The organism is Devosia sp. Z6_126 (genome assembly GCF_058133495.1).
In genome coordinates, this window is sequence record NZ_JBYUNO010000003.1 from 448,991 (window position 1) to 560,342 (window position 111,352).

A 111,352-nucleotide genomic window follows, 5' to 3' on the forward strand; every position below is an offset into this window, starting at 1 on the left:
CCCGGCATGGTCGTGGCCTTCGGGCTCCTCGCCATCTGGGGCCGCAACGGCTGGATTAATCGCGCTGCCGAAGCCGTGCTCGGCTTCCCCTTGGGCAATCCCGCCTATGGGCTCGGCGGCATTCTCTTTGCCCATGTCATTCTCGATGGTGCCTTTGCCGCGCGCATCATCCTCGCCCGTCTCGACGCCATTCCCGCCGCCCGCCTCAAGACCGGCCAGTCCCTGGCCCTCTCCGCCTGGCAGCGCTTCACCCTCATCGATTGGCCCGCCCTGCGCGGCACTCTGCCGGGGCTCGGGGCCATCATATTTCTCCTCGCCTTCACCAGCTTCCCTATAGTGCTGCTGCTGGGCGGTGGCCCCGCCAACCAAACGCTGGAGGTCGCCATCTACGCCGCTGTCCGCCAGGATTTCGATCTCGCCGGCGCCGTGCGCCTCGCCCTGACGCAAATCGCTGTTTGCTCGGTGGTGATCCTCGCCGCCTCGGCCCTTGCGCCCGTACCCACCGCCTTTGGTTCTTCCCCCGCCACCACCTGGCGCGACGGTCCCGCCAGCCGCCTGCTGCAATGGCTGGTGCTGGCTACGGCAACCCTCTGCTTCGGCCTGCCCTTGCTCTCCGTGCTGGTGGATGGCCTCGGCGCTGGTCTCGGCAGCCTCCTGGCCCAGCCGAGCTTCTGGTGGTCGCTCCTCACCAGCCTCCTTATCGGCAGCGCCTCCGCACTCCTCACGCTGCTTCTGGCGCTTGCCCTCGCCCTTGGCCGCGGCGCCACCGGCAGCCCGCCGCTGCGCACGCTCCTGGGCATCCCGGCCTATGCCTATCTCGCCGTGCCCGCCGTAGTGCTGTCGTTGGGCTTCTTCCTTCTGGTCCGCAATCTCGGGGTCGCGCCCGCAGCAGCAGCCCCCGCAGTCGTGATCCTTGCCAATAGCCTCCTCGCCCTGCCCTTTGCCATGGCCACCCTGGCGCCTCTCCTCGAAGCCATTGCCCGCACCCGCGGCAAGCTCATCCGCTCGCTTGGGCTGGGCGGATGGCGGCAGTTTTTCCTCGTGGAACTGCCCCTGATCGGCAAGGATCTGGGCGTCATGCTCGCCCTCGCCTTTTGCTTTTCGCTGGGGGATCTGGGCGTCATTGCCCTCTTCGGCACGCAGGATTTCCAAACCCTGCCCCTCTTGATGTTCCGCTCGCTCGGCGCCTATCGCAACAATGATGCAGGGGCCATTGCCGCCATTCTCCTCATCGGCACCATCATTGCCTTTGTTGGCCTGCCTCGCCTTGCCGAAAGGATCGCCCGTGCTGCGCGTTGACGAGCTTTGTTTTGCTTATCCCAACACGGCCGAGCCCTATCGTTTTTCCCTCGCCGCTGCGCCCGGCGAGATCACCGCCGTGTCGGGTGCTAGCGGTTCGGGCAAGTCCACCCTGCTTGATCTCCTTGCCGGCTTTCTCACGCCGACCTCCGGCAGCATCACGCTCGATGGCCAGCAACTCGTGCTCCTGCCGCCCGAGCAGCGCCCGGTATCACTCCTGCTGCAAAGCGAAAGCCTCTTTGAACACTTGAGCGCCGGCCGCAACATCGCCCTCGGCCTGCCCGCGCGCACGCCCAAGGCAGAGGTTTACCAGCAGGTCGAAGCCGCTCTCGCCGAAGTTGGTTTGTCTGGCATTGGCGCCCAGCCCGCCGCGACCCTCTCGGGCGGGCAAAAGCAGCGCGTCGCTCTCGCCCGCACCCTGCTACGCGCCCGGCCGGTTTTGCTGCTCGACGAGCCCTTTTCGGCCCTCGACGATCAAACCCGCGCCGTGATCCGAGATCTCGTCAAGACGCTGACGGTCCGGCATGGCTGGCACACCATCCTCGTCAGCCACCACAATGATGATATCCTCGCCCTCGCCAGCCGGCGCTATCATCTGGCGGATCGGAAACTGGTGGCGGACTAAGCCGCCACCACAGGGAGGCGCTTTATTCGCCCGCCGGCAGCAATTGCGGGTTCCAAACCACTTCCCAGAGGTGCCCGTCAGGGTCGCGGAAATACCCTGCATAGCCGCCCCAGAACGTGTCTTGCGCGGGCTTGATGATGGCGGCCCCCGCGCCCTCGGCGCTCGCCATGATCGCGTCGACCTCGTCACGTTCCCATACATTGTGCCCGAGCGTCATTGCGGTGGACGACACCGGCTCCCGGGCAAGGCCCGTATCGAACGCAATATCGTCCTGCGCCCAGATCGCGAGCTTCAATCCGCCCGCCAGATCAAAGAACGCGACGGCGCCATGCTCGAACTCCTGCCCGACAATGCCTTGCGTCGGCAGGCCCAGCCCATCGCGATAAAATCGGAGCGCCCGCTCGAGATCGCCAACGCCCAGGGTGATTACGGAAATCCGTGGTTTCATGTCCATGCCCTTTCGATCGGCGCCCGCACTATGCCGGCGCCGTAATCGTCATGGGCCGCTGCAGCAGCGGAAGGACCCGCAAGCGGGGGCCGGGCCAACCTTCCCAACCTAACCTGTTTTAGACACGCCAAGGCTAAGCCAGCCCCGCCGGAGCGTCAATCCGCGAGGCCTCTGTCCCGCCAAACGCGGATGCAAAAAGGGGGGCTAATTGCCCCCCTGTCCCCAAGCCGCAAAGACCTTGTCGAACAGCGCCTGCGCTTGCTCATCCTTTTCAAGGGTGATGATCGCATTGCGCCCGGTGCCATACACCACTGCCAGATCCATCCACTTTCGGCTGCGCAGCAGGTCCTGGTTGGTGTTGGCATCCTGCTCGGCCGCACTCAGCGCAAACAGGTAGGAATTACCCACGACGCGGGCCGAAGCCCCCACCAGCGGCGTTCCGGGCACCAGTTCCTGGTCCTTGAGCAACACGCCCGGCAGCCCCGCAATCGTGCCGCCGATAAAGGTGTCGCTCACATCGAAATCCACCTCCATAAGGTGGCTCGCGGGCAGGCTCGGATCGGAATTCTTGCGAATGGTCATCTCGACCCCGAGATTGCGCGCCGGAATATTGGCCTGGCCGATCAGCGTGGGCTGGCCGATCTCGTCGACCCCCTCGCGCCACTCGATCGTGCCCGAGAACGGTACCGCACCGGTGCGGCCATCCTGCGAGGCTTCCAGCAGCAGCGACTGGCTGCCCGACAGCACGGCCGGATCGACCGACGCCGCCGGATCATTGAGCGCCACGGCAGCATTAGGGTCTTCCCCGGGCAGCCGCTCCTCGCTCTTGTCGTCCGCACCACCACCCAGTTCGGGCAAGCTGGTCTGTGTCCCGTCGGGCACCACCGGCTCTGGCGTGGGCTCCAGCCGATCCTCGGTTTCCAGTGCCTCGAGCGCCGTAGTCGGCTCGGCAGCTGTCTGGGTCGCCGTATTGCCCGGCACTGCGGGCTGGTCGGTCGCGGCAATGTCGCCATTGGGCGGCACCGGATCGAGCGTCGGGGTCGTAAGATCAGGTTCTGGCTCGGGCGCTTCGGCAACCGCCGTGCTGGCCTGCCCGAACATCTGGTTGAGGTCCACGTAGCCTTCGCGCCAGGCCCAAAAGCCCGCGCCACCCACGCCAACCAGAAGCACTGCGAAAACGATCAGGAAAATGCTCAGGCCCGTGCCGCTGCGCGGCTCGCTCACTGGCACGAAGTTGTCGGAATTGTCCTCGCCTGCCCCGCCCGGCAATTCGGCGCGCTCGGGCATGGCAAACATATTGGGCACCGCCGGCCGGGCCGGGCCCACAGCCACCGGCTCCGTGGGCTCTGCCGGAGTAGCCTGGCTTTCGCCGCGTGCTTCGCGATCCAGGGTCTCGATCGCCCGCTCGATGGCGCCCTCGGCTTCGCTGGTGTCGGGCTGTGCCGCCTCGACTTCGACTTCGCGCACACTCGACAGTGCCGCTTCAACGGGGCTTGGTCCCATGCTGCTGACGGGTTCGGTGCGGCGGGCGAAATTGAGCAGCGCTCCCCGGCGGGCACCCTCCTCAGCGGCAGGCTTGTCGTCGGCAGGCTTGTCGTCGGCAAACGAATCCGGCTGGTCCTGAGGCTCCTGCACCGGCGCATCGAGCGGCGCGTCGCTGGGCAACTCGCTCGCGCCTGCCGTTTCCGCCTCGGCCTTGCGCGCTCCCTTGGCTCGCCCGAAAGACGGCAACCAACGCGCCCGTGGCTTACTGATCTTCTCGACGGACTCAGGCTCGCTCTCGGCCACTGGCGTAACCACCGCCTGGGCCTCGTTTTCGTTTGGAACCGCCACGGGCACGTCGACCGGGCCCTCCTCGCGCACCAACTCTGCCCCGCTCGCCTCGGCGGCATCGGCGATGATGTCTTCGATCGAGGTGCCGGAGCGCGCTGGGCCATCCGCTTGCGCCTGGGGATAGGCGGGCTGTACCGGCTCAAACGCGGGATAGTTTGGTTGTGCCGGCTCAAAGCGCGGCCTCAGCTCGAACCGGGGCTGCGGTTCGGGCTCAGGTTCGGGTTCCGGCTCAGGCTGGGCTTCCGGTTCCGGCTCCGGCTCGGGCTCGGCTACCGGCGGCTCAACCGGTTGCGCCATGGGACGCCCAAACACCGAATCACGCCGCAGCGAAATCACGGCTTCGCTGGCTTCCTGCTCCACCTGCCGAATACAGTCTTCCAGCTGCAGCCGATGCTGCGTTATGTCGCGCGCCGGCAGCGGTGGCTGAATGGCCCGCAACTGGCCCACAAGTGCCGAACGCGCCTTTTCGTAAACCGCACGGCGAGCCGCGCCATTATTCTCGGGCAATGCCGAGATGGCCCGGCGCAGCAGCTCCTTGTAGTCGGCCATAGCTTACTTGGTACTCACAATTGCCGCAGGTGTTGTATCAAAAACACTCAATCTTGGAACGGGTCAACCACAAGGATAGTATCGGCGCGCTCGGGGCTCGTCGACAACATGGCAACCGGCGCCCCGATCAGTTCCTCGATATAGCGCACATACTTGACCGCCTGGGCCGGCAGCTCAGACCAGCTGCGCGCCCCGGCTGTGGTTTGCGACCATCCTTCGAGGGTTTCGTAGATGGGCGTAACCCGCGCCTGTGCCTCCATCAAGGCAGGCAAGTAATCGATCCGTGATCCATCCAGCTCGTAGCCGACGCAGATCTTGATTTCCTTGAGCCCGTCCAGCACGTCCAGCTTGGTCAGGGCAATGCCCGAAATGCCCGAAGTCTTTACGGTCTGGCGCACCAGCACGGCATCGAACCAGCCGCAGCGACGCGCCCGGCCGGTATTGACGCCGACCTCGCGCCCGACCGTTGCCAGATGCCGGCCAATTTCGTCGTCCAGCTCGCACGGAAACGGACCTTCGCCAACACGGGTCGTATAGGCCTTGGTGATCCCCAGCACATAGCCGATTGCCGTTGGCCCCAGCCCGGAACCGGCCGCAGCCTGCCCTGCCACCGTGTTGGACGAGGTCACGAAGGGATAAGTGCCGTGGTCATTATCGAGCAGCGCACCCTGCGCTCCCTCAAACAGAATGCGTGCGCCAGCTTTGCGCTTTTCGTCGAGCACCTGCCAGACCTGGTCCATGAAGGGCAGGATCTGGTCGGCTACCGAGATCAGCTCCTGCCGGATCGTTTCGGCCTCGATCTCGGGCAGACCCATGCCGCGGCGCAGCGCATTGTGGTGCGTCAGCAGCCGCTCGATCTTGGGCATCAGCGTTTCGGGCTGGCTCAGATCGATCAGCCGGATGGCCCGACGACCCACCTTGTCCTCATAGGCCGGGCCGATGCCACGCTTGGTGGTACCGATCTTGAGCCCGGACGTGCTGTCTTCACGGATGGCGTCCAGTTCGCGATGCAGCGACAGGATCAGCGGTGCATTGTCGGCAATGCGCAGCACATCGGGAGTGATCGTGACGCCTTGCGCCCGCAGCTTGGCCATCTCGGCCACAAAATGATGCGGATCCACCACCACGCCATTGCCGATCACCGACAGCTTGCCTTGCACCAGGCCAGATGGCAGCAGCGCCAGCTTGTAGCTGACGCCATCGATCACCAGCGTATGGCCGGCATTGTGGCCGCCATGATAGCGCACCACCACATCGGCACGCTCGGAGAGCCAGTCCACGATCTTGCCCTTGCCCTCGTCGCCCCACTGCGAGCCGACGACAACCACATTCGCCATGAAAACTTCACTCCACCAATCATGCCGGCGCGGGGGCAACCCAAACCCGGGGGCCCGCGCAACTGTCCGGCGCCGGGTTTGACCATACCCGAATACCTGCTAAGTCCGATTGTCCTTACATCACCGAGCGCCGATGACAAAGCCGCCAATAACCCAAAGTCGCGGCATTTCCGCCCGCCTGCTGGACCGCCCCTATCTGCTGCTGGTTCTGACCACCATGTTTTGGGGCGGCAATGTCATCGCCGGCAAGCTTGCCGTCGGACATATCGACCCCTTCACCCTCACCGTGCTGCGCTGGGGCGGCGCCCTGCTGCTGATTCTGCCCTTCGCCCGAACGTCGCTTAAACGCGACTGGCCGGTGATCCGCTCACGTTGGCCCCTCTACTTATTCTACGGCGCGGTGGGCTATGTTACATTCAATATCCTGGTTTATATGGCGTCCTACCATGCGAGCGGCATCAACATTGCCCTCGAGCAGGTGACCATCAACCTTTTCGTCATGCTGGCGAACTTCGCCCTCTTCCGCACCCGCGTGCGCCCACTGCAGATCCTGGGCGCGGTACTGACCATTCTTGGCGTGCTGGTCACCGCCACCCATGGCGAGGTCGGCCGGCTCCTCGCACTCGACATCGGCTTTGGCGACAGTCTGGTCCTGCTCGCCTGCGCCGCTTACGCCGCTTACTCGGTGTCGCTGCGCTACAAGCCCCCCACTGGATGGATCAGCTTTCTCGTGGCGACCTGTACCGGTGCCTTTGTCGCCGCCATCGCCTACCAGATCGGTTTGGGCGGCGGCATGGGCGCACTGTTTGCCGCCCTTCCTGCGGTGACGCCCCAGGGGTGGGCCATCGCGCTTTACACCATGGTGCTGCCCTCGATCGTTTCGCAGATGTTCTATGTGCGCGGCGTCGAGTTGATCGGCGCCAACCGCGCCAGCCTCTTTATCAACCTGATCCCCATCTTTGCCGCCACCTTTGCCGTGCTGGTGCTGGGCGAACGGCTCGAACTCTACCACATGGCTGCCGCTGCCCTCGTCATCGTCGGCATTGCGCTGGCCGAATGGGGCGCCCTGCGCGCCTTGCGCTAGCACCAACAAAAAAGGCGGGACACGCTATCCCGCCTTTTAAACCGTGTAACCTTGCGGCTTTTAGAACCGCAGTGCCTTGGCCTGCTTGACGCCTTCGAGCTGGGCGATTTCTGCCAGCTGCGGCTCGGACAACGTGCCATCGATCGAAACCAGCGCAATGGCATCGGCACCCGGATCGGTACGGCCCAGGTTGAAGTTGGCGATGTTGATGCCAAGCTTGCCCAGCAGCGTGCCCAGCCGGCCGATATGGCCCGGCTTGTCCTCATTGGTCACATAAAGCATGGACGGGGTCAGTTCCGCTTCCATGTTGATGCCCTTGACCTGGATCACCCGCGGCTTGCCATTGGCGAATACGGTGCCGGCAATGCTGCGCTCCTGCTTTTCGGTCGCGACCGTCAGCCGGATATAGTTCTCATAGGCGCCCTGCTGTTCGCGGGTCGTCACCTGCACGGCAATGCCGCGATCCTTGGCGATTTGAGGGGCCGAAACCATGTTGACCTCGCCCATCATTGGCTTGAGCACGCCATTGAGTGCCGCCGCCACCATGGGCCGCGTATTCATAGCAGCCACATCGCCTTCGAACTCGATGGTGATCGACTTGATCGCGGTTTCCGTCAGCTGCCCGGCAAACGAGCCCAGCACTTCCGCCAGCTTGATGAACGGGGTCAGGCGCGGCGCTTCCTCAGCCGAGATCGAGGGGAAGTTGAGCGCATTGGTGATTTCGCCCGTCATCAGATAGGCCGAAATCTGCTCCGCCACCTGCAGCGCTACATTCTCCTGCGCTTCGGTGGTCGACGCCCCCAGATGGGGGGTGCAGATCACATTGGGCAGCTCGAACAGCGGATTGTTCTGCGCCGGCTCCTCAAGGAACACGTCGAGCGCCGCGCCGGCCACCTGACCCGACTTGAGCGCATCGTAAAGCGCGGTTTCATCGATGAGACCGCCACGGGCGCAGTTGATGATCCGAACGCCCTTCTTGGTCTTGGCCAGCGTCTCGGCATTGAGAATGTTGCGGGTGGCTTCGATCAGCGGCGTGTGCAGCGTGATGAAATCGGCGCGCGCCAGCAACTCGTCCAGATCGACCTTCTCGACGCCCATATCCTGCGCCCGCTCGGGGGTTAGGAAGGGATCATAGGCGATGACCTTCATCTTGAGGCCCTGCGCGCGGTCGGCGACGATCGAGCCGATATTGCCCGCCCCGATCAGGCCAAGGGTCTTGTTGGTGACCTCAACGCCCATGAAGCGGTTCTTTTCCCACTTGGAAGCGCGGGTGGACGCGTCAGCCTCGGGCAACTGGCGGGCGAGCGCCATCATCATGGCAATGGCGTGCTCGGCGGTGGTGATCGAGTTCCCAAAGGGCGTGTTCATCACGATGATGCCCTTCTTGGTCGCAGCCGGGATGTCGACATTGTCGACCCCGATGCCAGCCCGCCCGATCACCTTGAGGTTGGTGGCGGCGGCGATGACCTTCTCGGTGACCTTGGTGGCCGAACGGATGGCGAGGCCATCATATTGCCCGATCACCTCGAGCAGCTTTTCCTTGTCCTTGCCCAGATCGGGCAAATAGTCGACCTCGACGCCGTTATCCTTGAAGATTTGCACGGCTGTAGGGCTGAGTTTGTCGGAAACGAGAACCTTGGGCATTTTTGTAGTCCTGAATGGGGTGCGGCCAGCGGCCGGCAAAAAACTGATCGACCCGCCCGTCCCCAGCCTGAACTTGTCCGGCACCGGCCTGTGAGCCGGGTCTTCCCTCCCCTTTGAGGGGAGGGATCGAGGGAGGGGTCGCGCTATTGAGCGACTAAGCCGCGGCGGCCTTGAGCGCGTTGAGCTCTTCGGCAAAGGCCCAATCGAGCCAGGGCGTCAGTGCCCGCAGGTTCTCGGCATCGATGGTCGAGCCGGCCCAGATACGCAGACCCGAGGGAGCGTCCTTGTAAGCGCCGATGTCATAAGCCGCGCCAATCTTGTCGAGCCGCGCGACAAGGGCCTTGGCAAACGCCGCCTGCCCCGCATCGTCGAGCGCCGTAACCGCCGGATCGACGATGGAGAAACACACCGAAGTGTTGGAGCGCGTCGCTTCATCCTTGGCGAGGAACTCGACCCAGGGGGTCTTGGCCACCCAATCGGCCAGCACGGTATAGTTGGCATCGGCCCGGGCTTGCATGGCCTTGAGCCCACCCTGGGCGAGACCCCATTCCATCGCGTCGATCGCGTCCTCGATGCACAGCATCGAGGGCGTATTGATGGTGGCAGCCTCAAAGATCTCGCCGATCAGCTTGCCGTTCTTGGTCAGACGGAAAATCTTGGGCAGCGGGCGCTCGGGCTTGAAGCTCTCGAGTCGCTCGACGGCGCGCGGCGACAGGATCAGCACGCCATGCGCACCCTCACCGCCCAGCGCCTTCTGCCAGGAAAAGGTCACCACATCGAGCTTGGCGAAATCGAGCTTCTGGGCAAAGGCCGCCGAAGTGGCGTCGCAGATGGTCAGGCCTTCACGATCCGCAGCGATCCAGTCGCCATTGGGCACCCGCACACCCGAAGTCGTGCCATTCCAGGTGAACACCACGTCGCGGTTGAAGTCGACCTGTGCGAGGTCGGGCAGCTCGCCATAGGGGGCCTTGATGACCCGCACATCCTCGAGCTTGAGCTGCTTGGACACGTCGGTGACCCAGCCCTCGCCAAAGCTTTCCCAGGCCAGCATGTCGACGCCGCGCGCGCCGAGCATGGACCACATTGCCATTTCGACAGCGCCGGTATCGGAAGCCGGCACGATGCCGATGCGGTAGTCGGCGGGGACTTCCAGCAGTTCGCGGGTGAGGTCGATCGCGCGCTGGATGCGCGCCTTGCCGGGCTTGGAGCGGTGCGAGCGGCCCACCAGCGCATTGGCCAGCGCTTCAACCGTCCATCCCGGACGCTTGGCACAGGGGCCCGACGAAAAATTCGGATTAGCCGGTTTCACCGCCGGCGCGGTCAGGGGCATTGCAGCCATCTTCAGCGACCCTCCCAGGTCTATGCGTCTTGCGTTAGGGCAAGATGTCCTGAGGCCGCAAATATGCCTGATACCGCTCCGCGTCAATGCCGTTTTGGGAAAAGTGCTGTTCGGGAACCATGTCGAATTCAGCTACGGCCCCCCATCGAGTGATCTTGTTCGGTTCAAAGCGCCGCAGGTTGCGCTCTGGTCTTGCATGCGGGCCTGCACTGGCAGTAAGGCGTGGCTAGTTTTTGCTGTCCCTCGCCCTGCGCCAGCGGCAAGCCGAGCGAGAGACAACTGGGCAGGGCGCGTCGCCTTGCGCATTTTGGATTCGATCATGACCCAGACTTCCGCGGCTGCTTCCCCTCAACCAGCCAATTCGCGCTCCCGCGTTCTGCTCGCGAGTCTGGTCGGCACCACGATCGAGTTCTACGACTTCTACGTCTACGCGACGGCGGCCGTTCTGGTGTTCCCGCACCTGTTCTTTCCTGCCGGCAATGAGACCACAGCCCTTCTGGCGTCCTTCGCCGTATTCGGCGCCGCCATGGTTGCCCGGCCGCTCGGCGCCGTATTCTTTGGCCATCTCGGGGACAGGAAGGGCCGCAAAACCACATTGGTTGCGGCCCTGCTGACCATGGGTCTGGCGACCTTCCTGATCGGGGTGCTACCGACCTATGCAATGGTCGGCTGGCTCGCGCCGGCATTGCTGGTGGTCCTCCGGCTGGCGCAGGGCTTTGCGCTGGGCGGGGAATGGAGCGGCGCTGCCTTGGTCGCCACTGAAAACGCACCCAAGGGCAAGCGCGCGCTCTTTGGCACCTTCCCCCAGCTTGGCGCCCCGCTCGGCTTCATCATCGCCAACGGCCTCTTCCTGATCATCGCGGCCATGCTGCCCTCCGATGATCCCTCCCGCCCGTCGCTCGCCTTCCTCGATTGGGGCTGGCGCATTCCCTTCCTGTTTTCGGCGGTGATGGTGGTGGTCGGCCTCTGGGTCCGGCTCAACCTGGTCGAAAGCAGTGCCTTTGAGAAAACGGTCAAGACCGGCCAGGTCCGCAAGATGCCGCTCGTCACCGTCCTGCAGCAGAATATGCGCGAGCTGGTGCTCGGCACCTTCTACATGCTGGCGACATATGTGCTGTTCTACCTGATGACGACCTTTTCGCTCAGCTATGGTCGCGCCGCCATCGACGCCGCCGTGCCGGGGCTTGGATACCAGTATTCGACCTTCGTGCTGATGATGATCGTCGGCGTCGTGTTCTTCGGCATCTTCACCCTGGTGTCGGGGCCGTGGGCCGATCGCTTTGGCCGCCGCAAGACGCTGATCTGGGTGACGCTCGCCATCGCCGTCTTTGGTTTGCTCTGGGTGCCCTTGCTCAACGCCGGCTTTGTCGGCGTCATGGCCTGGCTCATCATCGGCTTTACGCTGATGGGGCTGACGTTCGGCCCAATGGGCGCGCTGCTGCCGGAGCTGTTTCCCGCCAATGTGCGCTATACCGGCTCTGGCATTTCCTACAATGTCTCCTCGATCCTCGGCGCCGCCCTCGCCCCCTTTGTGGCTGTGGCCCTGTGGAGTGCCGGCGACGGCAGCCCGTTCTGGGTCGGCGTTTATCTCACGGCCATGGCGGCCCTGACCTTGATCGCCCTGCTGCTCGGGCGCGAAACCAAGGATATCGATATCGAGGCTTAAGCCCGCAGCCACTCCCCGCGGCCAGTCCAGCCGAGGCTAACGACCGGTTTGCGCTGCAGGCCGCTGCAAGGCACAACAGAGGATCGAGGACAGGTTACCCGCCAAATGCAATCGGCGCCCCCAGGGGAGCGCCGAAGCCAAGAGCGGATCTGCCAAGCGCCTGTGGCGCCCTGAACGATCAGTTGAAGCGGTAGCGCAGCGTGCCACGCACTTCGTGCAGCCAGTTGTTCTCCGAATGAACATTGGCGGGGAAGTCGGCACCATTGTCGAGATCGGCAATGTAAACGCCGCGATAGCCCACATCGGCAACGACGGCACCGAAGTCATAGCCGACGCCGACCATGCCGGCCGCCGCAAAGCTGGTGTTCTCGCCCGATGGAACCGGGAAGCCGTTGGAAGCCTCGATCGAGGATTCGTTGAAGGCCGCACCGGCACCTGCGCCGACATAACCAAAGGCGCCGCCGGCAGCGTTGTAGCCAAAGCCGTCGCCGCCCAGCGAGAAGTCGTAGTAAACGTTGGCCAGCGCGATGGTGGAGCGCAGCCCCAATTCGTAATCGCCGGCGTTGCCGGTGGCGATCAGGCCATCATTGGAAACATAGTCGACAGTCGCGTCAAAGCGCAGTCCGGTGCCCGTCTCGAAGCCGAGACCGGCGCCGACGCTGTAGCCGTAGCCGGCTTCATCAACGGAGAAGGTTTCTTCTTCGGGAGTGACACCGCAGATCACGCAGTCGATGCCATAGGCTTCCTTCGTCCAGAAGGCATTTCCCGCCGCGCTGCCGCGCAGATAGAACGAGCCCTGCACGCCGTAATCAACGTCCGGGATTTCGACAACAGGCGGGTATTCGGGGAAGTCGGCCGCCAGTGCGGGGCCGGCGATTGCAGTGGCTGCTGCCACCAGCACCGCAGCGGAAAGCATGCGCATGATCAAGAAGTCCTTCGGTTGCCACGACACCAGTCGATTGACGCCCAATATCGAACAACATTCTTAAAAGGCGCTTAACCCTGCGGCTTAACCCTAACGATTGGTGATTATCTATCGAAACAAGAACGCCGGCACGGAGCCGGCGTTCTGAACTCGGTTGCGACTGGCGTGTGGCCTAGGCGACTGCCTGAATGGCGGCCTCGATTTGCCCCACTGCCGAGGTGACCAGGGCAGCATCGTCAGCCTCGCCCATCACCCGGATCACCGGCTCGGTGCCCGACTCACGGATCACCAGCCGGCCCCCGCTCCCCAGCATTGCCTTGGCGTCGGCCACGGCCTGCATCACCTGCTTGTCCTCGAGCGGCTTGCCGGTCTTGAAGCGCACGCTGCGCAGCAGCTGCGGCACCTTCTCAAAGCGCGTGCACACTTCCGAAATCGGCAAGGAGCGCTGCTTGAGCACCGCGAGCAGCTGCAGGGCCGCGACCAGCCCATCGCCCGTGGTGGTGAAATCGGAAAGAATGATATGGCCGGACTGTTCACCGCCCACATTGAAGCCCTTCGTGCGCATGGCTTCAAGCACATATCGGTCACCCACCTGGGTGCGCTCAAGCGTCAGCCCCAGGGAGGTGAGATAACGTTCAAGCCCAAGATTGGACATCACAGTAGCGACGATCCCGCCGCCGGCCAGCATTTCCCGTTCCATCCAGCTCTGGGCGATCACCGCCATGAACTGGTCGCCATCCACCACCTGGCCCTTTTCATCGATGATGATGACTCGGTCCGCGTCGCCGTCCAGCGCAATGCCGATGTCGGCGCGCACTTCGCGCACCTTGGCTGCCACCGCTTCGGGTGCCGTGGAGCCCACCTTGTAGTTGATGTTGAAGCCATCAGGCTCGGCGCCAATGGTGAACACCTCAGCACCCAATTCCCAAAGGGCAATCGGCGCTACCTTGTAGGCCGCACCATTGGCGCAATCGAGCACGACGCGGAGGCCCGTCAGGTCGATATTCCGTGGCAGGGTGCGCTTGGCGTATTCGATATAGCGGGTGCGCGCTTCCTCATCGCGATGCGCCCGACCGATCTCGCGGCCATGGGCAAGGAACTGGCTCATGTCGCCGTCGATGAGGCTCTCGATCTCCGCTTCGACCTCGTCGCTGAGCTTATAGCCATCAGGCCGGAACAGCTTGATGCCGTTGTCGTCATAGGGATTGTGCGAGGCTGAAATCATCACGCCGAGATCGGCGCGCAGCGAGCGCGTCAGCATGGCAACGGCGGGTGTTGGCATTGGGCCCAGCAGATACACATCCATGCCCACGGCGGTGAAACCTGCGGTCAGGGCGTTCTCAATCATGTAGCCAGAGCGCCTGGTGTCCTTGCCGATCACCACGCGATTGCGGTGTTCCCCGCGCACGAATTTCTGGCCCGCAGCCATGCCCACCTTGAGCGCCAGCTCCGGGGTGAGCTTACTGCCATTGGCCAAACCGCGAATGCCATCAGTGCCGAAATATTTTCTGGCCATTGCTTTGCCCTGTCTGCGCGCTGTCATGCGCATAATTTATCGCACAACCGTTAAGGACGCTTTTCGGCGGAAAAGCGGTGACCGGCAATACATAAAAGGGCCGCCTCGCGGCGACCCTTGGTGTCAGTGTCAGCTATTGGGCTGAGGCTCCAGCCCGCCCTCAGGCGGCGCATCGGGCCGCTTCTTGGGGGACTTGCCGGCGGCGGGGACGCCCGACGCCTTGGGCGCGGATGGGCCGCTGTCGTCCGGACGAACCGGCTGGTGCCCATCCATCAGGGCCCGCAGTTCATCGCCGGTCAATGTTTCATATTCGAGCAGGGCCTGGGCCACCGCTTCAAACTGATCCACATGGTTGCGGATGATATCGCGGGCAGCCTGCTCGCCATCCTCGATCAGCTTGCGCACTTCCTGGTCGATCAGCTTGGCCGTGTCGTCCGACATATTGTTGGACTGGGTCATGGAATGACCGATGAACACTTCCTGCTCGCTCGACTTGTAGCGCACGCGGCCAAGCTTTTCGCTCATGCCCCACTCCATCACCATGGAACGAGCCAGGCTCGTCGCCATCTGGATGTCGCCCGAAGCACCCGAGGTCACTTTCTCGGGGCCGAACTTGTAAATCTCGGCTTCGCGGCCGCCAAACAGCATGGTCAGGCGTGCCAGGGCCTTTTCCCGGCTGAACGAATAACTGTCGCTTTCAGGCAGGGTCATCACCATGCCCAAGGCACGGCCACGCGGAATGATCGTTGCCTTGTGGATGGGGTCGATCCCGGCCACCTTGAGCGCAATGATCGCGTGCCCGGCTTCATGGTAAGCCGTAAGCTTCTTTTCGTCCTCGGACATGGCCATGGTGCGACGCTCGGCGCCCATCATGATCTTGTCCTTGGCGTCTTCGAACTCGGCATGGGTGACAAAGCGCTTGTTGCGCCGTGCCGCCATCAAAGCCGCCTCGTTGACGAGGTTCATCAGATCCGCACCCGAAAAGCCGGGCGTACCACGGGCCAGCACCTTGAGATCCACATCGGGAGCCAGCGGCACCTTGCGCACATGGACCTTGAGCACCTTTTCGCGCCCAGCGACATCAGGGTTCGGCACCACGACCTGGCGGTCAAAGCGACCGGGACGCAGCAGTGCGGGATCGAGCACATCGGGACGGTTGGTTGCAGCGATCAGGATGATGCCTTCATTGGCTTCAAAGCCGTCCATCTCGACCAGCAACTGGTTGAGCGTCTGCTCGCGCTCGTCGTTACCGCCACCAAGACCGGCGCCACGCTGGCGGCCGACGGCGTCGATTTCGTCGATGAAGATAATGCAAGGAGCGTTCTTCTTGGCCTGCTCGAACATGTCGCGCACGCGGCTGGCGCCAACGCCCACGAACATTTCCACGAAGTCGGAACCCGAAATGGTGAAGAAGGGCACATTGGCTTCGCCGGCGACCGAACGGGCCAGCAAGGTCTTACCGGTACCGGGAGGGCCAACCAGCAGCACGCCGCGCGGAATACGGCCGCCCAGGCGCTGGAACTTGCCAGGGTCGCGCAGGAATTCGACGATTTCCTCGAGGTCCTGCTTGGCTTCATCAACGCCAGCCACGTCCTCAAAGGTCACCTTGCCATGCGACTCGGTCAGCAGCTTGGCGCGCGACTTGCCAAAGCCCATCGCACCACCACGGCCACCGCCCTGCATCTGCCGGATAAAGAAGAACCACACGCCGATGATGACGATGAACGGGAGCCAGGAGCTCAGCAGCACTGACCAGAACGGGCTCGATTCGGGAGCGCGCGCCGTGATCGACACGCCCCGATCCTCGAGGCGGCTGATCACATCGGCGCCAGCCGGCATCACGGTTTCAAAGCGGGTGCCGTCATTGAGCACGCCCGAAACGACGTCATTGGTGATGGTCACGCTTTGCACGCGCCCGCCTTCAACGTCGGATACGAACTGGCTGTAGCTCTTGTCGGCAACCGAAATGGAGCGGGTGGAAGACTGGAAGACCTGGAACAGGCCCATCAGCATAAAAAGAATAACTAGCCAAATGGCAAAGTTGCGGAAGTTTCCGTTCATCAAACCTGTCCCGGAGAGACCGACGCAACCAAGCTGCCGGTGTTAGCGCCGAATGTATGATCGGCATTGGGGCGTTACAAGGGCACTGCTGCTAGCCTTGCGCCTCGTCGTCTAGTCATTTTGTCGCGACGGGTTAACGCCTCCCTCACGACAAAAGCGGCCAAACTTGCTCAGTCCACCAGCAGTTGCACGCGAATTCGCTCGTCGAACGACCACCCTCCCAGCGACAACACGCCACCCTGCGCATCCCTGACAATGGGTGCTGTGCGGATCGCTTCGGCGGGCGCTGTCACCTTGAAGCCCAGGAATTCCTCGAGCCGGTGCCGCGGCAGGTAATCGGACACGCCCGCGGTTAGGCCCGGCTCGTCCGAGCCATTGGTGATCAGGAACCGCTCGTCCCAGACGAGCTCGGTGCCGGGCGGCAGGGCCAGATCGGGCGGCAATACCCGGCCCGGCTCGCGCGCCACTGCGACGGCACCGTCCTTTTCGCGCACCACGCAACCCAGCAGTGTCGTCGCCTTGCCATGGGTGCCAGATGCCAGCGCCTGCTGCAGCCGTTCCACCTGCCCGAGAGCCCGCGGCTTCTGCCGTCCGCCCACAATGTTGAGTACCCGTCCCAGCACCCGCACCGCGAGGGCGGGGCTCAGCGCCAGCAGCGGCTCGCGCTCGATCCGCGCGGATCCAAAACCATCCAGCCGCACCATGGTTTGAAAGGCGCCATCGGCCATCTGGGCCAGCGCCCGATCGGCTTCCCCCATCCGCTCGGCAAACAAGGCGAGGGTTTCGCTATCGAGGCCCAGCGCTTCGAACTGCGGCATGGCCTTGCGCCAGCGCACCCGCTCGTAATGCTCGTCCTGGTTGGAGGGGTCTTGGGCGGGCACCAAACCGGCTTCGCCCACCACTTGGTGCAGCGCCTTGGGATCGAGCCCCAGCAAGGGCCGATGCACCCGCACCCCCTCCACAACCGCCATGTCAGCCATCCCGCGCAGCCCTTCAAGCCCGCTGCGATGGGCCAATCGCATCAGCACGGTTTCGGCTTGATCCAGTCGATGATGCGCCGTCAGCAGCACCTCAACACCGTCTTCAGCCATTGCCTGGCCCATCAACCGATAGCGCGCTGCCCGCGCCGCTTCCTGCAAGGCGGTTCGTGGCTTGTCGCCCGTCCAAACCAGACCGCGAGCCCGAACACCCAGTTGTTCGGCGACCCCGAGCACCATCGCCACCTCCGCCCCCGCTTCGGGGCGCAAGCCGTGATCAACGCAATAAACCTGCAAGCGCGGCGCCGCGGCACCGAGGCTTGCCGCCCAGCGCTGCGCCAGCAGCAGCAGCGCCAAACTGTCGGCACCGCCCGAAACCGCCAAACCAATGGCCCGCTCGCCGGCAACCGCCGCAAACAAGGCCTGCAATGTTGCTGGCTCGTCCAGCGGCGGAATTACGCGGGTGGGCATTCGGCCTTGGTCTTTTCCGCCGCGAGCCGCGCCGCAAAGGCGGGGGTCAGCGTCGTGTAGCGCCGCTCGATTTCCGCATAGGTCCGGCAGGCAGTTTCCCGCTCGTCGGCCCCGGCAAGCGAAACGCCGAGACGCAGCAACAGGTCGGGCGAACGCGGGCTGTCGGGCGCTTTCTGGAACGCGTCCAGCAACACTTCTGCAGCCTCGTCATAAGCCTCACGCTGGATCAGCGCTTCCCCCAGCCAGTTGGCGGCGTCCGTCGCCTGGGCATTGTCAGGATATAGCTCGATGAACTGGCTGAACTGGTCTTCGGCAAAGGCATAATCGCCGCGAACAATGGCTTCATAGCCGGCGGTGAACTGCGCATCCGCATCGGAATCCCCGGTAGCGGTGGCGTCCGGATCATAGCTCAAATCCAGCGGCTGGCCGGTGGCGAGGTCCACACTGCCACCCTGCCCCGTGCCGGCCAGCGGATCATCGGAAGTGCCAACGCTGCCATCATCAAAGGTCGGGTCGAACTCGGCCTCTCCCGGCAGCGGCTGCACGCCCTGTGGCGGAATTTCGGTCGAGGGAGCCGCGCTGCTTTGGGCAGGTGCTGAAGGCGCAGCGCCGTCAGTGCCAAGGCCCTGCAAGCGTGCGTTGGTTTCTTCCGCCTGCCGCTGGATCAGGGTCTGCATCTGCGTCAGCTGAAAAGTCAGCCCTTCGATCTGTCCGTTGAGCGAGCGCACCTGCTCTTCCAACTGCTGCACCCGTACTGCCAATTGGGCGGTATCGGCCGCTTGCGCCACGTGCACCCGAGTTGGCTGCGCATTGGTGAGCGTCAGCCCGCCCAACTCAGCCGGTGGAAAGGCTTGCGCCTCGGCCCGGCTCTGCAGGCTCGTGCCCAGCAGCAGCGCACAGGCCGCTGCCAGGGCAGTGCGGCCCTTGGATTGCAACAGGGGGATCTTCAATGGGGAGCCTCCGGTGTGTTCTCTGCGTCGCTTGGTGCCGACATGGTGATCGAGGCAAAGCGAGTAAAGGCCAACTTTGGTGAAAACAAAGCGCCGGAGCCACAAAGGGCGTCCGGCGCTTCTGGATGCCGGCCGGGGCCGGGTCATTTGGGCCTGGTGAACCAGGCCCGCTACTTATTGAACGACGGTGACCGCGCGGCGGTTCTGGCTCCAGCAGGAGATGTCGTTACAGATCGCGACGGGGCGCTCCTTGCCGAACGACTTGGAGGTAATGCGCTGGGCATTGACGCCACGCGACACGAGATAGTTCACCACCACGGAAGCGCGGCGTGCGCCCAGGGCGATGTTGTATTCGCGGGTGCCGCGCTCGTCGGCATGGCCTTCGATCATGATGCGGTAGTTGCTGTACTGGTTGAGCCAGGCGGCCTGCTTGTCGAGGGTCGCGGCGGCCTCGGTAGTCAGCGACGAAGAGTCGGTTTCAAAGAACACGCGGTCGCCAACGGAAACCAGGAATTCCTGCTGGCTGCCCGGCGCGCCGCCGCCCGGGCCGAGATTGCCCACGCCGGTCATCATTGCGTTATCGGGCGTACGCGAACACGCCGCTATCGCGACGACGAAAAGCAGCATTGCGGCGGCGCGCAACGCGGTGGTGATCGGTGCAAGGGACAGCATCCGGAAAAAGCTCCTGAAAGGCAATAATTCTAGGTACGGCATTTACCGTGCTTATTCTTAAGGCCGGGTTCCAAGTCGTGGTTAATTGAAGCTTAACGGGGCACCAATGTGGCGGAAACGCGGGCTTTTTCCGGCTGCGGCATTCCTGCCACAGCCCTTGATGACTTGATAGTATGGTTAAACGCGCCGGGGCTCTGCTGTCCCGTACGCAGGGTAGAAAGCTTGCGCCTTAGCTGCGCAGCCCGGACCAGGCAGGATCGGACGCATAGCTTTCGGTGGGGATGGTCTGGAGGTTGCGGCCCCAGATATCGACGCTCTGCAGCTTGGGGCCGTCATTGCCACCGGGATCTTGGAAGAACATGATCACGCGGCCATTGGGCGCCCAGGTCGGTCCTTCCGCATGGAAGGTTGAATGCAGCATGCGCTCGCCCGAACCATCGGGGTTCATGATGCCGATATTGAACTGCCCGCCCGACTGGCGCGTAAAGGCGATCAGATCGCCCTTGGGTGACCAGACGGGCGTCGAGTACAAGCCCTGACCATAGGAAATGCGCTGCGGATTACCCCCGCCCGAGCTCATCATGTAGATTTGGGGCGAACCGCCGCGATCGCTTTCAAACACGATCCGGCTGCCATCGGGCGAATAGGATGGACCCGTATCGATCGCCGCGCCCGAGGTGAGCTGCACCGGCTGGCCGCCACTCGTGCTCACGGCATAGATATTGGTTGCTCCACCCTGCTCCACGGAAAACGCCACCGTGCCGCCATCGGGTGAGAACCGGGGCGCAAAGGTCATGGCACCTAGCGAAGCCAGCCGCTGCTGCCGCCCGCTCGACAGCTGCAGCAGATAGACCTGCGGATTGCCGTCCTCGAAGTTGAGGTAAGTGATAAGGTCGTTATTGGCCGAGATGCGCGGCGTCAGCGCCAGCGTGCGCCCATCGGTCAGGTACTGCGGATTGGCACCATCCTGGTCCATGATCGCGAGGCGCTTGACCCTGTTCGCCTTGGGACCGCTTTCGGCCACATAAACCACGCGGGTATCGAAATAGCCGCTGCCACCGGTCAGCGCCTCATAGATGGCGTCCGAAATGATATGGGCGACGCGTCGCGCGCTGTTGGGATCGGTGTTGTAGCTCTTGCCCACCACCTGGGCGCCCTGCTGGGTGTCCCACACGCGCACCGAAGACGCGATCTGGCCGCCGCGGTCCACCGCACCCATGACGAGCGCGGTCACATTGGCCGTGCGCCAGGTGTTGAAATCGGGCGTGGCATTGACGTCCCCGACCTGAACCGGCAACGACGCCGGATCGAGCGGCAGGAACAAGCCCGAGCGGCGCAGATTGGCGCGCACGATCTCGGCCGTTTCGCGCCCAAAGCTTGGGTCCGAGGAGGCAAAATCTGGGATGGCGATCGGCAGTGGCTGGAAATTGGCGCCCTCGACCGTGATGTTGAGCTGTGCCTGGGCAGTGCTGGCGGTGGCGAGGGCCAGCCCGCCGGCAACGCCGAGCTTGAGGGCGCTGCGCCGGGTTAAACGGGTCATTTCAGTCTCCATTCATGCCATTCACCGGCATCTTGCCGGGGAAAGGCGCGCTTCAAGGACGTCACGGACGCAACGTGACATTGATATTCTGCCATTGGTCATAGGAAGCCGCCGACAACATGCTGTAGGGCCCGCAGCCTGCCACGGCGCTCACGGCCTTCTGGGCAATGGTGATCGCTTCAGGCTGCTCGCTAACCGAAACAATTCGAGGCACATCCGCCAGCGAGCCATCCTGATTCAACCGCATATTGACCACCACCTGCGCGCTGCTGATCTGCTCATTGGGGAGCAGGTTCCAGCATTGCTTGATTTTGGCGACCAGCGCACCGATTTCGGTCTGGCTCAGCGTCGCCGAGGTTCCACTAGTGTCGCCCAGCGTCGGTGAACCGCCGCTACCGGTGGTGGCGCCGGTGGAAGTATCCTTGTTGATGATGGCCGAAATATCATCGGCCAGCGAAGCATCGAGTTGCTCGCCCGCTTGCTGCTTTTCGGCTGCCTGCGCCGCAGCCTGGCGCTTGCGCTCGGCTTCGGCTTCCGCTTTGGCCTTGGCATCGGCTTCGGACTTGGCCTTGGCTTCCGCCACGCGCTTGCGTTCTTCTTCCTCGCGCTTCTTGCGCTCTGCTTCGGCGGCCGCAAACTGCTGGCGCTTCTGCTCTAGATTGGTTGGACGGGATGCAGGCACCGGCGCCGCGACTGCCGACTCGGCAGGCTCAGGCGTGGGTTCGGGCTCCGGGGTGGGCTCGGGCGTCGGCTCGGGTGCAGGTTCTGGCTCAGGCGCGGGTTCTGGCGTCGGCGCGGGTTCTGGCGTCGGCGCGGGTTCTGGCGTCGGCTCCGGCTCTGGCTCAGGAGTTGGCACCGGCTCGGGCGGCGTCGGCCGCGTCGCGGGCGTCGGCGGCACCGGCGCTGGCGTTGGCTCGGGCTCCGGCAGCGGTTCGGGCTCCGGCTCAGGCAGAGGTTCTGGCTCGGGCTCTGGTGCGGGCGCCGGGGTCGGTTCGGGCACGGGCTCGGGTTCAGGCTCCGGTTCCGGTGCAGTCTCGGGTTGAGGCGCCGAATTGGTCACCGGCATCGGCACCGGCCGATCAGCCTCTTGCGGCGTCGGCTGGTCTTCTTGCGTATTCCCAGTTGGCTGCGCGACCTCGGCAGGTTCATCGGATTCCACCACGGCTGGCGTGTCGGTTTCCACCACCGTGCTGTTGAGCGAGCCCATGCGGATCGCCGCAAAATCGCTGATGGGGACGAGGTCCACGGCGATGGCGTCTTCCACCACGGTCATGGGCTCGGCCATGCCGAGATTGACCAGGCCAATCGTCAGCACGGCAAGATGGGCAGCGATGGAAGCGACAAGACCGGTGCGCATTGGCCCGACTAATTTTCCTGTTGCGTGATAAGGCCGATCTTGGTGTAGCCACCAGCCGACAGCAGCCCCATGACCCGCATCACCGCGCCGTAATTGGCGGTGGTGTCCCCCCGAAGAAAGATACGATCCTCGGTGCCATTGACGGCCTGCTGCGACACCGTCGCGACGAGGTCGGCTTCACTGACGGGATCCTCACCCACAAAGATGGCGCCCTCGGGCGTGACTGCCACGGTGATTGGCTGGGTCTGGCTCGACAGCTCGCCGGCAGCCGTACGCGGCAGGTCGATTGGTACGCCAGCCGTCATCATCGGTGCTGCCACCATGAAGATGATCAGCAGCACCAGCATCACGTCCACCATCGGCGTGATGTTGATTTCGCTCATCACCGCTTTCTTGCGGCCACGGCGACGACGACCGCCGCCTCCGCCACCCGATGCTACGCCCATGCCCATGTCAGCGGCTCCGCGCTTCGAGTTGGCGGCTCAGAATGGTCGAGAACTCGTCGGCAAAGCCTTCGAGCCGCCCGATCATCTTGCCCGCATCAGCGGAAAGCTTGTTGTAGGCGATAACCGCGGGAATAGCGGCCACGAGGCCAATGGCCGTTGCAAACAGCGCCTCGGCAATCGGGCCGGCCACAACAGCCAGATTGGTATTTGAGGACGCGGCAATGGCGGTGAACGCATTCATGATGCCCCACACCGTGCCGAACAGGCCGATAAAGGGGCCGGCGGAGCCAACAGTGGCCAAAAAGCCGAGCCGCTTTTCGAGGTTCTCGCTTTCGCGCGAAATGGCGACGTCGAGCACCTTGTCGAGTCGCTGCTGCATGCCGACAAAGGAAGCCGCGTTCTGCTCGTGGCTGCGCTTCCATTCCTTCATGGCGGCAACAAACACGGCGCCCAGCCCACCCGAGGTGCGCTCGGACTGCTGCTGATAGAGCTCCTCCAGCGATTGCCCCGACCAGAAAGTGCGCTCGAAGCGGTTCATCTCCGCCTGCATGCGGCGATAAGTGAGGGTCTTGTCGATGATAATGGCCCAGCACCAGACCGAGGCCGCAAGCAAGCCCAGCATCACTGACTTCACGATCCAGTCGGCCGCCCAGAACAGGCCCCAAATAGATAAGTCCGTGTGCGGCGCTACTGCGCCCACCGCATCCATGGCTTCCATGTCGTGATCCTTCTGGCTGGCCTCTTGCTGCCGGCCCGTGCACCCGTGGCGATGGGGCCCAAATCTGTCAAAATTAAGAGAAAAGCCTTGCCTAACGGAGCGTTGAGAGCACCGGTGCAAGTACTACTCTTTCTGTGACTCGATTATGGTCAAGAAGAGGTTAACAAACCGCCCACCGCCGACATGCGACGCCACGCCGCGCTAATCGGCCAGGGCGCGCAGTGCTGCCGGCAGCCGTGTCGGCTTGCCGCCCATGTTGATCGCCACCACGACGACCTGGGCATCGACCAGCAGTTCGGCGGCGCGCCACACGCCTTGGCTCAACTGCAGGCGCGCGCCGCTTGCCCCTGCCACCAGCGTTTCCACCCGCAGCACATCATCGATGTGCGCGGCCGCCCGGAAGTCGAGCTGCATGCTGCGTACGGCAAAGGCAAGCCCTTCCCGGCCCAGTTCGGCATGGTGGATGCCTTGCGCCCGCAGCAACTCGGTGCGCGCCCGCTCCATGAACTTGAGGTAAGCGGCATGGTACACATTGCCGGAGAAATCGGTGTCCTCATAATAGACCCGAACAGCAAAAACATGCGGCTCAGCCATGGCGCAACCGGCTGATCTGGCGGATCTTCCGGCTCACGGCTCCTCGGGCTCCTCGAACAAGGTTGCTTGCGTCCCGATAAAGCCCTGCGGCACGGTTTTGCCCAGGTGCTGGAATGCCGTGCCCGTCAGCATTCGCCCCCGAGAGGTGCGCTGGATGAAACCTTGTTGGATCAGATAAGGCTCGACAATCTCCTCGATCGCGTCACGCGGCTCGCTCAGCGCAGCCGCAATGGTCTCGATCCCTACGGGCCCCCCGCCATAGAAGTCGGCAATCATCGTCAGATAGCGCCGATCCAGCTGATCGAGCCCGCGGGCATCCACATCGAGCCGCAACAAGGCCTTGTCGGCAATGGCCCGCGTGATCTCGCTCGAGCCCTCGACCAGCGCAAAATCCGTTACCCGCCGCAACAGCCGGCCGGCAATGCGGGGTGTCCCGCGCGAGCGGCGCGCGATTTCCAGCGCCCCATCGGGCGCCATCGGCGTGCCCAACAGCCGGGCGCCGCGCTGCACGATCTGCACCAGCTCTTCGGGCGTATAGAAATTAAGGCGCACGGGAATGCCGAAGCGATCCCGCAGCGGCGTGGTCAACAAGCCCGCGCGCGTCGTCGCGCCCACCAGCGTAAACCGCGCCAGATCGATCCGTACCGAGCGTGCCGCCGGCCCCTCCCCGATGATCAGGTCAAGCTGGAAATCCTCCATCGCGGGATACAACACCTCCTCGATCGCGGGATTGAGCCGATGGATCTCGTCGATAAACAGCACATCGCGATCTTCGAGATTGGTCAGGAGTGCCGCCAGATCCCCGGCCTTGGCGATCACCGGGCCCGAAGTCGCGCGAAAACCCACCCCAAGCTCGCGCGAGATGATCTGCGCCAGCGTGGTCTTGCCCAGCCCTGGTGGGCCAACGAACAACACATGGTCGAGCGCCGCACCGCGCTTCTTGGCGGCCTCGATGAACACCTCAAGATTGGCACGCGCCGCCGCCTGCCCGACAAATTCCGAAAAGCCGGACGGGCGCAGTGCCACATCCAGTGGCTCATCGCGCCCGGCAACGGGAGAAGTAAGATCGGTCAAACGGATGCCCTGACTTGCGTTAGCGGGAGCACCATGGCTGTCTCCAACATCATGTTCGCCGGCTCAGCGCTGGCGGCGGAGCGGCTCGGAAAGACCATCACTGGCTCAACTCGCGCAGGCCCAGCCGGATCAGCTTTTCGGTCGCGGTATCATCCCCCTCACGGGCCACAACCCGCGCCAGGGCGGCGGAAGCTTGCGCCCCCGAATACCCCAGATTGACCAAAGCGGAAACTGCATCGGCTACATTCCCGCTAGCTGTTCCCTCGCCTAAGGCGGTCTGCAGCCCGAGCGTGCCCGCGTCAATGCCCCCGCCCTGCGGCGCCTTGCCCTTGAGCTCGGTCACCAATCGCAACGCCAGCTTGGGCCCAACCCCATTGGCCCGCCCGATCATCGCCTTGTCACCTAGTGCAATAGCGCTCGACAATTCCGATGGTGACAGGGCGGACAGGATCCCAAGCGCCACCCGCGCGCCAACGCCCTGCACGGTCATGAGGAGGTTGAACCAGCCCTTTTCGGCTTCGCTGCCAAAGCCATAAAGCCGGATCATGTCTTCGCGCACCACGGTTTCGATAAACACCACGGTTGCTTCCCCGACCCGCGGCAATCCCTGCAAAGTGCGCGACGAGCAAAAAGCCTCGTAGCAGACCCCCCCCACATCGATGAGCACATGATCATCGCCAAAGCTGTCGACGGCACCCTTGAGCTTGCCGATCATGCGCTCATCCGTGCCCGTTGCGCCGCAACCCGGTGATGGGCATGGCAAATGGCGATGGCGAGCGCGTCGGCCGCGTCGGCGCCCTTGATCTTGGCCGTAGGCAGCAAGGTCTTGACCATCAGCGCCACCTGTTCCTTCTCCGCATGCCCGGTGCCCACGATCGATTTCTTCACGAGATTGGTGGCATATTCCGCCACCGGAATGCCGCGATGGGCCGGCGTCATCAGCGCCACCCCCCTCGCCTGTCCCAGGATCAGCGCCGAGCGCGGTCCCGAGTTCACGAAGGTTTCTTCCACCGCCGCCTCATCGGGCGCAAACCGCTCCAGCAGGTCCAGCAACTCCGTAAAAAGGATCGCGAGGCGCTGCGCCAATTCGCCTTCCGTGGGCGGAGTGACCGTGCCGCAGGCGATGAATTGCAGCTTATTGCCCTGGGTTTCGATTACCCCCCAACCGCAGCGCCGCAGTCCTGGATCGATGCCGATGATTCGCACTGGTGGTGTCATGTTTCACCCATACCTGAAGGCGCTTCTCCTACCAAGCAGAAGTGAACAAAGCAGCAACGGAGCCCTGTGGAAGAAGCGACACGCGTAAAATTCCACCCATTGCACAAACCCCATTTTCAAGAAGCGCCTTCTAGGTTCGGCAATGTTCATGAAGGGGCATTAACTTATGAGCTGTGACCTGGTTTGCTGCGCCCCTTTGGCGCCGCGACGCTTCTGTGCATTGCCGCGCCTGACCGCGTTATCCCGCCCTGGGCACTCGCTCGCGTCTGCGCTCACCACCTATGGGCAGCGCCCGGAAAGGTGGGTAGCCAATGGCTAGCCCTTGTCAGGATAGCATCGGGGGGAGCGGCTCACGTACCTGGTCGAGCGTCACCCGCTGGACCGTGTTCGGCACCTTGGGCTGCGTCCTGGTTTCCGTCGGGTTCAATGCCCTGCTATTTGAAAATCTAGGTGGTGCAGCGCTGCAACGGGCGATGATCAGCGCTACGGTGCTACCCATCTTCCTGGGCGTGCCGCTGCTTTTTCTCCTGAGCTTGCGGCTGCGGCGCCTTGCCATTGCTAATCGCCGGCTCGGCATGGTCGCCCGCACGGACAGCCTCACCTCTTGTCTGAATCGCGGCGCCTTCACCGCCCAGGTGACGACGCAGTTGGCGCGCGCCGGCAGCACCCCGGGCGGTGCCTTGCTGGTGATCGACGCCGACAACTTCAAATCCATCAACGATCGGTTCGGCCACGATGCCGGCGACCTTGCCCTGACGGTGATCGCCCGGGCGATCCGCTCGGTGCTGCGGGCGGGAGATCTGGTGGGGCGGATGGGCGGCGAGGAATTTGGCGTGTTCCTGCCGGGCGTCGATGCCGACATCACTCGCGCTATTGCCGAACGCATCCGCAGCGCGGTCAATGAAGCTGAATTTGTGCCGCGCGGCACCGTACAAGCCCTGTCCGTCAGCATTGGTGGCGCCGTGTTCGGCAGCGCCATCGGTTTTTCCGAATTGTTCCGGATTGCCGATCAGCGCCTTTATGACGCCAAGCAAACCGGCCGCAATCGCGTGACGATCGTCGCGGCCGATCAGTTCTTTCCCCAGGCCCTGCAAAGCGCCTGAGGAACCTTGTCGAGGCTTAGTCGGCCAGCTTGGCCATGTCCTCGTCGCTCATCTCGAAGTTCGAATAAACATTCTGCACGTCATCGTCTTCTTCGAGCGTAGCGATCAACTTCATCAGCGTCGCGCCCTTGTCGGCATCGATGGGGGTATTGGTCTGCGGCTTCCACACGGCCTTGACTGATTCTGCTTCGCCCAGTGCCTTTTCCAGCGCGGCGGCGACTTCCACCATCGCCTCAAAGCTCGTGTAGATATAGTGGCCCTCTTCGTCGCTTTCGACGTCATCGGCGCCTGCCTCGATGGCGGCTTCCATGATCTCATCGGCACTGCCGGCGCTTGCCGGATAGGTGATCTCGCCAACCTTGTCGAACATGAACCCGACCGAGTTGGTTTCCCCCATCGCGCCACCATTCTTGGAGAAGTAGGAGCGCACATTGGAGGCGGTGCGATTGCGATTGTCGGTCAGCGTTTCCACGATGATCGCGACGCCACCTGGGCCATAGCCCTCGTAGCGGATTTCGTCATAGTTCTCGCCGTCGCTGCCGATCGCCTTCTTGATAGCGCGATCGATGTTGTCCTTGGGCATGGACTGGGCGCGCGCATTGGTCACCGCCAGGCGCAACCGGGAATTGAAAGCCGGATCGGGCATTCCCATCTTGGCGGCCACCGTGATTTCGCGCGCCAGCTTGGAAAAGACCTTGGAACGCACCGCATCGCTTTTGCCTTTGCGGTGCATGATGTTCTTGGCATGTGAATGGCCGGCCATCGGTCAGTCCTTGGGGTGTGGTGTTGTTGTGGTGGCGCGTTATAGGCAAGCCCGGCGCGAATGTGAAGCGGGCTAGAACTCGGGCAACGCCTGCGCCAAGACCCCGCCCACCCGCACCGGCAGCACCTTGACCGCCAGGCCCGTGCGCGGATCGGTTTCCACCGCCACGCCGCACAAGGTCGCTTCCCCTTCGGCTGGCGTGAACCGGCCATTGGCAATGCCGGTGAGGAACCGGTTCAGCGGCTCGTCGGGGTCCACCCCGATCACCGAGTCGTAGTCCCCGCACATGCCCGCATCCGCCAGCAGCGCCGTGCCGCCCTTGAGAATGCGCAAGTCAGCCGTCGGAATATGGGTGTGGGTGCCGACGACCAGGCTCGCCCGCCCGTCGAGGAAATGCCCCATGCCCTGGATTTCTGAGGTCGCTTCGGTGTGAAAATCCACAATAATTGCGTCGGCCTGCTCGCCCAGCGGACAGGCGGCAATCGCCGCTTCTACCGCCCGGAACGGATCATCGGCGGGCCCCATGAACACGCGCCCGAGCGCGTTGATCACGAGCACCCGATGCCCGTTGCGGCCCTCGACAAACATCGCCCCGCGACCGGGGGTGCCTGGCGCCATGTTGATGGGCCGCACCAGCGTCGTTTCCCGCTCGATAAACGAGATGGTGTCGCGCTGGTCGAACGCATGGTCGCCCAGGGTCACGATATCGGCGCCCGCCGCCCGGATGCCGTTGAAATGCGGCTCGGTCAGCCCGCGCCCATGGCTGGCATTTTCCCCGTTCACCACCACAAAATCAAAGCCGTAGCGCTCGATCAATCCGGGCAGGCGATCGGCAATTCCCTCGCGGCCTGCACGGCCCACGACGTCGCCCAAGAATAGAAATTTCATTATCTGCCGCCGAACTGTCGAATGCCGGTTTCCGTTATCACAGCGTCCAGCGCAATGTCATGCTCGTCCCGGGGAATGGCGTCAAACTCTTGCGCGCTGTAAGCCAGGCCGACCATCAGCGGCCGCCCTTCGCGCTCGGCAAAGCTGCGGTCATAATAACCACCGCCATAGCCCAGCCGGGTGCCCAGCCGGTCAAAGCCCAGGAGAGGCACCAGCACCAGGTCCGGGTGGGCGTGAGGCGCAAGTTCGGAGGGAGCGAGCGTGCCGAACCCCGCCGGGTAAAGCGGTGCGTCCGGCTCCCACACTCGCATCTGCAGCGGGCCGTGCGGCCGGACTATCGCCGGCAACACCACGGTGCGGGCATCATCGAGCAAGCGCAGCAAAATTGGCCGGCAATCCAGCTCATCCACCAGCGGCCAATAGCCCGCGATCACCTGGGCGAGCCCGAACCGAGGCTCGGAAAAAAACAGCTGGGTAACACTCTCGGCCGCCTGGGCCCGCTCACCGGCGGGGAGCGCCGCCCGGCGGGCCTTTGCCGATTGTCGCAAGCTCGCCTTGGTGTCTTCGTTACGCTCAACAACCATAAGGCGCTTTATTGCCTGTCGCGAAAATAAGGTGCCACCCTGGCCGTGGGATAGGCGATCCCGGGAACCTACTTACGTAGGTGGGCGCCGTATGTCCGAGCCCACGGGCCCGGTCAGGGACAGCTCCCTTTAGGATCGATAAGGCCCCGGGGATATTGGTATCCAACACGCACCGGGCAGCGCTCGACATATAGGCCTTTCGCAGGCGGGTGCAAAGGGCCGCGCAGCACAAAATCTGGCAAATCGCGGCGGGCCAATTAACCCGCTATATGTCGACCAATCCGATGGCGTCTTGGATCCTGCCGCCCTTTAACTCATTCTAGCCCTGCGCAGCCCTCTGGCGGTGTGCATTCTGGGGCCGCTCGGGACATGAACTTGGTGAAGTCTTTGCCGACATGGCGATCGAAATCCCTGGCGTGGCTGACAGCGCTGCTCCTGATGGTGCTCGCGCAGCCCGCCGCCCTTGGCGTGGAAACCGGGTCCGCCGCGGCGTCCGCCAATCCAGAGGAGCCCGAGGAGCCCGCCCGCTCCTGCTTCACCCTCAATGACGAGGCGGTTTGCATCGCTGCAACCAGCTATGTCGCCGATGTCTGCAGCGCCATTTCCCGCTTTTCCAACCATTACGAGATTCCCGAAGCGTTTCTTGCCCGCCTGATCTGGCAGGAAAGCCGCTTCGATCCGCAAGCCATCAGCCCCGCCGGAGCGCAGGGCATTGCCCAGTTCATGCCGGGCACCGCCCGCCTGCGCGCACTCGACAACCCCTTCGACCCCGCCCAGGCGCTGGCCCGTTCGGCCGAATATCTGGGCTTCCTGCAGGAAAAATTCGGCAATCTTGGCCTTGCCGCTGCGGCTTACAACGGTGGCGAAGCCCGCCTCTCCCGCTATCTCGCCGGCACCGGCGGGCTACCAGCCGAAACGCGCAACTATGTCTCGGTAATCACCGGCCGCCCCGCCGATTACTGGCGCAACGATGCGCCCGAGCCGGTGGACTTCACCCTCGAGCCCGAAAGCCCCTTCCTCGATTCCTGCCTCGACATGGCCTCGGCCGTCAAAATTCCCAACCTGGATACCACCAACGCCGCCTGGCAGCCCTGGGGCGTGTTGATCGCCCAGCACAACACCAGCGAAGTCGCCCGCAACCGCTTCGATACCGCTCAAAGCAAATTTTCCAACGTGCTGGGTGAGGAAAAGCTGCTGCTGATCACGGTGCGCAATCCCAATTTTGGGCGTCAATTGCGCTTTTCGGCCATGGTAGGCCGCCCTACCCGGCAGGAAGCCAACGCCCTATGCGAGCGCTTGATGGCTGCCGGAGGCAACTGCATCGTCCAGAAAAACGGCTCCTGAACTTATTTCTGGGGGCCGACCGCCGTTTCGTCCAACACCCCGGCGACAATTTCGAGCGAGCGCGCGGCCTGCTCGAGCTTGCCGGCAAAGCGCTGCTCGAGCGCATCCATTTCCCCGGCGATCTGCTGGCCGGCGGCGCTCAACTGCTCGATTTCAGCCTGCAGCGCCGCTATGCGCTTTTCGGCTTCCGCCAGTTCATCGACCACGGCGATCCCGGCCATCACCGTCAGACGCGTATCCCCGATTTCCCCGACCACGCCCTTGATCGCATCCACCTCCCCATCAAAGCGCTTGGCCAAGCCAATCAGGTGCTTTTGCTGGCCTTCTTCGCACGCCATTCGATAGCGGCGGCCATTGATCTCGACATTGACTTCAGGCATCGCCTACTCCGCTTTGGCCAGCACTTCGCGCACGGTTTCCATGGCCGCCACCAGCCGACGCGACACCTCATGGGCGCTGTCGTCGAGGCGCTTGGCCTTGGCCGCGGTCTTGTCCAGCTCGCTTGCCAGCCGCGCCCGCTCAGTTACCAGCCGCTGCGTATCGACCTCGATGCGGTTGAGCCGCTGCATGCGCTGCTGCAGATTGGCCGAACTGGTTTCGAGTCGCGCCAAGGCACGATCAAATCGCGCTACTGCCGCGCTGATCCCGTCTTGAAGTTCGCTCTCACTCATCGCCAACAACACTTTCTGCGACCGATCATTCCAGCCCCTGCAGGGTGCCCCAGCGCCCTGTCTAATGCAACGGCCTTCCCACCCACGGCAATTGACAGGGTGGTCGAACCTGTTATGCCTCGAACCCGCCTCGGGACGCTGGCAAAAGCGGTCTTGCGTCCCGCCTTTTGTGCCACCGAAACGAGCGGACAATGACCAATACACCCCAGCAGAACGATCTGGCTAACGCCATCCGCTCCCTTTCAATGGATGCGGTGGAAAAAGCCAATTCCGGCCATCCCGGCCTGCCCATGGGCTGCGCGGATATTGCCACCGTGCTGTTCACCAAGATCATGAAGTTCGATCCCACCGATCACAAATGGCCTGATCGTGACCGTTTTGTGTTGTCGGCCGGCCACGGCTCCATGCTGCTCTACTCGGTGCTGTACCTGACCGGTTATCCGGACATGACCATCGAGGAAATCAAGAATTTCCGCCAGTTGGGCTCCAAGACCGCTGGCCACCCCGAATATCATTTCGCCCCAGGCATCGAAACCACCACTGGCCCGCTCGGCCAGGGCGTGGGCAATGCCGTCGGCATGGCCATCGCAGAGGCCAAGCTCGCTGCCGAGTTCGGCGAAAGCGTGATGAACCACTACACCTATGTGCTTGCTGGTGACGGTTGTCTGATGGAAGGCATCTCCCAGGAAGCCATTACCCTCGCCGGTCACCTCAAGCTCAACAAGCTGGTGCTGATCTGGGACAACAACGGCATCACCATTGACGGCAAGGTTTCCAACGCGGACTCCACCGACCAGCTGGCCCGCTTCCAGGCCTCGGGCTGGAACACGGTGGCCGTTGATGGCCATGACCAGGACGCCATCGAAGCGGCGCTGCGCGACGCCCGCAACAGCGACAAGCCCACCATGATCGCGGCCAAGACCACGATCGGCTTTGGCGCGCCCAAAAAGGCGGGCTCGGAAAAGGTGCACGGCTCCCCGCTGGGCGCCGAGGAACTGGCCGGTGCCAAGGCCGCGCTCGGCATTGACTACCCCGCCTTTGAAATCCCCGCCGCCACCCTCGACGCCTGGCGCGCCGCCGGCGCTCGCGGTGCCCAGGCCCGCGCCGCCTGGGCCGAGCGGTTCGCGGCTCTGCCTGCTGACCAGCGCTCGGAGTTCGACCGCCGCTTCCGTGGCGATCTGCCCGAGGGCTATGCCAAGGTCGTCAGCGACTACAAGCGCAAGCTCACCGAAGAAAAACCCAAGGTTGCAACCCGCAAGTCGAGCCAGATGGCGCTCGAAGTCATCAACGGCGTCGTTCCCGAAACCCTGGGCGGCTCGGCCGATCTCACCGGCTCCAACCTCACCAACACCACCCAGACTCTGCCCTTCACCGACACCGACCGCCTCGGCCGCTACATGCGCTATGGCATTCGCGAGCACGGCATGGCGGCGGCCATGAACGGCATTGCGCTGCATGGGGGCCTCATCCCTTATGGGGGCACCTTCCTCGTCTTCAGCGATTACGCTCGTCCATCCATTCGCCTGTCGGCGCTGATGACCCAGCGCGTCATCTATGTGATGACCCACGACTCCATCGGCCTGGGTGAAGACGGCCCCACCCACCAGCCCATCGAGCATCTCGCCGCCCTGCGTGCCATTCCGAACCTCCTCGTCTTCCGTCCGGCCGATGCCGTGGAAGCGCTGGAATGCTGGCAGCTCGCGGTGGAAATCAAGGACGCGCCGTCGCTCCTGGCCCTGTCGCGTCAAAATCTGCCCACGGTGCGCACCGAGTTCACCGAGGAAAACCGCTCCGCCAAGGGCGCCTATACCCTCGCCGGCGATGCCGACGCCCAGGCCGTGATCTTCGCCACCGGCTCGGAAGTCGAAATAGCGCTGGCCGGCAAGAAGCTGCTCGACGAGCAGGGCATTTCCGCTCGCGTCGTGTCCGTGCCCTGCATGGAGCTCTTTGCCGCCCAGGATGAAGCCTACCAGAACGAGATCATCGGCTCGGCCAAAGCCCGCGTCGCGGTGGAAGCGGGCATCAGCCTCTCCTGGGGCACCTTGCTTGGTCCTAAGGGCAAGTTCATCGGCCTGCATGCCTTTGGCGCTTCGGGCCCGATCGACAAACTCTACGAATACTTCGGCATCACGCCTCAAGGTATTGTTGAAGCGGTAACCGAGCAGCTGTAAGAGAACCCACCTCCCCTTTTCCCTTCCTCCTCAAGGAGTGCCTCCCATGGCAGTTCGCGTCGCCATCAATGGCTTTGGTCGTATTGGCCGCAACATCCTGCGCGCCATCATCGAGTCGGGCCGCACCGATATCGAAGTGGTCGCCATCAACGATCTGGGTCCGGTGGAAACCAATGCCCACCTCATCCGCTTCGACAGCGTACATGGCCGCTTTCCCGGCACCGTGACCGTGGCCGGCGACACCATCGATGTGGGCCGCGGCCCCATCAAGGTGACCGCCGTCAAGAACCCGGCCGAACTGCCCCACCGCGAGATGAACATCGACATCGTGCTCGAATGCACGGGCATCTTCACCTCCAAGGAAAAGGCGTCGGCCCACCTGCAGGCCGGCGCCAAGAAGGTGCTGGTGTCCGCACCTGCTGAAGGCGCTGACCTAACCGTGGTTTACGGCATCAACCATCAGCAGCTGACCAAGGATCACGTGGTCGTTTCCAACGCCTCGTGCACCACCAACTGCCTCGCGCCGCTCGCCTATGTGTTGCACAAGGAATTCGGCATCGAAAAGGGGATGATGACCACCATCCATTCCTATACCGGTGACCAGCCGACCCTCGACACCATGCACAAGGATCTCTATCGCGGCCGCGCTGCGGCCCTGTCGCAGATCCCGACCTCGACCGGCGCCGCCAAGGCCATCGGCCTCGTCCTGCCCGAACTCAAGGGCAAGCTCGACGGCGTCTCGATCCGCGTGCCGACCCCCAACGTGTCCTGCGTCGATTTCAAGTTCATCTCCTCGCGCAATGTCACGGCCCAGGAAGTCAACGACGCGATCAAGCGCTACGCCGATGGCGAGCTCAAGAACGTGCTGGGCTATACCGATCAGCCCAATGTCTCGATCGACTTCAACCACGACCCCCACTCCTCCACCATGGCGCTCGAGCAGACCAAGGTGATGGACGGCAATTTCGTTTCGGTCCTGTCCTGGTACGACAATGAATGGGGCTTCTCGAACCGCATGTGCGACACCACCGTCGCCCTCGCCAAGACCCTCTAACCTTCCGCCCTTAGTCACTGATAGTTCAGTCGACACCCTCCCCCTAGCGGGGAGGGATCAAGGGGGGGCGGCTAGCCCAATATCTTCTGCTGGCTAGTATCGCCCGAGCGGCATGCAACAGGGGCTAGCGATGTTGAACAAGTCCATTCGCTGGCGCGGCCTCGATCCCGCCACCCTCGAGCACTGCCACATCATCCACGCTAGCTCGGGCACCCGCATCCGGGGCACGGTGATCACCCCCGATTACGGCCTCTTCTACCGCCTCAAGCTCGATGAGGCCGGCCTCGCGCGCAGCATCCGCGTCGAACGCACCGATGGCGCGGTGCTGGAACTGTTCGCCAACGGTGCCGGCAGTTGGTCCGACGATCGCGCCGAACCCCTGCCCTCCCTCAATGGCTGCCTCGACATCGATCTCTGGCCCACCCCGCTCACCAATTCGCTCCCGATCTGGCGCAGCGCCTGGGTCGACAACCAGCCGCAGCGCTTTGCCATGGCCTGGATCGATGGCGACGACATGACCGTTCGGCGCGAAGAACAGCTCTACACCCGGCTCGACCCCACCCACTTCCGCTTCCAAAGCAACAATGGCAGCTTCGAACGCGTTCTTGAACTCGACGGCGAGGGTCTTGTGCTCAACTATCCCGGCCTCTTCGAACGGGCCGACTGAAGCCCCCACAAGGCGGCTTCCCCGTTTCCCCCGTCTCTGCTACGCCCCCAGCAACACAGATCCGGAGCCAGCATGACCGCCTCCTTCAAGACCCTTGATGACTTTGATCTCGCCGGCAAGCGCGTCCTGGTTCGCGCCGACCTCAACGTGCCCGTTGCTGACGGCAAGGTCACCGATGCCACCCGCATCGAGCGCCTGGTACCCACCATTCGCCGCATCACTGAGGCCGGTGGCAAGGCCATCCTGCTCTCCCATTTCGGCCGCCCCAAGGGCGTGGTGAACCACGACTATTCGCTCGAACAGGTCGTCCCCGCCATTGTGGAAGCCGTGGGCGTACCCGTTGGCTTCATCCTCACCGATTGGAACGACGTCTCCAACGCCCAGCGCGGCATCGATACCGGCCCCGATGGCGCCGTTTATGTGCTCGAAAACACCCGCTTCCACCCCGGCGAAGAAAAGAACGATCCCGAACTTGCCGCCCGCATGGCCAGCTTCGGTGACCTCTATGTCAACGACGCCTTCTCGGCCGCTCACCGCGCCCATGCCTCCACCGAAGCCATCGCCCACCTGCTGCCCGCCGCGGCTGGCCTTGCCATGCAGGCCGAGCTCGAAGCCCTGGAAGCAGGCCTCGGCAACCCCAAAAAGCCGGTTATTGCCCTGGTCGGCGGCGCCAAGGTCTCTTCCAAGATCGACCTCCTCGAAAACCTCGTCACCCGGGTCGACACCCTGGTGATCGGCGGCGGCATGGCCAACACCTTCCTCTTTGCCCAAGGCCACGACGTCGGCAAATCGCTCTGCGAAAAGGACCTCGCCGACACGGCCCGCCGCATCCTCGACGCCGCCAAATCCGCCGGCTGCACCATCATCCTGCCCGTTGATGGCGTCGTCGCCACCGAGTTCAAGGCCAATGCCGCCAACCAGACCGTCGCCGCCGACGCAGTTCCCGCCGATGCCATGATCCTCGATGTCGGCCCCCGCTCGGTCGAGCAGATCAACGCCGCCATCGATGCCGCCCAGACCCTCGTGTGGAATGGCCCGCTTGGCGCCTTCGAGATGACGCCGTTCGACGCCGGCACGGTCGCGGTCGCCCAGCACGCCGCCGAGCGCACCCGCGGCAATGGCCTCGTTTCGGTTGCTGGCGGCGGCGACACTGTCGCGGCCCTCGCCCATGCCGGGGTCAAGGACAGCTTCACCTATGTTTCGACCGCCGGCGGCGCTTTCCTCGAATGGATGGAAGGCAAGCCCCTGCCCGGTGTCCAGGCACTCACCCGCTGAACCTCAGGAGGGGTCCATCAACTCGGACCCCTCCACCTTGGTTGCATAACCATTCGTCTAATCGACTTTCTAATGCAGAAGTCTAACTTCCTCCTCAAAGAAACTGAGGGGACTGCCATGCCAATGTCGCTCAATGCCGTCGCGCAAAAATTGATGGAGCCGGGGAAAGGCATCCTTGCCGCCGACGAGTCCGAGCCCACCATCGCCAAGCGCTTCGCCAAGATCAACCTGCCCAACTCGCTCGATCTGCGCCGCGACTACCGCGAAATGCTCTTCCGCTCCGAAGAAGCCATGCGCAACTATATCTCGGGCGTGATCCTGACCGAGGAAACTCTCGAACAGCACGCTGCCGACGGCACCTCGTTCCGTGCCATCATGGCCGATGCCGATGTGATCCCCGGCATCAAGGTCGATCGCGGCGCCTTCCCCATGCCCGGCGACACCGGCGAAAAAATCACTGAAGGTCTCGATGGCTTGCGCCAGCGCCTTGAGCAATATGCCCGCCTCGGCGCCGGCTTTGCCAAGTGGCGTGCCGTCATCACCATCAATGACATTGCCCCCACCCGCAACAATATCCGCGCCAATGCCCATGCCCTGGCGCGCTACGCCATTCTCTGCCAGGAAGCCGGTATCGTGCCCGTGGTCGAGCCCGAAGTCGTCGGCGATGGCGAGCCCGGCAACCATTCGCTGGAGCGCAACGCTCAGGTCACCGGCGATGTGCTCGAGAACGTCTTCAAAGAACTGCGCCTCGCTGGCGTCGACCTTGGCGGCATGCTGCTCAAGCCAAATATGGTGCTCCCGGGCGTCAATTCGCGCGATCGGCCGACCGTGGATGATGTTGCCCGCCGCACCGTGGAAGTGCTGCGCGAGCATGTGCCAGCCGCCGTTCCCGGCATCGCCTTTCTTTCGGGCGGCCAGACCGACGAGGAAGCCACCTCCCACCTTTCGGCGATGAACAAGATCGGGGGCCTGCCCTGGCCGCTGACCTTCTCTTATGGCCGCGCGCTGCAAAACGTTGCCCTGCGCACTTGGGCCGGCCGCCGCGAGAACTTTCCCCAGGCTCAGGCCGCCTTTACCCATCGCGCCCGCATGAACTCGCTGGCCGCACTGGGCCAGTGGACCCACGAACAGGATCGCATCGCCGCCTAGGCGCCTCATCCTCCTTTTCGGCCGGCGACAGCGCTTTCGAGCGCTGCCGCCGGCCTTTGCTTGCCGCCATTGCGCATGAGGCGCGTTTGCCCTTATGGGAGAGCGACCCTTTTGTCGCCCCAATGGCGCGCCACAACCCCGGTGCGTCCCCTCGTTCCGGAATCCCATGGCTCCTCAGCTTTTGCTTCTCACGCCCGCCGCTGCCACGCCCGAGTTGGCTCCAGCCGCACTGATGGGTGTGCTGAGCGCGGCGCCCGTTGCGGCGCTGCTTGTGCGTCGCGGCCAACGCAACGACGCCGATTATGCCACGCTGGCCAAGAACTTCATCAATATCGGCCAAGGCGCCGGCTGCGCCGTGCTGCTCGAGGATGACTGGGCCCTGGCCAAGCGCCTCGGTGCCGATGGCGTGCACATCACCGGCGACGAGGACGATGTTCGCGCCGCTCTGAAGGCCCTAAAGCCCGCCATGATCGTGGGTGCCGGCCCGGTATCCACCCGGCATGATGCCATGGTCCGGGGCGAACTCGATGTGGATTACCTCTGGTTCGGTGCCCTTGATGGTGAGCCCGACGCTGCTGCACCCGATCTGGCGCAATGGTGGGCCGAAACCTTCGAAATCCCTGCTGTGCTGCACGATCCCGCCGCGAGCGAAGGCCATGCCGATGCCCGCGGCGCCGAGTTCCTGGCTCTCGGCAACAGCATCTGGTCCGCCCCCTCTCCGGCTCAGGCACTGGCGCAATTCGCTCAAAGCTTAGGGGTGACCGCATGATCAGGGGCCTCCTGCTACTCTCCATAGCGCTCCTGCCCCTTTCGGCCGGCGCGCAGGAACTGCCGCCCCAGCCCAGGCCACGCCCAGCGCCGCCTTCGAGCGAAGCACCGGCGACCAGCCAACCCACAGCCCCGACCGAAGCGCCATTGCCTGGCGAGGCCGCGCCTGTGCCGGAAGCCCCACCAGCCGACGAGCCGGCCGCGACCCCCGATATGCCACCCGCCGGCGAACCCGGTGACAGCACCCAAGCGCCACCCGCGCCCGATGCCGCGCCGCCGGAAACCGAAACCGCTCCCGACGCAAACGCCGGTCCCCGCCTGCCCGTGGACGAGGCCTTTGGCGCCTTTCAGCGCGGCTACTTCCTCACCGCCCTCGAATACGCGCTGCCGCGCGCCGAAAAAGGCGATGCCGCGGCACAAACCTTGATTGCCGAGATCTTCGCCAAGGGCTTGGGCGTCGCCCAGAACGAGGAGCGTGCGGCCGGTTGGTACCGGCTTGCGTCCAACAATGGCGACATCCTTGCGACCTTCGAACTCGCACTGCTTTATCAAGACGGCGTTGGCGTCGAGCGCGACCGCAAGCGTGCCGCCGAGCTCTTCGCCAAGGCGGCTGAGGGCGGCTATATTCCCGCCAAATACAACATGGCGCTGCTGCATGTGGAAGGCATCTACGCCACCCCCAGCCTTGTCACAGCCGCAACCCTGATGAAGGAAGCCGCCGACGCCGAATTGCCTGAAGCCCGGTATGACTACGGCTCCATGTTGATCGAAGGAGCGGGCAGCCCACCCAATCCAGTCGAGGGTGCCCGCTATATCGCCCTTGCGGCCGAACAAGGCCTTGTCCCCGCCCAGATCGACTACGCCACCCTGCTTTATCTTGGCCAGGGCGTGGAAAAGAACGTCGAGGAAGCCGCGCGCTGGTATCGCACCGCCGCTGAAGCGGGCAATCCGGTGGCGCAGAACCGCTTTGCCAAGCTCCTGGCCGTTGGCGAGGGCATTGAGCTCAACCTTGAGGACGCGGCCATGTACCGCGCCCTCGCCCGACGCCAAGGCTTGAGCGATCCCTCCCTTGATCGTCTCCTGGTCTCGCTTTCACCCGAAGGGCTTGCTCGCGCCGAGGAGCGCGCCCGTTTTTGGCCGTCCACCCCCCCAGCTGCCCCAGCTCCTGCTGAGCCTGCCGGTGCCGAGCCGGCGCCCGAAACGCCGCCGCCAGCCGACCCGCGATCCTTGCCAGGGCCGCTCGACGAAGGCCAGGCCCCGGCCGCGGCGGCCCCCGCTTCGCCCATGCCCGGAGCCGCCCCGGTTACCGAGCAGGCCGCCCCTCCTCCGCAAAGCCCTTGAACCGCGTCCCGTTCTAAGGCAAAAAGCTGCCCACGCCCGACCCTCCCGTTCTTTGGCCAATCGCATAACCTGCGCTCGGCCCAAGCCGACAATTGCGCACCGAAAGCATCTGTTTATGGCCAAGATCAATGGCAACGAAGTCCGCCCCGGTTTCGTCATCAACCACCAGGACCGCCTCTGGGTCGCCGTCAAGGTAGACCACGTCAAGCCTGGCAAGGGCGGCGCCTATGCCCAGGTAGAGCTCAAGGCCATCCTTGGCGGCACCAAGCTCAACGAGCGTTTCCGCTCCGCTGAAACCGTCGAACAGGTCGAACTGGAATTTCGCGATTTCACCTATCTCTATGAGCAGGGTGACAATCTGGTTTTCATGGATCAGGACAGTTTCGAGCAGGTTGAGCTGCCCCGCGAATTCGTCGGGGAGCGCGCAGCCTTCCTGCAGGACGGCATGAAAATCACGCTCGAAATGCACGAAGACACCCCCTTGGGCATCCGCTTCCCCGCCAATGTGGTGCTCGAAGTCACCGAGGCCGATCCGGTGCAAAAGGGCCAGACCGCGTCCAACCAGTTCAAGCCTGCTATCGTGTCCAATGGCCTGCGCGTCATGGTGCCGCCCTTTATTGCGGTGGGCGAACGCATCGTGGTGGATACCACCGAGGCCACCTATATGCGCCGGGCGGATTGATCCATGTCTCGTTCAGCTCTCCTCAATGTCATGGTTTCGGCCGCCATCAAGGCCGGCAAGTCGCTCACCAAGGATTTTGGCGAAGTCGAGTCGCTGCAGGTTTCCCGCAAGGGTCCCGCCGATTTCGTGTCCAAGGCCGATCTGCGCGCCGAACAGATCGTCTTTGATGAACTGCGCAAGGCCCGCCCGACCTATGCGTTCCTGATGGAAGAAGGCGGCGAAGTGGCCGGCACGGACGGCCAGCACCGCTGGATCGTCGATCCGCTCGATGGCACCACCAATTTCCTCCATTCCATCCCCCTCTTTGCCTGCGCCATCGCGCTTGAGCGGGGCGGCGAGATCGTTGCGTCGGTGATCTTCAATCCCGTGATGGACGAACTCTACACCGCCGAAAAGGGCGGCGGCGCCTGGCTCAACGATCGTCGGCGCCTGCGCGTGGCCTCACGCCGCCATCTGGCCGATGCGGTGGTGTCCACCGGCATCAAGACCCAGGGCACGGCCAATGATGCGCTGCAGCTGCGCCAGGTGGCCGCCATCAACCCCGCCATCGCCGGGCTTCGCCGGTCGGGCTCCATCTCGGTGGATATGGCTTGGCTGGCTTCAGGGCGCTTCGATGCGCTGTGGGAAGCCGGTCTGGCACCGTGGGACGTTGCGCCTGGCCTGCTGATGGTCAAGGAAGCTGGCGGCTTTGTTTCCGATTATGCCGGCAGCACCGGCTCGGTTGCCAACGGCCAGATCGTGGCAGGCAACGAAGCGCTCCAGCCCGCTCTGCTCAAGCAGTTGCAGGCTATCCGGTAAGGCGCTCCAATCTAGAGCGCCTCGGCGACGAAATCCGGCACCACCGAATAGGTCAGCCCCGCCATGGGGCCGACAAACCGCACATCCAGCCCGTCGGGCAGGTACGCGACGGTCACCTGCCCTAGGCCCGCCAGCGTCGTGCGGATCAGGCGCGAGCCAAACCCCTTGACCGCCGGCTCAGCCACGGGCGGGCCGCCCTGTTCGCGCCAGGTCAGCTCGAGCTGTTCCCCGCTCGTGACTTCCCAGCTGACCCTCACATGGCCTGCCCCGGTCGATAGCGCGCCGTACTTGACAGCATTGGTCGCCAGTTCATGGAACACCAAGGCAAACGACAGCGCCGCCTGTGGCGATATCTCGAAGTCGGGCCCGTCCAGGGTGAAATGCGTGCCGTCCCCATCATGCACGCTGACCGACGCCACGACCAGCTGGCGGAACATCGCGCTATGAAAATCGGTGGTCAGCAACAGATCATGCGCGCGCGCCAAGGCCGCAAACCGCTCCACCAATCGATCCTTGACCGGCCCCATTTCAGGGAATGGCCGCATGGTCTGGGACACGATCGATTGCAGCACCGCGATAGTGTTCTTGACCCGGTGCGCCAGCTCGCGCGTCATCAGCCGCTGCCGCGCAGCACTTTGTTCGAGTTCGCGCAGATGATCGCGCGTCTGGAACTGCCGGCGCCGCCCGCCCAGTGCCCAGGCCACCGCGCTCAGCAGCGTCGCCGATCCCATCGGCTTTTCGAGCATCATCACATTGCTCAGCTCGGGCGGCAGCAGGGCATGCGCCGCATTGGGCGACAACTCGGCATTGCGCCGCCCGATGATGAAGATGAACGGATAGGACGACCAACTCGGCTGATCTTCCAGCGCCTTGACCAACACCGACCAATCGCGCCCGACCATGGCATCTTCGGTCAGCACCACCGCGCCCGTATCGTCGCCCAGCGCCTCGGCCAGCTCGTTGAGCGAATGAAGCACATTGGTCTCGAACTTGCGGGTCGCAAGGATCGAGCACACGCTTTGGGCATCACGTCCGAGCGGGGCCAGGACGTGGACCACCTCACTCCGGTTGTGCATCGGTGCGGCTCTCGATCAGCCGGCCTTCGGCCCCGACATATTCGGGCGTGCCCGTCATCACCCCCTTGAAGTCCGTCAGGCGTTCCCCGATCCGCACGCCATGGGAATCCACCGCCAATTCACGAATGGAGTCTTCGTGATAGCCCCCGCGGTTCTTGATCACCGATACGGCCTTGCGCAACCGCCCTTCGGCTTCAAAGAACCGGAACAACAGCACCACATCGGCGAGATAGGAGATGTTGACCTGGCTGGTGCTCATCGTCCCCATCAACCCCGATTGAGGGTTGATCAGCAGCGTCAAGACGCCCTGCTGGCTGAGATAAGCGAGCAACTCGTGCAGTTGCAGCAGCAGCTGCTTTTCCTCGGGCATGGACACCAGATAACCGTTCATGCTGTCGATGATCAGCACCCTGACCTGGCGCTGTTCCACTTCCTGGCGCACGCGCCAGGCGAACTCACCCGGGGCAATTTCGGCCGGTTCGACCTGCTCGATCTTGAGCAGACCGCTTTGGATATATTTGCCGGGATCGAGCCCCATGCTCCTGGCCCGGGCCATCAGCGTGCCGATCCGCTCGTCGAACTGGTACATGGTGACCGCCTCGCCCCGCGCGCAGGCAGCCATCGCGTACTGGATCGAGACGGTGGATTTGCCCGCCCCCGCCGGGCCGGTCAGCAGCGTACAAGTGCCGCGCAACGGCCCCCCGCCCAGCAAGGCGTCGAGCTCAGGCACCCCGCTTGGCACCGCCGTACCGGGAAATTCACTATGGTGATGGGAGGCGATGAGGCGCGGATACACTTTCATGCCCCCGCGCTGGATGGTGACATCGTGAAAGCCGCCGATGAAGTCGATGCCGCGCATCTTTTGGACTTCGATCCGCCGCCGCGCCGCGCCAAACTCGAGCGTATTGCGCTCAAGCGTAATCACCCCATGCGCCAACGAATGCAGATGCGCGTCGCGCACGCCATTCTCGCCGGTAAGGTCATCGACCAGGATCACGGTGATGTTCTTTCCCGCAAAATACTGTTTCAGCGCCAGCACCTGCCGGCGGTAGCGCAGCGAGTCCTGGCTCAGCAGCCGCAACTCCGACAGGCTGTCGAACACCACGCGCTTGGGCGACACTTCCTCGACCCGCTTGATCAGCAGCTCGACTGTCGCCGTCAGTTCCACTTCCCAGGGATGGATCAGCGTTTGCTCGCGCCCGCCGCCCAGCACATCGGCGGCCGAGGACAGCTCGAACAGGTCGATCTTGTCCAGCGTCCAACCGTGTGAATCCGCCACCGCTGCGATTTCCTCGCTGGTTTCGGACAAGGTGATGTAAAGGCATTTCTCGTTCTGGCGCACGCCCTCGAACAGGAACTGCAGGCCCATCGTGGTCTTGCCCGAACCCGGCGCCCCTTCCAGCAGATACAGCCGCCCAGGCGTCAGCCCACCCCGCAGAACGATATCAAGTCCAGCGGTGCCAGTCAGAATACGAGGGTCGGCCATTAGTGTTGTGTTCCACCGGGGATTTGCTGTCGGCTGCAGCCATTGCGCCGATCTTCTTACTTATTCCCCTCAATTCCGTCGACGTGCTGCGCAAAATCAGCGGCAGTGAGGTGAACAAGGCACACAACCCTCTTGGCAGCCCCAAGGTTGCGCTCCTGCACGACCGGTATATTTGCTCAAAGCCCCTCCAGCCTTGCGACTCAAGCGCACTATCATGCGTTGACGCTACGCCAGGACGGGAGCGATCCACCATGAATGACTGGGCCCCCGACCTTTACATCGTCGCCATGACTGGCGCCGGGCTCCTGATCGCCCTTGTGGCCTGGTTGCCGCTAGCGCTCCGCCGCATGCCCTTGTCGCTGCCGGTCGTGTGCCTGGCGATTGGCGCCGCCCTTGTCGGCTTGCTGCGGTTGCCCATCGACACCTCGCCAATCGCCCACCCCTATATCACCGAGCGGCTTACCGAGTTCGTCGTGATCATCGCGCTGATGGGGGCCGGCCTCAAGATCGACCGCGTCTTTCGCTTCCGCGACTGGGCCATCACCTGGCGCCTGCTGCTGATCACCATGCCTCTCGGCATCCTCGCCATTGTTGGAGTCGGCACCGGCCTGCTGGGCCTACACTGGATCCCGGCCCTGCTGCTCGCGGCCGCGCTTGCGCCCACCGACCCGGTGCTGGCCGCCGATGTGCAGGTTGGCCCGCCCCACGAGGGCGGCGAGGACACCGTGCGCTTCGCGCTCACCTCCGAGGCCGGGCTCAACGATGGCTTTGCCTTCCCCTTCGTGCATCTGGCCATTGCGCTTAGCATCGCCACCGCCACCGGCGAGCCCTGGCTCGTCAACTGGCTGACCTACAATGTGCTCTGGGAGATCGTGGCGGGCCTTGGCTGCGGCTGGCTCGTTGGCCACATCTTTGGCTGGCTGACCTTCAAGGTCCCTGGCGAACCGCTGGCCAAGACGGGCGATGGCCTCATTGCCATTGCCGCGACCTTTGTGTCCTATGGCGTGTCCGAGCTCATCCATTGCTACGGCTTTTTCGCCGTCTTCGTCACCGCCCTGACCCTGCGTAACGCCCACCGCAATCACGATTTCCAGCGCGACATGCACGACATCACCGAGCAGATCGAGCGCATTTCCATGATGGTGCTGCTGCTTTGCTTTGGCGGCGCCATCATGGGCGGCCTCCTCTCGCGCATCGGCTGGATCGAGATCGGTGCCGCTATCGTCATCCTGTTTGTCGTGCGCCCGCTTACCGGCCTTATCGGGCTCATCGGCTACAAGGCCACGCGTGGCGAAAAGCTCACCATCGCCTTCTTCGGCATTCGTGGCGTCGGCTCGATCTATTACATGGCCTATGGGCTCAATCACGGTCAATTCGCTGGCGGCGAGCAGCTCTGGGCCATTGTCTCCCTCGTGGTCTTGCTCTCGATCATCTTGCATGGCCTGACCGTCACGCCCGTCATGCGCACGCTCGACCGCTTCCACGGCCGCGATCCGGACGCCGAAACAGCCACCCCGCCACCGGGCTTGCAGGGCCCCGCCGACACCACGGCCTGAGCCAAGCCGCCCAGCTGGGTCCTCCGCGCGCAGAAAAGCCCGGCAAACCTGCTACACCGCCCCCATTGCAGCACTCGCAGGGTTGTCACACCCCTTGGCGCTCTTTACTGTCCCCAGCAGATGATTTGTGGCGTGCACGGGTGAGGCGACGGAAACCGAGATGACGCAAGGATACGATCCCTACCATCTTTCCAGTCCCACCGTTTACCTGGTCAAGATCCTCATCTTCCTGGTGATTGTGGCGCTGGTCGGCGCGATTCTTTATTCCACCATCGTCGCATTTTTCTGGGCCAACCCGTTCATCAACTCGATGATCTTTTTCGCCCTGGCAGTCGGCATCTTCTTGTCCTTCCGGCAGGTAATCCGGCTGTTCCCCGAAGTGAAATGGGTCAACTCGCTGCAGGACGGCACGGTCACGACGGTGCGGCCGCCCATTCTGCTGGCCCCTGTTGCCGGCATTCTGCGCGAGCGTATTGGCGAAGCCATCATCACGCCCTCCTCCATGCGCTCCATCCTGGATTCAGTGGGCAACCGGCTCGATGAAGCCAAGGATACCTCGCGCTACCTTACGGGCCTCCTCGTCTTTCTGGGCCTGATGGGCACCTTTTATGGTCTGCTGGAAACCGTGACCTCGGTGGCGGGTGTCATCAATGCGCTTGATGTCACCTCGGGCGACAGCGCGTCCCTGTTCGGCAATCTCAAGGAAGGCCTGTCGGCCCCACTATCGGGCATGGGTACGGCGTTTTCCTCGTCCCTCTTCGGCCTTGCCGGCTCGCTCGTCCTAGGATTCCTGGATCTGCAGACCAGCCAGGCTCAGAATGCCTTTTATACCGATCTCGAAGACTGGATGACCTCGATGACCGAGCTTGATCATCCCGTCACGGCCATGCAGGCCAATGCGGGGGTCGGCGGCGCCGAGGTCCAGGCCATGATCGATCGGCTCGGCACCTCCATGCAAAGCCAAAACTCGTCGCAGAACGCCATTCGCGCCATGGCCGAACTCGCCCGCGGCATCGATAGCCTCGTCAAGCATATCCGCACCGAGCAGGATGACCTGCGCCGCCACATCAACGAGCAGGGCGAAACCAACAAGAAGCTGCGCGAACTCATCGAAGCCGTCCTGTCGCAGGGCGACACCGAACGGCGGAACTAGCCAATGCCGGGAGCCCGCTCGCGCCGCCGGCAGGAAGCCAATTACTGGCCCGGCTTTGTGGACGCCCTGTCGAGCCTGTTGCTCGTCATCATTTTCATGCTGTCCCTGTTCATGCTGACTCAGTTCTTCCTGGGCACCGAACTGCAGGGCCGCGACACGGCGCTTGCCCGCCTCAACAGCCAGATCGCGGAACTCACCGATCTGCTGCAGTTGGAACGTGCCAATTCCGAGGATCTTGACGCCCAGATCGCCAATCTCACCGCCACTCTTTCGGGGGCCGAGGCCGAAAACCAGCAGCTTTCCGGCCAGCTGGCCGGCATCGGCAGCGGGATTGCCGGGCGCGACCAGACCATAGCCGGGCTGCAGACCGAATTGAGCGAGGCGCAGGAGCTATCCGACGAAGCCAACGCCCAGGTTGCCTTGCTGAACCAGCAACTCGCGGCCCTGCGCACCCAGATCGGCGCGCTCGAAACCGCGCTCGAGGCCTCGGAAACCCGCGACACCGAATCGCGCACCCAGATCGCCGATCTTGGCCGGCGCCTTAACGTTGCGCTGGCGCAGCGCGTTCAGGACCTGGCGCGCTACCGATCCGATTTCTTTGGCCGCCTGCGTGAAATTCTTGAAGGTCGTGCCGATGTGCGCGTGGTCGGCGACCGCTTCGTGTTCCAGTCTGAAGTGCTGTTTGATCCCGGCCAGGCCAATGTCCAAGCCGAAGGCACGCCCGACCTGGACGCCCTTGCCGATGCCATCCTGCAGCTCGAAACCGAGATCCCGCCCGACATCAACTGGGTGCTGCGCATCGATGGGCACACCGACCGGCGCCCGATCTCGAACCTGCAATTCCCCTCCAACTGGGAGCTCTCGGCGTCGCGCGCCATTTCTGTGGCCAAGTATCTCGTCACCCGCGGCGTCTCGCCCAACCGGCTTGTTGCCGCCGGCTTTGGCGAATTCACCCCGCTTGATCCCGGCGACACCGAAGAAGCCTATCGCCGCAACCGCCGCATCGAGTTCAAGCTCACCGAAGGCTAATCGGCGCAAACCAAAGGTTTGTCGCCCCAGCGCAGCCGCAGCCTGTCGCCTCCGCGCAAACCGCAGGTTTGTCGCGCCCAACGCCCCTCACCCATAAGCTTGGAACGCCACGCCCATTTCGTTGTCGTTGCGCCACACCACCTTGCACACTTCAAGACGGTGCCCCGGCATCAGCAGGTAGAAAATTTCAGGTAAGGCTTGGGCCGCCTGGACGGCGATCTTGGCGCCCATGGTCGAGATATTGTGGACGTCGCCGTCCTCGCGGGCCACCCCGCCACCGTGAACAATGGTGACAGCCAGCCTGGTTTCCGTGCGCGGCACGGCACGGCGATCATTCTGTGACGCCATAGGATCAATCTTCTCGACGTGGAACCGCCATACTAGATAGGAACCAGCAAACACCCGGTGCAACGGATGGGTCAAATGCAATCAAAAGGCGCATAAAGCTGCGCCAAGAAGCAGGGCCGGTCGCGCCTCAGTCCACGCGGAACTGCAGCTTGGCCAACTCGGCATAACGGCCGCCCTTGAGCACCAGCTCGTCATGAGTGCCCTGATCGATGATGCGTCCGCTATCGAGCACGAGGATCGTGTCGGCATCGCGGATCGTCGCCAGTCGGTGGGCAATCACGAGGGTGGTACGCCCGCGCATCAGGTATTCCAGCGCCTGCTGCACCAATTGCTCGCTTTGTGCGTCGAGCGCGCTCGTGGCCTCGTCGAGCAGCAGGATGGGCGCATTCTTGAGGATCGCCCGGGCAATGGCGAGCCGCTGCTTCTGCCCGCCCGAAAGCATCACACCCCGTTCGCCCACCACCGCATTATAGCCAAGCGGCAGATCGAGCACGAAATCGTGCACCAGCGCTGCCCGGGCAGCGGCCTCGACTTCCGCCATGCTGGCTTCTGGTTTACCGAAGCGGATATTGTCCGCCACGGTGCCGGCAAAGATGGTGGGCTCCTGCTCCACATAGGCAAAATGCTGGCGCAGATCATAAACGGCGACGTCGCGCACATCGATGCCGTCCACGAGGATGGCGCCGCCCGTTACATCATAAAACCGCTGCAACAGCGACAGGATTGTCGACTTGCCCGAACCGGACGAGCCAACCAGGGCCACCGTTTCGCCCGCGTCGACCTTGAAGCTAAGGTCATGCAGCACGGGCTCGCCACCTTCGGGGTCATAGGAAAACGCCACATTGCGGAACTCCACCGTCCCGAGCGGCGGCTGCGGCAGCTTGATCGGATTGGCCTTCTCGCGGACCTCCGATTTGGTGGAGAGAATTTCGGTTAACCGCTCGGTTGCTCCGGCAACCGTTTGCAGCGTGCCCAGCACTTCCGAAACATTGGTCAAAGCCCCCGATGCCATCAGCGCATAAACCAGGAACTGCGCCAACTGCCCCGCGGTGACCGTACCCTCGAACACCGAGCGGGCGCCCCACCAGACCAGGAACACGATGGCCGAGGTGCCCAGAAAGATCACCATGCCCACCAGCACCGAGCGCGCCGTCAGGCGGGCGACTTCAGCGGCAAAGCTTTCCTCGCTGCGCGCATCATAGGCCCGCGCCTGCACCCCCTCCTGGGTGAAGGATTTGACCGTTCGCGTCGCGCCTAGCATCTCGGTCGCCATGGCCGAAAGATCGGCCAACCGGTCCTGCGTCGAGCGCGACATGCGCCGCAAGCGCCGTGAATAAGTGATTACCGGGAGCAGGATTGCTGGCGCCGCCACCACCACGCCCAGCGTCAGCATCGGGCTGGTCAGCAGCATCATCGCCACCGCACCCACAATGGTCACGATTGAACGCAGGGCCAGCGAAAAGCTCGAGCCGATCGCGCCCCGGATCGTTGCCACATCGCCATTGAGGCGGCTGGTCAGCTCACCAACCCGGTGGGTGTCAAAATAGCGGGCATCAAGGCTGAGCAAATGCCGGAACGAAGCCTGCCGCAAATCGGCCAGGACCCGCTCGCCCAACACGGAGATGAAGTAAAACCGGGCCCCGCTCGCGATCGCCATGACTGCGGCGATCCCGATGATCAGCCAGCTATAGCGCCCCACATTGGCAAGGTTCTGCTCCAGAAACCCCTCATCGATCGCCCCGCCCAGCGCCGCCGGAATCGCCAGCGAGGAGATCGCCGAAATCAACAGGAACAGCACGGTCAGCGCCAGCCGGGTTGGATAGCGCAGCACAAAAGGCAGCAATTGCCGCAAGGGGTTCAGTTGCTTTGGCTTGAGCACGGAAGGCGTGGCCTGGGTTGGCGCTTTTGCCGGAACGGCTTGATCTGTCATCGCTCGGCTTCAGCCACTTCTTTTGGCGGCGCCTCCGACGGTGGCGCGGCGGGCCTTACATATGCACTGGGCCACCCGCTCGCAACGGCTTTGTGCTTGGACAAAAAGCCCCGCCCCTGCCCTTGCGGATTGCCCCGGCTTTGGCTATGAAGCCGCCAACACCAGTTCAATGCTCTCCGGGCGCCACGGCGCCCGTTTGATTTGAGGCACCGCGATGAAGTCCGAAATCCACCCCGACTACCACACCATCAACGTGGTGATGACCGACGGCACCACCTACCAGACCCGTTCGACCTACGGCAAGGAAGGCGACACGCTGCAGCTCGACATCGATCCCAACACCCACCCGGCCTGGACCGGCGGCACGGGCCAGCTGCTCGACCGCGGCGGCCGTGTTTCGCGCTTCAAGGAGCGCTTCAAGGGCTTCGGCATCTAAGCCACTCCCCTTATTAAGTGATTTGCCCGGCCTTTGCGCCGGGCTTTTCGTTTCTGCGCCCGGCAGCGGAACACCACCATGCGCCTTTCGCTCTTTGCCCTGGCCGCTTTGTTCGAGATCGGCGGCTGCTATCTGGTGTGGCAGGCCTGGCGCCATGGGCATGGCTGGCTCTGGCTCCCCGCCGTTCTGGCACTCGCCAGCTTTGCCTGGCTCCTGGTCCTTGCCGGCACCGACAGCGCTGGCCGCGCCTTTGCCATCTATGGCGGGGTCTATATCGCCGCCTCGCTGGTCTTCATGGCTTCGGTAGAACAAATCCGCCCCGATCGCTGGGACCTGCTGGGCGCTGCAATCTGCCTGCTGGGCGCGGCCGTGATCCTCTGCGCGCCGCGTGCCTGAGCGTCAGGGCCGCCCGAACGCTGCCTTGAGGCGCGACAACTGGTCGGCAATGTCATTGGCCACGCTGCCATCGAGCTGCGGCATCCGCCCGCGCTCCATCTGGTCAAACTGCATTACCCGGTCAAATAGTCGGTCGCCCTTGTCGATATAAAGCCGCAAGGCTTCGGGCAGCAACTCATAGCCGGGCCCTCCGCGCTGCGATGGCGTCGCCGAAAACTTGACCTTCTCCTTTTCGGAGCGGGCATTTTCCTTGCTGATCTCGCCTTCGTTGACGGCGCGCTGCAGCAAGAGCCACGATGCCAGCTGCATCAGCCGGGTCGTCAGCCGCATGGATTCGGTGGCGTATAAAAACGAGGCCTCGCGCCCCAGCAACTGGCTTTCCGCCCGCCCATGCCCGTCGAGATAGCCCGCGACCTCTTCGATCAGCGCCATGCCCTCGCGATACAGCAGATCGAAACCGCCTGAAGCCACAATGCGCGGACCAATCGATATTGCCTGCCCGGATTCGCCAGCCTCAGCCATCTCGTTCCTCGCTCTCGCACTGCGTCATGATAGGACGAAACACCCTGCCCGTCACGCTTGCCGCTGCGGGAGCATGAAAGCAGCCTTAATGGGCCAAATGGTGGCCGCCAAAAAGAAAAAGAGCCGCGAAGGGCGGCTCTCGAAGTTTACAGGGAGGGGTCAAACAGAGGAAGAAATCTCTGATCCAAAAACCATCTGGATAACAACACCCTAACTCGTCCGGATTAATTGCCCGTTAATGGCGCAAGATTTTTTAACCCTGCCCCTTTGCAGGTTCTTAGAGCTTGAAGGCCGCCTCCGCTGCCTTGCGCGTTGCCCCGCGTGCGGCGATGGCCGCCCTCAGCCGCTCGATTTCAGCCTCCAGCAAAACGATGCGGCCCTCGAGCTCGGTCACCGAAAGGGCGTCCAGCACGCTGCCGATCTCGTGGCTCTTGGGCTTGCCGCTTACCTCGTCTTCCATCTTGCCGTCCTTTCCTGTCGCGGGGGCAGCTTAACCGCTCCCCCTTGCCGGGCAAGGCCACATGGGCCAGCATGGCCCCATGACCATTCCCGCTACCATGACCGCCATCGCTATCGCCGAGCCGGGCGGCCCCGAAATGCTTGCGCCCATCCAAATGCCACTGCCTGCCTGCAGCAACGGCGACGTGCTGATCCGGGTTGCTGCGGCGGGGGTCAACGGGCCCGACCTCGCTCAGCGCCGTGGGGTTTATGATCCGCCCCCCGGCGCGTCGCCCCTGCTCGGCCTCGAAGTGGCCGGGGAAATCGCGGCCCTTGGCGCCGATGTGTCGGGCTGGCAGGTCGGTGACCGCGTCATGGCCCTGACCAATGGCGGCGGTTACGCCCAATATGTCGCGGTCCCCGCCGGCCAGGTCTTGCCCGTTCCAAATGGTTGGAGCCTGCCCGAGGCGGCGGCCCTGCCCGAAACCTGGTTCACCGTCACCCAGACCCTCGTCATGCGTTCGGGGCTCGAAGCGGGCATGAGCGTTCTGGTGCATGGCGCTGCCGGTGGCATTGGCGGCGCCGCCGTCGCTATCTCCGCTATTCTCGGCGCTCGCCCCATCGGTGTCGTGTCCTCGCCGGAAAAGGCGGCCTATGCCGAAAAAATGGGGGCCGTGGCCACCATTGACCGCATGCGCGACGATATCGCCGAGCGCGCTTTGGCGCTTACTGAGGGGCGCGGGGTTGATCGGGTGGTTGATCTCCTGGGCGGCGCCATGGCAGCCGTCAGCATTGCCGCGAGCGCCCGTGGTGGCCATATCGTCCAGATCGCGACCCTTGCCGGCAGCAGCGCCAAGATTTCCTTGGGCACGCTCATGGCCAAGCAACTGACCATCTCTGGCTCCACCCTGCGCCCGCAAAGCGCGGCCACCAAGGCGGCCATTGCCGCCCGGATCCGCGCCGATCTGCTGCCCGCGCTTGAGCGCCCCGGCTTCGTCCGTCCGGCGCTGACCACCTTTCCGCTTGAGGAGGCGGCCGAGGCGCATCAGGCCATGGAACAGCGCGCCCATGCCGGCAAGATCGTGCTTCTCACGGCCTTTGGTGCTGGGGAACCGCCGTTATAGCCATTGCGGATCAGGCCCTGACGCCATATATTGTGGTCATTCCCCCTCAGCATGAAGCAAAGAGGCGGAGCGGCCCGGAGGAATACCGGCCGCGCCACCAGGAGTGATTTGACGATGACCCAACCCTTGTTGATGCCCAAGGCAACAGCTGTCTGGCTCGTCGACAACACGGCGTTGTCCTTCGAGCAGATCGCAGCTTTCTGCACGCTTCATCCGCTCGAAGTGCAGGGCATCGCCGATGGCGACGTCGCCGGCGGCATCATGGGCGTGAACCCCATTCAGAATGGCCAGCTGACCCGCGAGGAGATCGAAAAGGCCGAGGCTGATCCGAATTATCGCCTCAAGCTGTCTGATCCCAAGGTCCGTGTTGCCGCTGCCAAGCGCAAGGGCCCGCGCTATACCCCCATTTCGCGTCGCAATGAGCGCCCCAATGCCATCAAGTGGCTGGTGCGCAACCACCCCGAACTCAAGGACGCCCAGATCATGCGTCTGGTCGGCACCACCAAGTCCACGATCGATTCGGTGCGTGAATCCACCCACTGGAACTCGGCCAACCTGACCCCTATGGATCCGGTGACGCTGGGCCTGTGCAGCCAGATCGATCTCGATCTCGAAGTTGGCCGCGCGTCCAAGGGCGTTGTGGGCTCCGAAGTTGCCGAGGAAGGCACCATGCTGATGACGGCCGAGGAAGCGCTCGCGCGTTCCGGTGCGCGCGGTCATTCCGATGCCGAAGGCTACAATGACGAGGAAAGCACGCGTCGCTCTTCTGACCAGCACAACGAGTTCGATGCCGACTCGGTGTTCTCCAAGCTCAAGTCCCTCAAGAGCAACAGCGACAACTAATCCTCTAGCCCCGAACAGCTCCGCTCCATGGTCGACCTCTACTTTGTTTCAGTGGCCGGCCTTGCGGTTCTGATCGTTGGCCTGTCCAAGGCCGGTCTGCTGGGCGGCCTGGGCGTTGTCGGCGTCCCCCTCCTCACCCTCATCATGCCGGCCCGCGATGCCGCCGGCATGATGCTGCCAGTGCTGCTGGCTATGGACGCCATCGCCATCTACGCCTATCGCCAGCAGTTTAGCTGGCACATTCTCAAGATCATGCTGCCCGGCGCCGCGGTCGGCACGCTGATCGGCTGGGCGCTTTGGTCGGTGGTTTCCGACGCCATGGTGCTGCTCTTTGTCGGCATCATCACCCTGCTTTTTGTGCTCGACGCTGTTTTGCCACTGCGCAAAAAGCTCGAGGGGCTACCACCCTCCACGCCATGGGGCGGGTTCTGGGGCGGCTTTGCCGGCTTCACCAGCTTTGTGTCCCACACTGGCGGCCCACCCTTCCAGATCTATGTTCTGCCCCAGCGCCTGCCGCCGCCAATTTATTCGGGCACCAATGCCATCTTCTTTGGCGCCGTGAACTCGGCCAAGCTGATCCCCTATTTCTTCCTGGGCCAGCTCTCCGTCCAGAATCTCACCCTGTCCGCCGCGCTGATCCCGGTGGGCGTTGCCGGCGTGCTGATCGGCATCTGGCTGGTGCGGCGCATCTCCGTCACCCTCTTCTACCAGATCGCCTATGGGCTCGTGTTCTTCCTGGCGCTCAAGCTGATCTGGGATGGCGTGCGGGCGGTGTTCCTCGGTCTCTGACCGCAGCAAAAAAGGCCACAGCTCCCGCCATGGCCTTCCCGGTCCAACTGTGTTGGAGCGCAGTGCTTACTGCATGCCGCTATTGAATTTGTAGAGTTCGTCCTTGATTTCGAGCTTCTTTCGCTTCAACGCGCTCACCGTGAGATCATCGAGCGGCTTGTTCTGCAGCTCCGCCTGGATCTGACGATCCAACTCCTGATGACGGCGCTCCAACGCCGCGATGTGGCCTTCAGTCGTCATGACAACTCCTTACGCCTGACTGGACGACGCTAAGGTTCCAGATAAAATGTGACTTGTCGATGACAATAGGTCCGCCGATCAAATCCGTGTGCAAAACGCCGCCGGATCGGGTAATGGGGAACAATGTTGCGTGCCCTGGGGGAACCGCCGTTCGATGCTGCCGCTGACCAAGGAACAGGAAGCCGGCCTCGGGCTTGAACTGGCCACGAAACGCCAGGAACACGCCGATCTTGACGCTGCCATCCACACCCTGACCGGCTCGGCTTTTGCCGACCGAATGCTGATTCAGCGGCTCAAGAAGCGCAAGCTCGCGCTCAAGGATCGCATCGTCCAACTCGAAAATATTCTCCTGCCCGACATCATCGCCTAACCCCTCCCCCGCTTGAGTTGTGGCAACAATTGGGCTAGGAGCGGCCTTTGTGCAGCCCGCGGGGGGACCGAGGCCATGCTCACCAAACCAGCCGTTGCGATTGTCATGGGCAGCCAGTCCGATTGGCCCACCATGCGCCTTGCCGCCGAAACGCTCGAAGCGCTCGATGTGGAATATGAGGCGCGCATCGTTTCCGCGCACCGCACGCCCGAACGCCTGGTCGAGTTCGCGACCACAGCCCGCGCGGATGGCTTCCAGATCATCATTGCCGGCGCTGGCGGCGCCGCCCACCTGCCCGGCATGATCGCCGCCATGACCCCGCTGCCCGTGTTTGGCGTGCCGGTGCGCTCCAAGGCGCTTTCGGGCCAGGATAGCCTCCTGTCCATTGTGCAGATGCCCGGCGGCATCCCGGTCGGCACCCTCGCCATCGGTGAGCCCGGCGCCATCAACGCCGCCCTCCTCGCCGCTGCCGTATTGGCGTTGCATGACGACGAGCTTGCTGAACGGCTCGATGCCTATCGCGCCAACCAGACCGCTTCCGTTCCGCTTTTCCCCACCGACACCGAGTAGATCATGCCCGACACCACGCCCCTGCCGCCCGGGACCACCATTGGCATCCTTGGCGGTGGTCAGCTCGGCCGGATGCTGTCGCTTGCCGCCAGTCGCCTGGGCATGCGCACCCACATCTACTGCCCCGACCCCGATAGTCCCGCCTTCGAGGTAACCCCCCACAAGACCGTCGCCGCCTATGACGATGAAGTGGCGCTCGCGGCCTTCGCCGATGCCGTCGATGTGATCACCTACGAGTTCGAGAACGTCCCCGCCGCGACTGCCGCCTTTCTCGCTGAGCGGAGGCCCCTGCGCCCGGGCGCTCAGGCACTGGCCGTGTCGCAGGACCGCCTGGCCGAAAAAGCCTTCCTTGCCTCCAAGAACATACCGGTAGCCCCTTATCGGGCAGTGGAATCACTCGATCAACTGCAAACCGCCATGGCCGAGCTCGGTTTGCCCGCCGTGCTCAAGACCACCCGCCTCGGCTATGACGGCAAGGGGCAGCGGGTGCTGCGTGATCGCGCCGAAGCTGCCGAGGCTTTTGCTGCGCTCGCCCCCAAACCGCTCGTGCTCGAAGCCTTCATCCCCTTCAGCCAGGAGATCTCTGTCGTTGTTGCCCGCAGCCTTTCCGGCGAGGTGCGCAGCTACGAGCCGGCCGAGAATGTGCACCGCAACCACATCCTCGCGACCAGCACCGTACCGGCGGCGATTCCCCCCGCGCTCGCTAAGCATGCCGGCATGATCGCCAAAGCGATTGTCGTCGCCCTCGATTATGTCGGCGTGCTGGGCGTCGAGTTCTTTGTTGTCCCAGGCGAGTCGCGCCCTACCCTGCTGGTGAACGAAATCGCGCCGCGCGTACATAATTCCGGTCACTGGACCGAGGCGGTCTGCCTCACCGATCAGTTCGAGCAGCACATCCGGGCGATTCTCGGCTGGCCGCTCGGCGATCCCGCCCGACTCGCCGATGTCGTCATGGAGAATCTGGTGGGTGACGAGGTCGGCCGGGTTCCCACTTCGCTCCAAGGCTTCACCCAGCCTCACCTTTATGGCAAACTGGAAACGCGGCCCGGTCGCAAGATGGGCCATATCAATCGCCTGTTGCAGCCGGACCGGCCCTAAACTTGGGCTTTTTCGCTTGCAAAGGTGGACAAGTCCGCGGGGTTGGGCTATAGAGCCCCCACGGTGACCGGCCCTGCTGGTCGGCGACGTGGCTTTATTTGGTCGCGGCGCTTCCATCCAATCATATTTCACCAGGCTTTAAGGGGCGGTTGACCTTTGCAAGTAGTCGTTCGCGATAACAACGTTGATCAGGCGCTGCGCGCGCTCAAGAAGAAGCTGCAGCGCGAAGGCGTCTTCCGCGAGATGAAGCTGCGCAACTACTACGAGAAGCCCTCCGAGAAGAAGGCGCGTCAGAAGGCTGAGGCCGTGCGCCGCGCTCGCAAGCTGGCTCGTAAGCGCGCCCAGCGTGAAGGCGGTCTGCCCGCTCCAACTCCAACGGCACGTCCCGGTCAGCCCGCTCGCCCGAGCGCAAGCACGCTGCCCCGCACCTAAGCCGTTCAGAATCCATTCATAATGCGTTCATAACGCCGCTCCTTTCGGGGCGGCGTTATGCTTTTGGGCCCTTCAGCCTCCGGCTGCCGGCACCACCCGCTCAAAGAACGGCCGCGCATGCTCGGGCCAGATACCCCGCTCCCACAGGTCCACATGGGTCCCGCCCGGCTCGATCCATAGCTCATCCTTGTTGGGAACAAGCTCGTATAACCTCTCGCCATTGCTGACATCGATCGTCGTGTCCGCAGTCCCATGCGCCACCAGCACCGGCTCGGCCACATCCACGATCCACTCATTGACGGGGAACTGGTCCTGCATCACCCAGTACACCGGCAGCATCGGATAGCGCTCCCCGGCCACCGTCACCGCCGACAGGAACGGCGTTTCCAGCAGCAACGCCGCCGCATCCCGCTCACTCGCGACATAGGTCGACGGCCCCGACCCCAGAGATCTGCCCCAAATTACAACGGGATAGCCTTTGCCCGCCGCCCAGTCGAACGCGGCCAAGGCGTCGGTTAGAATGCCATCCTGGCTCACCGAACCAGGGGAAGCGGGGAAGCCGCGATAATCAAATGCTAGGAACCCGAAGCCTTCCGAGCCCCATTGTGCGAAGCGCTCATGCTCGGCCGAAAAGCTGCCGCTATTGCCCTTGTAATAAACGATCAGCGGCTTGCCCGGCTCAGGCGCCTTGTACCAGCCATTGACCACACCATCGCCTGAGGGAATCGCCACCACTTCGGCCCCAGCGATCCCCGCCGCCTCGAGTGGCGTCACCTCCCCTTCGAGGAAGTACTGCAGGCTGCGCTGGTTGAAATACATATACCCAACAACCGCGGCATAGCCGAGCACCACCAGCACCGCCAGCCCGGCAACCAATCTCCCAACAATCCGCATCTAGAACTCCGAAATGGTCTTGTCCAAGGCCTGGGCGAACACCTCAGGGGGCTGCGCACCGGACAGGGCATATTTCTCGCCGAACACAAAGAAGGGCACCCCGGTAATGCCTTGGGCTGCCGCCTGCTCAGCCAACTGCTGGGTGATTGCCAGCTCATGCTCATCATTCATGGCATCAAGCGCATCGCCCCGGTCAAAGCCGAACGAGGCCGCAATGTCGGCCAGCACATTGTCGTCAAAGATCTGCCGGTGCTCGAGAAAATAAGCCTCGGCTATGGCATTGGCCAATTCGTGCTGAATGCCGAGCGGCTTGCTCAACCGGGTGATAGTGTGGGCCTTTGCCGTCGGATACATCCGCGGCTGGCGGGAGAGATCAAGCTCGATCCCTGCCTTGAGCGCTTCGCTTTCCACTCGCTCCCACATCTCGGCAGGATCACGGCCATAACGCTGGCGCAGCATTTCGCCAACATCCACGCCCTCGGCCGGCGTATTGGCATCGAGGTAAAAGGGATGATTTTCAATGATGACGTCGATGTCGTCAGGCAGCGCCGCCACGGCCTGATCGAGCCGAGCGGAGCCGACAAGGCACCAGGGGCACACGACATCGGTGAACACATCAATTTTGAGGATAGGTGACATGGCAAATCCTTGAGCCAACGCGGCCCGTTGTTTGCCATCATGTCGCGCGAAATGGAGCGGGGGACAATCCCACTGCCATCAATTACGCGTCGCCGCCCTGGGTGACCGCAAATGGCGGCGACCAGCCGCCGGCGACAACGCCAAATCCAAGCACGGCGCCAAAGCCCAGCCACGCGAGGCCGGGCAGCACCAGCAGCGTGGCGCGCCCCGATACGCTTGCGGCACGCCCGGCGGCGGCCAGACCGATCAGCATCAGCACCATGGAAACAACCGTGCTCATGAAGGGATCGGCCACGGTCAGCAGGAATGGTGCAAGGATCGCGCCGACCATCAACGCAACAATCCAGCGCGCCGCTGAGCGCCCTTCATAGCCACGCCCGGCCACCAGCCACCGGGCAGCGCCCCAAAGCGGCAGGCTGATGGCAAGCGCCAAAGCACCCGTCCACTCCGGTAGGCTCAATGGCGCATGCAGTACCGGCTGGACACCAAGCGCCTCGGCAGCACCATAGGCAGCAACCAGACCCAGCAGCGGGAGGGCAGCGCTCAGTCCCGCGCCAATCCCGTCATGCCGATCGGCATCGAGCAGCGAAGGAAAGTTGTGGGTAACTGCCGTGAAGGTGGCCATTTTGGCTCTCACTGGTTGCTAAATTCTTGCAAACCAATGGCGGCGGGGCCCTAGGAGTTCCTTTTTGGGAAACACGCCCTCGTGAAGGGACCGTTAACGCCCGTCCATCTCATGCCGTGCTGGCATACTTCCCGGGAGAATATCGTGACGACCGAACTCGATACGTCGGCGCGTCTGGAGGCACTGGAAACGCGTGTCGCTTTCCAGGATCAGACCATCGAAGACTTGAATGCCACCATTACCGAGCAGTGGCGCGTGATTGACGGGCTCACCCGTCGGATCACCGTGCTGGAGGAGCAAGTCCGGTCGGGCGGCTTTATTGCCGATCCCCGCACCGACCCCCCTCCTCCGCACTACTAGAGCAGGTTGCCGCTTACGGCCTCACGAAGATGTAGAGCAGCACGATCACTGCCGCGATCGAGATCGTGGTCCACTTCACCAGCGTCACAAAGCGCGCATAGGTCGACTCATGCTGGGAATAGTCCATCGCCGATTCATGCTGAAGCGGTGGATGCAGGTGGGAATGGGCTGGGTGGTCTTCTGCGGCCATTTGGTCCTCGAAATTCGTCGTGTTCATCTGCCCGGAGGCGTTCAGGGGCTCGTGCTTTCCAGCTCGTCGATCAGTCGCTCGATCATGCCAAGTCCCAGCGACCAGAACTGCGGATCCTTGGCATCAAGCCCGAATGGCGCCAGCAGTTCCGTATGGTGCTTGGATCCACCAGCCTTCAACAGCTCGAAATACCGCTCCGCAAAGCCCTCGTCGGCCTTCTCATACTGCGCGTAAAGCGAGTTCACAAGGCAGTCACCGAAGGCATAAGCATAGACATAAAAGGGCGAGTGGATGAAGTGCGGCACATAGGCCCAAAAGATATCGTAACCCTCATTGGGGATGATCCCCTCACCCAGCGATTCCTTTTGCACTTCCAGCCAGATGGCGTTGATTTCCTCAGTGCGCAGCTCACCCTGCCGACGTGCCGTGTGCACCCGGCGCTCGAACGTGTAAAAGGCAATCTGCCGCACCACCGTATTGAGCATGTCCTCCACCTTGGAGGCTAAGAGGGCAAAGCGCTGCTTGGGGTCGGTGGTCTTTTCCAGCAGGTACCGGAAGGTCAGCATCTCACCGAAGACACTCGCCGTCTCGGCCAGGGTCAGCGGCGTATTGCTCAGTATCGGCCCCTGCGCCGCCGCCAGCCTTTGATGGACACCGTGACCCAACTCATGGGCGAGCGTCATCACGTCCCGCGAGCGGCCCATATAGTTGAGCATCAGATAGGGATGCGCACTCGGCACCGTGGGATGAGCAAAGGCGCCCGAGAGCTTGCCATTGCCCACTGGAGCGTCGATCCATCCACTATCGAAAAACGGCGCTGCGACTTCCGCCAGGTCAGGCGAAAACCGGCCATAGGCCTCCAGCACGGTAGATTTGGCGGTTTCCCAATCAAAGGTCCGCTCGTCGCTCGTCGGCAAGGGCGCATTGCGGTCCCAGGCATTGAGCTGGTCCTTGCCGAACCACTTGGCCTTCATCTTGTAGTAGCGGTGCGACAGCCGGGGATAGGCCTCCTGGACGGCGGATTGCAGCGCATCCACCACTTCGCGCTCCACCGAATTGGCCATGTGCCGGCTGTCGGCAATGTCCTCAAAGCCGCGCCAGCGATCGGAGATTTCCTTGTCCTTGGCCAGCACATTGGTGATGTGGGTGAACAAGCGTCCATTCTCGCGCAAGGTCTTGGCCAAGGCATGGAAAGCGCTTTCGCGCCGCTTCTCCTCGGGCTCGGACAGCAGATGCAGCGTTTCCTCGAGCTTGAGCACTTCCCCATCGACCTCGAATTCGAGGCTGGCCATGGTCTCGTCGAACAAGCGGTTCCAGGCTGAAAAGGCCGTGACCGACTTGTCGTGGAACAGCTCCTCAAGCTTTTCGTCGAGCTGATAGGGCTTGGCCTTGCGCAACTCGGCGAACCAGGTGCGGTAACGCGCCAGTTCCGGATCGCGCTCGAACGCCGCCTCAAGATCGGCATCCTCGATGCGGTTCAACTCGAGCTCGAAAAACAGAATGCGCGTGGAGAGATCCGTCAGCGCCTGGTTGGTGTCGCCCATGAACTTCGCCCGGTCGGGATCGGTGGATCGCTGCGCATATTGCAAAAAGGCGAACGAGCCGATGCGCCCGCTCAGATCCGCCAGCGCTTCGCTGCGCTTGATCACATCGGTGAGCTTGCCCGCCCGGGTTAGCTCCGCGAGCTTGCCCTTGTAGTCGCTCTCAAAGCGCGCGGCATCATCCTTGGCCTGCTGCAAGGCGGCGGCAAACTCAGAGCTCTCGCGTCCCGGGTAAAGATCGTTGAGATCCCAGACCGGCAAGGTACCCAATTGATTGTGCCCCTTCTGGCTCGCGGCTTGTTCGGTCATCGGGGTTCTCCAGCGCGGTTCTTGGTGAGGGGCGGACCATAGCCAGCACGTCATGGGATGAAAAGGGGGCCCTCGCCGCCTATCGTGCCAGCCGCAATATGGCGCCCCGCCATTATGATTAATGCTGTCTTAATTTGCCGGCCGCATACTTCCACAAAACCGCACAGCGCGATTCGAGCGCCTGGCAAGAGAAGTGGATTTTGCATGACGCGTGTTCTGGTGGTCGACGATGACCCGGTGCAATTGCGGCTGACGGCCGAAGTCGCCAATCAGGCCGGCTTCAAGCCACTCACCGCAACCAGCGGCGAACAAGCCCTGCAGATCTTGCGCGAAGACCCCAATCTGGGTGCGATGATTCTTGACCTGGTAATGCCTGACCTCGACGGCATGGCCGTGATGGAAACCATGCGCCGGGAAGCTCTTTCCACGCCGGTGATCGTGCAGACCGCCAACCCGTCGCTGGAAACCGTGGTCAGCGCCATGCGCCACGGCGCCGTGGACTATTTCGTCAAGCCGGTCGCCCCCGAGCGGCTGGTGATCTCCTTGCGTAACGCCATGAAGCTGGGTGCGCTGGAAGCGGCGATCCGTGCCGAACAAAGCCGCCGCGCCGGGACCTTCTCGGCTGCCGACCTGATCGGCCGCGCTCCCGCCATGACCCGCGTCCTGACGCTTTGCGGCAAGGCGGCCCGCAATCCCATACCCGTGCTGATCGAAGGCGAAACCGGCGTCGGCAAGGAATTGATCGCCCGCATCATCGGGGGCAGCGGGGATCGGGCCGGCAAGCCATTCATCAGCGTCAACTGCGGCAGCATTTCCCCTTCCCAACTCGACGCCGTGCTTTTCGGCTTCAAGAAAGGCGCCTTCGCCGGTGCCCTGGCCGATACCCCCGGCAAGTTTGCCGAAGCCCATACCGGCACCATCTTCATCGATGAAGTGGGCGAACTGCCTCCCGCCACCCAGGAGCGGCTGCTGCGCGTTCTCGCCGATGGCGAAATCGTACCGCTGGGCGCCGGGCGCCCCGAGCGCGTCAATGTGCGCGTGATCTCGGCGACCAATCGCCGCCTGCTCAATCTGGCCAAATCGGGCGAGTTCCGAGAGGACCTTTATTATCGGCTCAACGTGCTGCCCATTTATGTGCCCCCGCTCCGGCAGCGGCTCGAGGACATTCCGGCTCTGGTCAACCACTTCCTCGCGCGCTTTGCCGCTGAAGCTGGCAAACGCATCCTCGGCATTTCTCCCGAAGCTTTGGAACTGCTCGCCAGCTATCCTTGGCCCGGCAATATTCGCCAGCTGGAAAACGTCGTTTATCGCGCGACCGTGCTTTGCGAGGAAGCCTTCCTCGAGCCCGCCGATTTCCCCCAGATCATGGCCCATGCTCAAGGGCGCGACGCCGCCATTCTTTCACTCGCGGCCATGCCGGTGCCTGCCGCGCCGGTTCACATCGATAACGCTCCGCCGCGCCAGCGCGAAATGCTCGAAACCAGCCCTATCGAAGACCGCTTCCTCGATGAGTCGGGCAATGTGGCGGCTCTGGCCGAGATCGAACGCGCCTTGATCGTTTTTGCCATCGAGCACCATGGCGGGCGCATGTCTCGTGTTGCCCGCGCACTCAAGATTGGCCGCTCGACCCTTTATCGCAAATTGCATGAATATGGCCTCGCGGAGCAGTTGATTAACGACGCCGCTTAACCGCATAGCTTCGGCAGAATGGCGGATCGCCGGGCGATTGTGGACCTTTCCACAAGGCCTTGCAGACCGTTGCACCATAGCCACATCGCTCGCTCACAACATTGCGAGTGATTGTTCCTGTTAACATTTGATGCTTATGCTTTCGATGTATGGGGCGGCCCGCCGGACCTTGGGTTGAGGCACGGTTGGGCTGCGTAACGCCTCGTACACGGAGCACAAATGCACAAGATCCTGGTTTGTTTTCTCGCCGTTGCTGCCGCCAACGCCCCTCTTCCCATCCTGGCGCAGGATGTAGCGAGTATCACCCCAACCCGGATTGTCATCGCTCCCGCGCAAAGCGCATTGGCGCGAACCATCAAGGCCAGCCTGTCCGCCGCCTATACAGCCAATGGCCGCGGTACCGCGGCCTATGCCGAAGCGCAGAAGCTCTACTTTCTTTATGGCGAGCGCTATTTCGAGCCAATCTGGCTGAGCGAACAGGCCAATGGGCAGGTCGTGTTCTCACCTGCTGCCCAGCAGATCCTCGATCTGTTTGCCCGGGCCGAGTCCGAAGGGCTCAATCCCGCCGATTATCTCACTCCTGACCTGCAGCTTCCCGCAACGGGCGGGGATCCTGTCGCCATGGCGGCGCTCGAAACCGCGTTTTCTGCCGCGACCCTGCGCTATGCGACCCACATCTATACCGGACGCGTCGCTCCTCGCTCCGTCGATGCCAACCTCGATATCGAGCCCAAGACCCTTGATGCCGGCGCCCTCCTTGTGGAACTGGCGGCCAGCAAGGATCCGGCCAAGGTGCTGGCCAAGCTCGAGCCAACCCATCCCGAATTCCTGGCGCTTAAAGCGGCACTGGCCAAGTTCAACGACAATGCCACTAATCGTCCCGCCCCCATTCCGACCGGGGTCGTGCTCAAGGCTGGCATGACCGATGAGCGCCTGCCCCTGATACGCCAGCGGCTGGGCCTCGTGGCCGATGCGTCCCTGGTTTACGACCAGGGCGTGGTGCAGGCGGTCAAGGATTTCCAGCAGGGCCTGGGTCTTGAACCTGATGGCGTCGCTGGCCCTGCCACGGTCGCGGCCCTCAACGGCGGCAACGCCGCCACCCGCGAGCAGATCATCGCCAATATGGAGCGCTGGCGCTGGATGCCGCGCGAGCTCGGCAATTTCCACGTCCTGGTCAACATTCCCGAGTTCCGCCTGTCCATCAACCGGGACGGGGCGGAAACCTATACGACCCGCGTCGTCGTCGGCACGGTCAAGAACCAGACGCCGGTATTTTCCGACAACATCCGCCACATCGTGGTCAATCCCTATTGGAATGTCCCCAGTTCCATCGTCAAAGGCGAGATTGCGCCCAAGACCTGGCGGAACCCGGGCTATATCGACGCCCAGAACATGGACCTGATCTATAACGGCGACGTCGTTAGCCCCTGGCAGGTGAACTGGTCCGCGGTCGGCAACACGTTCCCCTTCAAGGTGCGTCAGCGCCCCGGCCCTAGCAATGCCCTGGGCCAGATCAAGTTCTTGTTCCCCAACAAGCACGATGTGTATCTACACGATACCCCGTCAAAGGCTCTGTTCAGCCGCTCGCAGCGCGCTCTCAGCCATGGTTGCGTGCGGGTGCAGAACCCGATGGAGTTTGCCGACGCGCTGATGGCCAACGAAACCAAGATCAGCCGGGCCTCGCTCGAAGCGATGTTTGGCTCCAGCGAGCGCTGGGTGAACCCCGAGCAACAGATTCCTGTCCATCTCAGCTATTTTACCCTACGGCCCCAGGCCGACGGCAACCTGCAATCCTATGGCGACATCTACGGCCACGACACCAAGCTGATCCAGGCGCTCGGCTTGTCGCCCGCAGCGCTCCCTCAACCGGTGATGGCCGAAACCATTGCCGATGTCGGCCCCTGAGCCGCACAACACCATCTCTGATCAGGCGCTGGCAGTTTCTGCCGGCGCCTTTTTTTCGGCTGGTTTCTACCCTGTTCCCCGTCGAGCCGAGCGCCCCTTAACCGCTCGTCAACATTTTCGCCTTGGTTCGGCCCGGATTTTGTCCTTAAACATTGGCGTGAGTGGCCGCCATCGTGTTCGAGTTTTGTTAGCGTTAATCAAACTCTAGTCACTTGGCCGGTACGATCCGAAATGCAGATAGCTTCAACCGGGCAGTGTTTAGTGTGGCGGTAAAATCGGATAACCTGGCCCTTCGTGGCACTCGACTCCTGGCAGCAGCGCTGCTGAGTTTTTCGCTCCTGATCGGCCAGGCCGCCGTGGTTCCGGCCAATGCCGCCTCCGAGCGCAGCCTTTATCTCTACTACACCCACACCAAGGAAACGGCCCGCATCGTTTTCAAGCGCAACGGGCAGTATGTGCAGTCCGGGCTCAACGAGCTCAACCGCTTCCTGCGCGATTGGCGTCGTAACGAACCAGCCAAGATGGACCCACGCCTGTTTGACCTGGTTTGGGAAGTCTACCAGGAAGTGGGGGCCACCCAGCCCATCAACATCGTTTCCGCTTATCGCTCGCCCGCGACCAACAAGATGTTGCGCCAGACCTCCTCCGGTGTTGCCGAAAACTCCCAGCACACCAAGGGCCATGCCATGGACTTCTTTATCCCGGGCATTTCGCTGTCCAAGCTGCGCGCCGTCGCGATGCGCAAGCAGGTCGGCGGCGTTGGCTATTATCCCAGCTCGGGCAGCCCCTTTGTTCACCTTGATACTGGTTCGGTCCGCGCCTGGCCACGCATGACCCGTGCGCAGCTCAAGGACGTGTTCCCCGATGGGCGAACCATGCACTTGCCTGCCGATGGCAAGCCACTGTCGCAGGAAGGCTATCGCCTCGCCCAGGCCGAATGGCAACGTTGCCGCGCCGTGCCGTGCGGCAATGGCGGCTCGGGCACTCAGGTGGCCAGCGCCGGCAATTCTTTGGTCGACATGTTCTTTGGCGGCAACAAGGGCAACAACCAGCCCGCGCCTAGGCCCGCCCCCGCTCCGGTGCAGGTTGTATCAGTAGCTGCGGCCGCTCAGTCCCCGCAAGCGGCTGCCCGTGTCGCCGTTGCTCCTCCCATTCCAATGATGCGGCCGGCGAGCATGTCCGCGCCTGCCTCGAGCACGGTCGCCGTTGCCGAACAGGATGTGCCGGTGCCCTTCTCCACAGTTGGCAGCGCCCCCTTGGCAGAAGCAGAACTTGTCACCGCCTCGAACGCACCAGTGCCGGCCACCAAATCGCCTACCCTCATGATGGCGACCGCCTCCACTCTGCCAGCGGGCAATGGCGAAACCGCCGTGGTCGCCCTGGCAGCGCTGAGCCAGCCTTTCCCGCATCCGCCGCTCCAGGCCGGCCGCTCGTCTGAGCCTGACATGATGACGGCTTACCTGCCGCCCCTCGGCCAGAACGGCCAGGCACAGGACATGCTCCAGCAACTCATCGAGCAGGAAACCGCAGCCCAGGTTGCCGCCGCCCCCGTGGCCCCGGTTCCCAACCTGCCCCCTCTGGGCGCCGCCGGTGTGAAGACCGCCTCGCTGGGTGGCGAGCCCGCCCGAGACTCCACGGCATCGCTTTTTGCCTCGACCTTCAACTCGGTTCAGGGGCAAAGCGAACCTGTCGCCAAGGCGCTCGCCGCCATGATCGCCAAGGACGAGGCTTCTGCCGCGGCAACGCCTGCCGCATTGACGGCCCCCGATCTGGAGCATGCCGCAGCCCTTCTGGTCGCGCCCGCGCCGCTGTCTTCCGATCACTTCGCCTTGATTGAAGCCCAGTCGCGCGATGTAGATACGGCAACGGCTCTGGCCCCTGCGGTGGCGCTATCCCCCAGCAATGCGCCGCTGGCCGTGACCCATACGCGCTTTACCGCGTCCAATTAGCCTCACCCGCCAGCCTCTCCACAACCAGGGAGAGGCTGGCTGAGGCACGCCGGCTTGTTGCAAAGCCTCTCGGCGCCCCGTAAAACCTTGAGCTATCTTTTAGTTCGGCAAAGGAAGCCAGCATTGGCCGATAAGCCATCGACGCCCCTGCTCGATACCGTTCAGACCCCCGCCGAACTCCGCGCCCTGCCCCGCGAGGATTTGCGTCAGCTTGCCGATGAGTTGCGCGCCGAAGTCATCGACGCCGTTTCGGTGACTGGTGGTCATCTAGGCTCCGCCCTTGGCGTCATCGAACTCACAGTCGCCCTCCATGCCGTGTTCGACACGCCCCATGATCGACTGATCTGGGACGTCGGCCACCAGGCTTATCCCCATAAGGTTCTGACCGGCCGCCGCGATCGCATCCGCACCCTGCGCCAGCGTAGTGGCCTGTCCGGGTTCACCCGCCGTGCCGAAAGCCCCTATGATCCCTTTGGGGCCGGGCATTCCTCCACCTCCATTTCTGCCGGTCTTGGCATGGCTGTCGCCAGCGATCTTCAGGGCACCAAGCGCAATGTCGTGGCCGTGATCGGCGATGGCTCGATGTCCGCGGGCATGGCTTATGAAGCCATGAACAATGCGGGCGCCATGGATGCCCGCCTGATCGTCATTCTCAACGACAACGACATGTCGATCGCCCCGCCCACCGGGGCCATGAGCGCCTATCTGGCACGCCTCGTGTCCGGCCCGCTTTATCGCGGTGCCCGCGAAGCGGCCAAGACCATCGCCAAAAAGCTCCCTTCGTTCCTGCACGAACCCGCGCGCCGCACCGAGGAATTTGCGCGCGGCATGCTGACTGGCGGCACGCTTTTTGAGGAACTCGGCTTTTACTATGTGGGCCCCATCGACGGGCACAATCTCGACCACCTCCTGCCGGTGCTCGAAAATGTGCGCGATGCCGATGAAGGCCCGATCCTCATTCACGTCGTCACCAAAAAAGGCAAAGGCTATGCCCCCGCCGAGGACGCGGCCGATAAATATCACGGCGTCTCCAAGTTCAACGTGATCACCGGCGCCCAGGCCAAGGCGCCATCCAATGCGCCCTCTTACACCAATGTCTTTGCCCAATCCCTGATCCAGGAGGCAGCCGAAGACCCCAGCATCGTGGCGGTCACCGCCGCCATGCCTTCGGGCACTGGGCTCGACAAGTTTGCCGAAATCTATCCCAGCCGCATCTTTGATGTCGGCATCGCGGAGCAGCACGCAGTGACCTTTGCGGCCGGCCTCGCCACCGAGGGCATGCGCCCGTTCTGCGCGATCTATTCGACCTTCCTGCAGCGCGCCTATGACCAGGTGGTCCATGACGTGGCCATCCAGGGCCTGCCGGTGCGCTTCGCTATCGATCGTGCCGGCTATGTCGGCGCCGATGGCCCCACCCATGCCGGCAACTACGACGCCGCCTATCTCGGCGCCATTCCCGGCATCGTGCAAATGGCCGCCGCTGACGAAGCCGAACTCAAGCACATGGTCGCGACGGCGGTGGCTTATGACTCCGGCCCGATTACTTTCCGCTATCCGCGCGGCGATGGGGTGGGCGTCGATATGCCCGAGCGCGGCATCATCCTGCCCATTGGCAAGGGCCGTATTGTTCGCCCCGGCAGCACCATCGCCATTCTCTCATGGGGCACGCGACTTGCTGAAGCTCTGGCCGCTGCCGACCGGCTCGCTGCCCTGGGGCTCACCCCGACCGTTGCCGATGCGCGGTTCATGAAGCCGCTAGACGAGGAACTCGTCACGCAGCTCGCTCAAAGCCATGATGTGATGCTGACGCTGGAAGAAGGCTCGATCGGCGGCTTTGGCAGCCATGTCGCCACCTTCCTCGCCAGCAATGGCCTGCTTGATGGCAAGCTGCGCTTCCGCCCGCTGATGATCCCCGATCGTTTCGTGGAACACGCCACTCAGGCTGATATGTATGCCGATGCCGGCCTTGACCGCACCGGCATCGTCACTGCAGCACTTCGGGCTCTTGGATATGACGAAGCCGCCATGGCGGCGGCTATCGGGTCTATGGCAATTCGGTAATGGATCGGGCCCTGCCGCCGACAAGCTCGGCGGCGGGCCGGTTCAGGCCTCAGTCTTCCGGCGGTGCCGCCACCATGCCCAGCGCGCTCATGTAAAGCTCCAGCAGGGCTTCCTGCTCCATGCGCTCATTGGCATCCTGTTTGCGGATGCGAACGATCTGCCGCAGGATCTTGACGTCAAAGCCATTCCCCTTGGCCTCGGCATAGATTTCCTTGATGTCGGCGGCGATGGCTGCCTTCTCTTCTTCCATGCGTTCGATGCGCTCGACGAACGCCCGGAGCTGGTCCTGGGCAACACTATCTTCGGCCATAAAAACATCCTTCTCGCTTTAACCCTGCTTCAAACAGCAGCACAGGTTCGGGTTCAAGCGCTTTCGCCGCCAATCCACACCTGCGTCCCTGGGCCGCACGCCGCTGCGGGCCCGAGCATTGCTCTGCAATACGCGGCCTATTTCCGCCCAAAGGCTTGTTTATGCATTGACCTATTGGTCACCATACGCTCAAACACCAACGGTCCTCCCGATGTATTCCGGCATGCTCCTGTACCTCTTTCGCCTTAGCTTGACGCTTGTCGGCGCGCTGGTTTCCAGCTTCCTGCTGTTTTCCGCACCGGCTCGCGCCGATCTGCGCATCTGCAACGAAACCGCCAATCTGGTGTCCGTGGCGATCGGCTACCGGGCTGAGCGCGGCTGGATGAGCGAAGGCTGGTGGCAGGCTCCGTCCGGTGATTGCCGGGTACTTTACCAAGGCGATCTCGAGCGGCGCTTTTATTACATCTATGCTGTTGATGATATTGGCGGCGGCGCCTGGGACGGCGCGGTCTTCATGTGCACGCGTGACGAAACCTTCACGATATTCGGGGTTGAGGATTGCCTCGCCCGGGGCTATGAGCGCACCGGGTTCTTTGAAATCGATACCCAGAACCAGACGGACTGGACCTTGCAGCTGACTGAAAACATGGGCGCTCCCGATGTGGTGGGCCCGGACAGCCAGGAAAATCTGGAAGACCCGGCCCTTGTGGTTGATCCGGATGACGTGACCATCGATGCGCCGGCGGCCTCCCCGGGTTCACCTGCCGCCAAGTCGGTCCCGCCCCCGGATGCGCCCCCGGCTTCGGACCCGGCGCCGACGGATCCTCCGCCGGCGAACCAGTAGTTTAACCGAACGGACACGCTATGAGACGTATGCGACGTGTGAAGATCGTGGCGACCCTCGGGCCCGCCAGCCACGACGAAAAGATGATCGAGGAACTGGCGCGCGCCGGCGCCGATGTGTTCCGCATCAATATGAGCCACGCCAGCCACGAAGTGCTGCACCAGACCGTGGCGCGCATTCGCAACGTCGAAAAAACCCTAAACCACCCGCTTGGCGTTTTGGTCGACCTGCAGGGTCCCAAGCTGCGCGTGTGGAAGTTCGCCGAAGGCAGCATCCAGCTAACCGCCGGCCAGAAATTCATCCTTGATAGCTCCGATACGCCCGGCACCGTCGAGCGCGTTTACCTGCCCCACCCGGAAATCATCGAAAGCGTTTCGGTGGGCGACCGCCTGCTGCTCGATGATGGCAAGCTCCAGCTGCGCGCCACCAAGGTTGGCGACGGCGCCATCGAAACCGAAGTCGTCTATGGCGGCAAGCTGTCGGACAAAAAGGGCGTGTCCCTGCCCGATACGCTCCTGCCCACTGGCGCCCTGACCGAGAAGGACCACAAGGACCTGCTCGAAGGCCTCAAGGCCGAGGCCGACTGGATCGCTCTGTCCTTTGTGCAGCGCCCCGAGGACATCATCGATGTCCGCAAGATTGTCCAGGGCCGCGCGGGCGTCATGGCCAAGATCGAAAAGCCCCAGGCCATCGATCGCCTCGAGGAAATCATCAAGCTGTGCGACGCCATCATGGTCGCGCGCGGCGATCTGGGCGTCGAGCTGCCGCTTGAAACCGTACCGGGCCTGCAAAAGCGAATGATCCGCATGTGCCGTCGCTACGGCAAGCCCGTGGTGGTCGCGACGCAGATGCTGGAATCGATGATCACCTCGCCCGTGCCGACCCGCGCCGAAGTCTCGGACGTGTCGATTGCCGTGTTCGAGGGCGCCGACGCGATCATGCTCTCGGCCGAATCCGCCTCGGGCCAGTACCCGGTGGAAGCGGTCGCGACCATGAACAAGGTCGCGGTGGCAGTGGAAAGCGACGCCAATTACCGCGGCATCATCCGCGCCGCCCAGACCGAACCGGAGGCAACCGCCGCCGACGCGATCTCGGCTGCTACCCGCCAGGTCGCCGAAACCCTCGATCTCGCGGCGATCGTCACCTACACCGCCTCGGGCTCCACCGGCATCCGGGCGGCCCGCGAGCGGCCCTCCAAGCCCATCATTCTTCTCTCGCCCAATCAGCGCACCATCCGGCGCATGTCGATCTGTTGGGGCGTACATTGCGTGCAAACCGAAGACGCCGCGAGCCTTGAAGACATGGTCGATCGCGCCTGCATCATCGCCTACCAGGAAGGCTTTGCCCGCCCTGGCGACCGTATCGCCATCACCGCCGGCATTCCCCTGGGCACGCCCGGCGCCACCAATATGCTGCGCATCGCCTTTGTCCGCCAGGACGGCGCCGGCTCCAGCTAAGCGCGCGACACGGCACCACAACAAAGCCCGCCATTTGGCGGGCTTTTCTTTTAAGGTCGACCGCATCGTCACCAAGCTCGTGCACCACCAGGTGCCACCCAAGGTCGAATACGGGCTAACAGCGTGGAGCCAGTCGCTTTGCCCCGCCCTCGACGCGCTGCTGCAATGGGCCGAAGCCAGGCGCCCTGAACATCTGGCGTTCCCTAAAACCCTAAAGCCAACCCTTGCGCTTGAAATACAGGAACGGCAGCAAGGCCGACAGCACCATCAGCCCAATCGCCCAGGGATAGCCCAGCTGCCAATGGAGTTCGGGCATATGCTCGTAGTTCATGCCATAGATCGACGCCACCAGGGTTGGCGGCAGGAACACCACGGCAGCCACCGAGAAGATCTTGATGATCTGGTTCTGCTCGAGATTGATCATGCCCAGCGTCGCATTGAGCAAAAAGTCCAGCCGGGCCGACGATGCCCGTGCATGCTCGCCCAGCGAAGTGGCATCGCGTTGGATCAGTCGAACCAGATAGCGGCTTTCCTTGTCGTCGGACGTGTCCTCGACTGCCGAATAATAGGTCACGAGCCGCGACATGCTCACCAGGCTTTCCTGGATCATCGTCAGCAGCTCGGCCTTCTGCCCGATCTGGGAAATAACCTTTTCGAGGCTGCGCGTCTTCTTGTTGGCCTTGGCCTTGGTGGTGTTGAACACCTCGTGGGACAAATTGTCGGTCTCGTTGCCAATCCGCTCCAGCGCGTCCGCCGTGCGGTCAATCATCGCTTCGATGAGCCCGAGCATGATTTCCTCGCCCGAGCCGTGCACTGCCCCCTTCGCCCGCTGCGCCCGGTTGGTGTAGGCCAGGAAAGGTGTGGGCTCGGCGTAACGGACAGTGACCAGGGAATTGTTCTTGAGGATGAAGGTGATCGGCGTCTTGATCGGCGTTTCCGTGTCCAGATGCGCCAGACCCGTGAGGGTCATGAAAATCGCGCCATCTTCCATATAAAGCCGGGCCGAGAGCTCAATTTCCTCCATCTCGGCTCGGCTGGGCACGTCAACGGCCAGCAGCCGCTCGACCTCCTGCACGTCCGTGTCACTCGGGCTGATCAGGTCGAGCCAGATCGGCACGACGCCGGTGTGCCCGCTTTCAAAGGGCACCAGCCGATCCTGGGTCCGGGTATAGATGCGCAGCATGGCAGCTCCTCGTTCTGGGTGGTGAGCTTAACGGACAAACCAGTGCCTGCTCGAGGGTGAAACGAACGGCGCCTCGAAGCGCTCCTGCCGCGCGAGCATCATTGTCGTCCGGCAGGCGCCTGCTGCGTCCTTGGAGGCCACCAGCAAGGGAGAGGCATGTTGTCCCCATCCGTCCGGCCAATTACGCTCCGTGCCTATCTAGCGCGTCCTCAACCCGGTCCCGGCCTGCCATGATCCCCACCATCACCGCCTTTGCCGATTCTCCTGACCAAGGTGCGGGCCTCGCTCGCGACATGCGCGTGCGCTGGGCGCTCGAGGAAGTGGGCCAGCCCTACCAAGTGCGCCTGGTGTCCTTCGCGCAAATGCGCGCGCCCGCCCATCTGGCCCTCCATCCCTTCGGACAGATCCCGACCTACGAGGAGGGCACGCTCACCCTGTTCGAATCGGGGGCCATCGTCCTGCACATCGCCGAGCAGCATCCCGGCCTCCTCTTGCCCGAGGAACCGGGCGCCCGCTCCCGCGCCATCACCTGGATGTTTGCGGCCCTCTCAACGGTCGAGCCGCCCATCGTCGAGCTCGAAGTCGCCGAACTCCTTGAACGCAACGAGAGCTGGTCGCAGCAGCGCCTACCGCTGGTGAAGGATCGCATCCACCACCGGCTGCGCCAGCTTGCTGCCTTTCTGGGCCCCAAGGACTGGCTTGATGGCGCCTTCAGCGCCGCCGATCTGATGCTGGTGCATGTGCTGCTGCGCTTGAGCGGAGCCGGCATCCTCGAGGATTATCCCGATCTCTGCTGCTATCTCGCCCGCGCCCAGGAGCGACCGGCTTATCGGCGCGCCTTTGCCGCCCAGCTCGCCGTCTTCACCGCAAGCCAGCCCTCAACCTGACGCCGGGGCTGTTTTCGGTCCACAGCCCAAAAACAACAAAGCCCGCACAAGGCGGGCTTTGCAGAAACTTGCATGAGCAAGCAGATCTTAGCCCTGGCGGGCCTTGAAGCGCTTGTCCACCTTGTTGATGATGTAAACGCGGCCGCGACGGCGGACGAGCTTGTTCGCGCGGTGGCGAGTCATCAACGCCTTCAGCGAGTTGCGGACTTTCATCTTGATATCCTCGGGTCAAACAAAAGGGGCGCCTAGGCGCCCGGAACTTGCGGGCATTCATAGGGATTTCCCCCTGCCCTGTCAACGCGGCACAAGCAGAGTTTTCACCCTCTTTTCACCGCTTTGCGCACCCCGGCAAGCTCGGCAAGCCGAGGCGCCGATTCCCTTGAGCCTAGTGCCCCAGCACCGCATCCTCGGGCACCCCGATCTCGCGCCAGCGATGGCAGGCAACGAGCCGCCCATCCTCGATGGTTTCGAGCACTGGCCGCTTTTCCGCGCAATAAGGCTTGGCGAAGCGACAGCGGGTGCGGAACGGGCAGCCTGAAGGCGGATTGATCGGTGAGGGGATTTCCCCCCGCAGGGCATCCACATTGCGTTGCCGCGCCAATTTGGGGTCCGGAATGGGCACGGCCGTCAGCAGCGCCCGCGTATAGGGGTGCTTGGGATCCTCATAGATCTCATCCCCGGTTGCCAGCTCCACGATTCGCCCGAGATAGAGCACAAGGATGCGGTCGGACACATGCCGCACCACGCTCAGATTGTGCGAGATGAAGATCAGGGTCAGCCCGAACTCTCCCTTGAGTTCGGCCAACAAATTGAGGATCTGCGCTTGGATCGACACGTCGAGCGCCGAAACCGGCTCGTCGCAGACAATGAGCTTGGGCTCGGTGATCAGCGCCCGCGCAATGCCGATGCGCTGCGCCTGCCCGCCCGAAAACTCGTGCGGATAGCGGTTGATCATCTCGGGCAGGAGGCCCACCGCCGCCATGATCTTGAGTACGCGGGCCCGCCGCTCGGCCTTGTTGAGCTCGGGGCGCAGCGTGCGCAGCGGATCGGCGATGATGTCGCCCACAGTCATGCGCGGATTGAGCGACGCCAGCGGGTCCTGGAAGATGATCTGCAGGTCCTGCCGGCGCTTGCGCATCTCCTCGGCCGGCACCCGGGTCAGATCCTGCCCCAGCCACAGCACCTGTCCCTCGTCCGGCGCAATCAGCTGCAGGATGCAGCGCCCGAGCGTTGACTTGCCGCAGCCGCTTTCCCCCACAATGCCAAGGGTCTCGCCCTTGCGGATGGAAAAGTTGATGTTCTCGAGCGCCGTCAGCGTCAGCTTGCGGCTGAATAGGCCGACGGAAATGGAGAAGGTCTTTTTGAGATCCTTGATCTCGAGGAGGTTGATCGGGGTCTGGTCCATCAGGCGACCTTTCCATAGGCCATCGGGCCTTCATAAAAGCAGGCTTTCTCGCGCCCATTGCCGGTATCCATCAGCGGCGGGCGCTCTTCGAGGCACCGGTCAAAGCAGAACGCGCAGCGCGGATTGAACGAGCAGCCCTTGGGCAGGTTCTCCAGGCTTGGCGGCAGCCCCTGGATCGGGTCGAGCCGCTCGGCCCGCTTGGCGATATGGGGCGTCGAATGCAGCAGCCCCAGCGTATAGGGATGGCGCGGATGGTAGAACAAATCGTCCACCGTGCCCTTTTCCACCGCCCGGCCGCCATACATCACCATCATGCGGTCGGCGACCCCGGCAACGACTCCCAGGTCATGGGTGATCAGCACCAGCGACGTGCCGAAATCCTCGGTCAGCGTCTTGAACAGCTCCAGCATCTGCGCCTGCACCGTCACGTCGAGCGCCGTGGTCGGCTCATCGGCAATCAGGATCTTGGGCTGGCACAGCAGCGCCATGGCGATCATCACGCGCTGCCGCATTCCGCCCGACAGCTCATGGGGAAAGCTGTTGGCGCGCTTTGCCGGTTCAGGAATCCCGACGCGCTCAAGCATGTCGACGGCGGCGCGGGTGGCGGCCTTCTGCTCGAACCCGCGATGCTTGACCAACACCTCGGCCAGCTGCGTGCGGATGCGCAGCGTCGGGTTGAGTGAGGTCATCGGGTCCTGGAAGATCATCGCGATGTCCCGGCCGCGATAGCGGTCGAGCTCATTGGGTCCCAGCGCCAGCAGGTCCACATCACCCATTATGGCGCGCCCCGACGCGCGCCCGTTCTTGGCCAACAGGCCCATGATCGACAGAAAGGCCTGGCTCTTGCCCGAGCCGCTTTCCCCCACCACAGCCAGCGTTTCACCCCGCGCGAGCGTAAAATTCATCTCGCGCACCGCCTGCACTTCGCTTTCGTGCAGCGCGAAGGTGACCGACATATCCTGGACGTCAAGTACGTGCTTCATTTCAATACAGGGCCTTTCTGGCGCGCCGGGCACGAAGCCGGGCAGCGCTTAGCGATCCTTGGGATCCAGCGCATCGCGCAGGCCATCCCCGATATAGGTGAGGCAAAGCAGGAGGGTGACCAGCACCACCGCCGGGCCGATCAGCATCCAGGGCAGCGTTTCCGCCACGGGCGAGCCGAACGAGATCAGCGTTCCAAGCGATGTCTGCGGCTCTTGCACCCCCAGCCCCAGATAGGAAAGGAAACTCTCCGTGAGGATGATTTCCGGGACGGTCAGCGTCGCATAGATCACCACCGGGCCGGTCAGATTGGGCACGATATGGCGCATGATGATGGTCCAGGGCTTGGCCCCGCCCGCCCGCGCCGCCTCAACGAACTCCCGCTCCTTGATCGACATGGTCTGTCCACGCACGATCCGCGCCATGGTCAGCCATTCCAGGCACCCGATGCCCACAAACAGCAGCACGGGATTGCGCCCGAAGATCACCACGAGAATGATGACGAAGAGGATATAGGGCAGCGCGTACATGATATCGACAAAGCGCATCATTACCGCGTCGACCTTGCCGCCGAAATAGCCGGCGACCGCGCCATAGATCACTCCGATCACCACCGAAACCAGCGTAGCAACGCCGGCCACGATCAGGCTCATCTGCGTGCCCTGCATGATGCGGGCCAGCATGTCGCGCCCGTTCTGGTCGGTGCCTGCAAAGTGCCCGTTCTCGAAATTGGGGGGCTTCCTGATCGCGCTCCAGTCGATCTTGTCATAGGTCCAGGGCAGCAGATACGGGCCGACAAAGGCGAAGAGGATGATGAAGCCGATCAAGAAGATCGACACCACCGCCGCCTTGTTGCGCACGAGGCGCCGCATCGCATCCTGCGTCAGCGACCGCCCCTTGGGGCCGTCCTCCAGCGCCTTGGCATAGTCGGAAAGAATGGCGTCCTTGCCTGTGATGCCGGCCATCAGCGCAACCTCACCTTGGGGTCGAGCCAGGCATAAAGCAGGTCAACCACGAGGTTCACGGCCAGAATAATAAACATGTACAAAATGGTCGTTCCCAGCACGAGGCCGTAGTCGCGGTTGAGCGCGGCGCTGATGAAATACTTGCCGATCCCCGGCAGTGCGAAGATCTGTTCCACAACGAGCGAGCCGGTCAGCAGATAGCTCAACCCCGGCCCCAGATAGGACACGACGGGCAGGAGCGCCGGCTTGATGGCGTGCCGCGCCAGGATCAGCCGCGTACCCAAGCCCTTGGAGCGCGCGGTGCGTACATAATTGGTGCCCAGCACCTCGATCATCGAGCCGCGCATCAGCCGCGCCGTACGTCCGGCATGGGGCAGCACCAGCACCGCCACGGGCAGCACCAGATGGGCGATCGAGCCGTTCTGCCAGCCGCCCGCCGGCAACCAGCCCAGATACACCCCGAACACCAGCTGCAAGATGCTGCCGATCAGGAAATTGGGCACCACGAGCCCCACCATCACCAGCATGACGAGCAGGTAGTCAGGCCACTTGTTCTGGTTCACCGCAGAGATCGCGCCCGCGATCAGCCCCACCACCGTGCCGATGATAAAGGCAGTGAAACCCAGCATCAGCGTGAAGGGCAGGCCGATCCACAGCATCTGGGACACCGTGAAGTCGTTGTAGACCATCGACGGGCCGAAATCGCCCTGCAGCAGCCGGCCGATATAGATGAAATACTGGCTGATCAGCGGCTGGTCGAGGTTGTAGTGAGCGCGCAGATTGGCCAGCGTCTGGGGCGGCAATGCGCGTTCGCCGTCAAAAGGACCGCCCGGGGCCAGCCGCAAAATGAAAAAACACGCCGTCACGGCGATCAGCGCCACCGGCAAAGCCGACAGCACGCGCCGCAAAGCAAATCCGAACATGGGTGAACCTTTCTGGTCCCCCGCAGCAGCACCGCGGTGCGCTCGAGGCGGAGGATGCCGGCGCCACTCGTGGGCGGCGCCGGCGCTAGTGTTATTCGGCCTTGGTCAGCCAGCGTGTACGGTGGATGTCCTTGGCATTGTTGACAAAGCCGGTGATCGAGGGCGTCACGACGTTCTGGGCGATATACCAGTAGATCGGGATCGCGCCGGTTTCATCCATGGCGATCTTTTCGGCATCGCCCAGCATCTTGGCCCGAACGGCCAAGTCGCTTTCGGCAGCGGCCGACTTCACCAGCGCATCGAACTCGGGGTTGGAATAACGGCCATAGTTGTTGCCCCAGTTCATCTGGCCATCCTGCATGATGCCGGTGGTCAAGAGCTCCAGCGTGTTGGACGGATCGGAATAATCGAGCAGCCAGCCGGCACGGCCGACCTGGAAGTCCCCGGCGCGCAGCGCGTCATAGTGCACGGCGGTTTCGGAGTTGAAGAGCTCGGTCTTGATCCCGATCTGCTCCCACATGGAGGAGATGGCGACGGCCACGCGCTGGTGGTTGTCATTGGTGTTGTACTTGAGCTGGACCGGCAGCGGGTTGGAGGCGTTGTAGCCCAGCCCTTCCATGATCGCCTTGGCTTGCGCCACGCGCTCTTCATAGGAGAGACCAATCCATTCGGGCTGGTAGGGCTCGACGCCTTCATAGTTCGCCGTGCCTTCCGGCACCCAGCCATAAGCGGGCAATTCGCCCGTGCCCAGCACATCGGGGCCGATCACGTCGCGATTGATCGCCATCGACATGGCCTTGCGCACCTCGGCATTGTCGAAGGGTGCTTTTTCCTGGTTGATCACATAGTAATACACGCCCAGGAACGGCGCGAAGAAATCCTGCCCGGGCAGGTTGGTCTTGATCCACTCGGCCTGGTCGGCCGGGATATCAACGAGGATGTCGTATTCGCCGGCACGATAGCGCGCGAGGGCCGCGGCCAGGTCATCCTGCACGAAATAGTTGACCTCATCGATCTGCACATTGGCAGCATCGTAATAGGTCTCCGACTTGACCGACTTCACATAGGAGCCGGGCACCCATTCAGTGATCTTGTAGGGACCATTGCCCACGATGTTCTCGGGCGCCGTCCAGGCATCGCCGACCTTGTCGACCACATGCTTGGGAATGGGATAAGCGGTGTAGTGGGTCAGCGCCTGGAGGAAATAGGGCGTCGGGCCTTCAAGCGTGATCTCGACGGTCTTGTCGTCGAGCGCCTTGACGCCCAGTTCATTAAAATCGGTGATCGCCCCTTCGGCGAGTTCCGAGCCATTCTTGATGGGGAACTGCAGATAGGCATATTCCGAGGCGGTGGCGGGATTGAACAAGCGCTGGAAGGCAAACACAAAGTCTTCTGCCGTTACCGGCTCGCCGTCGCTCCACTGAATGCCGTCGCGCAGCTTGAAGGTATAAACCAGCCCGTCTTCGGAAACGGTATAGCTTTCGGCCTGGCCGGGAATGGCATCGGCATTGGCGTCTTCAGCCATCAGGCCTTCGATATAGTCGCCGATGATCCGGTTTTCCCAGTCGCCCGAGGCCTTGTGCGGATCGAGCGAGCCGGGCTCGGAGCCGTTCATCATGTTGAGCGTAACAGCGGAGGCCGCGCTGCTCATCAGCAGCGCCATGGCGCTCGCTACTGACACAGCCTTAAGAGTTTGCGCGAATTTCATGCTCGTCCCATCTCCTTGTGGAAGTCCTGATGTCGATTCTTGTGTGCCCGCTTTGCCGCGGTTGCCTTGTTTACCGGCAGTTTTGACCTGCCGGTCAATTTCTGGACGGTAAACCGCCTTTCCGCCCACTGACAAGCAAAACCTTGACCTATGCGTCAACGTAACCACGGCTCGCACAATATAGGCGGCAGTAAACGCCCCTCCCGGCCATGCAGAGGCGCTGAAAGATTACAATTTTCGCAAAATAGTGCAGAACTAGCCGCCGAGAATACCTGAGCGCTGCACTCCATATATGGCGAGCGCCACCACGATCAGCAGTGCAAAAGGCAGCCAGGCTGGCGGCTCGCGCCGTTTGCGCGGCGGCTGTTCCGGCTTTTTCTCGATCCGGCGAAACTTGACCACATTGTCCTTCACGCCGCCCGCTCCACAATCGCCGCCACGCCCTGTCCACCTGCCGTGCAGACCGACAGCAGGGCCCGCTGCCCCTGCCCTTCGGCCAACATCTTGGCCGTCAGCCCCAGAATGCGCGCGCCCGTTGCCGCAAAGGGATGCCCATAAGCGATGCTCGATCCCTTGAGGTTGATCCGCTCGGGATCGATCGGCCCCAGCACCTCATCGCGGCCCAGCTCGCGCCGGCAATAATCGGGATCGTTCCAGGCCTTGAGCGTGCACAGCACCTGCGCGGCAAAGGCCTCGTGCAGCTCGAACAGGTCGAACTCCGCAAAGCCCAGTCCCTTGCGCGCCAGCATCTCGGACACGGCGATGGTCGGCGCCATCAGCAGGCCTTCGCCATGGGCGAAGTCATTGCCCGCCACCCGCCCGGCAGTCAGATACGCCAGCACCGGCAACCCACGCTCGCGTGCCCAATCCTCGCTCGCCAGCAGCACCGCTGCCGCCCCGTCGGTGAGCGGGGTCGAGTTCGCCGCCGTCAGCGTGCCATGGCCCGAACTCTTGTCGAAAGCCGGCTTGAGATCCGCCATCTTGGCGAGATTGGCATCAGCCCGCACATTGTTGTCGCGGTCGAGCCCCGCGCAGGGCACCAGCAGATCGTCGTGGAAACCTTCGTCATAGGCAGCCGCGGCCTTGCGGTGGCTGTCCACCGCCCACTCATCCTGCGCCCGCCGGGTAATGCCCCATTCGCGCGCCATCAGCTCGCAATGCTGTCCCATCGACAGCCCCGTGCGCGGCTCCTGAGTGGATGGCGCCACCGGCGTCAGTTCCCCGAGCGAGAACCCCTTGAACACGCCAAGCTTGTCGCGTGTCGACCGCGCCTTGTTGAGATCGATCATCCGGTGCTGGAACTTGTCGCCAAACACCACCGGGCTGTCGCTGACGCTGTCGGCACCGGCCGCAATCGCGCTGTCGATCTCGCCGGTCGCAATCTTGGCCCCAAGGCTGAGCGCTGCCTGCAGGCTCGTGCCGCAGGCGATCTGCATTGTCGTGCCGGGCGTGCGCGGTGATAGGCCCGCATCGAGCAAGGCTTCGCGCGCGAGGTTGAAATCGCGGCTATGACTGATCACCGCCCCCCCGATCACCTCATCGATCTTTTGCCCCTTGAGCCCGAACTTGTCAGCCAGCCCGCCCAGCGCCGCCGCCAGCATCGAAAGATTGGTTTGCTCGCTATAGGCCGTGTTCCCCCGCGCAAACGGGATCCGCGCCGACCCCACAATCGCGACTTTGCGCAGTTCAGTCATCTTGCTCTCCAAACAGCGCCATCACGCCTTCCCATCCCGGCGCGCCTGCAGCGGCCCGCCCAGGAACGGCGCAAAGCCGGTGCCCAAAATCACCCCGATATCGGCCAGATCCGCATTGGCGACCACGCCCTCAGCCAGCACAACTTCGGTAGTATCGACCAGCGGGCGGACCAGTTCGCGCCCCAAACCTGCGAGATCGGCATGGGCCGGGGTTTCACCCTTTTGCGCCTTGCCGTCGCTCCACTTGTAAAAACCCTGCCCGCTTTTGCGCCCAAGCTTGCCGCGCCGCACCAGTTCGGCAAAGCGCGACCCCTCGGGCACGGCATGCCCCAGCTCCGTCGCCACCGACTGGCCGACATCGAGCCCCACCGTATCCATGAGCTCGATCGGCCCCATCGGCATGCCGAAGGCCACGGCCGCGGCATCGAGCAGTTCGGGGCTTCCCCCGGCTTCCACCCGCTCCACCGCGCCCAGCATATAAGGCATCAGCACCCGGTTCACGAGAAAGCCCGGCGCCGATTTCACCACCACCGGCGACTTGCCGATCGCCACCGCAAATGCCGCACCCTTGCCGATCTCCTCGTCGCTGTTGAAGCGCGAGCGGATCACCTCGACCAGCGGCAGTTGCGCCACCGGGTTGAAGAAATGCAACCCGATCAGCCGGGATGGATCGCTCAGCCCCTCCGCAATCCGCTCCAGCTCGATTGATGAGGTATTGGTCGCCAGGATTGCCCCCGGCTTGATCTCGGTCTCGAGCTCGGCAAAAATCTGCCGCTTGATCGCCAGATCCTCCACCACCGCCTCGATTACCACATCAGCCCGCGCCACGCCCTTGCCATCGGGATCGGCCTGCAGCCGCAACATCGCGGTATCTACCTCGAAGCGTTTTTTCAGCCGCTTCTTGAACAGCGCCTTGCCCCGCTCCAGCGCCGGCTTGATCCGATTCATGTCGAGGTCCTGCAGCGTCACGCTCATGCCGCGCAGCGCGCACCAGGCGGCAATATCCCCGCCCATCACCCCGGCCCCGATCACATGCACGCGCCGGAACTGCTGCCCCTTTGCTGCCTGCTTCTTGAGCCCCTCGGACAAAAAGAACACCCGGCGCAGATTGGTCGCCGTGGTCGAACCCATCAGCGGCACAAAGGCCGGCACCTCGCCCGCAATCATCGCGCGCCAGTCATTGCCGTGTTCTTCAAACAACTCGATCAGCCCATAGGGCGCCGGGTAATGCTCGCGCTTGGCCTTCTTGCCGACCTTCTGGCGCATCTTGTCGGCCACATAGCCGCGCAGCGGTCCCATAGCCATGATCGTCTTGGTGATCGGCGCCACGGTGGACCGGCGCTTTTGCAGCACGGCCTTGCGCCCTTCCCAGCGCAGATTGTCGCGATGGCGCACCAGCTTGTCGACGAGCCCCAGCCCGCGCGCCGGGCCCGCCCGCAGCATCTTGCCGGTGAGCATCAGGTTCATGGCATCCACCGGCCCGGCCTGCCGGATGGATCGGCCGGTTCCACCAAAACCCGGGAAGATCCCCAGATTGACCTCGGGAAAGCCGAGCTTGGTTTTCTCGTCCTTGACCGCGATCCGGTAGTGGCAGGCCAGCGCCAGCTCCAGCCCGCCGCCAAGGCAAAAGCCGTGAATGCCCGCAACCACCGGGATCTTGAGGTTCTCGATCCGGTCAAACAGTTTATGAGCCTGCCGCAGCGCGTCTGGCAGCAGCGCCAGGTCCATCTTGTCGAATTCGCGCACATCGGCGCCGGCGATAAAGCCGCTATCCTTGCCCGAAAGCAGCACCACCCCCACGAGTTCGCGCCTGTCGGCCATCCCCTCGATGCGCCCGATCAGCTCCTCAAGCTCGAGGATCGCGGCGGTGCTGAGCGTATTGACCGGCGCATCGGGGCTATCGATGGTCAGCCAGCCGATATCTTCCACATCCTTGTGGAAGCGCCACGAGCCCGTCACGCCCTCAAAGGGCAGGATGGGGGTGTCCATCAGCTCTTCGATCATTCCGCTGCCCTCCGCGCCGGTTCAGCCGCCAATTTGCCGGGATCGAAATCATCGACCCGCACCGCGCGTTCCGTCGCCGCGTCGGCTGCACGCATGATACCCGCTTCATTGTCGTTGAGAACGCCCGCCGCTACCGCATCGGCAATGGCGTCGCGGTCGAGCCGCCGCTCGATCACCCCTTTACGCGCCGCCTTGACGAACCGCGCCTCGATCTCCTCGGCCTCAGTGACCTTGAGCAGAGCATCTTCCAGCACCCCGGTGACATCATCGGGGTCCATCGACACATAGGCGCCCGTGGTCATGCGGTCGCGGAACTGGCCGGGCTGCAGCACGGCGCGGGCATACCGGTTGTTCACCCGATCCGCTGCCGGGCGGGCATGCCGCCCCAGCGGAAAGCACAATACCCGCATCGCATTAGCCATGACCCGATTGGGGAAATTGGCGAATACCTCGCCGAACTTGCCCTCAATGGCAGCAGTGCGATCCGCCATGATCGCATCCACCAGTCCCCGATCTTCGGCCAGCCGCCCCTCATCCTCGAAGCGCTTGAGCACCGCTGACATCAGGTAAAGCTCGCTCAAAATATCGGCCATGCGGCCCGACAGCTGCTGCTTGGCCTTGAGCGCGCCACCCAGCGACACCGTGGTCCAGTCCGCCACCAGCGCAAAGCACTGGCTGTAGCGATGCAGCTGCCGATACCAGCGCCCCGCCTCATGCTCGGCCGGGCTCGAAGCAAAGGCCCCGTTCGTCATCCCATGGAGGAAACTCGCCACAATATTGCGCAGCATGAAGCTGGTATGCCCGCCAAAAGCCCGGTCGAACTGCCCGAGCCCCTGCGGCCGATCGGGGTTCTGCACCGCCTGGATTTCGCGATACAGGAACGGATGCGCCCGTAGCACGCCTTGTGCGAACGTCATCAGCGTGCGGGTAAGGATATTGGCGCCCTCGACCGTGATGGCGACCGGCGTCGCCATATAGGCCCCAAAAAGGTAGTTGCTCGGCCCGTCCTGGATCGCCCGCCCGCCATGGATATCGAAAGCATCATCGATGGTGTCGCGCATCGCCTCGGTGGTGCGATATTTCAGCAAGGCCGAGATCACCGCCGGTCGCTGCCCCTCATCCACCATGGAGGCTGTCAGCCGCCGCGAAGCTTCATAGACATAGGCGTTCTTGACCATCCGCCCCAGCGGCTCGGCCACCCCTTCCATCATCCCCACCGGCATACCGAACTGGCGCCGGATCCGGGCATAGGCCGAGGTCACCCGCAGGCTTTGCTTGATCGAGATCGTGCCAATGGCCGGCAGCGAGATCGCCCGCCCCGTGGACAGGCATTCCATCAGCATGCGCCAGCCTTGCCCGGCATAGGCCGTGCCCCCGATCAGGAAATCGAGCGGGATAAACACGTCCTTGCCCGTGGTCGGCCCGTTCATGAAGGCCTGCCGCGAGGGATAATGGCGCCGCCCGATCTCCACCCCGGGGTGGCCCGAAGGCACCAGCGCCAGCGTGATGCCGATATGCTCGCCCTTCCCCAGCAGGTTCTCGGGATCCTTGAGGATGAAGGCGAGGCCCAGCAGCGTCGCTACGGGCGCGAGCGTAATATAGCGCTTGTCCCAGGACAGGCGCACCCCCAGCACTTCGCGGCCTTCGTGCATGCCCTTGGTGACGACGCCAATATCGCGCATCCCCCCGGCATCGGACCCCGAATGCACGCCGGTAAGCGCAAAGCACGGCACTTCGAGCCCCGTCGCCAGCCGCCGGAGATAGCGCTCCTTTTGCTCTGACGTGCCGTATTTCTCCAGCAACTCGCCTGGCCCCAGCGAATTGGGCACCATCACCGTGATCCCCGCCGCCACCGAGCGGCTGGCGATCTTCGAGACGATCATGGATTGCGCCTGTGCCGAAAACCCAAGGCCCCCATGCTCCTTGGCGATCAGCATGCCAAAGAACCGGTTGTCCTTGAGGAACTGCCACACCTCGGGCGACAGATCCGCCAGATTATGCCGCGCTTCCCAGTCATTGATCATCGAGCACACCTGTTCGGTGGGCCCATCCAGAAACGCCTGCTCCTCCGCGCTCAGCGTCAGTGGGCGGATGGCCGTCAGCTTGCTCCAGTCCGGCCGCCCCGAAAACAGCTCCGCATCCCACCCGACAGTGCCCGCATCGAGCGCTTCCTGCTCGGTCCGCGAGACGCGCGGCAACATGGATTTGACCACCCCATAAAGCGGGCGCATCACCAAGGCCTTGCGGATCGGCGCCAGGCTCAACAGCAGCAGCACGATCCCGGGCAGCAGCGCCAGCAACCCCGCGCCCGTCAGCCGATAACCGACTTCGAGATCGATGCCCGACATCAGCCCGATCACGAGGGCCGCCACGCCCCACTGCCAGAGCGGCGCTTCGCGGATGGCCAGCACGGCGATGGCGACCAGGGACAGCACAATCAGCAACAACGCCACGGCAACATCTCCTTGAGGCACACCCGCAACCATCGGGCACCTAACCACTCTAACCAGCCTTACGTAAACGTCAACTCCGCGCCCCATGCGTAGAGCGCCTGCGCTGCAGCGTTCAAAAACCCGGGCAATTGTTTGACGCTAACGTAAACCCATGGGATAAACTGCCGGGCAAACAGGCGCCCTAAGCGGGCTCGCCTACCCGCAAGCGGGCACGCACCCGCGGGACGGCAGGAGGAGAACAGCAATGGATATGGTCAATCCCGAGCCGGGACCGCTTCGCCCCTGGATTGCCAATTATCCCGAGGGCATCCGCTGGGATATCACCATCGATACCCGCCCCGTCCATGAACAGGTGCTGGCCGGCTGCGCCAAGAACCCTTCCGCCGTCGCGCTCGACTTCCTGGGGGGCACCACCAGTTTCGGCGAACTGGCCAAAAGCATCATCGCCCTGGCTGGCGCCTTGCAGCACCAGTTCGGCATCGGCAAGGGCAGCCGCGTCGCGCTGATGCTGCCCAACACGCCCTTTTATCCCATTGCTTATTACGCCGTGCTGCGCGCCGGTGGGACCGTGGTCAACTGCAACCCGCTTTATACCGTCCCCGAGCTCAGCCACATCATGGCCAATGCCGGCGCCGAGCTGATGATCACGCTCGATCTCAAGCAGATCTTTGACAAGGCCGAGGCCCTCGCCGCATCGGGCCACGTCAAGTCGCTCGTTGTCTGCCACTTCCCCGAAGCGCTGCCGCTCGCCAAGCGCGTCCTCTATTCGGTCGCCAAGCGCAAGGACCTTGCTGACCTCAAGCGCTCCCCCGCGCGCGATCGCATCACCACGCTCAACAAACTGCTCGCCCGCCGCGAAACCCCGGACGCCGTGGTCATCGACCCCGAGCGCGACATTGCCGTTCAGCAATATACCGGCGGCACCACCGGCCTGCCCAAGGGCGCACTCCTGACCCACGCCAATATCTCGGCCAATATGAGCCAGATCGATAAATGGGGCTGCGAGCTGTTTTACCCGCCCTCCAAGGTCGTGGCCGTCCTGCCCTTTTTCCACATCTTCGCTATGACGGCCTGCATGAACGTGCCCCTGTGCAACGGCACCCCCGTCATCATGCTGCCCCGCTTCGAGCTCAAGGCGCTGCTGGACCTCTTCACCCGCACCAAGGCCAATGTCCTGCCCGCGGTACCGACGCTGCTGGCCGCCCTCGGGCGCTCCTCCGCCGTCAAGCCCGAACAGCTGGCAAGCCTGCAGGTCGCCATTTCCGGCGGCGCCCCGCTCAGCAACGAAGTGCGCGCGCAATTTTCCACCAAGTCCAAGGCGCTGCTTGCCGAAGGCTACGGCCTCACTGAAGCCTCGCCGGTCGTGTGCTGCGCCGCGCTGCGCGTTCCCTCCAAGCCCATGAGCATCGGCATGCCGCTGCCCGCCACCGATATCCGCTTTGTCGATGTCGATAGCGGCGAGGTCGTCGGCATCGGGGTCGATGGTGAACTGCAGGTCAAGGGCCCCCAGGTCATGGTCGGCTATTACAATGACCCCGAAGCGGACGCGCAGGCCTTCAGCGATGGCTGGCTGCGCACCGGCGATGTCGGCCATATCGATGAAGACGGCTATGTGTTCCTCGTGGACCGCATTAAGGACCTCATCATCTGCTCGGGCTTCAATGTTTACCCCCGCGTCATCGAGGAAGCCCTGCTCACTCATCCCGCGGTCGAGGAAACCAGCGTCATCGGCGCCCCCGACCCCTATCGCGGCGAAGCGCCCGTCGCCTTCGTCAAGCTCCAGTCCGGCCAAACCGCGACCGAAGCCGAGCTCAAGCACTTCCTCACCGATAGGCTCAACAAGATCGAGCTGCCGCGCGAGATCATCTTCAAGGATGAATTGCCCAAAACGCTGATCGGCAAGCTCTCCAAAAAGGAACTGCGCGCCGAATACGCCAAAAGCCATCCGGAGTCGGCGAGCAAATGAACCGCGCCGAACCGGAAAACCGCGATCTCTTCGCCATCGCCGATCTGGCGCGCGAATTCGGCATTTCCACGCGCGCCATCCGCTTCTACGAAGCCAAGGGCCTGCTCGCGCCCGAACGCGTCGGCGCCGCTCGCATCTTCCGCCGTCGCGACCGGGCCCGCCTGATCCTGATCCTGCGCGGCAAGCGCCTCGGCTTTTCCCTGCGCGATATCTCTGACTATCTCAGCCTCTACGATGCCGACCGCAACGAGCAGCTGCATCTGCTCGCCGGCAAGGTCGAGCAACGTCTCGCCTCCCTCGAACAGCAGCGCGCCGACCTCGAACTCACCATCGCCGAACTGCGCGAAATCAAGCAACTCGCCGAGGAGCGGCTGCACAAGCGCTGAGTTGAATTTTGTACGTAAATGCGTACATTGGAGCGCAAGGAGAAGTCCAATGCGCGCCAAATCCATTTCCGACTTCCGCAAAAACATCGCCGCCGACATTGATGCAGTGGTGACCGACCTCGAGCCCTTGATCGTCACGCGCAACGGCGGCAAGCCGCCGGTCGTGGTCATGTCACTGGAGGAATTTGAATCCTGGAAGGAAACGATTCACCTTTCCAGCACCCAGGCTAATGCCGATCGGCTGGCCCAGGGGAATGCCGATTTCGAAGCGGGCCGCGGCATCAGTGCCGACTGGCCTGAATGAGGCTCCTCTTCACCGAGCCGGGTTGGGATGACTATCAGTATTGGCAGGCCAATGATCCAGATACGCTGGCCAAGGTCAACGAGCTGATCAAAGATTGCCGCCGCTCGCCATTTTCAGGCATCGGCAAACCCGAGCCCCTCAAGGGCAACTACAAGGGCTGGTGGTCACGCCGGGTCACCCAGGAGCACCGGCTGGTCTACCGCGTCGAAGCCGACGTCTTGTGGATCAACCAGTGCCGCTTCCACTACGATCGGCGCTGACCATCTGGTGCCACTAACTCCCGCCGCGTGGCTTGACGTTCTTGGTCAACAAATCCGGCTTTTTCGGTTTCACCCAGCCTTTGGGTGGCTGGCGCACCGGCACATGCGTTCCGAGGCCCATCGCCCCCGGCGGCGGCTGTCCCACGGTAACCGTGCCCTCGCCCTCCTCGCCCGGAGCACCACCCTCTCCCTTGAGCCGGGCAATCTCATTGCGCAGCCGAGCGGCTTCCTCGAAGTCCATCGCTTCCGCTGCCGCCTGCATCTGCGCTTCCAGCGCCAACAGCCGCTGGTGATTGGATCGTGAGGACATGTTTTTCCGCCCTTTTCTCCCACGCACTGCTGTCACCCCGGCCTTGAGCCGGGGTCCATCCGTAGATGCCAGCATTATACAACCGCTCAAGTCGCCTCGATAAACACCGCCATATCTTCAAGTGTCGCCGCTTCGCTCGCCGGCTTGTCCCAGCGAATGCGGTTGATGCGCGGAAACCGCAGCGCCACCCCCGATTTGTGCCGCGTCGATTCCTGCGCCGAGTCGAACGCCACCTCGAACACCAGCTCCTTGCGCACTTCGCGCACCGGCCCGAAACTCTGCAGCGTATTGGTGCGGATCCACTTGTCGAGCTGTTTGAGTTCCTCGTCGGTGAAGCCGAAATAGGCCTTGCCGATGGGCACGATCTCGTTGCCCTTCCACACCCCGAATGTGTAGTCCGAATAAAACGAAGAGCGCTTGCCGTGCCCTCGCTGGGCATACATCAGGATGGCATCGACCACATTGGGGTCGCGCTTCCACTTGAACCAATAGCCTTTGGGTCGCCCCGGCAGATAAGGTGAGGTCCTGAGCTTGAGCATCACGCCTTCATGCCCGTGCTGGTCCGCCCCCTCGCGCCGTTGCTGCGCCAGGTCGTCCCAGTCGGTGAACGGCAGCACCGGCGACAGATCCAGCCGCGTTTGCGGATTAGCCTCGAGCCACCGCTCCAGCCGTAGCCGCCGCTCGGTCCAGGGCAGCGCGCGTACGTCCTCGCGTCCATCGAACAAGATGTCATAGACACGAATGAACGCCGGCGATTCCTTGAGATGCTTGGCGCTCGCCACTTTCTTGTTGAGCCGCTGCTGCAAGTCGTTGAACGAGCCCGCCTCGAAATCGCGCCCCACCAGCAATTCCCCGTCCAGCACCGCCTGCCCGCTCACATTCTCCACAATGTCGGGAAAGGCGTTGGCAATATCGTCGCCCGTGCGCGAAAACAGCGATGCCGTACCCGGCCCCAGCACCAGTTGCACGCGGATGCCGTCCCACTTCCACTCCGCCGAAAAGTCCGCCGGCTTGAAGCGGGTCAGATCCTTTTCCTCGTCGATCGGATTGCTCAGCATCAGCGGGTGGAACCGCGCGGCATGATCGATATCGGGCCGTTCGGCCTGCCCGCTCAGCCAGGCGAACATCTCGGTATAGGGCACCTGCAGCCCATGCCAGACTTCCTCGATTTCCTGCAGCGGCACCCCGCTCATTTCCGCCAAGGCCGTCTTGGCCAACCGCGCCGACACTCCGATCCGCAGCGCCCCCGTCGCGAGCTTCACCACCGCCCAGCGCTCATTGATCCCCGCCCGCGTCAGCAGCGCCGCGATCAGCTTGGGCAATTCGCTTTTCGAGGTGGTGTTGAACAATTCGATCAGGTCGGTCAGCGACGGCAACTCGCCCTCGCCACCATGATGGGGCCAGATCAGCGCGATGGTTTCCCCCAGATCCCCGACATAATCGTAGCTCATGGCGAACAGCACGGGATCGACTTCGCGCAGCACGATGTCCTTGAGCAGCGCCGGCTTCACATTGCGAAAGGTCAGCGCTCCCGTCAGCACCGCCAGCGCAAAGCCCCGATCGGGGTCGGGGGTTTCCCGGAAATACTGCGTCAGCGCCTCGATCTTGCGATTGCGCGAGGGCGTCAGCGCCAGCAGTTCCAGCAATTGGGCAAAGCGCTTCATTCCTCGCCCTCCCCGCCATCATCCTCAAAGCCCTGGATGTTGAGCGGCTCAGCCTCGAGCCCCTGCTGGCGGCACCAATACACCAGCGCATCCTCGCGCCCATGCGTCACCCACACGGTCTGCGCTTCGGTTTCGTGGATGGTTTGCCTCAGCTCGCCCCAGTCGCAATGGTCCGAAATCACCAGCGGCAATTCCACCAGCGCCTGGCGCGCCCGCTGCTTGACGCTCATCCACCCCGACGCCTGGCAGGTCACGGGATCGGGAAAGCGCCGGCTCCAGCGGTCGCGAATGGCCGAAGGCGGCGCAATCACGATCGCGCCGGCCAGCTCCGCCTTGGCCACACCCGTCGCCGGGCGCAGATCCCCCAGCGGCACGCCGAGCTCTTCATACAGCGCACAAAGCCGGATCATCGCCCCATGCAGATAGATGGGCGCCTCATAGCCGGCATCACGCAACAACCCAATCACCCGCTGCGCCTTGCCCAAGGCATAGCAGCCGATCAGATGCGCCCGTTCGGGGTTCTTGCGCACCGAATTGAGCAGCCGCTCGATCTCCGTCTGCGGCTTGGGATGCTGGAACACCGGCAGCCCGAAGGTTGCCTCCGTCACGAGCAGATCGCAGGGCACCAGTTCATAGGGTTGCGCCGTGCGGTCGGCGAGCCGCTTATAGTCGCCCGTCACCACCACCCGCTGCCCATCCTGCTCGATCAGCACCTGCGCGCTCCCCAGGATATGCCCGGCCGGGTAAAAGGTGATCCTTATGTCGTCGATCGCCAGGGGCTCGCCGAACGGCAGCGCCTGGAACTGATCCGCGCAATCCTCGCCATAGCGCACCTTCATGATGGCGATCGTGTCGGGCGTCGCCAGCACCGCGCCATGCCCGGCCCGCGCATGGTCGGCATGGCCATGGGTGATGATCGCCCGCGCCTTGGGCGTGGACGGATCGATAAAGGCATCGATGGCCCGGAGATGGAGGTTTTTGTCGAGGATCTGCGGCATGGTAGCTGCCTAACGCCCCAACCCTCGCGAGGTTCAGGGCGTTTCCGAGCCGTCTCCACCCGGCAGCAGCGGATCGAGGATTTCGAGCGGCGTGCCCTCGAGCGGCGGCACCAGATCCGGCACATCAACCCCGAACACCAGCCCGATCGCCTGCGGCGCCAGCCACAGCCCCAGCGCCACCAGCACGGCAAGGCACCCCCACCAGACCAGCGTCAGCAAACCGTCGCGCGCCGACAGCGCCAGCGCAAAGATGGCGATCACCGAAGCGGCGATGGTCGAGGACAGCGGAATAAACTCCAGCAGCGGCATGATCGCGCCCATCAGCACGCACACCCCTGCCCCTAGTCGCCGGGCCCAGGTGCCGGTCAACACCAGCCAGCGCCGCCGCACTACGCCGTCCGCCATCCGGCTCACCGGATACAAAAAGCTCAGCAGCTTGCCCACATGCTTGGGCGCCAGCGAACGCCGCGCCAGCCATCCCGGCAGCCAGATCCGGCTGCGCCCCAGCATCAGCTGCCCCGCGACCAGCACCGTGTTGAGCCCAACCAGCGAGGGCACGCCCGGAATGATGCTGAGCGGCGAGACCACGATCAGCGCCGGCAGCAGCAGCATCGGCCCCGCCGCCTGCGCCCCCGCGACATTGCGCAAGGTGCCGATCGACACGGCTTCACCGGCGGCGGCCCGCGCTTCCACCTTGCGCACCAGCCGCTCCAGCGAGCCTTGAGCCTGCGACATGCAGCATTCCCTTTCCCGGCGCCCGAGCGCGGTCCCCTAGAGGACCTTGCTCACGTCGAGCAGTCCCGGCCGCTGGGCATTGGCGGCAGTGATTGCGGCTTCCCCGCCCAGCACAACCACATGCCCGTGGCTCGCCACCGCCGCAACAGCTTCCGCCAGTTCGGCGAAATCCTTGCTGCTGGCATTGAGCACTTCGTCGCGCCGCTGCTGGCGGATCGCGTCGGTCGTGCCGGTCAGCTGCCGCCACATCGAGCCATAGCCTTTGGCATCGGGGAACTGGTAGCCGTCCATATCCCCGATCACCCCGATAATGGAACGCGTCAAATCGTTCTCGCTCACCCCGGCAGCCAGCGCCTTGGCCGCGCCGTCATAGACATCGACCGTTTTGAGCAGGTTGGGATCGCGATAGCTCAGGAACGAGAAATTGCCCGAGGTCAGGTCGAACCGGCTCGAGCCGCCATAAGCACCGCCCTGCACCCGCACCTTGTCCCAGAGATAAGTGGTGTTGAGATATTTGAGCGCGACGCTCGCCGCGGCCGAAACCTCGAATCCCAAGGCCTTGAGGTTGGCGCCCTTGCCCACATAGTTGACCTGCGCCGGGATAACGAGCCCTTCCGAGCGTGCCGCCATTGGCCCCGGCCATTGCTGCAGCGGCTGTTCCACCGCCGGCAGGCGTTCGGTGAAGGCGCCGATCTCGCCTTGCGCCTGGTTCCACAAAGCGCCATCGGTAGTCACATTGACCACCATATGGGGGCGGTTAAACAGCGTATCGCGGATGGTTTCGAGCACCTGCTGCACGCCGGCCCAGTCGCTGTCGATCCGTCCGACCAGTTCGCGCAGGAACTGCAGATAGCTGATCCCGCCCATGCGCTCGGACAGGGCCCCCGCCTGCGTCAGGCCGGCCTTGAGCCTCGTATCAACAATGGCATTGCCGCTCGGCACCAGCCGCGCTTCAAACCCCGCCTTTTCCTCGAGCGCCATCTGCCGGAACCGCTCGCGATTGTCGAGCCGCGCATCGAGCAGCACATCGCCCATGATGGCGAGCATTTCCTCGACTTTGTCGGCCACCGCCTTGCCCGAAAGGAAGAGCCACGCCGCCGTCTCGGCGCTGCCCTGCATCGCCGAAAGCCCGCGATGCTGGTTGATCCCGCCCGTGCTGCGCCCGATGCGCTGCGTCAGCGCCACGAAATCTTCCTTGCTCGTGCCGGTTTGCAGCAGCGCCCGCCCAAACAGCGGCAAATAGGGCAGCAACTCGTCGGGCAATACATGCAGGTCGAACCCCAGATCGAGATACACGATCCCGAGCGTCGGCAGGTCATGGTAGAACAGCCGCGCGCCCCCGATTTCGCCGGTTTCCACCGGCACCTTGCGGATCTCGCGATCGAGGTCACCCAGCGTCAGGGTGGGGATCTTGGCGAGATCAGCCGGATCATCGGCGGTTTCCTGCAGGCGCTTGAGCTTTTCGGTTTCGCTGATCGTCGCCGCTATAGCCGCCTCGTCCATGCCGGCGCGCACCTGAGCGAGCTTGTCGGCTTCCGCCGCCGCTTCACGCGCCCCCTGCTCCGGATCGGCCTCGAGCGTCACCGTGGTGCGATGGGTGTTGTCGAGGAACAGCCGGCGGATTTCGCCTTCGAAATGGCCCCCTTGCGCCTTCTCCTTGAGCGCCGCCAATGCCGTCTCGAAATGCAGCGGCGCCAGTGGATCCCCACCATGCAGCCAGGTCGCAAGCGCGGTGAACATATAGGTCATGCCGCGCGGATAAGAGCCCGTATTGTTTTCGCGCAGCGAGAACTCGAAAGTATTAATCGCCGCCTCGAGCTGGTCGCCCGGAAAGCCGCGCTCGGCGATCTCGGCGAGCGTATCGAGGATCAGCGTCTCGACCTTGGGCGCGTTGGTGGGGTCGATCCCCTTCATGCCAAAGCTCGCCATGGGCTGGCGCAGCCCCGAGCCGATCCCGCCGCCCGTCATGCCCTCGCCCAAACCCGATTCGGTCAGCGCCTTGCGCAGCGGCGCCGCCGGATTGCCCGCCAGCAGATAGCTCAGCAGCCCATGCGACAGCGCTTCCTCGCGATCAGCGGGGGGATCGATCATCCAGTTGACCGAGATCATCCCATCGCGCGGTTTGTCGGCATCCTTGGTGCCCGCATAGGTGCCGTGAAGCTGGCGCGGCGCATTAAAGCGCGGCTGCAGCCCAACTTCCGCATCGACCTCCGCCCGCTCGAACTGCGAGAAATAGGCGTCGAGAATATCGAGCCGCTGCGCTGGATCGTCGTCGCCCGAAAAGAACGCCCGCGTATTGGAGGGATGGTAGAACTTCTCGTGGAAGCGCTTGAACTGCTCGAAGGTCAGGTCGGGAATGGCCTTGGGATCGCCGCCTGAAGACTTGCCATAGGTCACATCGGGATAAAGCGAGCGCTGCGACAGGTCGCGCATCACCGCATCGGGAGAGGAAAACACCCCCTTCATCTCGTTGAACACCACGCCTTTGTAGACCAGCGGCGCCTTGGCATCCTCGAGCTCGTAATGCCAGCCCTCCTGGTGGAAGGTGTCTTCGGTCAGGAGCGGGAAAAACACCGCATCGAGATACACATCCACAAGGTTGTAGAAGTCCTTGAGGTTTTGGCTCGCCACCGGATACGCCGTTTTGTCCGGAAAGGTCATGGCGTTGAGGAAAGTGTTGAGCGATCCCTTGATCAGCTCCACGAAGGGCTTTTTGACCGGATATTTCCGGCTCCCGCACAGCACCGAATGCTCGAGGATATGGGCGATCCCGGTGGAATCGGTGGGCGGCGTCTTGAAGGTGACGCCAAACACCTTGTTCTCATCGCTGTTGACGAGGCTCAGAACCTCCGCCCCGGTCTTCTTGTGGCGATACAACAGCGCTTGGGAATCCACGTCAGCGATGCGTTCGTCGCGGACCAGTTCAAAGGCGGGATGGGAAAACATGACTACTCGACTGCCTGACAATTGCCCCCAAGGTAAGCAGCCCAAGCCTGATCCGCTAGGGGCAAGGGGCGACCGAACCCGTCAACCAACCTTGAAAGTGTACACCACTGGTGTATATTTCCACTGGCACGCCACCTCGACTTGAGCCAGAATAACTGACTGACTGCAGGGTGGGGGCACCTCTTGGAGTACGAATGGGACGAGGCCAAGCGCCTCTCGAACTTCGCCAAACACGGGGTGGACTTTTTGGAGGCCCTCCTCATCTTTGAGGGCTATTGCATGACCGCCGAAGATGACCGGCGGGACTATGGTGAGACGCGCTGGATCTCCATCGGAATGGCCGATGGCCAGTGCTTCGTGGTGGTTCACACTAGACGGGCTGGAATTGTCCGGGTCATCTCGGCGCGAAAGGGCGGACAACGTGACAGAGACCTCTATCAAGCGAGCCTCCCTCGAGGCACTGCGCCACAAAAAGGATAAGGGAGAACTTCTCGACAGCAGCCAGGCCCCTGAGGGGGAAGAGCTTGGCCCCGAGTTTTGGGCCAAGGCCAGACTGGAAGCCCCGCAGGCGCTTCGCTCCGTGCACCTCAAAATCGATCAGGACGTGTTCGAGTTCTTCAAGAACGGCGGCAAGGGTCATCTGACGCGCATGCAGGATGTGCTGCGCGCCTATGTGAAAGCTCATAGGCAGGGCTGACTGACCTCGGTTCGCCTGCGGTGACAATCAGCGGCGGGCTGAAGCATTGACTACCGCTCCCCCTCCCTCCCCCTTGAGGGGAGGGATCGAGGGTGGGGGTTCGGGCGGTTCAACCCACTCGCAACTTGCGAGCTTCGCCCCCCGCTAAACCCCGCCGCGAATAGCCGGCTTCACGTCCTTTTCATACCATTCCTTGAGCCGCGTATTGAGCGCCGGAAACAGGCTCCGCTGCTCGCTCGCCGCCACATTGTCGGCCAGCTGCTCGGGCTTGCTCACCCCCGCAATGATCGTCGAGACCTGCGGGTGATCAAGGATCCACCGCAGCGCGAACTGGCTCAGCGGCATGCTTTCGGGCGCGAGGCCCTTGAGCTCCTGCACCAGCTCCAGCCCCCGCTCATAGGGGATGCCCGAAAAGGTCTCGCCCACCGAAAAGGCTTCTCCGTCCCGGTTGAAGTTGCGGTGGTCGGTCGCCTCGAATTGCGTATCCCGGCTGAACTTGCCCGACAGCAGCCCGCTCGCCAGCGGCAGGCGCACGATGATGCCGACATCGCGCTCCGCCGCCTTGGGCAACAGCTGCTCGGCCGGATCCTGGCGCAACACATTGAAGATGATCTGCAAAGTCGCAAGCCCCGGCTGTTCGAGGCACAGCAGCCCTTCCTCGATGGTTTCGACGCTCGCGCCCCAGTGGCGCACCAGCCCTTCGGCCTGCAACCGGTCCATCCAGCCAAAGATCGAGCCCTCGCGCAACACCGCGGTGGGCACGCAATGCAGCTGCGCCAGATCTAGCGAGGCTACGCCCAGCCGCCGCGCCGAACCCTCAAGGCTCGCCCGCACGCCCTCAAAACTGTAATTGTTGGGGAACAACCCGCCCCCGCGTCCGAGCTTGGTGGCCACCCGCACCTGCGGGTTCTTGGCGTGCGCCCCGATCCGGCTTTCGCTGACGCCCCCGCCATAAACATCGGCCGTGTCCCAGAAATTGACGCCAGCCGCATCGGCCGCATCCAGAATGGCATTGGCGGTCTCATCGCCCACCGGCCCGAACCCGCCACCCAATTGCCAGCAGCCCAGGCCGATCTCGGAAACCTGGTACCCCGTCTTGCCCAATCGCCGCTGTTTCATCGCCACTCTCCCCTTGCCTTGACCCGGCTTAACCCGCTTGGGGAAAGCGAGCAACCGCCGCGCCGGTTCCGCCCTCAGCCCAATCGCCTCCGGCTCGGTTCAGCCTTCGTCGAAATATTCGGGAAAATCGGCAATGGTCTGGGCCAGCAGCACTTCGGCCCGCGCCAGATGCGCCCGCATCGCCGCTTCCGCCGCCACCGGATCGGCATCGGCCACGGCATCCACGATCAGCCGGTGCTCGGCAATGGCCCGCTGGCTCGAGGACACGCCCAGCGTCAGATAGCGCACTCGGTCGAGCTGCATTTTGTGATCATCGATCAGCTGCCAGGCATATTCCACCCCCGCCAGCCGCGCGAGCACGCGGTGAAACAACTCGTCGAGCTCATGGAAGCGCCGGTGGTCGTCGGCCAGTGAAGCCTGCTCCTGCTCGGCCAGCAGCGCCTCGAGCTCGGCGCGGCCCCCCGGCGCGGGCTGCGCCGCCAGGCGCCGCACGATCTCGACTTCGATCGATTCGCGGATGAACCGGGATTGGCGCACGCCATCGGGCGAGATCTTCTTGACCACCGTCGCCCGCTTGGGCCGGATCAACAGCAGCCCCAGCTGCGCCAGCCGGATAAAAGCTTCGCGTACCGGCTGGCGCGACACGCCATATTTGGCCGCGATATCGCTTTCCGAGATCACATCGCCCGGCTTGAGAGCCATGGTGATGATGTCGTCGCGCAAAGCCCGCACGACGCGCAGCGCCATGGTTTCTTCGCCGGTTTGGGTCACATCAGCCACCACTTGCTTTGCTCAACTCCGGGCAGGATCGAATGCACGCCAGCGCCGGGGCCTGCCTGCCCGGGCTTTCCCAGTGCATATCGCGCGGCGCGCCATAAAAGAAGTAGTGCCACACCCCAATCTTGTATGGTAGATGCGAAAGCAGCCTCGTTACCTCAAGACCGGAGTTTTCCCCTATGGCCAAGACTTACGCGCTGGTGGGCACCGGCGGTCGTGCCCGCATGTTTTATGAAGCGATCTTCGGGCCCCATCGCGAACATTCCCGCCTGCTGGCGCTCTGCGACACCAATCAGGTGCGCATGGATTTCACCAACCGCGTGATCGAAACCGAGCTGGGCGGCCAGCCGGTGCCCACCTTCAAGGCCAGCGACTTCGGCGCCATGCTCAAACAGCACCAGCCCGATACGGTGATCGTCACCTCGATCGATCGCACCCACCATCACTACATCATTGCCGCGCTTGAAGCCGGTTGCGACGTCATCACCGAAAAGCCGATGACCACCGACCCCGAAAAGTGCCAGGCCATCCTCGACGCCGTCGAGCGCACCGGCAAGCAGGTGCGCGTCACCTTCAACTACCGCTACGCCCCGCATAATTCCGCCCTGCGCGAACTGATCGCCGAGGGCGCCATCGGCACCCCGACCTCGGTGCATTTCGAGTGGCTGCTCGATACCCGCCACGGCGCCGATTACTTCCGGCGCTGGCACCGCGACAAGCGCAATTCGGGGGGCCTGATGGTGCACAAATCCACCCACCATTTCGACCTCGTCAATTTCTGGCTGGGCTCGCAACCCGATACCGTCTTTGGCATGGGCGACCTTAAATTCTATGGTCGCGCCAATGCCGAAGAGCGCGGCATCTTCACCCCCTATACCCGCACCACCGGCGTGGAGGCCGCGAAGAACGATCCCTTCGCCATCGATCTCACCAGCAACCCGACCCAGAAGGGCCTCTATTGGGACGCTGAAAAGGAAGACGGCTACCAGCGCGACCAGAACGTCTTTGGCGACGGCATTTCCATCGAAGACACGATGAATGTCATGGTCCGCTACCGCAACAAGGCGGTGATGACCTATTCGCTCTATGCCTACGCCCCCTGGGAAGGCTTCAACGTCGCCATCAACGGCACCGGCGGGCGCCTTGAGCTCACCGTGCACGAAACCTCCTACATCAATGCCGGCTCGACCTCGGATACCGAAGGGGCCGCTAAGGGCGTGACCCTCTACCACTTCCCCTTGGGCGGCGAAGCGCGCCAGGTGCCGGTCAAGCACGGCGAAGGCGGCCATGGCGGCGGCGACAAGATCATGCTCGAGGAAATCTTTGGCAATGCCACGCCCAAGCCCGGCTATGGCGCCAATCACCGCGACGGCGCCCTCTCCATCCTCACCGGCATTGCTGCCAACCAGTCCTTTGCCACCGGCCTGCCGGTCAAGGTCAACACCCTCGTGCGGCTCTGAGCGCGGCAAAGGAAACTGTGACTCAACGGCTCGGCCCGGCTTTCATCGCCGGGCCGATATGCTAGGGAAGCCCTTCGTCCCCCTATGCGCGAGTCCCGCCACCGGCACGAACCCGCGCCTACCCGGAGCAGGAATGAAGGTTCAGATCGACATGGGCGCCACTGGCGCCGGCGTTTCCAAGGGAAGTGCCTTGCTCGATCTCGAGGAACTCCTCGCCACGCGCCTCCTCGTCCAGGGCAATTCCGGCTCGGGCAAATCCCACCTCCTGCGTCGCCTGCTCGAGCAAAGCGCCCCCTGGGTGCAGCAATGCATCATCGATCCCGAGGGCGATTTCGTCACCCTTGCCGACAAGTTCGGCCATGTCGTGGTTGATGCCGCCCGCACCGAGGCCGAACTCACCCGCCTTGCCGGCCGCATCCGCCAGCACCGCGTTTCCGTCGTGCTCAACCTCGAAGGCCTCGATGTCGAGCAGCAGATGCGCGCCGCTGCGGCCTTTCTCGGCGGCATGTTCGACGCCGATCGCGACCACTGGTATCCCGTGCTCGTCGTTGTCGACGAAGCCCAGCTCTTTGCCCCCGCCGTTGGCGGCGAAGTGTCCGATGAAGCGCGCAAGCTTTCGCTCGGCGCCATGACCAACCTCATGTGCCGCGGCCGCAAGCGCGGCCTCGCCGGCGTCATCGCTACCCAGCGCCTCGCCAAGCTGGCCAAGAACGTGGCCGCGGAAGCCTCCAATTTCCTCATGGGCCGCACTTTTCTCGATATCGACATGGCCCGCGCCGCCGATCTTTTGGGCATGGAAAAGCGCCAGGCCGAGCAGTTCCGCGACCTTGCCCGCGGCCATTTCATTGCCCTGGGCCCGGCCATTTCGCGCCGCCCGCTCCCCGTTGTTATCGGCACAGTGGAAACCTCGGCCCGCTCCACGAGCCCCAAGCTCACCCCCTTTGAAGCCCCGGTGGATGCAGCCGAGCTGATCTTCACCGCCGAGCCCGAGCTCGCCCGTCCCGTGGTGCGCCGCCCCGCGCCGCCACCGCCGCCCTCGACCAACGAGCTCCTCGCCCAGGTCACCCGCGCCCGCCCCGAAGCCGAGCCGACGCCGCAATCCCTTTTCCCCGAGATCGACGAGGCCGAGCGCGATTCGCAGATCGATGCCATCATGGTCGAACTCTTGAGCGACCCAGATGCGGCCTTCCGCACCACGGCAGTGCTCTATCAGGATTTTCTCGTGCGCTGCCGCATCCGGCGCGTGCCCGGCGAACCGCCCGAACTGCCCGCCTTCAAGCGCCGCCTCGCCGTCGCCCGCGTTGCGCCCGAAAAGGAACTGGCCGACAGCGATGGCTGGCAGGCCGCGCTGGCCATGTCGGAAACCCTCACCGACGACGTGCAGGGCGTCTTTCTGGTGTTGGCGCAAGCCGCCCTTGCGGGCGAACCCTGCCCTTCCGACGCCACTGTGGCGCGCCTTTATGGCACCCACTCCACCAGCCGCGCCCGGCGCCTCCTCACCTGGTTCGAGGAACGCGGCCTGCTCGTCGTGCGGCTCGATTTCCGCAACAACCGGGTCGTCGCCTTCCCCGACCTCAACTGCGAAACCGCCCCCGGCGACCCCAACGGCCCCGACGCCCTCATCGACGAACGCCCCGCCGCGGAATAATCTTTGTCCGGCATTACACCGCCGCCGCCCAGCACGCGATTGTCACCCCGGGCCTGACCCGCGGCCCATCTCGAGATCTCACCCCAGCCACCAGAAGTGCGAACAACCGCTGCCTTCCCTCCCCCCCGGAGGGGAGGGATCGAGGGTGGGGGTTCAGGCGTCTCCGAAAACTCGACACCTCGGACGAAGTCGGCGAAGAAAACCCTCCCCTACCCCAAAACCTCCACCGCAAACCCGAACCGCGCCACCCCGCCCGGCTCCAGCACCAGCGTCAGCGGCCGCTCCTCGAGCGCCGGTCCCGCCCCCACCCGCGCCGCCATCCCGTGCCAGGGCTCGAGGCACAAGAACGGCGCCTCCATCTTGGGTTTGCTCCACAGGGCAAAGGCCGGCAGATTGCTCCAGGTGAAGTGCAAACCCTTCCCGCTTTCCGCCACGAACCTGATGCCGCTGCCCGCTCCTTGCGGAAACACCAGCGCATCCTCATCAAACAGCCCATGCTCCAGCACCAGCTCACCTCGATTGAAAGGCGACGGCAGCATGTCGGGGCCGAGCAGCCCCCCTTGGAGCTTGGCCCGCGCCGGCTCGGCCCCATTATCGAGCACGGCGCGATGCTCCTCGCCCGCGCAGCCCGGCAGCGGCCAGGCAAAGGCGGGGTGAAATCCGAGCCCGAACGGCATGGCCCGCCGGTCGGCATTGCGCACTTCCGCTTCCACCACGACCTTGCGCCCCTCGAGCCGGTAACTCACTGCCAGGACGAACTCGAACGGATAAACCTCGTGCGTTACCTCTGACGCCCTGAGCTCGAAGCGGCAGTGATCCTCCCCCTGCTCAGCCAGCGTGAAAATGCTCCGCCGCGCAAAGCCGTGCTGGCTCATCGCGAACATCTGCCCCTCGATGCTCACCTGATCGTCCGGCGCCTTGCCCACAATGGGAAACAGCACCGGCGCCCGCCCATTCCAGAATTGCGGGTCGCCATGCCACAGCCATTCCCCGCCATCCGCGGTGGTGATCGACTGCATTTCCGCCCCCATGGACGCAAGGGTGACGCGCAGATCCGCATTGGCGATGGTGATCAGATCCATAGGATTTGCCTTTTACATTTGGGGAAGGGTTCGACGCGAGCGGGGTGCTCTGCGCACCGCCTTGGCCTCGTCAGCATTGGGCGGCGCCCATTGCACTCCGAGTCGCGCCATCAAGCCTAGCGCATCTCCGGGCGCCATCAGCTTGTCGGTATTGTCGAAAAACAGATAAACATCGCGCCCCTGCCCATCCGCAGTCGGCCCGGTGATAAAGTTCCCATCCGTCGGCTCCCCCACCGACCAGCGCCGCACCCGCTCGGCCCAGCTGTCGAGCTGGGCGGGGGAATAGCCAGACTTATAGAGCTCCTCGGAGCCATGCAGGCGGCAGTACACAAAGTCCGCCGTCACATCCATCAGCAGCGGCCAGCTCACCGTGTCGGCGCAAACCAGCGCAATCTCGTAGCGCCGCAGCAGCTCGATAAACACCGGGTCGCAAAAGCTCTGATGCCGGATTTCCATGGCGTGCCGGATCGGTCGCACCACCCCGTCGCCGAAATGCGGCGGCGCCCGCAACCGCCCGTCATGCCGCCGCGCCAGTTCTGCCGCCTGCGCCGTGTCGCGCGGCAACAAGCGAAAAAACGCCTCGATCCGCTCCGGGTTGAAGGCAAACCGCTCGGGAAACTGCCACAGCACCGGCCCCAGCCGCTCCCCCAGTGCCAACGGCCCCGAAGAAAAAAAATTGGCCAGCGGCGGCTCGGGATTGGTGAGCTTGAGCATATGGGTCAGATAGCGCGGCCCCTTGAGCGCAAACACAAACCCTTCCGGAACCGCGTCGCGCCATTGCTCGAACGACTTGGGCGTCTGCATCCCATAAAAGGTGCCGTTGATCTCGAGCGCATTGAAATGGGCGGCGGCAAACTGCAACTCACGCTTCTGCGGCAGCCCCTCAGGATAAAAATTGCCGCGCCAGGGCGTATAGGTCCACCCCGATAGCCCAATCCGGATCTCCCCCCGCTCCACCAATCGCCGCCCCGTCCGTACCTTGCTCGCGTCGGCTCAACGCCGGCACAGCAACGGACGTTGCAGGGCACTTTCTGCACCCTCCCCCTTCAGGGGAGGGCGGGGGTGGGGGTTCAGGCCCCTCCACCAACCGGATGTAGCTAGTCTCACATCAACGGAAACACCCCCCTGATCCGCGGCTCGCGCAGCCACAGCGCCACCCAGGCAAACACCCCCAGATAGAGGCTGAACAGCGTATGGCTGAACAGCGGATTATCCACCCGCAGATTGGCCGCCAGCGCCGCCCCCAGCAGCCCGGTCAACAACACCGCCCCCAGCAGCGAAGTGCGGGGGATCACAAACAGGACGGTGCACACCGCCTCGATCACCCCGATCAGCAGCAGATATTTCGGCGGCCATCCCACCGCCTGCAGCGGCTCCAGCGCCAGCGTCGAGCCCAGCAGTTTTGGCGCCACCGACGCACCCAGCATGAACAGCGCCAAGAGCCCCGTCATGATCCAGCCAGCAATAATCATTCTTCGTCCCCACAACCCCAGCAGCCTCACGCTGCCCCCTCCCTCTGACGCTCGCCAGCCGCCCTTGCCGACACGTCCCCATCTTTTCGCAGCGCTTGCCCCCAGCCCCGCCATGCGCCACAACCCCGGCCATGTCCCTGCCGCCCCTCCCTATCGACGAAGCTCTCCCAGCCCTTCACGACGCGCTGGCCGCCGGCCCCTATGCCGTGCTGGTGGCGCCCCCCGGCGCCGGCAAGACCACCCGCGTGCCCCTCGCCCTTCTCGATGCGCCCTGGCGCGCGGATGGCCGCGTCATCGTGCTCGAGCCGCGCCGGCTTGCCGCCCGCGCCGCCGCCACCCAGATGGCGCGCCTCCTGGGCGAAGAGGTCGGCGCGACCGTCGGCTACCGCGTCCGCATGGATAGCCGGGTTGGCCCCAGGACCCGCATCGAAGTGGTCACCGAAGGCGTTTTCACCCGCATGCTGGTGGACGACCCCGAACTGACCGGCATCGCCGCCGTCCTCTTCGACGAATTCCACGAGCGCAGCCTCGATGGCGATCTTGGCCTCGCCCTCACCCTCGATGCGGCCGCCCTCCGCCCCGATCTGCGCGTCCTCGTCATGTCCGCCACCGTCGATGGCGCTGCCGTCGCGCGCCTCCTCAACGATGCACCCGTCATCGAAAGCCTTGGCCGCACTTTCCCGGTCACGACCGAATATCGCGAGCCCGATCCCCTCGCCCGCCTCGAAGACGCCGTTGCGTTAGCCGTCCTTGCCGCCCTGCGCGAGCATGAGGGCTCGGCACTCGTCTTCCTGCCCGGCCAGGGCGAGATCGCCCGCACTGCCGAACGCCTCGCCGAGCGCCTGCCGCCCCACACCAGTCTCGCCCCGCTCTACGGCCAGCTCACCCCGGCCGAGCAGGACCGCGCCATCCAGCCCGCCCCGCCCGGCCAGCGCAAGATCGTGCTCGCGACCTCCATCGCCGAAACCTCGCTCACCATCGAGGGCATCCGCATTGTCGTGGATAGCGGTTTTCGCCGCGTGCCGGTCTATGAACCCGCCACCGGCCTTTCGACCCTGCAAACCCGCCGGGTGTCCCGCGCCGGGGCCGATCAGCGCCGTGGCCGCGCCGGCCGCACCGCGCCCGGTCACTGCATCCGCCTCTGGAACGAAGGCCAGAACGCCGCGCTCCAGCCCTTCGATACCCCCGAAATCCTCGCGGCTGACCTCGCCGGCTTTGCTCTCGATCTCGCCGCCTGGGGCGTCGCCGATCCCAGCCAGCTCCCCTTTCTCGATCCCCCGCCCGCCCCGGCCTGGAGCGAGGCCGTCGCCCTGCTGCAAAGCCTCGATGCTCTCGATGCGGCAGGCCGCCTTACCGCCGCGGGAAAGGCCCTGGCCCGCCTGCCGCTCCATCCCCGGCTCGCCCATATGGTGGTCGAAGGTGCCGCCGACGGCGATGCACAAACCGCCGCCGAACTGGCCGTGCTGCTCGGCGAACGCGGCCTTGGCGGCGACGGCATCGATCTCGCCCACCGGCTCGAGCGCTTCCGCCTCGATCGCTCACCTCGCGCCCGCGATGCCCGCGCCCTTGCCACCCGCTGGGCCAAATCTGCCGGCGGCAGCGACGACACGACCGACCCGCAATTGGCCGGCCATCATCTCGCCCGCGCTTTCCCGGACCGCGTCGCCCAGGCTGCCGGCGCCCGCGGGCGCTACCGGCTCGCCAATGGCCGGCAGGCCAGCATGGACGCCACCGAAGCCCTCGCCGCCGCGCCCTTTCTCGTCGTCACCGACCTGACCGGCGCCGCCGCCACCGCCCGCATCCGCGCCGCCGCTGCGCTGGAACGCGCCGATCTCGAAGCTCTCTTTGCCGACAAGATCACCGCCCAAACCACCCTCAGCTTTGACGATGCGAGCGCCAGCATCCGCGCCCGCCGCACCCGCCGCCTCGGCGCGCTCCGACTTGCTGATGAGCCCGTGCCTGTCGATGATCCGGAAGCCGCCGCCACCCTGCTTGCCGAAGCGGCGGCGCGGCGTGGCGTCGATGCCCTTCCCTGGAGCCGCGAGCAAAAGGCCTGGCGCGCCCGCGCCAATTACCTGCACGCCACGTTGGGCGACGACTGGCCCGACCTCAGCGCCGAGGCCCTTGCCGACAGCACCGCGACTTGGCTCGCCCCCGCCCTTTACGGGTTGACCAAACTCTCCGAAATCACCGGCGAACAGCTGCGCACCGCGCTGGATCTGCTGCTGCCCTTTGCGCGGCGCCAGGAGATCGAAGCCCTGCTGCCCAGCCATTTCACCGCCCCGACCGGCAATGCCGTGCCCATCGACTACACCGCCGAAGGCGGCCCTGCGATCGAGATTCGCGTGCAGGAACTGTTTGGCCTCACCCGCCATCCCACCATCGCCAATGGCCGCATCCGGCTGGTTCTCGTGCTGCTCTCGCCCGCCCACCGCCCGATCCAGACCACGCGCGATCTGCCGGGCTTTTGGGCCGGCTCCTGGCGCGATGTCGCCAAGGAGCTCAAGGGCCGCTATCCCCGCCACCCCTGGCCCGACGATCCCGCCGGGGCGCGCCCCACCGCCCGCGCCAAACCAAGGGGAACTTAGGGCCACGCCCGCGTGGTTCGAGGCGCCGAAAGCACACCTCACCATGAGGCTTGTTGATGCATCGAGTTCCAAGTAGCCCTCATGGTGAGGTGCGAGCTCTTCGCGAGCCTCGAACCACGAACCACGAGGGCGTGCCCCCGAGGGCGGGCATAAAAAAGCCCCGGATCACTCCAGGGCTCTTGGGTCCTATTCGGCAGGCGTAAAATTCAGCGCCACACCATTGATGCAATAGCGTAGCCCCGTGGGCGGGGGACCATCGGGGAACACATGCCCCAGATGGCTGCCGCACCGCGAGCAATGGCACTCCGTGCGCACCATCCCGTAGGAGCGATCCTCGGAGGTCTCGACCGAACCGGGCAGCGGATCGTTGAAGCTCGGCCAGCCCGTGCCGCTCTCGAACTTCAGCGTCGATTCGAACAACGGCTGGTCGCAGCCGGCGCAGGTGAACGCACCCGCCCGCGTTTCATGCAGCAGCGCGCAGGACCCCGGCCGCTCGGTGCCGTGGTTGCGCATCACCTGGTATTGCTCGGGCGTCAGCCGCTTGCGCCATTCCTCATCGGTCCGCGTGACCGGAAATGCATGAGCATCCATGCCATTCTCCCGCTTATTCCAAAATTTCAACATGGCTCTCATATAGTGCTGCACCCGCCCTGGCGACAGGCCCAACCCCTCCGAGCCGTTCAAGCCGAGGTGACCGGCGCCTCGAACAGCCCCGTAGGAAAGCCATCCTGACTCACCTGGTTCTTTTCGCGCCAATAATCCTCGATGCCATCCACGCCCTTGGCTCGCGCCCAGCTATCCATCTGCGGGCGCTCCTCGCGATAATCAAACAGCGGCACGCCATAGCCGCACGAGGTTTGCACCAGCTCGATCGCGAGCCGCACCATCTGCCGCGCCCCCAGCGGCGCCTCGCCCCCGAACTGCTCGGCCAGCAACGAGGCATATTCCGCGCTCTCGCGATGGACTACCCGCCCCTGCCCATACAGCCGCAGAATCAGCGGTGGCCCGTCCACAGCGCAAAACATGATGGTCAGCCGCGGATCGATCCGCAGATGCGCCGCCGTTTCATTGCCGCTGCCGGTGCGGTCGAGATAAAGCACGTCATTGTCCCCGAGCACCCGGAACATGTCGGTGCTGCGCGGCGACATGTTCACATGCCCCGTCGGCGCCGCCGAAGCGGTAAAGAACATATGCTGGGCCGCAATGAACTTGTGATGGTGGGATTCGAGCTGGGGAAATCGCTTTGCCATGCCCCGTTTCTGCTCCCGCCCCAGCAACCCGCGCAAGCCCTTTTCATCAGCCAAGCACCAATCCTCGCTCAAGCGCGGCCAAGCACTGAGAGCCCGCAGCACGCGCCTCCCTCCCCTTGGGGGGCTTCGAACCGGCCGAAGTCGAAATCGCTCCAGTGGAGCGATTTCAGGTGAGAAGGCCATGAGAGCAATGCTCGAATGGCTGACGGGGTGGGGGCCGCGTTTTAGCAACATTGCGCCCGCCCAACGACCCCCTCTCTCAATCCCTCCCCTCAAGGGAAGGGACGCAAAAGCTCACCAGGAGAATGGCAAGACAAAGCGACTCCGACGGAACTTGCAAACACCCAGTGCCATCCACCACCCAGCGCCCATGCCCTATCGCCTCCCTCCCCCTTGAGGGGAGGGATCGAGGGTGGGGGTTCGGGCCACCGGCTAAACTCGATTCGCGCACAACCCACCGCCAGAACCTCCACCCCAACCCTCCTCTCACGGGGAGGGAGCGGCCCGGCGCAAGCGGCGCGTGTTGCGCCATCCCCTTTGCAGGGCAGGCGCAGACAGCAGTCATCGAGAAACCGGCAAATCAATGCTGGCCGTCAGGCACCATCCGACCCAGCTTCGGGTTGGGGCGAGTCGAAAACAGTAACGTCCGAGAACCGGCGCGCAACGTAGATTACTACGTGAGCACCGGAAGCGCAGGTCATTGCTGTTTGCAGGCCGCCCCGGCGCGAGGAAGGGGCGGATGGTGGGAGTAACAAGGATTGAACTTGTGACCCTTCGCGTGTGAAGCGAATGCTCTCCCGCTGAGCTATACTCCCATCGCCATCGGCGAAGTAGACTAGAGAGATGGTGGGCGTAACAAGGATCGAACTTGTGACCCCCTCGATGTCAACGAGGTGCTCTCCCGCTGAGCTATACGCCCATCTCTCCGGGAAGGAACCGCCGCTAGGCCGTCCCAATGGCGCGGATAGACCACAAAACTTGCTTTGTGGTCAAGGGGCCTCGCGCGCGCCGCTGGGGAGAAAATGCTCCCCCGCTTTTCCGCTTCCACCAGCGCCCAGATCTGCGCGCAGCAACGGCAATTCCGGCAACCTGTTCAAAGGCGGCTCAGGCGCCGCCCCAGCGTGTTTGATCACGCGGCCAGCAGCCGCTCCACTTCATTCACCAGATCCTTGAGGTGAAACGGCTTGCTCAGAACCGAAGCATCCTTGGGCGCGTCACTGTCGGGGTTGAGCGCCACCGCGGCAAAGCCGGTGATGAACATCACTTTCAGGTCTGGATCGAGTTCGGTGGCGCGCCGCGCCAACTCGATCCCGTCCATTTCCGGCATCACGATATCGCTCAGCAGCAGCGAAAACGGCTCCTCGCGCAGCCGCTCATAGGCAGAAAGGCCATTATCGAAGGAAACCACCTCATAGCCGGCGTTTTTCAACGCCCGCGTCAGAAACTGGCGCATGTCATTATCGTCTTCCGCCAGCAGAATTCGTCTCATCACTCTCTCCGGCCAATTCGCCACTGAGTCGCAAATTATCCCACGGATGTTTATGCCAGGTTAGCCATAACGCAAACCGGGCAGCTGGCCCTTACAATTATCTTGATCAACTGGACAAGCCGCGTGCCACGGGCCACATTGCGGGGGTAAACGGCGCCGCGTCGCAGAACGGCGCCCAAGCCTATCGGGGGGGACTGTGCGGTCCGACTATTGGGATCAGCCAGCGTTTGAAACGATCCGGCCGCGCCGCCTCGTGGCGCCCCTGGTGTTCAACTCGGCCCATTCGGGCCGCAATTATCCCGAACGCTTCCTTGCCATGACCCGGCTCGATAATCTCTCGATCCGCCAGTCCGAGGATGCTTTTGTCGACGAACTCTTTGCCCGCGCGCCCCATCTCGGGGCTCCCCTGCTGCGGGCGCATTTCCCCCGGGCCTATCTCGACGTCAATCGTGAGCCCTGGGAACTGGACCCCTCCATGTTCGACGAGCCCCTTGGGCCGAGGTTCAACACCACCTCGCCGCGCGTGGCGGCCGGCCTTGGCACGCTCGCGCGCGTCGTGGCCGAAAACAAGCCCATCTATCGCGACCGGCTGACCCTTGAGGACGCGCGCATGCGCATCGAGGGCATTTATCAGCCCTACCATGCCGCGCTGCAAAAGCTGCTCAACGAAGCCGTTGGCACCTTCGGCGTCGCGGTGTTGATCGATTGCCATTCCATGCCGCGCATCAACCGTCCGAGCGACCGCTCCGGCCCCGATATTGTCCTTGGCGACCGCTATGGCACCACCTGCACCCCGGCCCTGATCGACATGGTGGAAACCATCTTCAGCGCGGCGGAACTGCGCGTTGCGCGTAACCGCCCCTATGCCGGGGGCTTTTCCACCCGCGCCTATGGCCGCCCCCAGCAAGGCGTGCACGCCCTCCAGATCGAAATCAGCCGCCACCTCTACATGAACGAAGCGACCTTGGATCGAAACAGCGGCTTTGACACCATGCGCTCCCTCATGGACCACCTGATCACCGCCCTCATCACTCTGGACCTCCCCACCCTCCTCACCCCCCACACCGCCGCCCAGAAACTCGCCGCCGAATAGCGGACCGGCCGGCGCCTCACCCGCACCCGTCACCCTGCCCGGGCATCCTGCTGCATCAATTCCCGGCGTTCGCCTGCCATGCCGAGGAATGTCCCAGCCACGATCAGGGCTGCACCAACAAGCGTCGATGCGGTTACAGGCTCAGCCAAAAGGAGATGCGCTAACGCAAAACCGAACAGCGGCTCGGTTCCCATCAGAAAGCCAACCCTGGTCGGGCTCGTTCGGCGGACCGCAGCATTCTGGACGTAAAAGGCCGCGATCGTACAAAACAGCGACAGAAAGGCGACGCTGGCCCAAAAGCTCGGGCCGGCCGCCACAACAAGCGCGCCAAGTCCCTGAGTGCTCCAAAGCATCGCCAGCGCGACTACGCTGACGATGACAGCTTGCGTGGCAGTCAGCGCCACGGACGACAATGCGCGCCCCGCCATCAATCGCTTGGTGGCAACCACCATGACCGCCCGAAGCATGGCGGCAAGGAGAATAAGCCCATCCCCGGGCGACCATGCGGTCAGTCCACCCACAAGGCAGCCAACGCCAGCGCAGGCGATAACCGCGCCAAGAATGACGATGGGGGGCGGCACGCGCCGCGCCAGCGCATAGTCCAGAAACGGAGTAAAGAGCGTGCTCAAGGAAATGATCAAAGCCGCATTGGTTGCGCTCGTCTGGGCAAGGCCTGCGATCTCGGCAATAAAGAT

107 protein-coding genes, 2 tRNA genes, 1 other RNA gene and 1 pseudogene (2 of these 111 cut by a window edge) are annotated in these 111,352 nt (G+C 63.6%); 46 read left to right on the forward strand and 65 right to left on the reverse strand.

Translation table 11 applies throughout. The annotated features are described in order from the left end of the window. Both AC3YOG_RS14410 and AC3YOG_RS14415 read left to right on the forward strand, forming a co-directional pair. Positions 1 to 1,299: the 3' portion of an ABC transporter permease family protein gene (locus AC3YOG_RS14410; RefSeq protein WP_489935585.1), read on the forward strand. Its footprint begins 288 nt before the window's first position; the window shows 1,299 of its 1,587 coding nt (coding positions 289–1,587); its start codon lies off the left edge, out of view; its stop codon occupies positions 1,297 to 1,299. Beyond that, entirely contained in the window at positions 1,286 to 1,924 is a 639-nt protein-coding gene (locus AC3YOG_RS14415; protein WP_489935586.1) for an ATP-binding cassette domain-containing protein, read from the forward strand. Before AC3YOG_RS14410 ends, AC3YOG_RS14415 begins: the two co-directional genes overlap by 14 nt. A 22-nt stretch (positions 1,925 to 1,946) precedes the next feature. On the opposite strand, the gene AC3YOG_RS14420 is transcribed toward AC3YOG_RS14415, so the two are convergent. From AC3YOG_RS14420 to AC3YOG_RS14430, 3 genes are all read right to left on the reverse strand, one after another. Then, positions 1,947 to 2,372 carry a VOC family protein gene (locus AC3YOG_RS14420; protein ID WP_489935587.1) on the reverse strand — a complete coding sequence of 142 codons (426 nt, stop codon included), beginning with the start codon at positions 2,370 to 2,372 and terminating at the stop codon, positions 1,947 to 1,949. A 204-nt stretch (positions 2,373 to 2,576) separates the two neighbouring features. After that, positions 2,577 to 4,754, reverse strand: a complete 2,178-nt coding sequence (locus tag AC3YOG_RS14425) for a RodZ family helix-turn-helix domain-containing protein (protein ID WP_489935588.1) — start codon at positions 4,752 to 4,754, stop codon at positions 2,577 to 2,579. Between the two features lie 47 nt (positions 4,755 to 4,801). After that, positions 4,802 to 6,091, reverse strand: a complete 1,290-nt coding sequence (locus AC3YOG_RS14430; RefSeq protein WP_489935589.1) for an adenylosuccinate synthase — start codon at positions 6,089 to 6,091, stop codon at positions 4,802 to 4,804. A 133-nt stretch (positions 6,092 to 6,224) separates the two neighbouring features. Between AC3YOG_RS14430 and AC3YOG_RS14435 the strand changes: the two genes are divergently transcribed. Further along, complete coding sequence (locus tag AC3YOG_RS14435; RefSeq protein ID WP_489935590.1) at positions 6,225 to 7,175, forward strand: DMT family transporter; 951 nt, start codon at positions 6,225 to 6,227, stop codon at positions 7,173 to 7,175. 60 nt (positions 7,176 to 7,235) lie between these two features. On the opposite strand, the gene serA is transcribed toward AC3YOG_RS14435, so the two are convergent. Both serA and AC3YOG_RS14445 read right to left on the reverse strand, forming a co-directional pair. Further along, positions 7,236 to 8,819: a phosphoglycerate dehydrogenase gene (gene serA, locus AC3YOG_RS14440; RefSeq protein WP_489935591.1), complete on the reverse strand. Its 1,584-nt coding sequence runs from the start codon at positions 8,817 to 8,819 to the stop codon at positions 7,236 to 7,238. A gap of 154 nt (positions 8,820 to 8,973) precedes the next feature. Then, positions 8,974 to 10,149: a phosphoserine transaminase gene (locus AC3YOG_RS14445; RefSeq protein WP_489935917.1), complete on the reverse strand. Its 1,176-nt coding sequence runs from the start codon at positions 10,147 to 10,149 to the stop codon at positions 8,974 to 8,976. A 328-nt stretch (positions 10,150 to 10,477) separates the two neighbouring features. On the opposite strand from AC3YOG_RS14445, the gene AC3YOG_RS14450 reads away from it, so the two are divergent. Next, a complete protein-coding gene (locus tag AC3YOG_RS14450) occupies positions 10,478 to 11,824 on the forward strand; it encodes an MFS transporter (protein ID WP_489935592.1) in 1,347 nt (448 codons plus the stop codon). A gap of 178 nt (positions 11,825 to 12,002) precedes the next feature. On the opposite strand, the gene AC3YOG_RS14455 is transcribed toward AC3YOG_RS14450, so the two are convergent. The 14 genes from AC3YOG_RS14455 to ruvC form a co-directional block, all read right to left on the reverse strand. Beyond that, positions 12,003 to 12,746 (reverse strand): outer membrane protein, encoded by a 744-nt coding sequence (locus tag AC3YOG_RS14455; RefSeq protein WP_489935593.1) that lies wholly within the window; start codon positions 12,744 to 12,746, stop codon positions 12,003 to 12,005. Between the two features lie 175 nt (positions 12,747 to 12,921). Then, entirely contained in the window at positions 12,922 to 14,265 is a 1,344-nt protein-coding gene (glmM, locus tag AC3YOG_RS14460) for a phosphoglucosamine mutase (protein WP_172124109.1), read from the reverse strand. Between the two features lie 129 nt (positions 14,266 to 14,394). After that, on the reverse strand, positions 14,395 to 16,326 hold the full coding sequence (ftsH, locus tag AC3YOG_RS14465; RefSeq protein WP_127753950.1) for an ATP-dependent zinc metalloprotease FtsH: 1,932 nt from the start codon (positions 16,324 to 16,326) through the stop codon (positions 14,395 to 14,397). A gap of 170 nt (positions 16,327 to 16,496) precedes the next feature. Then, positions 16,497 to 17,774, reverse strand: coding sequence for a tRNA lysidine(34) synthetase TilS (tilS, locus tag AC3YOG_RS14470; RefSeq protein ID WP_489935594.1), 1,278 nt, complete (start codon positions 17,772 to 17,774; stop codon positions 16,497 to 16,499). Beyond that, complete coding sequence (gene ybgF / locus AC3YOG_RS14475) at positions 17,759 to 18,724, reverse strand: tol-pal system protein YbgF (RefSeq protein ID WP_489888716.1); 966 nt, start codon at positions 18,722 to 18,724, stop codon at positions 17,759 to 17,761. The genes tilS and ybgF overlap by 16 nt, the downstream gene beginning before the upstream one ends. Positions 18,725 to 18,898: 174 nt before the next feature. Further along, a complete protein-coding gene (gene pal, locus AC3YOG_RS14480) occupies positions 18,899 to 19,396 on the reverse strand; it encodes a peptidoglycan-associated lipoprotein Pal (RefSeq protein WP_127753953.1) in 498 nt (165 codons plus the stop codon). 229 nt (positions 19,397 to 19,625) lie between these two features. Beyond that, positions 19,626 to 20,936, reverse strand: coding sequence for a Tol-Pal system beta propeller repeat protein TolB (tolB, locus tag AC3YOG_RS14485; RefSeq protein WP_248305116.1), 1,311 nt, complete (start codon positions 20,934 to 20,936; stop codon positions 19,626 to 19,628). A 61-nt stretch (positions 20,937 to 20,997) separates the two neighbouring features. Then, positions 20,998 to 22,293, reverse strand: coding sequence for a hypothetical protein (locus AC3YOG_RS14490; protein WP_489935595.1), 1,296 nt, complete (start codon positions 22,291 to 22,293; stop codon positions 20,998 to 21,000). A gap of 8 nt (positions 22,294 to 22,301) precedes the next feature. After that, entirely contained in the window at positions 22,302 to 22,745 is a 444-nt protein-coding gene (tolR, locus tag AC3YOG_RS14495) for a protein TolR (RefSeq protein WP_172124115.1), read from the reverse strand. A 1-nt stretch (position 22,746) separates the two neighbouring features. After that, positions 22,747 to 23,448, reverse strand: a complete 702-nt coding sequence (gene tolQ / locus AC3YOG_RS14500; protein ID WP_127755285.1) for a protein TolQ — start codon at positions 23,446 to 23,448, stop codon at positions 22,747 to 22,749. A gap of 210 nt (positions 23,449 to 23,658) precedes the next feature. Continuing rightward, positions 23,659 to 24,051 carry a tol-pal system-associated acyl-CoA thioesterase gene (gene ybgC, locus AC3YOG_RS14505; protein ID WP_489935596.1) on the reverse strand — a complete coding sequence of 131 codons (393 nt, stop codon included), beginning with the start codon at positions 24,049 to 24,051 and terminating at the stop codon, positions 23,659 to 23,661. 33 nt (positions 24,052 to 24,084) lie between these two features. Next, on the reverse strand, positions 24,085 to 25,125 hold the full coding sequence (gene ruvB / locus AC3YOG_RS14510; RefSeq protein WP_489935597.1) for a Holliday junction branch migration DNA helicase RuvB: 1,041 nt from the start codon (positions 25,123 to 25,125) through the stop codon (positions 24,085 to 24,087). Between the two features lie 97 nt (positions 25,126 to 25,222). Then, positions 25,223 to 25,840 (reverse strand): Holliday junction branch migration protein RuvA, encoded by a 618-nt coding sequence (gene ruvA, locus AC3YOG_RS14515; protein WP_127753958.1) that lies wholly within the window; start codon positions 25,838 to 25,840, stop codon positions 25,223 to 25,225. Continuing rightward, entirely contained in the window at positions 25,837 to 26,343 is a 507-nt protein-coding gene (gene ruvC / locus AC3YOG_RS14520) for a crossover junction endodeoxyribonuclease RuvC (protein ID WP_127753959.1), read from the reverse strand. Before ruvC ends, ruvA begins: the two co-directional genes overlap by 4 nt. 311 nt (positions 26,344 to 26,654) lie before the next feature. Between ruvC and AC3YOG_RS14525 the strand changes: the two genes are divergently transcribed. Next, positions 26,655 to 27,446 carry a GGDEF domain-containing protein gene (locus AC3YOG_RS14525; protein ID WP_489935598.1) on the forward strand — a complete coding sequence of 264 codons (792 nt, stop codon included), beginning with the start codon at positions 26,655 to 26,657 and terminating at the stop codon, positions 27,444 to 27,446. A gap of 16 nt (positions 27,447 to 27,462) precedes the next feature. Here the strand turns inward: AC3YOG_RS14525 and AC3YOG_RS14530 are convergent, their stop codons facing one another. The 4 genes from AC3YOG_RS14530 to ssrS form a co-directional block, all read right to left on the reverse strand. Next, entirely contained in the window at positions 27,463 to 28,209 is a 747-nt protein-coding gene (locus AC3YOG_RS14530; protein ID WP_127753961.1) for a YebC/PmpR family DNA-binding transcriptional regulator, read from the reverse strand. 72 nt (positions 28,210 to 28,281) lie between these two features. Further along, positions 28,282 to 29,097: a TIGR00282 family metallophosphoesterase gene (locus tag AC3YOG_RS14535; RefSeq protein WP_172124123.1), complete on the reverse strand. Its 816-nt coding sequence runs from the start codon at positions 29,095 to 29,097 to the stop codon at positions 28,282 to 28,284. Beyond that, a complete protein-coding gene (locus tag AC3YOG_RS14540; RefSeq protein ID WP_489935599.1) occupies positions 29,097 to 29,681 on the reverse strand; it encodes a 5-formyltetrahydrofolate cyclo-ligase in 585 nt (194 codons plus the stop codon). The genes AC3YOG_RS14535 and AC3YOG_RS14540 overlap by 1 nt, the downstream gene beginning before the upstream one ends. Before the next feature lie 27 nt (positions 29,682 to 29,708). Continuing rightward, positions 29,709 to 29,867, reverse strand: a non-coding RNA gene (gene ssrS, locus AC3YOG_RS14545) — 6S RNA. Positions 29,868 to 30,068: 201 nt separating this feature from the next. On the opposite strand from ssrS, the gene AC3YOG_RS14550 reads away from it, so the two are divergent. Next, complete coding sequence (locus AC3YOG_RS14550) at positions 30,069 to 31,025, forward strand: lytic transglycosylase domain-containing protein (RefSeq protein ID WP_489935600.1); 957 nt, start codon at positions 30,069 to 30,071, stop codon at positions 31,023 to 31,025. Between the two features lie 2 nt (positions 31,026 to 31,027). Here AC3YOG_RS14550 and AC3YOG_RS14555 read toward each other — a convergent pair whose 3' ends face one another. Both AC3YOG_RS14555 and AC3YOG_RS14560 read right to left on the reverse strand, forming a co-directional pair. Continuing rightward, positions 31,028 to 31,405, reverse strand: a complete 378-nt coding sequence (locus AC3YOG_RS14555; protein ID WP_127753965.1) for a cell division protein ZapA — start codon at positions 31,403 to 31,405, stop codon at positions 31,028 to 31,030. A gap of 3 nt (positions 31,406 to 31,408) precedes the next feature. Further along, positions 31,409 to 31,696 carry a DUF4164 family protein gene (locus AC3YOG_RS14560; RefSeq protein WP_127753966.1) on the reverse strand — a complete coding sequence of 96 codons (288 nt, stop codon included), beginning with the start codon at positions 31,694 to 31,696 and terminating at the stop codon, positions 31,409 to 31,411. 191 nt (positions 31,697 to 31,887) lie between these two features. On the opposite strand from AC3YOG_RS14560, the gene tkt reads away from it, so the two are divergent. From tkt to AC3YOG_RS14605, 9 genes are all read left to right on the forward strand, one after another. After that, positions 31,888 to 33,867 (forward strand): transketolase, encoded by a 1,980-nt coding sequence (gene tkt / locus AC3YOG_RS14565; protein WP_489935601.1) that lies wholly within the window; start codon positions 31,888 to 31,890, stop codon positions 33,865 to 33,867. A gap of 46 nt (positions 33,868 to 33,913) precedes the next feature. Further along, positions 33,914 to 34,921, forward strand: coding sequence for a type I glyceraldehyde-3-phosphate dehydrogenase (gap, locus tag AC3YOG_RS14570; RefSeq protein ID WP_489888704.1), 1,008 nt, complete (start codon positions 33,914 to 33,916; stop codon positions 34,919 to 34,921). Positions 34,922 to 35,051: 130 nt separating this feature from the next. Further along, positions 35,052 to 35,588, forward strand: a complete 537-nt coding sequence (locus AC3YOG_RS14575; protein WP_489935602.1) for a putative glycolipid-binding domain-containing protein — start codon at positions 35,052 to 35,054, stop codon at positions 35,586 to 35,588. Positions 35,589 to 35,660: 72 nt separating this feature from the next. Next, complete coding sequence (locus AC3YOG_RS14580; RefSeq protein WP_489935603.1) at positions 35,661 to 36,863, forward strand: phosphoglycerate kinase; 1,203 nt, start codon at positions 35,661 to 35,663, stop codon at positions 36,861 to 36,863. Between the two features lie 117 nt (positions 36,864 to 36,980). After that, on the forward strand, positions 36,981 to 38,012 hold the full coding sequence (locus tag AC3YOG_RS14585) for a class I fructose-bisphosphate aldolase (protein WP_489888701.1): 1,032 nt from the start codon (positions 36,981 to 36,983) through the stop codon (positions 38,010 to 38,012). Between the two features lie 166 nt (positions 38,013 to 38,178). Further along, complete coding sequence (locus tag AC3YOG_RS14590; protein ID WP_172124137.1) at positions 38,179 to 38,781, forward strand: thiamine phosphate synthase; 603 nt, start codon at positions 38,179 to 38,181, stop codon at positions 38,779 to 38,781. Then, on the forward strand, positions 38,778 to 40,121 hold the full coding sequence (locus AC3YOG_RS14595) for a tetratricopeptide repeat protein (protein WP_489935604.1): 1,344 nt from the start codon (positions 38,778 to 38,780) through the stop codon (positions 40,119 to 40,121). Before AC3YOG_RS14590 ends, AC3YOG_RS14595 begins: the two co-directional genes overlap by 4 nt. 115 nt (positions 40,122 to 40,236) lie before the next feature. Further along, positions 40,237 to 40,803 carry an elongation factor P gene (efp, locus tag AC3YOG_RS14600; protein ID WP_127753973.1) on the forward strand — a complete coding sequence of 189 codons (567 nt, stop codon included), beginning with the start codon at positions 40,237 to 40,239 and terminating at the stop codon, positions 40,801 to 40,803. A 3-nt stretch (positions 40,804 to 40,806) separates the two neighbouring features. Further along, on the forward strand, positions 40,807 to 41,601 hold the full coding sequence (locus tag AC3YOG_RS14605; RefSeq protein WP_127753974.1) for an inositol monophosphatase family protein: 795 nt from the start codon (positions 40,807 to 40,809) through the stop codon (positions 41,599 to 41,601). Positions 41,602 to 41,612: 11 nt separating this feature from the next. Here AC3YOG_RS14605 and AC3YOG_RS14610 read toward each other — a convergent pair whose 3' ends face one another. Both AC3YOG_RS14610 and AC3YOG_RS14615 read right to left on the reverse strand, forming a co-directional pair. After that, entirely contained in the window at positions 41,613 to 42,677 is a 1,065-nt protein-coding gene (locus AC3YOG_RS14610; protein WP_489935605.1) for a sensor histidine kinase, read from the reverse strand. After that, positions 42,661 to 44,163 carry an ATPase domain-containing protein gene (locus AC3YOG_RS14615; RefSeq protein WP_489935606.1) on the reverse strand — a complete coding sequence of 501 codons (1,503 nt, stop codon included), beginning with the start codon at positions 44,161 to 44,163 and terminating at the stop codon, positions 42,661 to 42,663. Before AC3YOG_RS14615 ends, AC3YOG_RS14610 begins: the two co-directional genes overlap by 17 nt. A 251-nt stretch (positions 44,164 to 44,414) precedes the next feature. Here AC3YOG_RS14615 and AC3YOG_RS14620 point away from each other — a divergent pair, with 251 nt between their 5' ends. The 3 genes from AC3YOG_RS14620 to AC3YOG_RS14630 all read left to right on the forward strand — a co-directional run bounded on the left by AC3YOG_RS14620 (position 44,415) and on the right by AC3YOG_RS14630 (position 47,901). Further along, positions 44,415 to 45,719, forward strand: coding sequence for a cation:proton antiporter (locus AC3YOG_RS14620; RefSeq protein WP_489935607.1), 1,305 nt, complete (start codon positions 44,415 to 44,417; stop codon positions 45,717 to 45,719). A gap of 160 nt (positions 45,720 to 45,879) precedes the next feature. After that, complete coding sequence (locus AC3YOG_RS14625; protein WP_127753978.1) at positions 45,880 to 46,872, forward strand: flagellar motor protein MotA; 993 nt, start codon at positions 45,880 to 45,882, stop codon at positions 46,870 to 46,872. A gap of 3 nt (positions 46,873 to 46,875) precedes the next feature. Then, positions 46,876 to 47,901 (forward strand): peptidoglycan -binding protein, encoded by a 1,026-nt coding sequence (locus AC3YOG_RS14630; protein ID WP_127753979.1) that lies wholly within the window; start codon positions 46,876 to 46,878, stop codon positions 47,899 to 47,901. A gap of 87 nt (positions 47,902 to 47,988) precedes the next feature. Here the strand turns inward: AC3YOG_RS14630 and AC3YOG_RS14635 are convergent, their stop codons facing one another. Both AC3YOG_RS14635 and AC3YOG_RS14640 read right to left on the reverse strand, forming a co-directional pair. Continuing rightward, positions 47,989 to 48,249: a PilZ domain-containing protein gene (locus AC3YOG_RS14635; protein ID WP_127753980.1), complete on the reverse strand. Its 261-nt coding sequence runs from the start codon at positions 48,247 to 48,249 to the stop codon at positions 47,989 to 47,991. A 127-nt stretch (positions 48,250 to 48,376) separates the two neighbouring features. Next, a complete protein-coding gene (locus AC3YOG_RS14640; RefSeq protein WP_489935608.1) occupies positions 48,377 to 50,179 on the reverse strand; it encodes an ABC transporter transmembrane domain-containing protein in 1,803 nt (600 codons plus the stop codon). 214 nt (positions 50,180 to 50,393) lie between these two features. Here AC3YOG_RS14640 and rpmE point away from each other — a divergent pair, with 214 nt between their 5' ends. Continuing rightward, positions 50,394 to 50,615: a 50S ribosomal protein L31 gene (gene rpmE, locus AC3YOG_RS14645; protein ID WP_127753982.1), complete on the forward strand. Its 222-nt coding sequence runs from the start codon at positions 50,394 to 50,396 to the stop codon at positions 50,613 to 50,615. Between the two features lie 78 nt (positions 50,616 to 50,693). Then, positions 50,694 to 51,011, forward strand: coding sequence for a YnfA family protein (locus AC3YOG_RS14650; RefSeq protein WP_489935609.1), 318 nt, complete (start codon positions 50,694 to 50,696; stop codon positions 51,009 to 51,011). Positions 51,012 to 51,014: 3 nt separating this feature from the next. Here AC3YOG_RS14650 and rcdA read toward each other — a convergent pair whose 3' ends face one another. After that, positions 51,015 to 51,533 carry a protease adaptor protein RcdA gene (gene rcdA / locus AC3YOG_RS14655; protein WP_127753984.1) on the reverse strand — a complete coding sequence of 173 codons (519 nt, stop codon included), beginning with the start codon at positions 51,531 to 51,533 and terminating at the stop codon, positions 51,015 to 51,017. A gap of 277 nt (positions 51,534 to 51,810) precedes the next feature. Beyond that, positions 51,811 to 51,993, reverse strand: a complete 183-nt coding sequence (locus AC3YOG_RS14660) for a DUF1192 domain-containing protein (protein WP_127753985.1) — start codon at positions 51,991 to 51,993, stop codon at positions 51,811 to 51,813. A 79-nt stretch (positions 51,994 to 52,072) separates the two neighbouring features. Between AC3YOG_RS14660 and AC3YOG_RS14665 the strand changes: the two genes are divergently transcribed. The 3 genes from AC3YOG_RS14665 to AC3YOG_RS14675 all read left to right on the forward strand — a co-directional run bounded on the left by AC3YOG_RS14665 (position 52,073) and on the right by AC3YOG_RS14675 (position 54,727). Further along, on the forward strand, positions 52,073 to 53,095 hold the full coding sequence (locus AC3YOG_RS14665; protein ID WP_489935610.1) for an NAD(P)H-quinone oxidoreductase: 1,023 nt from the start codon (positions 52,073 to 52,075) through the stop codon (positions 53,093 to 53,095). Between the two features lie 114 nt (positions 53,096 to 53,209). Continuing rightward, positions 53,210 to 53,938 (forward strand): DUF1013 domain-containing protein, encoded by a 729-nt coding sequence (locus AC3YOG_RS14670; RefSeq protein ID WP_127753987.1) that lies wholly within the window; start codon positions 53,210 to 53,212, stop codon positions 53,936 to 53,938. A gap of 27 nt (positions 53,939 to 53,965) precedes the next feature. Further along, the gene (locus AC3YOG_RS14675) at positions 53,966 to 54,727 is read left to right on the forward strand and encodes a sulfite exporter TauE/SafE family protein (protein WP_172124156.1); all 762 of its coding nucleotides are present in this window, start codon (positions 53,966 to 53,968) and stop codon (positions 54,725 to 54,727) included. A 66-nt stretch (positions 54,728 to 54,793) separates the two neighbouring features. Here the strand turns inward: AC3YOG_RS14675 and AC3YOG_RS14680 are convergent, their stop codons facing one another. Continuing rightward, the gene (locus AC3YOG_RS14680; RefSeq protein ID WP_127753989.1) at positions 54,794 to 54,967 is read right to left on the reverse strand and encodes a YdcH family protein; all 174 of its coding nucleotides are present in this window, start codon (positions 54,965 to 54,967) and stop codon (positions 54,794 to 54,796) included. A 154-nt stretch (positions 54,968 to 55,121) separates the two neighbouring features. Between AC3YOG_RS14680 and AC3YOG_RS14685 the strand changes: the two genes are divergently transcribed. The 4 genes from AC3YOG_RS14685 to rpsU all read left to right on the forward strand — a co-directional run bounded on the left by AC3YOG_RS14685 (position 55,122) and on the right by rpsU (position 57,437). After that, a complete protein-coding gene (locus tag AC3YOG_RS14685; protein WP_127753990.1) occupies positions 55,122 to 55,337 on the forward strand; it encodes a YdcH family protein in 216 nt (71 codons plus the stop codon). A gap of 75 nt (positions 55,338 to 55,412) precedes the next feature. Further along, positions 55,413 to 55,907, forward strand: coding sequence for a 5-(carboxyamino)imidazole ribonucleotide mutase (gene purE / locus AC3YOG_RS14690; RefSeq protein WP_127753991.1), 495 nt, complete (start codon positions 55,413 to 55,415; stop codon positions 55,905 to 55,907). Between the two features lie 3 nt (positions 55,908 to 55,910). After that, complete coding sequence (locus tag AC3YOG_RS14695; protein WP_489888690.1) at positions 55,911 to 57,005, forward strand: 5-(carboxyamino)imidazole ribonucleotide synthase; 1,095 nt, start codon at positions 55,911 to 55,913, stop codon at positions 57,003 to 57,005. 156 nt (positions 57,006 to 57,161) lie between these two features. Further along, complete coding sequence (rpsU, locus tag AC3YOG_RS14700) at positions 57,162 to 57,437, forward strand: 30S ribosomal protein S21 (RefSeq protein WP_127753993.1); 276 nt, start codon at positions 57,162 to 57,164, stop codon at positions 57,435 to 57,437. Between the two features lie 72 nt (positions 57,438 to 57,509). On the opposite strand, the gene AC3YOG_RS14705 is transcribed toward rpsU, so the two are convergent. The 3 genes from AC3YOG_RS14705 to AC3YOG_RS14715 form a co-directional block, all read right to left on the reverse strand. After that, entirely contained in the window at positions 57,510 to 58,331 is an 822-nt protein-coding gene (locus tag AC3YOG_RS14705) for an alpha/beta hydrolase (protein ID WP_489935611.1), read from the reverse strand. After that, complete coding sequence (locus AC3YOG_RS14710; protein WP_172124162.1) at positions 58,332 to 58,970, reverse strand: DsbA family oxidoreductase; 639 nt, start codon at positions 58,968 to 58,970, stop codon at positions 58,332 to 58,334. Positions 58,971 to 59,052: 82 nt separating this feature from the next. Next, the gene (locus AC3YOG_RS14715) at positions 59,053 to 59,595 is read right to left on the reverse strand and encodes a tryptophan-rich sensory protein (RefSeq protein ID WP_489935612.1); all 543 of its coding nucleotides are present in this window, start codon (positions 59,593 to 59,595) and stop codon (positions 59,053 to 59,055) included. Between the two features lie 144 nt (positions 59,596 to 59,739). Between AC3YOG_RS14715 and AC3YOG_RS14720 the strand changes: the two genes are divergently transcribed. Next, entirely contained in the window at positions 59,740 to 59,955 is a 216-nt protein-coding gene (locus tag AC3YOG_RS14720; RefSeq protein WP_489935613.1) for a SlyX family protein, read from the forward strand. A gap of 13 nt (positions 59,956 to 59,968) precedes the next feature. On the opposite strand, the gene AC3YOG_RS14725 is transcribed toward AC3YOG_RS14720, so the two are convergent. Then, complete coding sequence (locus tag AC3YOG_RS14725) at positions 59,969 to 60,145, reverse strand: aa3-type cytochrome c oxidase subunit IV (RefSeq protein WP_127753998.1); 177 nt, start codon at positions 60,143 to 60,145, stop codon at positions 59,969 to 59,971. Between the two features lie 41 nt (positions 60,146 to 60,186). Next, the gene (locus AC3YOG_RS14730; RefSeq protein WP_489935614.1) at positions 60,187 to 61,995 is read right to left on the reverse strand and encodes a M3 family oligoendopeptidase; all 1,809 of its coding nucleotides are present in this window, start codon (positions 61,993 to 61,995) and stop codon (positions 60,187 to 60,189) included. A gap of 204 nt (positions 61,996 to 62,199) precedes the next feature. Here AC3YOG_RS14730 and AC3YOG_RS14735 point away from each other — a divergent pair, with 204 nt between their 5' ends. The 4 genes from AC3YOG_RS14735 (at position 62,200) to dxs (ending at position 69,599) form a co-directional block, all read left to right on the forward strand. Continuing rightward, positions 62,200 to 63,684, forward strand: coding sequence for a sigma-54-dependent transcriptional regulator (locus AC3YOG_RS14735; RefSeq protein ID WP_489935615.1), 1,485 nt, complete (start codon positions 62,200 to 62,202; stop codon positions 63,682 to 63,684). A gap of 219 nt (positions 63,685 to 63,903) precedes the next feature. Further along, a complete protein-coding gene (locus tag AC3YOG_RS14740; protein WP_489935616.1) occupies positions 63,904 to 65,589 on the forward strand; it encodes a L,D-transpeptidase family protein in 1,686 nt (561 codons plus the stop codon). Positions 65,590 to 65,852: 263 nt separating this feature from the next. Next, on the forward strand, positions 65,853 to 67,538 hold the full coding sequence (mepK, locus tag AC3YOG_RS14745) for a peptidoglycan L,D-endopeptidase MepK (RefSeq protein ID WP_489935617.1): 1,686 nt from the start codon (positions 65,853 to 65,855) through the stop codon (positions 67,536 to 67,538). 123 nt (positions 67,539 to 67,661) lie between these two features. After that, a complete protein-coding gene (gene dxs / locus AC3YOG_RS14750) occupies positions 67,662 to 69,599 on the forward strand; it encodes a 1-deoxy-D-xylulose-5-phosphate synthase (protein WP_489935618.1) in 1,938 nt (645 codons plus the stop codon). Between the two features lie 49 nt (positions 69,600 to 69,648). On the opposite strand, the gene AC3YOG_RS14755 is transcribed toward dxs, so the two are convergent. Continuing rightward, the gene (locus AC3YOG_RS14755; RefSeq protein WP_127754004.1) at positions 69,649 to 69,909 is read right to left on the reverse strand and encodes a DUF2312 domain-containing protein; all 261 of its coding nucleotides are present in this window, start codon (positions 69,907 to 69,909) and stop codon (positions 69,649 to 69,651) included. Positions 69,910 to 70,132: 223 nt separating this feature from the next. Between AC3YOG_RS14755 and AC3YOG_RS14760 the strand changes: the two genes are divergently transcribed. The 3 genes and pseudogenes from AC3YOG_RS14760 to AC3YOG_RS14770 all read left to right on the forward strand — a co-directional run. Then, the gene (locus AC3YOG_RS14760) at positions 70,133 to 70,753 is read left to right on the forward strand and encodes a DUF1036 domain-containing protein (protein WP_489935619.1); all 621 of its coding nucleotides are present in this window, start codon (positions 70,133 to 70,135) and stop codon (positions 70,751 to 70,753) included. 20 nt (positions 70,754 to 70,773) lie between these two features. Further along, the gene (gene pyk / locus AC3YOG_RS14765) at positions 70,774 to 72,210 is read left to right on the forward strand and encodes a pyruvate kinase (protein ID WP_127754006.1); all 1,437 of its coding nucleotides are present in this window, start codon (positions 70,774 to 70,776) and stop codon (positions 72,208 to 72,210) included. Positions 72,211 to 72,262: 52 nt separating this feature from the next. Continuing rightward, positions 72,263 to 72,391: pseudogene (locus tag AC3YOG_RS14770) on the forward strand (winged helix-turn-helix transcriptional regulator); the annotation flags it as partial. A gap of 30 nt (positions 72,392 to 72,421) precedes the next feature. Here AC3YOG_RS14770 and corA read toward each other — a convergent pair. Then, positions 72,422 to 73,393 (reverse strand): magnesium/cobalt transporter CorA, encoded by a 972-nt coding sequence (gene corA, locus AC3YOG_RS14775; protein ID WP_172124174.1) that lies wholly within the window; start codon positions 73,391 to 73,393, stop codon positions 72,422 to 72,424. Between the two features lie 230 nt (positions 73,394 to 73,623). Between corA and AC3YOG_RS14780 the strand changes: the two genes are divergently transcribed. Continuing rightward, complete coding sequence (locus AC3YOG_RS14780; protein ID WP_172124176.1) at positions 73,624 to 74,280, forward strand: glutathione S-transferase family protein; 657 nt, start codon at positions 73,624 to 73,626, stop codon at positions 74,278 to 74,280. Between the two features lie 87 nt (positions 74,281 to 74,367). On the opposite strand, the gene ykgO is transcribed toward AC3YOG_RS14780, so the two are convergent. The 10 genes from ykgO to AC3YOG_RS14830 all read right to left on the reverse strand — a co-directional run bounded on the left by ykgO (position 74,368) and on the right by AC3YOG_RS14830 (position 86,413). Then, the gene (gene ykgO / locus AC3YOG_RS14785; RefSeq protein ID WP_046139985.1) at positions 74,368 to 74,493 is read right to left on the reverse strand and encodes a type B 50S ribosomal protein L36; all 126 of its coding nucleotides are present in this window, start codon (positions 74,491 to 74,493) and stop codon (positions 74,368 to 74,370) included. Positions 74,494 to 74,665: 172 nt separating this feature from the next. After that, positions 74,666 to 75,685, reverse strand: a complete 1,020-nt coding sequence (locus AC3YOG_RS14790; protein ID WP_489935620.1) for an ABC transporter ATP-binding protein — start codon at positions 75,683 to 75,685, stop codon at positions 74,666 to 74,668. Then, complete coding sequence (locus AC3YOG_RS14795) at positions 75,685 to 76,668, reverse strand: ABC transporter ATP-binding protein (RefSeq protein WP_489935621.1); 984 nt, start codon at positions 76,666 to 76,668, stop codon at positions 75,685 to 75,687. Before AC3YOG_RS14795 ends, AC3YOG_RS14790 begins: the two co-directional genes overlap by 1 nt. A gap of 48 nt (positions 76,669 to 76,716) precedes the next feature. Next, on the reverse strand, positions 76,717 to 77,631 hold the full coding sequence (locus tag AC3YOG_RS14800; protein WP_127754011.1) for an ABC transporter permease: 915 nt from the start codon (positions 77,629 to 77,631) through the stop codon (positions 76,717 to 76,719). Further along, the gene (locus AC3YOG_RS14805) at positions 77,631 to 78,554 is read right to left on the reverse strand and encodes an ABC transporter permease subunit (protein ID WP_172124182.1); all 924 of its coding nucleotides are present in this window, start codon (positions 78,552 to 78,554) and stop codon (positions 77,631 to 77,633) included. The genes AC3YOG_RS14800 and AC3YOG_RS14805 overlap by 1 nt, the downstream gene beginning before the upstream one ends. A gap of 91 nt (positions 78,555 to 78,645) precedes the next feature. After that, positions 78,646 to 80,262 carry a peptide ABC transporter substrate-binding protein gene (locus AC3YOG_RS14810; RefSeq protein WP_489935622.1) on the reverse strand — a complete coding sequence of 539 codons (1,617 nt, stop codon included), beginning with the start codon at positions 80,260 to 80,262 and terminating at the stop codon, positions 78,646 to 78,648. Positions 80,263 to 80,517: 255 nt separating this feature from the next. Then, positions 80,518 to 80,676, reverse strand: coding sequence for a hypothetical protein (locus AC3YOG_RS14815; protein ID WP_164854869.1), 159 nt, complete (start codon positions 80,674 to 80,676; stop codon positions 80,518 to 80,520). Next, on the reverse strand, positions 80,673 to 81,956 hold the full coding sequence (locus tag AC3YOG_RS14820) for an acetyl-CoA C-acetyltransferase (protein ID WP_489935623.1): 1,284 nt from the start codon (positions 81,954 to 81,956) through the stop codon (positions 80,673 to 80,675). The genes AC3YOG_RS14815 and AC3YOG_RS14820 overlap by 4 nt, the downstream gene beginning before the upstream one ends. 21 nt (positions 81,957 to 81,977) lie before the next feature. Beyond that, positions 81,978 to 83,960, reverse strand: coding sequence for a 3-hydroxyacyl-CoA dehydrogenase NAD-binding domain-containing protein (locus AC3YOG_RS14825; RefSeq protein ID WP_489935624.1), 1,983 nt, complete (start codon positions 83,958 to 83,960; stop codon positions 81,978 to 81,980). After that, on the reverse strand, positions 83,957 to 86,413 hold the full coding sequence (locus AC3YOG_RS14830) for an acyl-CoA dehydrogenase (protein ID WP_489935625.1): 2,457 nt from the start codon (positions 86,411 to 86,413) through the stop codon (positions 83,957 to 83,959). The genes AC3YOG_RS14825 and AC3YOG_RS14830 overlap by 4 nt, the downstream gene beginning before the upstream one ends. A 244-nt stretch (positions 86,414 to 86,657) precedes the next feature. Here AC3YOG_RS14830 and AC3YOG_RS14835 point away from each other — a divergent pair, with 244 nt between their 5' ends. From AC3YOG_RS14835 to AC3YOG_RS14850, 4 genes are read left to right on the forward strand one after another with little or no spacing between them, the layout of a single operon-like run. Beyond that, a complete protein-coding gene (locus AC3YOG_RS14835) occupies positions 86,658 to 88,379 on the forward strand; it encodes a long-chain-fatty-acid--CoA ligase (protein ID WP_489935626.1) in 1,722 nt (573 codons plus the stop codon). Further along, positions 88,376 to 88,765, forward strand: coding sequence for a MerR family DNA-binding protein (locus AC3YOG_RS14840; protein ID WP_127754017.1), 390 nt, complete (start codon positions 88,376 to 88,378; stop codon positions 88,763 to 88,765). The genes AC3YOG_RS14835 and AC3YOG_RS14840 overlap by 4 nt, the downstream gene beginning before the upstream one ends. Before the next feature lie 49 nt (positions 88,766 to 88,814). Next, positions 88,815 to 89,069, forward strand: coding sequence for a type II toxin-antitoxin system Phd/YefM family antitoxin (locus AC3YOG_RS14845; protein ID WP_489888673.1), 255 nt, complete (start codon positions 88,815 to 88,817; stop codon positions 89,067 to 89,069). Beyond that, on the forward strand, positions 89,066 to 89,329 hold the full coding sequence (locus tag AC3YOG_RS14850) for a Txe/YoeB family addiction module toxin (RefSeq protein WP_127754019.1): 264 nt from the start codon (positions 89,066 to 89,068) through the stop codon (positions 89,327 to 89,329). Before AC3YOG_RS14845 ends, AC3YOG_RS14850 begins: the two co-directional genes overlap by 4 nt. Before the next feature lie 13 nt (positions 89,330 to 89,342). Here the strand turns inward: AC3YOG_RS14850 and AC3YOG_RS14855 are convergent, their stop codons facing one another. The 5 genes from AC3YOG_RS14855 to AC3YOG_RS14875 all read right to left on the reverse strand — a co-directional run bounded on the left by AC3YOG_RS14855 (position 89,343) and on the right by AC3YOG_RS14875 (position 95,982). Then, complete coding sequence (locus tag AC3YOG_RS14855) at positions 89,343 to 89,639, reverse strand: UvrB/UvrC motif-containing protein (RefSeq protein ID WP_127754020.1); 297 nt, start codon at positions 89,637 to 89,639, stop codon at positions 89,343 to 89,345. 86 nt (positions 89,640 to 89,725) lie between these two features. Beyond that, positions 89,726 to 91,303, reverse strand: coding sequence for a cisplatin damage response ATP-dependent DNA ligase (locus AC3YOG_RS14860; RefSeq protein ID WP_489935627.1), 1,578 nt, complete (start codon positions 91,301 to 91,303; stop codon positions 89,726 to 89,728). Next, on the reverse strand, positions 91,300 to 92,301 hold the full coding sequence (locus tag AC3YOG_RS14865; protein ID WP_489935628.1) for a ligase-associated DNA damage response exonuclease: 1,002 nt from the start codon (positions 92,299 to 92,301) through the stop codon (positions 91,300 to 91,302). The genes AC3YOG_RS14860 and AC3YOG_RS14865 overlap by 4 nt, the downstream gene beginning before the upstream one ends. A 33-nt stretch (positions 92,302 to 92,334) precedes the next feature. Beyond that, on the reverse strand, positions 92,335 to 93,036 hold the full coding sequence (locus tag AC3YOG_RS14870; protein WP_489935629.1) for an exopolysaccharide biosynthesis protein: 702 nt from the start codon (positions 93,034 to 93,036) through the stop codon (positions 92,335 to 92,337). Between the two features lie 36 nt (positions 93,037 to 93,072). Beyond that, on the reverse strand, positions 93,073 to 95,982 hold the full coding sequence (locus tag AC3YOG_RS14875; RefSeq protein ID WP_489935630.1) for an insulinase family protein: 2,910 nt from the start codon (positions 95,980 to 95,982) through the stop codon (positions 93,073 to 93,075). 183 nt (positions 95,983 to 96,165) lie between these two features. Between AC3YOG_RS14875 and AC3YOG_RS14880 the strand changes: the two genes are divergently transcribed. Next, the gene (locus AC3YOG_RS14880; protein ID WP_489935631.1) at positions 96,166 to 96,462 is read left to right on the forward strand and encodes a BrnT family toxin; all 297 of its coding nucleotides are present in this window, start codon (positions 96,166 to 96,168) and stop codon (positions 96,460 to 96,462) included. Next, positions 96,404 to 96,679, forward strand: a complete 276-nt coding sequence (locus tag AC3YOG_RS14885) for a BrnA antitoxin family protein (RefSeq protein ID WP_489935632.1) — start codon at positions 96,404 to 96,406, stop codon at positions 96,677 to 96,679. Before AC3YOG_RS14880 ends, AC3YOG_RS14885 begins: the two co-directional genes overlap by 59 nt. A gap of 144 nt (positions 96,680 to 96,823) precedes the next feature. Here the strand turns inward: AC3YOG_RS14885 and AC3YOG_RS14890 are convergent, their stop codons facing one another. Beyond that, on the reverse strand, positions 96,824 to 97,798 hold the full coding sequence (locus AC3YOG_RS14890; protein WP_489935633.1) for an aldo/keto reductase: 975 nt from the start codon (positions 97,796 to 97,798) through the stop codon (positions 96,824 to 96,826). 99 nt (positions 97,799 to 97,897) lie between these two features. Continuing rightward, positions 97,898 to 98,578, reverse strand: a complete 681-nt coding sequence (locus AC3YOG_RS14895; protein ID WP_489935634.1) for a GntR family transcriptional regulator — start codon at positions 98,576 to 98,578, stop codon at positions 97,898 to 97,900. 176 nt (positions 98,579 to 98,754) lie between these two features. Here AC3YOG_RS14895 and AC3YOG_RS14900 point away from each other — a divergent pair, with 176 nt between their 5' ends. Next, positions 98,755 to 100,035, forward strand: a complete 1,281-nt coding sequence (locus AC3YOG_RS14900; protein WP_489935635.1) for a Gfo/Idh/MocA family oxidoreductase — start codon at positions 98,755 to 98,757, stop codon at positions 100,033 to 100,035. A gap of 133 nt (positions 100,036 to 100,168) precedes the next feature. After that, positions 100,169 to 101,683, forward strand: a complete 1,515-nt coding sequence (locus AC3YOG_RS14905) for a helicase HerA domain-containing protein (protein WP_489935636.1) — start codon at positions 100,169 to 100,171, stop codon at positions 101,681 to 101,683. 209 nt (positions 101,684 to 101,892) lie between these two features. Here the strand turns inward: AC3YOG_RS14905 and AC3YOG_RS14910 are convergent, their stop codons facing one another. From AC3YOG_RS14910 to AC3YOG_RS14920, 3 genes are all read right to left on the reverse strand, one after another. Continuing rightward, positions 101,893 to 102,765 (reverse strand): aldose 1-epimerase family protein, encoded by an 873-nt coding sequence (locus tag AC3YOG_RS14910; protein WP_489935637.1) that lies wholly within the window; start codon positions 102,763 to 102,765, stop codon positions 101,893 to 101,895. A gap of 12 nt (positions 102,766 to 102,777) precedes the next feature. After that, complete coding sequence (locus AC3YOG_RS14915) at positions 102,778 to 103,725, reverse strand: DUF72 domain-containing protein (protein WP_489935638.1); 948 nt, start codon at positions 103,723 to 103,725, stop codon at positions 102,778 to 102,780. Positions 103,726 to 103,868: 143 nt separating this feature from the next. Further along, complete coding sequence (locus tag AC3YOG_RS14920; RefSeq protein ID WP_489935639.1) at positions 103,869 to 104,237, reverse strand: DoxX family protein; 369 nt, start codon at positions 104,235 to 104,237, stop codon at positions 103,869 to 103,871. A 131-nt stretch (positions 104,238 to 104,368) separates the two neighbouring features. Between AC3YOG_RS14920 and hrpB the strand changes: the two genes are divergently transcribed. Then, entirely contained in the window at positions 104,369 to 106,825 is a 2,457-nt protein-coding gene (gene hrpB, locus AC3YOG_RS14925) for an ATP-dependent helicase HrpB (protein ID WP_489935640.1), read from the forward strand. A 186-nt stretch (positions 106,826 to 107,011) separates the two neighbouring features. Here hrpB and msrB read toward each other — a convergent pair whose 3' ends face one another. From msrB to cpdR, 5 genes are all read right to left on the reverse strand, one after another. Continuing rightward, entirely contained in the window at positions 107,012 to 107,416 is a 405-nt protein-coding gene (gene msrB / locus AC3YOG_RS14930) for a peptide-methionine (R)-S-oxide reductase MsrB (protein WP_489935641.1), read from the reverse strand. Positions 107,417 to 107,505: 89 nt separating this feature from the next. Next, complete coding sequence (locus AC3YOG_RS14935) at positions 107,506 to 108,075, reverse strand: pyridoxamine 5'-phosphate oxidase family protein (RefSeq protein ID WP_489935642.1); 570 nt, start codon at positions 108,073 to 108,075, stop codon at positions 107,506 to 107,508. Positions 108,076 to 108,815: 740 nt separating this feature from the next. Next, positions 108,816 to 108,890 (reverse strand) — tRNA-Val (locus AC3YOG_RS14940). A gap of 29 nt (positions 108,891 to 108,919) precedes the next feature. After that, a tRNA-Val gene (locus AC3YOG_RS14945) sits at positions 108,920 to 108,994 on the reverse strand. Positions 108,995 to 109,204: 210 nt separating this feature from the next. Then, positions 109,205 to 109,564: a cell cycle two-component system response regulator CpdR gene (gene cpdR / locus AC3YOG_RS14950; protein ID WP_127754035.1), complete on the reverse strand. Its 360-nt coding sequence runs from the start codon at positions 109,562 to 109,564 to the stop codon at positions 109,205 to 109,207. 196 nt (positions 109,565 to 109,760) lie between these two features. Between cpdR and AC3YOG_RS14955 the strand changes: the two genes are divergently transcribed. Further along, complete coding sequence (locus AC3YOG_RS14955) at positions 109,761 to 110,657, forward strand: N-formylglutamate amidohydrolase (protein ID WP_489935643.1); 897 nt, start codon at positions 109,761 to 109,763, stop codon at positions 110,655 to 110,657. Positions 110,658 to 110,686: 29 nt separating this feature from the next. Here AC3YOG_RS14955 and AC3YOG_RS14960 read toward each other — a convergent pair whose 3' ends face one another. Then, on the reverse strand, positions 110,687 to 111,352 hold the 3' portion of the coding sequence (locus AC3YOG_RS14960) for a DMT family transporter (RefSeq protein ID WP_172124224.1). The gene runs 267 nt beyond the window's last position; the window shows 666 of its 933 coding nt (coding positions 268–933); the start codon falls outside the window, past its right edge — the gene reads right to left on this strand; it ends in the stop codon at positions 110,687 to 110,689.

What these genes read in the sequence shown, in the direction of transcription:
- AC3YOG_RS14420 (WP_489935587.1), bottom strand. Translation starts at nt 2,372, where the DNA reads ATGAAACCACGGATTTCCGTAATCACCCTGGGCGTTGGCGATCTCGAG.
- AC3YOG_RS14425 (WP_489935588.1), bottom strand. Translation starts at nt 4,754, where the DNA reads ATGGCCGACTACAAGGAGCTGCTGCGCCGGGCCATCTCGGCATTGCCC.
- AC3YOG_RS14430 (WP_489935589.1), bottom strand. Translation starts at nt 6,091, where the DNA reads ATGGCGAATGTGGTTGTCGTCGGCTCGCAGTGGGGCGACGAGGGCAAG.
- AC3YOG_RS14435 (WP_489935590.1), top strand. Translation starts at nt 6,225, where the DNA reads ATGACAAAGCCGCCAATAACCCAAAGTCGCGGCATTTCCGCCCGCCTG.
- serA (WP_489935591.1), bottom strand. Translation starts at nt 8,819, where the DNA reads ATGCCCAAGGTTCTCGTTTCCGACAAACTCAGCCCTACAGCCGTGCAA.
- AC3YOG_RS14445 (WP_489935917.1), bottom strand. Translation starts at nt 10,149, where the DNA reads ATGCCCCTGACCGCGCCGGCGGTGAAACCGGCTAATCCGAATTTTTCG.
- AC3YOG_RS14450 (WP_489935592.1), top strand. Translation starts at nt 10,478, where the DNA reads ATGACCCAGACTTCCGCGGCTGCTTCCCCTCAACCAGCCAATTCGCGC.
- AC3YOG_RS14455 (WP_489935593.1), bottom strand. Translation starts at nt 12,746, where the DNA reads ATGCGCATGCTTTCCGCTGCGGTGCTGGTGGCAGCAGCCACTGCAATC.
- glmM (WP_172124109.1), bottom strand. Translation starts at nt 14,265, where the DNA reads ATGGCCAGAAAATATTTCGGCACTGATGGCATTCGCGGTTTGGCCAAT.
- ftsH (WP_127753950.1), bottom strand. Translation starts at nt 16,326, where the DNA reads ATGAACGGAAACTTCCGCAACTTTGCCATTTGGCTAGTTATTCTTTTT.
- tilS (WP_489935594.1), bottom strand. Translation starts at nt 17,774, where the DNA reads ATGCCCACCCGCGTAATTCCGCCGCTGGACGAGCCAGCAACATTGCAG.
- pal (WP_127753953.1), bottom strand. Translation starts at nt 19,396, where the DNA reads ATGCTGTCCCTTGCACCGATCACCACCGCGTTGCGCGCCGCCGCAATG.
- tolB (WP_248305116.1), bottom strand. Translation starts at nt 20,936, where the DNA reads ATGACCCGTTTAACCCGGCGCAGCGCCCTCAAGCTCGGCGTTGCCGGC.
- AC3YOG_RS14490 (WP_489935595.1), bottom strand. Translation starts at nt 22,293, where the DNA reads ATGCGCACCGGTCTTGTCGCTTCCATCGCTGCCCATCTTGCCGTGCTG.
- tolR (WP_172124115.1), bottom strand. Translation starts at nt 22,745, where the DNA reads ATGGGCATGGGCGTAGCATCGGGTGGCGGAGGCGGCGGTCGTCGTCGC.
- tolQ (WP_127755285.1), bottom strand. Translation starts at nt 23,448, where the DNA reads ATGGATGCGGTGGGCGCAGTAGCGCCGCACACGGACTTATCTATTTGG.
- ybgC (WP_489935596.1), bottom strand. Translation starts at nt 24,051, where the DNA reads ATGGCTGAGCCGCATGTTTTTGCTGTTCGGGTCTATTATGAGGACACC.
- ruvA (WP_127753958.1), bottom strand. Translation starts at nt 25,840, where the DNA reads ATGATCGGCAAGCTCAAGGGTGCCGTCGACAGCTTTGGCGATGATCAT.
- ruvC (WP_127753959.1), bottom strand. Translation starts at nt 26,343, where the DNA reads ATGACACCACCAGTGCGAATCATCGGCATCGATCCAGGACTGCGGCGC.
- AC3YOG_RS14525 (WP_489935598.1), top strand. Translation starts at nt 26,655, where the DNA reads ATGGCTAGCCCTTGTCAGGATAGCATCGGGGGGAGCGGCTCACGTACC.
- AC3YOG_RS14530 (WP_127753961.1), bottom strand. Translation starts at nt 28,209, where the DNA reads ATGGCCGGCCATTCACATGCCAAGAACATCATGCACCGCAAAGGCAAA.
- AC3YOG_RS14535 (WP_172124123.1), bottom strand. Translation starts at nt 29,097, where the DNA reads ATGAAATTTCTATTCTTGGGCGACGTCGTGGGCCGTGCAGGCCGCGAG.
- AC3YOG_RS14540 (WP_489935599.1), bottom strand. Translation starts at nt 29,681, where the DNA reads ATGGTTGTTGAGCGTAACGAAGACACCAAGGCGAGCTTGCGACAATCG.
- AC3YOG_RS14555 (WP_127753965.1), bottom strand. Translation starts at nt 31,405, where the DNA reads ATGCCTGAAGTCAATGTCGAGATCAATGGCCGCCGCTATCGAATGGCG.
- AC3YOG_RS14560 (WP_127753966.1), bottom strand. Translation starts at nt 31,696, where the DNA reads ATGAGTGAGAGCGAACTTCAAGACGGGATCAGCGCGGCAGTAGCGCGA.
- tkt (WP_489935601.1), top strand. Translation starts at nt 31,888, where the DNA reads ATGACCAATACACCCCAGCAGAACGATCTGGCTAACGCCATCCGCTCC.
- gap (WP_489888704.1), top strand. Translation starts at nt 33,914, where the DNA reads ATGGCAGTTCGCGTCGCCATCAATGGCTTTGGTCGTATTGGCCGCAAC.
- AC3YOG_RS14575 (WP_489935602.1), top strand. Translation starts at nt 35,052, where the DNA reads ATGTTGAACAAGTCCATTCGCTGGCGCGGCCTCGATCCCGCCACCCTC.
- AC3YOG_RS14580 (WP_489935603.1), top strand. Translation starts at nt 35,661, where the DNA reads ATGACCGCCTCCTTCAAGACCCTTGATGACTTTGATCTCGCCGGCAAG.
- AC3YOG_RS14585 (WP_489888701.1), top strand. Translation starts at nt 36,981, where the DNA reads ATGCCAATGTCGCTCAATGCCGTCGCGCAAAAATTGATGGAGCCGGGG.
- AC3YOG_RS14590 (WP_172124137.1), top strand. Translation starts at nt 38,179, where the DNA reads ATGGCTCCTCAGCTTTTGCTTCTCACGCCCGCCGCTGCCACGCCCGAG.
- AC3YOG_RS14595 (WP_489935604.1), top strand. Translation starts at nt 38,778, where the DNA reads ATGATCAGGGGCCTCCTGCTACTCTCCATAGCGCTCCTGCCCCTTTCG.
- efp (WP_127753973.1), top strand. Translation starts at nt 40,237, where the DNA reads ATGGCCAAGATCAATGGCAACGAAGTCCGCCCCGGTTTCGTCATCAAC.
- AC3YOG_RS14605 (WP_127753974.1), top strand. Translation starts at nt 40,807, where the DNA reads ATGTCTCGTTCAGCTCTCCTCAATGTCATGGTTTCGGCCGCCATCAAG.
- AC3YOG_RS14610 (WP_489935605.1), bottom strand. Translation starts at nt 42,677, where the DNA reads ATGCACAACCGGAGTGAGGTGGTCCACGTCCTGGCCCCGCTCGGACGT.
- AC3YOG_RS14615 (WP_489935606.1), bottom strand. Translation starts at nt 44,163, where the DNA reads ATGGCCGACCCTCGTATTCTGACTGGCACCGCTGGACTTGATATCGTT.
- AC3YOG_RS14620 (WP_489935607.1), top strand. Translation starts at nt 44,415, where the DNA reads ATGAATGACTGGGCCCCCGACCTTTACATCGTCGCCATGACTGGCGCC.
- AC3YOG_RS14625 (WP_127753978.1), top strand. Translation starts at nt 45,880, where the DNA reads ATGACGCAAGGATACGATCCCTACCATCTTTCCAGTCCCACCGTTTAC.
- AC3YOG_RS14630 (WP_127753979.1), top strand. Translation starts at nt 46,876, where the DNA reads ATGCCGGGAGCCCGCTCGCGCCGCCGGCAGGAAGCCAATTACTGGCCC.
- AC3YOG_RS14635 (WP_127753980.1), bottom strand. Translation starts at nt 48,249, where the DNA reads ATGGCGTCACAGAATGATCGCCGTGCCGTGCCGCGCACGGAAACCAGG.
- AC3YOG_RS14640 (WP_489935608.1), bottom strand. Translation starts at nt 50,179, where the DNA reads ATGACAGATCAAGCCGTTCCGGCAAAAGCGCCAACCCAGGCCACGCCT.
- rpmE (WP_127753982.1), top strand. Translation starts at nt 50,394, where the DNA reads ATGAAGTCCGAAATCCACCCCGACTACCACACCATCAACGTGGTGATG.
- AC3YOG_RS14650 (WP_489935609.1), top strand. Translation starts at nt 50,694, where the DNA reads ATGCGCCTTTCGCTCTTTGCCCTGGCCGCTTTGTTCGAGATCGGCGGC.
- rcdA (WP_127753984.1), bottom strand. Translation starts at nt 51,533, where the DNA reads ATGGCTGAGGCTGGCGAATCCGGGCAGGCAATATCGATTGGTCCGCGC.
- AC3YOG_RS14660 (WP_127753985.1), bottom strand. Translation starts at nt 51,993, where the DNA reads ATGGAAGACGAGGTAAGCGGCAAGCCCAAGAGCCACGAGATCGGCAGC.
- AC3YOG_RS14665 (WP_489935610.1), top strand. Translation starts at nt 52,073, where the DNA reads ATGACCATTCCCGCTACCATGACCGCCATCGCTATCGCCGAGCCGGGC.
- AC3YOG_RS14670 (WP_127753987.1), top strand. Translation starts at nt 53,210, where the DNA reads ATGACCCAACCCTTGTTGATGCCCAAGGCAACAGCTGTCTGGCTCGTC.
- AC3YOG_RS14675 (WP_172124156.1), top strand. Translation starts at nt 53,966, where the DNA reads ATGGTCGACCTCTACTTTGTTTCAGTGGCCGGCCTTGCGGTTCTGATC.
- AC3YOG_RS14680 (WP_127753989.1), bottom strand. Translation starts at nt 54,967, where the DNA reads ATGACGACTGAAGGCCACATCGCGGCGTTGGAGCGCCGTCATCAGGAG.
- AC3YOG_RS14685 (WP_127753990.1), top strand. Translation starts at nt 55,122, where the DNA reads ATGCTGCCGCTGACCAAGGAACAGGAAGCCGGCCTCGGGCTTGAACTG.
- purE (WP_127753991.1), top strand. Translation starts at nt 55,413, where the DNA reads ATGCTCACCAAACCAGCCGTTGCGATTGTCATGGGCAGCCAGTCCGAT.
- AC3YOG_RS14695 (WP_489888690.1), top strand. Translation starts at nt 55,911, where the DNA reads ATGCCCGACACCACGCCCCTGCCGCCCGGGACCACCATTGGCATCCTT.
- AC3YOG_RS14705 (WP_489935611.1), bottom strand. Translation starts at nt 58,331, where the DNA reads ATGCGGATTGTTGGGAGATTGGTTGCCGGGCTGGCGGTGCTGGTGGTG.
- AC3YOG_RS14710 (WP_172124162.1), bottom strand. Translation starts at nt 58,970, where the DNA reads ATGTCACCTATCCTCAAAATTGATGTGTTCACCGATGTCGTGTGCCCC.
- AC3YOG_RS14715 (WP_489935612.1), bottom strand. Translation starts at nt 59,595, where the DNA reads ATGGCCACCTTCACGGCAGTTACCCACAACTTTCCTTCGCTGCTCGAT.
- AC3YOG_RS14725 (WP_127753998.1), bottom strand. Translation starts at nt 60,145, where the DNA reads ATGGCCGCAGAAGACCACCCAGCCCATTCCCACCTGCATCCACCGCTT.
- AC3YOG_RS14730 (WP_489935614.1), bottom strand. Translation starts at nt 61,995, where the DNA reads ATGACCGAACAAGCCGCGAGCCAGAAGGGGCACAATCAATTGGGTACC.
- AC3YOG_RS14735 (WP_489935615.1), top strand. Translation starts at nt 62,200, where the DNA reads ATGACGCGTGTTCTGGTGGTCGACGATGACCCGGTGCAATTGCGGCTG.
- AC3YOG_RS14740 (WP_489935616.1), top strand. Translation starts at nt 63,904, where the DNA reads ATGCACAAGATCCTGGTTTGTTTTCTCGCCGTTGCTGCCGCCAACGCC.
- AC3YOG_RS14755 (WP_127754004.1), bottom strand. Translation starts at nt 69,909, where the DNA reads ATGGCCGAAGATAGTGTTGCCCAGGACCAGCTCCGGGCGTTCGTCGAG.
- AC3YOG_RS14760 (WP_489935619.1), top strand. Translation starts at nt 70,133, where the DNA reads ATGCTCCTGTACCTCTTTCGCCTTAGCTTGACGCTTGTCGGCGCGCTG.
- pyk (WP_127754006.1), top strand. Translation starts at nt 70,774, where the DNA reads ATGAGACGTATGCGACGTGTGAAGATCGTGGCGACCCTCGGGCCCGCC.
- corA (WP_172124174.1), bottom strand. Translation starts at nt 73,393, where the DNA reads ATGCTGCGCATCTATACCCGGACCCAGGATCGGCTGGTGCCCTTTGAA.
- AC3YOG_RS14780 (WP_172124176.1), top strand. Translation starts at nt 73,624, where the DNA reads ATGATCCCCACCATCACCGCCTTTGCCGATTCTCCTGACCAAGGTGCG.
- ykgO (WP_046139985.1), bottom strand. Translation starts at nt 74,493, where the DNA reads ATGAAAGTCCGCAACTCGCTGAAGGCGTTGATGACTCGCCACCGCGCG.
- AC3YOG_RS14790 (WP_489935620.1), bottom strand. Translation starts at nt 75,685, where the DNA reads ATGGACCAGACCCCGATCAACCTCCTCGAGATCAAGGATCTCAAAAAG.
- AC3YOG_RS14795 (WP_489935621.1), bottom strand. Translation starts at nt 76,668, where the DNA reads ATGAAGCACGTACTTGACGTCCAGGATATGTCGGTCACCTTCGCGCTG.
- AC3YOG_RS14800 (WP_127754011.1), bottom strand. Translation starts at nt 77,631, where the DNA reads ATGGCCGGCATCACAGGCAAGGACGCCATTCTTTCCGACTATGCCAAG.
- AC3YOG_RS14805 (WP_172124182.1), bottom strand. Translation starts at nt 78,554, where the DNA reads ATGTTCGGATTTGCTTTGCGGCGCGTGCTGTCGGCTTTGCCGGTGGCG.
- AC3YOG_RS14810 (WP_489935622.1), bottom strand. Translation starts at nt 80,262, where the DNA reads ATGAAATTCGCGCAAACTCTTAAGGCTGTGTCAGTAGCGAGCGCCATG.
- AC3YOG_RS14820 (WP_489935623.1), bottom strand. Translation starts at nt 81,956, where the DNA reads ATGACTGAACTGCGCAAAGTCGCGATTGTGGGGTCGGCGCGGATCCCG.
- AC3YOG_RS14825 (WP_489935624.1), bottom strand. Translation starts at nt 83,960, where the DNA reads ATGATCGAAGAGCTGATGGACACCCCCATCCTGCCCTTTGAGGGCGTG.
- AC3YOG_RS14835 (WP_489935626.1), top strand. Translation starts at nt 86,658, where the DNA reads ATGGATATGGTCAATCCCGAGCCGGGACCGCTTCGCCCCTGGATTGCC.
- AC3YOG_RS14840 (WP_127754017.1), top strand. Translation starts at nt 88,376, where the DNA reads ATGAACCGCGCCGAACCGGAAAACCGCGATCTCTTCGCCATCGCCGAT.
- AC3YOG_RS14845 (WP_489888673.1), top strand. Translation starts at nt 88,815, where the DNA reads ATGCGCGCCAAATCCATTTCCGACTTCCGCAAAAACATCGCCGCCGAC.
- AC3YOG_RS14850 (WP_127754019.1), top strand. Translation starts at nt 89,066, where the DNA reads ATGAGGCTCCTCTTCACCGAGCCGGGTTGGGATGACTATCAGTATTGG.
- AC3YOG_RS14855 (WP_127754020.1), bottom strand. Translation starts at nt 89,639, where the DNA reads ATGTCCTCACGATCCAATCACCAGCGGCTGTTGGCGCTGGAAGCGCAG.
- AC3YOG_RS14860 (WP_489935627.1), bottom strand. Translation starts at nt 91,303, where the DNA reads ATGAAGCGCTTTGCCCAATTGCTGGAACTGCTGGCGCTGACGCCCTCG.
- AC3YOG_RS14865 (WP_489935628.1), bottom strand. Translation starts at nt 92,301, where the DNA reads ATGCCGCAGATCCTCGACAAAAACCTCCATCTCCGGGCCATCGATGCC.
- AC3YOG_RS14870 (WP_489935629.1), bottom strand. Translation starts at nt 93,036, where the DNA reads ATGTCGCAGGCTCAAGGCTCGCTGGAGCGGCTGGTGCGCAAGGTGGAA.
- AC3YOG_RS14875 (WP_489935630.1), bottom strand. Translation starts at nt 95,982, where the DNA reads ATGTTTTCCCATCCCGCCTTTGAACTGGTCCGCGACGAACGCATCGCT.
- AC3YOG_RS14890 (WP_489935633.1), bottom strand. Translation starts at nt 97,798, where the DNA reads ATGAAACAGCGGCGATTGGGCAAGACGGGGTACCAGGTTTCCGAGATC.
- AC3YOG_RS14900 (WP_489935635.1), top strand. Translation starts at nt 98,755, where the DNA reads ATGGCCAAGACTTACGCGCTGGTGGGCACCGGCGGTCGTGCCCGCATG.
- AC3YOG_RS14905 (WP_489935636.1), top strand. Translation starts at nt 100,169, where the DNA reads ATGAAGGTTCAGATCGACATGGGCGCCACTGGCGCCGGCGTTTCCAAG.
- AC3YOG_RS14910 (WP_489935637.1), bottom strand. Translation starts at nt 102,765, where the DNA reads ATGGATCTGATCACCATCGCCAATGCGGATCTGCGCGTCACCCTTGCG.
- AC3YOG_RS14920 (WP_489935639.1), bottom strand. Translation starts at nt 104,237, where the DNA reads ATGATTATTGCTGGCTGGATCATGACGGGGCTCTTGGCGCTGTTCATG.
- hrpB (WP_489935640.1), top strand. Translation starts at nt 104,369, where the DNA reads ATGTCCCTGCCGCCCCTCCCTATCGACGAAGCTCTCCCAGCCCTTCAC.
- msrB (WP_489935641.1), bottom strand. Translation starts at nt 107,416, where the DNA reads ATGGATGCTCATGCATTTCCGGTCACGCGGACCGATGAGGAATGGCGC.
- AC3YOG_RS14935 (WP_489935642.1), bottom strand. Translation starts at nt 108,075, where the DNA reads ATGGCAAAGCGATTTCCCCAGCTCGAATCCCACCATCACAAGTTCATT.
- cpdR (WP_127754035.1), bottom strand. Translation starts at nt 109,564, where the DNA reads ATGAGACGAATTCTGCTGGCGGAAGACGATAATGACATGCGCCAGTTT.